124 protein-coding genes, 1 rRNA gene, 2 pseudogenes and 2 other annotated features are annotated in these 98,379 nt (G+C 41.1%); of the genes and pseudogenes, 119 read left to right on the top strand and 8 right to left on the bottom strand.

The features are described from left to right. The 69 genes from rrf to rpsI (R0K30_RS14665) all read left to right on the top strand — a co-directional run. Positions 1–75: ribosomal RNA gene (gene rrf, locus R0K30_RS24065) — 5S ribosomal RNA — on the top strand; the annotation flags it as partial. 177 nt (positions 76–252) lie between these two features. After that, positions 253–717: a CtsR family transcriptional regulator gene (locus tag R0K30_RS15000; protein WP_034323278.1), complete on the top strand. Its 465-nt coding sequence runs from the start codon at positions 253–255 to the stop codon at positions 715–717. Between the two features lie 14 nt (positions 718–731). After that, entirely contained in the window at positions 732–1,289 is a 558-nt protein-coding gene (gene mcsA, locus R0K30_RS14995; RefSeq protein WP_180275544.1) for a protein-arginine kinase activator protein McsA, read from the top strand. Between the two features lie 4 nt (positions 1,290–1,293). Then, positions 1,294–2,385, top strand: coding sequence for a protein-arginine kinase McsB (gene mcsB / locus R0K30_RS14990; protein ID WP_230031664.1), 1,092 nt, complete (start codon positions 1,294–1,296; stop codon positions 2,383–2,385). Beyond that, positions 2,382–4,817, top strand: a complete 2,436-nt coding sequence (clpC, locus tag R0K30_RS14985) for an ATP-dependent protease ATP-binding subunit ClpC (RefSeq protein WP_034323269.1) — start codon at positions 2,382–2,384, stop codon at positions 4,815–4,817. Before mcsB ends, clpC begins: the two co-directional genes overlap by 4 nt. A gap of 93 nt (positions 4,818–4,910) precedes the next feature. After that, the gene (gene radA / locus R0K30_RS14980; RefSeq protein ID WP_105928548.1) at positions 4,911–6,290 is read left to right on the top strand and encodes a DNA repair protein RadA; all 1,380 of its coding nucleotides are present in this window, start codon (positions 4,911–4,913) and stop codon (positions 6,288–6,290) included. Between the two features lie 2 nt (positions 6,291–6,292). Further along, positions 6,293–7,372: a DNA integrity scanning diadenylate cyclase DisA gene (gene disA / locus R0K30_RS14975; RefSeq protein ID WP_099728202.1), complete on the top strand. Its 1,080-nt coding sequence runs from the start codon at positions 6,293–6,295 to the stop codon at positions 7,370–7,372. A gap of 153 nt (positions 7,373–7,525) precedes the next feature. Then, on the top strand, positions 7,526–8,626 hold the full coding sequence (locus tag R0K30_RS14970; RefSeq protein ID WP_099728206.1) for a PIN/TRAM domain-containing protein: 1,101 nt from the start codon (positions 7,526–7,528) through the stop codon (positions 8,624–8,626). Between the two features lie 13 nt (positions 8,627–8,639). Next, positions 8,640–9,329 carry a 2-C-methyl-D-erythritol 4-phosphate cytidylyltransferase gene (gene ispD, locus R0K30_RS14965; RefSeq protein ID WP_099728201.1) on the top strand — a complete coding sequence of 230 codons (690 nt, stop codon included), beginning with the start codon at positions 8,640–8,642 and terminating at the stop codon, positions 9,327–9,329. Between the two features lie 3 nt (positions 9,330–9,332). After that, positions 9,333–9,809 carry a 2-C-methyl-D-erythritol 2,4-cyclodiphosphate synthase gene (ispF, locus tag R0K30_RS14960; RefSeq protein ID WP_249705075.1) on the top strand — a complete coding sequence of 159 codons (477 nt, stop codon included), beginning with the start codon at positions 9,333–9,335 and terminating at the stop codon, positions 9,807–9,809. A 94-nt stretch (positions 9,810–9,903) separates the two neighbouring features. After that, a complete protein-coding gene (gene gltX / locus R0K30_RS14955; protein ID WP_410611476.1) occupies positions 9,904–11,355 on the top strand; it encodes a glutamate--tRNA ligase in 1,452 nt (483 codons plus the stop codon). Beyond that, positions 11,356–11,587, top strand: a binding site (T-box leader). It abuts the gene before it with no gap. Between the two features lie 82 nt (positions 11,588–11,669). Next, a complete protein-coding gene (gene cysE / locus R0K30_RS14950) occupies positions 11,670–12,323 on the top strand; it encodes a serine O-acetyltransferase (RefSeq protein WP_034323283.1) in 654 nt (217 codons plus the stop codon). Continuing rightward, positions 12,320–13,720, top strand: coding sequence for a cysteine--tRNA ligase (gene cysS, locus R0K30_RS14945; protein WP_099728198.1), 1,401 nt, complete (start codon positions 12,320–12,322; stop codon positions 13,718–13,720). The genes cysE and cysS overlap by 4 nt, the downstream gene beginning before the upstream one ends. A gap of 2 nt (positions 13,721–13,722) precedes the next feature. After that, complete coding sequence (locus R0K30_RS14940) at positions 13,723–14,154, top strand: Mini-ribonuclease 3 (protein ID WP_034323254.1); 432 nt, start codon at positions 13,723–13,725, stop codon at positions 14,152–14,154. Then, entirely contained in the window at positions 14,138–14,887 is a 750-nt protein-coding gene (rlmB, locus tag R0K30_RS14935; protein WP_099728197.1) for a 23S rRNA (guanosine(2251)-2'-O)-methyltransferase RlmB, read from the top strand. Before R0K30_RS14940 ends, rlmB begins: the two co-directional genes overlap by 17 nt. Positions 14,888–14,889: 2 nt before the next feature. Further along, positions 14,890–15,402: a ribosome-dependent mRNA decay endonuclease Rae1/YacP gene (gene rae1, locus R0K30_RS14930; RefSeq protein ID WP_099728196.1), complete on the top strand. Its 513-nt coding sequence runs from the start codon at positions 14,890–14,892 to the stop codon at positions 15,400–15,402. Positions 15,403–15,465: 63 nt separating this feature from the next. Then, a complete protein-coding gene (sigH, locus tag R0K30_RS14925) occupies positions 15,466–16,122 on the top strand; it encodes an RNA polymerase sporulation sigma factor SigH (protein ID WP_008345424.1) in 657 nt (218 codons plus the stop codon). 76 nt (positions 16,123–16,198) lie between these two features. Next, positions 16,199–16,348, top strand: a complete 150-nt coding sequence (rpmG, locus tag R0K30_RS14920; RefSeq protein WP_078061730.1) for a 50S ribosomal protein L33 — start codon at positions 16,199–16,201, stop codon at positions 16,346–16,348. 34 nt (positions 16,349–16,382) lie between these two features. Next, positions 16,383–16,559: a preprotein translocase subunit SecE gene (gene secE / locus R0K30_RS14915; RefSeq protein ID WP_008345422.1), complete on the top strand. Its 177-nt coding sequence runs from the start codon at positions 16,383–16,385 to the stop codon at positions 16,557–16,559. 171 nt (positions 16,560–16,730) lie between these two features. Next, positions 16,731–17,264 (top strand): transcription termination/antitermination protein NusG, encoded by a 534-nt coding sequence (gene nusG / locus R0K30_RS14910; RefSeq protein WP_034323246.1) that lies wholly within the window; start codon positions 16,731–16,733, stop codon positions 17,262–17,264. Between the two features lie 171 nt (positions 17,265–17,435). Beyond that, positions 17,436–17,861, top strand: coding sequence for a 50S ribosomal protein L11 (gene rplK, locus R0K30_RS14905; protein ID WP_003216956.1), 426 nt, complete (start codon positions 17,436–17,438; stop codon positions 17,859–17,861). A 99-nt stretch (positions 17,862–17,960) separates the two neighbouring features. Beyond that, complete coding sequence (gene rplA, locus R0K30_RS14900; protein ID WP_003217271.1) at positions 17,961–18,659, top strand: 50S ribosomal protein L1; 699 nt, start codon at positions 17,961–17,963, stop codon at positions 18,657–18,659. A 49-nt stretch (positions 18,660–18,708) separates the two neighbouring features. Next, positions 18,709–18,849 (top strand) — a sequence feature (ribosomal protein L10 leader region). Positions 18,850–18,918: 69 nt separating this feature from the next. Continuing rightward, a complete protein-coding gene (gene rplJ / locus R0K30_RS14895; RefSeq protein WP_003217048.1) occupies positions 18,919–19,419 on the top strand; it encodes a 50S ribosomal protein L10 in 501 nt (166 codons plus the stop codon). 42 nt (positions 19,420–19,461) lie between these two features. After that, the gene (rplL, locus tag R0K30_RS14890) at positions 19,462–19,827 is read left to right on the top strand and encodes a 50S ribosomal protein L7/L12 (RefSeq protein ID WP_034323240.1); all 366 of its coding nucleotides are present in this window, start codon (positions 19,462–19,464) and stop codon (positions 19,825–19,827) included. Between the two features lie 96 nt (positions 19,828–19,923). Further along, positions 19,924–20,529, top strand: a complete 606-nt coding sequence (locus tag R0K30_RS14885) for a class I SAM-dependent methyltransferase (protein ID WP_099728194.1) — start codon at positions 19,924–19,926, stop codon at positions 20,527–20,529. Between the two features lie 255 nt (positions 20,530–20,784). Beyond that, entirely contained in the window at positions 20,785–24,366 is a 3,582-nt protein-coding gene (gene rpoB, locus R0K30_RS14880) for a DNA-directed RNA polymerase subunit beta (protein ID WP_007496297.1), read from the top strand. A gap of 61 nt (positions 24,367–24,427) precedes the next feature. Then, positions 24,428–28,027 (top strand): DNA-directed RNA polymerase subunit beta', encoded by a 3,600-nt coding sequence (gene rpoC / locus R0K30_RS14875; protein WP_099728193.1) that lies wholly within the window; start codon positions 24,428–24,430, stop codon positions 28,025–28,027. 146 nt (positions 28,028–28,173) lie between these two features. After that, positions 28,174–28,422, top strand: coding sequence for a 50S ribosomal protein L7ae-like protein (locus R0K30_RS14870; RefSeq protein ID WP_008345416.1), 249 nt, complete (start codon positions 28,174–28,176; stop codon positions 28,420–28,422). Between the two features lie 112 nt (positions 28,423–28,534). Next, positions 28,535–28,954, top strand: a complete 420-nt coding sequence (rpsL, locus tag R0K30_RS14865) for a 30S ribosomal protein S12 (RefSeq protein WP_003216962.1) — start codon at positions 28,535–28,537, stop codon at positions 28,952–28,954. A gap of 121 nt (positions 28,955–29,075) precedes the next feature. After that, entirely contained in the window at positions 29,076–29,546 is a 471-nt protein-coding gene (gene rpsG / locus R0K30_RS14860; protein WP_003216884.1) for a 30S ribosomal protein S7, read from the top strand. A 54-nt stretch (positions 29,547–29,600) separates the two neighbouring features. Then, positions 29,601–31,679, top strand: coding sequence for an elongation factor G (gene fusA / locus R0K30_RS14855; RefSeq protein WP_099728192.1), 2,079 nt, complete (start codon positions 29,601–29,603; stop codon positions 31,677–31,679). 117 nt (positions 31,680–31,796) lie between these two features. After that, entirely contained in the window at positions 31,797–32,987 is a 1,191-nt protein-coding gene (gene tuf / locus R0K30_RS14850; RefSeq protein WP_007496302.1) for an elongation factor Tu, read from the top strand. A 109-nt stretch (positions 32,988–33,096) separates the two neighbouring features. After that, on the top strand, positions 33,097–34,056 hold the full coding sequence (locus tag R0K30_RS14845; RefSeq protein WP_410611466.1) for an alpha/beta fold hydrolase: 960 nt from the start codon (positions 33,097–33,099) through the stop codon (positions 34,054–34,056). Positions 34,057–34,274: 218 nt separating this feature from the next. Continuing rightward, positions 34,275–34,583 carry a 30S ribosomal protein S10 gene (rpsJ, locus tag R0K30_RS14840; RefSeq protein ID WP_099728190.1) on the top strand — a complete coding sequence of 103 codons (309 nt, stop codon included), beginning with the start codon at positions 34,275–34,277 and terminating at the stop codon, positions 34,581–34,583. A 37-nt stretch (positions 34,584–34,620) separates the two neighbouring features. Continuing rightward, complete coding sequence (gene rplC, locus R0K30_RS14835; RefSeq protein ID WP_041084736.1) at positions 34,621–35,250, top strand: 50S ribosomal protein L3; 630 nt, start codon at positions 34,621–34,623, stop codon at positions 35,248–35,250. 27 nt (positions 35,251–35,277) lie between these two features. Continuing rightward, the gene (gene rplD / locus R0K30_RS14830; protein WP_099679362.1) at positions 35,278–35,901 is read left to right on the top strand and encodes a 50S ribosomal protein L4; all 624 of its coding nucleotides are present in this window, start codon (positions 35,278–35,280) and stop codon (positions 35,899–35,901) included. Continuing rightward, a complete protein-coding gene (gene rplW / locus R0K30_RS14825; RefSeq protein WP_003217016.1) occupies positions 35,901–36,188 on the top strand; it encodes a 50S ribosomal protein L23 in 288 nt (95 codons plus the stop codon). The genes rplD and rplW overlap by 1 nt, the downstream gene beginning before the upstream one ends. A gap of 28 nt (positions 36,189–36,216) precedes the next feature. After that, positions 36,217–37,050, top strand: a complete 834-nt coding sequence (gene rplB / locus R0K30_RS14820) for a 50S ribosomal protein L2 (RefSeq protein ID WP_024425599.1) — start codon at positions 36,217–36,219, stop codon at positions 37,048–37,050. A gap of 57 nt (positions 37,051–37,107) precedes the next feature. Next, positions 37,108–37,386 carry a 30S ribosomal protein S19 gene (gene rpsS / locus R0K30_RS14815; protein ID WP_003216920.1) on the top strand — a complete coding sequence of 93 codons (279 nt, stop codon included), beginning with the start codon at positions 37,108–37,110 and terminating at the stop codon, positions 37,384–37,386. Between the two features lie 17 nt (positions 37,387–37,403). Next, positions 37,404–37,745 (top strand): 50S ribosomal protein L22, encoded by a 342-nt coding sequence (gene rplV, locus R0K30_RS14810; protein WP_007496316.1) that lies wholly within the window; start codon positions 37,404–37,406, stop codon positions 37,743–37,745. 3 nt (positions 37,746–37,748) lie between these two features. Continuing rightward, positions 37,749–38,405 carry a 30S ribosomal protein S3 gene (gene rpsC, locus R0K30_RS14805; protein ID WP_003217241.1) on the top strand — a complete coding sequence of 219 codons (657 nt, stop codon included), beginning with the start codon at positions 37,749–37,751 and terminating at the stop codon, positions 38,403–38,405. Between the two features lies 1 nt (position 38,406). Next, positions 38,407–38,841: a 50S ribosomal protein L16 gene (gene rplP / locus R0K30_RS14800; RefSeq protein ID WP_003225801.1), complete on the top strand. Its 435-nt coding sequence runs from the start codon at positions 38,407–38,409 to the stop codon at positions 38,839–38,841. Beyond that, a complete protein-coding gene (gene rpmC / locus R0K30_RS14795; protein WP_003217155.1) occupies positions 38,831–39,031 on the top strand; it encodes a 50S ribosomal protein L29 in 201 nt (66 codons plus the stop codon). The genes rplP and rpmC overlap by 11 nt, the downstream gene beginning before the upstream one ends. A gap of 25 nt (positions 39,032–39,056) precedes the next feature. Further along, positions 39,057–39,320: a 30S ribosomal protein S17 gene (rpsQ, locus tag R0K30_RS14790; RefSeq protein WP_003216906.1), complete on the top strand. Its 264-nt coding sequence runs from the start codon at positions 39,057–39,059 to the stop codon at positions 39,318–39,320. Between the two features lie 39 nt (positions 39,321–39,359). Next, complete coding sequence (rplN, locus tag R0K30_RS14785; RefSeq protein ID WP_003216882.1) at positions 39,360–39,728, top strand: 50S ribosomal protein L14; 369 nt, start codon at positions 39,360–39,362, stop codon at positions 39,726–39,728. Positions 39,729–39,763: 35 nt separating this feature from the next. After that, the gene (gene rplX, locus R0K30_RS14780; RefSeq protein ID WP_034323211.1) at positions 39,764–40,075 is read left to right on the top strand and encodes a 50S ribosomal protein L24; all 312 of its coding nucleotides are present in this window, start codon (positions 39,764–39,766) and stop codon (positions 40,073–40,075) included. Between the two features lie 25 nt (positions 40,076–40,100). Next, a complete protein-coding gene (gene rplE, locus R0K30_RS14775) occupies positions 40,101–40,640 on the top strand; it encodes a 50S ribosomal protein L5 (RefSeq protein ID WP_099728188.1) in 540 nt (179 codons plus the stop codon). Positions 40,641–40,662: 22 nt separating this feature from the next. After that, complete coding sequence (rpsN, locus tag R0K30_RS14770; RefSeq protein WP_008356542.1) at positions 40,663–40,848, top strand: 30S ribosomal protein S14; 186 nt, start codon at positions 40,663–40,665, stop codon at positions 40,846–40,848. Positions 40,849–40,879: 31 nt separating this feature from the next. Then, positions 40,880–41,278, top strand: coding sequence for a 30S ribosomal protein S8 (gene rpsH / locus R0K30_RS14765; RefSeq protein ID WP_003217040.1), 399 nt, complete (start codon positions 40,880–40,882; stop codon positions 41,276–41,278). A gap of 31 nt (positions 41,279–41,309) precedes the next feature. After that, positions 41,310–41,846, top strand: coding sequence for a 50S ribosomal protein L6 (gene rplF / locus R0K30_RS14760; RefSeq protein WP_099728187.1), 537 nt, complete (start codon positions 41,310–41,312; stop codon positions 41,844–41,846). A 32-nt stretch (positions 41,847–41,878) separates the two neighbouring features. Then, positions 41,879–42,241, top strand: coding sequence for a 50S ribosomal protein L18 (gene rplR, locus R0K30_RS14755; RefSeq protein WP_099728186.1), 363 nt, complete (start codon positions 41,879–41,881; stop codon positions 42,239–42,241). A 24-nt stretch (positions 42,242–42,265) separates the two neighbouring features. Then, the gene (rpsE, locus tag R0K30_RS14750) at positions 42,266–42,766 is read left to right on the top strand and encodes a 30S ribosomal protein S5 (protein WP_007496332.1); all 501 of its coding nucleotides are present in this window, start codon (positions 42,266–42,268) and stop codon (positions 42,764–42,766) included. Positions 42,767–42,779: 13 nt separating this feature from the next. Further along, the gene (gene rpmD / locus R0K30_RS14745; protein ID WP_003217067.1) at positions 42,780–42,962 is read left to right on the top strand and encodes a 50S ribosomal protein L30; all 183 of its coding nucleotides are present in this window, start codon (positions 42,780–42,782) and stop codon (positions 42,960–42,962) included. 30 nt (positions 42,963–42,992) lie between these two features. Beyond that, the gene (rplO, locus tag R0K30_RS14740) at positions 42,993–43,433 is read left to right on the top strand and encodes a 50S ribosomal protein L15 (RefSeq protein WP_034323201.1); all 441 of its coding nucleotides are present in this window, start codon (positions 42,993–42,995) and stop codon (positions 43,431–43,433) included. 1 nt (position 43,434) lies between these two features. Continuing rightward, on the top strand, positions 43,435–44,727 hold the full coding sequence (gene secY / locus R0K30_RS14735) for a preprotein translocase subunit SecY (protein WP_034323198.1): 1,293 nt from the start codon (positions 43,435–43,437) through the stop codon (positions 44,725–44,727). Positions 44,728–44,782: 55 nt separating this feature from the next. After that, a complete protein-coding gene (locus R0K30_RS14730; RefSeq protein WP_099728185.1) occupies positions 44,783–45,436 on the top strand; it encodes an adenylate kinase in 654 nt (217 codons plus the stop codon). Then, a complete protein-coding gene (gene map, locus R0K30_RS14725) occupies positions 45,433–46,179 on the top strand; it encodes a type I methionyl aminopeptidase (protein WP_007496338.1) in 747 nt (248 codons plus the stop codon). The genes R0K30_RS14730 and map overlap by 4 nt, the downstream gene beginning before the upstream one ends. A 312-nt stretch (positions 46,180–46,491) precedes the next feature. Next, positions 46,492–46,710: a translation initiation factor IF-1 gene (gene infA / locus R0K30_RS14720; protein WP_003178377.1), complete on the top strand. Its 219-nt coding sequence runs from the start codon at positions 46,492–46,494 to the stop codon at positions 46,708–46,710. Positions 46,711–46,741: 31 nt separating this feature from the next. Beyond that, positions 46,742–46,855, top strand: a complete 114-nt coding sequence (gene rpmJ / locus R0K30_RS14715) for a 50S ribosomal protein L36 (protein WP_003156543.1) — start codon at positions 46,742–46,744, stop codon at positions 46,853–46,855. Between the two features lie 21 nt (positions 46,856–46,876). Further along, positions 46,877–47,242 carry a 30S ribosomal protein S13 gene (gene rpsM, locus R0K30_RS14710; protein ID WP_003217023.1) on the top strand — a complete coding sequence of 122 codons (366 nt, stop codon included), beginning with the start codon at positions 46,877–46,879 and terminating at the stop codon, positions 47,240–47,242. A gap of 20 nt (positions 47,243–47,262) precedes the next feature. Beyond that, the gene (gene rpsK, locus R0K30_RS14705) at positions 47,263–47,658 is read left to right on the top strand and encodes a 30S ribosomal protein S11 (protein WP_008356548.1); all 396 of its coding nucleotides are present in this window, start codon (positions 47,263–47,265) and stop codon (positions 47,656–47,658) included. A gap of 175 nt (positions 47,659–47,833) precedes the next feature. Next, positions 47,834–48,778 (top strand): DNA-directed RNA polymerase subunit alpha, encoded by a 945-nt coding sequence (locus R0K30_RS14700; RefSeq protein ID WP_034323191.1) that lies wholly within the window; start codon positions 47,834–47,836, stop codon positions 48,776–48,778. Positions 48,779–48,853: 75 nt separating this feature from the next. Next, a complete protein-coding gene (gene rplQ / locus R0K30_RS14695; protein WP_003216944.1) occupies positions 48,854–49,216 on the top strand; it encodes a 50S ribosomal protein L17 in 363 nt (120 codons plus the stop codon). 124 nt (positions 49,217–49,340) lie between these two features. Next, on the top strand, positions 49,341–50,183 hold the full coding sequence (locus R0K30_RS14690) for an energy-coupling factor ABC transporter ATP-binding protein (protein WP_256499217.1): 843 nt from the start codon (positions 49,341–49,343) through the stop codon (positions 50,181–50,183). Then, complete coding sequence (locus tag R0K30_RS14685; protein WP_099728184.1) at positions 50,159–51,028, top strand: energy-coupling factor ABC transporter ATP-binding protein; 870 nt, start codon at positions 50,159–50,161, stop codon at positions 51,026–51,028. The genes R0K30_RS14690 and R0K30_RS14685 overlap by 25 nt, the downstream gene beginning before the upstream one ends. Further along, positions 51,025–51,822 carry an energy-coupling factor transporter transmembrane component T family protein gene (locus R0K30_RS14680; protein ID WP_099728183.1) on the top strand — a complete coding sequence of 266 codons (798 nt, stop codon included), beginning with the start codon at positions 51,025–51,027 and terminating at the stop codon, positions 51,820–51,822. Before R0K30_RS14685 ends, R0K30_RS14680 begins: the two co-directional genes overlap by 4 nt. A gap of 11 nt (positions 51,823–51,833) precedes the next feature. Further along, positions 51,834–52,577, top strand: a complete 744-nt coding sequence (truA, locus tag R0K30_RS14675; protein ID WP_249705081.1) for a tRNA pseudouridine(38-40) synthase TruA — start codon at positions 51,834–51,836, stop codon at positions 52,575–52,577. Between the two features lie 163 nt (positions 52,578–52,740). Continuing rightward, entirely contained in the window at positions 52,741–53,178 is a 438-nt protein-coding gene (gene rplM, locus R0K30_RS14670) for a 50S ribosomal protein L13 (RefSeq protein ID WP_099728181.1), read from the top strand. A gap of 20 nt (positions 53,179–53,198) precedes the next feature. Beyond that, positions 53,199–53,591 (top strand): 30S ribosomal protein S9, encoded by a 393-nt coding sequence (gene rpsI, locus R0K30_RS14665; protein ID WP_034283876.1) that lies wholly within the window; start codon positions 53,199–53,201, stop codon positions 53,589–53,591. An 89-nt stretch (positions 53,592–53,680) separates the two neighbouring features. Here rpsI (R0K30_RS14665) and R0K30_RS14660 read toward each other — a convergent pair whose 3' ends face one another. The 3 genes from R0K30_RS14660 to R0K30_RS14650 all read right to left on the bottom strand — a co-directional run bounded on the left by R0K30_RS14660 (position 53,681) and on the right by R0K30_RS14650 (position 55,647). Then, entirely contained in the window at positions 53,681–54,805 is a 1,125-nt protein-coding gene (locus R0K30_RS14660) for a tyrosine-type recombinase/integrase (RefSeq protein WP_410611452.1), read from the bottom strand. Between the two features lie 40 nt (positions 54,806–54,845). Beyond that, positions 54,846–55,253, bottom strand: coding sequence for an ImmA/IrrE family metallo-endopeptidase (locus R0K30_RS14655; RefSeq protein ID WP_410611449.1), 408 nt, complete (start codon positions 55,251–55,253; stop codon positions 54,846–54,848). 70 nt (positions 55,254–55,323) lie between these two features. Next, positions 55,324–55,647 carry a helix-turn-helix domain-containing protein gene (locus tag R0K30_RS14650; protein ID WP_410611447.1) on the bottom strand — a complete coding sequence of 108 codons (324 nt, stop codon included), beginning with the start codon at positions 55,645–55,647 and terminating at the stop codon, positions 55,324–55,326. A gap of 266 nt (positions 55,648–55,913) precedes the next feature. Here R0K30_RS14650 and R0K30_RS14645 point away from each other — a divergent pair, with 266 nt between their 5' ends. The 3 genes from R0K30_RS14645 to R0K30_RS14635 all read left to right on the top strand — a co-directional run bounded on the left by R0K30_RS14645 (position 55,914) and on the right by R0K30_RS14635 (position 57,350). After that, a complete protein-coding gene (locus R0K30_RS14645; protein ID WP_099679376.1) occupies positions 55,914–56,102 on the top strand; it encodes a helix-turn-helix domain-containing protein in 189 nt (62 codons plus the stop codon). 3 nt (positions 56,103–56,105) lie between these two features. Next, a complete protein-coding gene (locus R0K30_RS14640; RefSeq protein ID WP_268453923.1) occupies positions 56,106–56,375 on the top strand; it encodes a group-specific protein in 270 nt (89 codons plus the stop codon). A gap of 327 nt (positions 56,376–56,702) precedes the next feature. Continuing rightward, on the top strand, positions 56,703–57,350 hold the full coding sequence (locus R0K30_RS14635; protein WP_410611444.1) for a Rha family transcriptional regulator: 648 nt from the start codon (positions 56,703–56,705) through the stop codon (positions 57,348–57,350). Between the two features lie 480 nt (positions 57,351–57,830). Here the strand turns inward: R0K30_RS14635 and R0K30_RS14630 are convergent, their stop codons facing one another. Further along, on the bottom strand, positions 57,831–58,121 hold the full coding sequence (locus R0K30_RS14630; protein ID WP_410611442.1) for a hypothetical protein: 291 nt from the start codon (positions 58,119–58,121) through the stop codon (positions 57,831–57,833). A 182-nt stretch (positions 58,122–58,303) separates the two neighbouring features. On the opposite strand from R0K30_RS14630, the gene R0K30_RS14625 reads away from it, so the two are divergent. From R0K30_RS14625 to R0K30_RS14440, 38 genes and pseudogenes are all read left to right on the top strand, one after another. Further along, entirely contained in the window at positions 58,304–58,579 is a 276-nt protein-coding gene (locus R0K30_RS14625) for a YqaH family protein (protein ID WP_410611440.1), read from the top strand. Positions 58,580–58,771: 192 nt separating this feature from the next. Next, positions 58,772–59,320 (top strand): host-nuclease inhibitor Gam family protein, encoded by a 549-nt coding sequence (locus R0K30_RS14620; protein WP_113387298.1) that lies wholly within the window; start codon positions 58,772–58,774, stop codon positions 59,318–59,320. Between the two features lie 3 nt (positions 59,321–59,323). After that, the gene (locus R0K30_RS14615; RefSeq protein ID WP_410611438.1) at positions 59,324–60,256 is read left to right on the top strand and encodes an AAA family ATPase; all 933 of its coding nucleotides are present in this window, start codon (positions 59,324–59,326) and stop codon (positions 60,254–60,256) included. Then, positions 60,256–60,693, top strand: a complete 438-nt coding sequence (locus R0K30_RS14610; protein WP_410611436.1) for a DUF669 domain-containing protein — start codon at positions 60,256–60,258, stop codon at positions 60,691–60,693. Before R0K30_RS14615 ends, R0K30_RS14610 begins: the two co-directional genes overlap by 1 nt. Positions 60,694–60,753: 60 nt before the next feature. Next, a pseudogene (locus R0K30_RS14605) lies at positions 60,754–63,179 on the top strand (phage/plasmid primase, P4 family). A 241-nt stretch (positions 63,180–63,420) separates the two neighbouring features. Next, the gene (locus R0K30_RS14600) at positions 63,421–63,858 is read left to right on the top strand and encodes a hypothetical protein (protein WP_410611434.1); all 438 of its coding nucleotides are present in this window, start codon (positions 63,421–63,423) and stop codon (positions 63,856–63,858) included. Next, positions 63,855–64,394 carry an ERCC4 domain-containing protein gene (locus tag R0K30_RS14595; RefSeq protein WP_065098269.1) on the top strand — a complete coding sequence of 180 codons (540 nt, stop codon included), beginning with the start codon at positions 63,855–63,857 and terminating at the stop codon, positions 64,392–64,394. The genes R0K30_RS14600 and R0K30_RS14595 overlap by 4 nt, the downstream gene beginning before the upstream one ends. Next, a complete protein-coding gene (fbpA, locus tag R0K30_RS14590; protein WP_410611431.1) occupies positions 64,391–64,579 on the top strand; it encodes a Fur-regulated basic protein FbpA in 189 nt (62 codons plus the stop codon). The genes R0K30_RS14595 and fbpA overlap by 4 nt, the downstream gene beginning before the upstream one ends. After that, a complete protein-coding gene (locus tag R0K30_RS14585; RefSeq protein WP_410611429.1) occupies positions 64,560–65,075 on the top strand; it encodes a putative metallopeptidase in 516 nt (171 codons plus the stop codon). The genes fbpA and R0K30_RS14585 overlap by 20 nt, the downstream gene beginning before the upstream one ends. 91 nt (positions 65,076–65,166) lie before the next feature. Further along, entirely contained in the window at positions 65,167–65,358 is a 192-nt protein-coding gene (locus tag R0K30_RS14580; RefSeq protein WP_410611427.1) for an XtrA/YqaO family protein, read from the top strand. 106 nt (positions 65,359–65,464) lie between these two features. Then, positions 65,465–65,611 carry a hypothetical protein gene (locus tag R0K30_RS14575; protein ID WP_410611425.1) on the top strand — a complete coding sequence of 49 codons (147 nt, stop codon included), beginning with the start codon at positions 65,465–65,467 and terminating at the stop codon, positions 65,609–65,611. A gap of 16 nt (positions 65,612–65,627) precedes the next feature. After that, complete coding sequence (locus R0K30_RS14570) at positions 65,628–66,062, top strand: ArpU family phage packaging/lysis transcriptional regulator (RefSeq protein ID WP_217012928.1); 435 nt, start codon at positions 65,628–65,630, stop codon at positions 66,060–66,062. A 202-nt stretch (positions 66,063–66,264) separates the two neighbouring features. Next, the gene (locus R0K30_RS14565; protein WP_410611423.1) at positions 66,265–66,465 is read left to right on the top strand and encodes a hypothetical protein; all 201 of its coding nucleotides are present in this window, start codon (positions 66,265–66,267) and stop codon (positions 66,463–66,465) included. Then, on the top strand, positions 66,452–66,730 hold the full coding sequence (locus R0K30_RS14560; protein ID WP_410611421.1) for a hypothetical protein: 279 nt from the start codon (positions 66,452–66,454) through the stop codon (positions 66,728–66,730). Before R0K30_RS14565 ends, R0K30_RS14560 begins: the two co-directional genes overlap by 14 nt. 152 nt (positions 66,731–66,882) lie before the next feature. Further along, positions 66,883–67,107: an HNH endonuclease gene (locus R0K30_RS14555; protein ID WP_345742877.1), complete on the top strand. Its 225-nt coding sequence runs from the start codon at positions 66,883–66,885 to the stop codon at positions 67,105–67,107. Between the two features lie 67 nt (positions 67,108–67,174). Then, complete coding sequence (locus R0K30_RS14550; protein WP_410611419.1) at positions 67,175–67,585, top strand: P27 family phage terminase small subunit; 411 nt, start codon at positions 67,175–67,177, stop codon at positions 67,583–67,585. Continuing rightward, complete coding sequence (locus R0K30_RS14545) at positions 67,585–69,339, top strand: terminase large subunit (RefSeq protein WP_410611417.1); 1,755 nt, start codon at positions 67,585–67,587, stop codon at positions 69,337–69,339. Before R0K30_RS14550 ends, R0K30_RS14545 begins: the two co-directional genes overlap by 1 nt. 11 nt (positions 69,340–69,350) lie before the next feature. Then, positions 69,351–70,529 carry a phage portal protein gene (locus R0K30_RS14540; protein ID WP_282066996.1) on the top strand — a complete coding sequence of 393 codons (1,179 nt, stop codon included), beginning with the start codon at positions 69,351–69,353 and terminating at the stop codon, positions 70,527–70,529. Next, positions 70,522–71,109: an HK97 family phage prohead protease gene (locus R0K30_RS14535; RefSeq protein ID WP_410611414.1), complete on the top strand. Its 588-nt coding sequence runs from the start codon at positions 70,522–70,524 to the stop codon at positions 71,107–71,109. Before R0K30_RS14540 ends, R0K30_RS14535 begins: the two co-directional genes overlap by 8 nt. After that, the gene (locus tag R0K30_RS14530; RefSeq protein ID WP_410611412.1) at positions 71,109–72,377 is read left to right on the top strand and encodes a phage major capsid protein; all 1,269 of its coding nucleotides are present in this window, start codon (positions 71,109–71,111) and stop codon (positions 72,375–72,377) included. The genes R0K30_RS14535 and R0K30_RS14530 overlap by 1 nt, the downstream gene beginning before the upstream one ends. Continuing rightward, positions 72,355–72,621, top strand: coding sequence for a head-tail connector protein (locus tag R0K30_RS14525; RefSeq protein ID WP_117731979.1), 267 nt, complete (start codon positions 72,355–72,357; stop codon positions 72,619–72,621). Before R0K30_RS14530 ends, R0K30_RS14525 begins: the two co-directional genes overlap by 23 nt. After that, positions 72,611–72,973 (top strand): phage head closure protein, encoded by a 363-nt coding sequence (locus tag R0K30_RS14520; RefSeq protein ID WP_410611409.1) that lies wholly within the window; start codon positions 72,611–72,613, stop codon positions 72,971–72,973. Before R0K30_RS14525 ends, R0K30_RS14520 begins: the two co-directional genes overlap by 11 nt. Next, a complete protein-coding gene (locus R0K30_RS14515; protein ID WP_410611407.1) occupies positions 72,942–73,352 on the top strand; it encodes an HK97-gp10 family putative phage morphogenesis protein in 411 nt (136 codons plus the stop codon). Before R0K30_RS14520 ends, R0K30_RS14515 begins: the two co-directional genes overlap by 32 nt. 2 nt (positions 73,353–73,354) lie before the next feature. Continuing rightward, a complete protein-coding gene (gene gp17 / locus R0K30_RS14510; protein ID WP_410611405.1) occupies positions 73,355–73,723 on the top strand; it encodes a tail completion protein gp17 in 369 nt (122 codons plus the stop codon). A gap of 13 nt (positions 73,724–73,736) precedes the next feature. After that, positions 73,737–74,357, top strand: coding sequence for a major tail protein (locus tag R0K30_RS14505; RefSeq protein ID WP_282066990.1), 621 nt, complete (start codon positions 73,737–73,739; stop codon positions 74,355–74,357). Continuing rightward, a complete protein-coding gene (gene gpG / locus R0K30_RS14500) occupies positions 74,357–74,728 on the top strand; it encodes a phage tail assembly chaperone G (protein WP_075621672.1) in 372 nt (123 codons plus the stop codon). Before R0K30_RS14505 ends, gpG begins: the two co-directional genes overlap by 1 nt. Positions 74,729–74,937: 209 nt before the next feature. Next, positions 74,938–79,161 (top strand): phage tail tape measure protein, encoded by a 4,224-nt coding sequence (locus tag R0K30_RS14495; RefSeq protein ID WP_410611402.1) that lies wholly within the window; start codon positions 74,938–74,940, stop codon positions 79,159–79,161. Continuing rightward, on the top strand, positions 79,161–79,985 hold the full coding sequence (locus R0K30_RS14490) for a phage tail domain-containing protein (protein ID WP_410611400.1): 825 nt from the start codon (positions 79,161–79,163) through the stop codon (positions 79,983–79,985). The genes R0K30_RS14495 and R0K30_RS14490 overlap by 1 nt, the downstream gene beginning before the upstream one ends. Before the next feature lie 2 nt (positions 79,986–79,987). After that, positions 79,988–81,868 carry a phage tail spike protein gene (locus R0K30_RS14485; protein WP_410611398.1) on the top strand — a complete coding sequence of 627 codons (1,881 nt, stop codon included), beginning with the start codon at positions 79,988–79,990 and terminating at the stop codon, positions 81,866–81,868. A 12-nt stretch (positions 81,869–81,880) separates the two neighbouring features. Next, positions 81,881–83,746 (top strand): right-handed parallel beta-helix repeat-containing protein, encoded by a 1,866-nt coding sequence (locus tag R0K30_RS14480; protein ID WP_410611397.1) that lies wholly within the window; start codon positions 81,881–81,883, stop codon positions 83,744–83,746. Between the two features lie 11 nt (positions 83,747–83,757). Then, a complete protein-coding gene (locus tag R0K30_RS14475) occupies positions 83,758–85,380 on the top strand; it encodes a BppU family phage baseplate upper protein (RefSeq protein WP_410611395.1) in 1,623 nt (540 codons plus the stop codon). Positions 85,381–85,395: 15 nt separating this feature from the next. Then, positions 85,396–85,668, top strand: coding sequence for a hypothetical protein (locus R0K30_RS14470; protein ID WP_265208112.1), 273 nt, complete (start codon positions 85,396–85,398; stop codon positions 85,666–85,668). Next, the gene (locus tag R0K30_RS14465; RefSeq protein WP_106038152.1) at positions 85,665–85,811 is read left to right on the top strand and encodes an XkdX family protein; all 147 of its coding nucleotides are present in this window, start codon (positions 85,665–85,667) and stop codon (positions 85,809–85,811) included. The genes R0K30_RS14470 and R0K30_RS14465 overlap by 4 nt, the downstream gene beginning before the upstream one ends. Before the next feature lie 39 nt (positions 85,812–85,850). Continuing rightward, entirely contained in the window at positions 85,851–86,063 is a 213-nt protein-coding gene (locus R0K30_RS14460; RefSeq protein WP_034324986.1) for a BhlA/UviB family holin-like peptide, read from the top strand. Between the two features lie 19 nt (positions 86,064–86,082). Then, positions 86,083–86,346 (top strand): phage holin, encoded by a 264-nt coding sequence (locus tag R0K30_RS14455; RefSeq protein WP_185108001.1) that lies wholly within the window; start codon positions 86,083–86,085, stop codon positions 86,344–86,346. 61 nt (positions 86,347–86,407) lie between these two features. Then, positions 86,408–87,208 carry a peptidoglycan recognition protein family protein gene (locus R0K30_RS14450; protein WP_410611391.1) on the top strand — a complete coding sequence of 267 codons (801 nt, stop codon included), beginning with the start codon at positions 86,408–86,410 and terminating at the stop codon, positions 87,206–87,208. A 343-nt stretch (positions 87,209–87,551) separates the two neighbouring features. Beyond that, the gene (locus R0K30_RS14445) at positions 87,552–88,298 is read left to right on the top strand and encodes a hypothetical protein (protein WP_410611389.1); all 747 of its coding nucleotides are present in this window, start codon (positions 87,552–87,554) and stop codon (positions 88,296–88,298) included. Between the two features lie 18 nt (positions 88,299–88,316). Then, positions 88,317–88,949 (top strand): hypothetical protein, encoded by a 633-nt coding sequence (locus tag R0K30_RS14440; protein WP_046343290.1) that lies wholly within the window; start codon positions 88,317–88,319, stop codon positions 88,947–88,949. Between the two features lie 141 nt (positions 88,950–89,090). Here R0K30_RS14440 and R0K30_RS14435 read toward each other — a convergent pair whose 3' ends face one another. Continuing rightward, positions 89,091–89,243: a hypothetical protein gene (locus tag R0K30_RS14435; protein WP_410611387.1), complete on the bottom strand. Its 153-nt coding sequence runs from the start codon at positions 89,241–89,243 to the stop codon at positions 89,091–89,093. A gap of 170 nt (positions 89,244–89,413) precedes the next feature. Between R0K30_RS14435 and rpsI (R0K30_RS14430) the strand changes: the two are divergent. The 5 genes and pseudogenes from rpsI (R0K30_RS14430) to R0K30_RS14410 all read left to right on the top strand — a co-directional run. Beyond that, positions 89,414–89,479, top strand: a pseudogene (rpsI, locus tag R0K30_RS14430) (30S ribosomal protein S9); the annotation flags it as partial. Positions 89,480–89,777: 298 nt separating this feature from the next. Then, the gene (locus R0K30_RS14425; RefSeq protein ID WP_410611385.1) at positions 89,778–90,302 is read left to right on the top strand and encodes a GNAT family N-acetyltransferase; all 525 of its coding nucleotides are present in this window, start codon (positions 89,778–89,780) and stop codon (positions 90,300–90,302) included. 97 nt (positions 90,303–90,399) lie between these two features. After that, positions 90,400–91,146, top strand: a complete 747-nt coding sequence (locus tag R0K30_RS14420) for an amidohydrolase family protein (protein WP_410611383.1) — start codon at positions 90,400–90,402, stop codon at positions 91,144–91,146. Positions 91,147–91,177: 31 nt separating this feature from the next. Next, positions 91,178–91,651, top strand: a complete 474-nt coding sequence (locus R0K30_RS14415; protein ID WP_249705083.1) for a GNAT family N-acetyltransferase — start codon at positions 91,178–91,180, stop codon at positions 91,649–91,651. Between the two features lie 109 nt (positions 91,652–91,760). After that, positions 91,761–92,840, top strand: a complete 1,080-nt coding sequence (locus R0K30_RS14410) for a serine hydrolase (protein ID WP_367308366.1) — start codon at positions 91,761–91,763, stop codon at positions 92,838–92,840. A 37-nt stretch (positions 92,841–92,877) separates the two neighbouring features. Here R0K30_RS14410 and R0K30_RS14405 read toward each other — a convergent pair whose 3' ends face one another. Further along, complete coding sequence (locus tag R0K30_RS14405) at positions 92,878–93,447, bottom strand: DUF4825 domain-containing protein (protein ID WP_410611380.1); 570 nt, start codon at positions 93,445–93,447, stop codon at positions 92,878–92,880. 148 nt (positions 93,448–93,595) lie between these two features. On the opposite strand from R0K30_RS14405, the gene R0K30_RS14400 reads away from it, so the two are divergent. The 3 genes from R0K30_RS14400 to R0K30_RS14390 all read left to right on the top strand — a co-directional run bounded on the left by R0K30_RS14400 (position 93,596) and on the right by R0K30_RS14390 (position 95,973). Next, a complete protein-coding gene (locus R0K30_RS14400) occupies positions 93,596–94,039 on the top strand; it encodes a DUF2521 family protein (protein ID WP_256499223.1) in 444 nt (147 codons plus the stop codon). Between the two features lie 58 nt (positions 94,040–94,097). Next, positions 94,098–94,811 (top strand): N-acetylmuramoyl-L-alanine amidase CwlD, encoded by a 714-nt coding sequence (cwlD, locus tag R0K30_RS14395; RefSeq protein WP_099679383.1) that lies wholly within the window; start codon positions 94,098–94,100, stop codon positions 94,809–94,811. Positions 94,812–94,914: 103 nt separating this feature from the next. Beyond that, positions 94,915–95,973: an Mrp/NBP35 family ATP-binding protein gene (locus tag R0K30_RS14390; RefSeq protein ID WP_410611377.1), complete on the top strand. Its 1,059-nt coding sequence runs from the start codon at positions 94,915–94,917 to the stop codon at positions 95,971–95,973. A gap of 41 nt (positions 95,974–96,014) precedes the next feature. Here R0K30_RS14390 and gerD read toward each other — a convergent pair whose 3' ends face one another. Continuing rightward, positions 96,015–96,599, bottom strand: a complete 585-nt coding sequence (gene gerD / locus R0K30_RS14385) for a spore germination lipoprotein GerD (RefSeq protein ID WP_099728173.1) — start codon at positions 96,597–96,599, stop codon at positions 96,015–96,017. 90 nt (positions 96,600–96,689) lie between these two features. On the opposite strand from gerD, the gene R0K30_RS14380 reads away from it, so the two are divergent. Then, positions 96,690–97,292: a KinB-signaling pathway activation protein gene (locus tag R0K30_RS14380; RefSeq protein ID WP_249705086.1), complete on the top strand. Its 603-nt coding sequence runs from the start codon at positions 96,690–96,692 to the stop codon at positions 97,290–97,292. Here the strand turns inward: R0K30_RS14380 and pdaB are convergent. Further along, the gene (gene pdaB, locus R0K30_RS14375; RefSeq protein WP_249705087.1) at positions 97,285–98,049 is read right to left on the bottom strand and encodes a polysaccharide deacetylase family sporulation protein PdaB; all 765 of its coding nucleotides are present in this window, start codon (positions 98,047–98,049) and stop codon (positions 97,285–97,287) included. The two genes, R0K30_RS14380 and pdaB, sit on opposite strands and share 8 nt — an antisense overlap. Between the last annotated feature and the right edge of the window lie 330 nt (positions 98,050–98,379).

The raw sequence follows: 98,379 nt of genomic DNA, 5'->3' as shown, positions 1-98,379 counted from the left end.
GAACACGGAAGTTAAGCTCTTCAGCGCCGATGGTAGTTGGGGGTTTCCCCCTGTGAGAGTAGGACGCCGCCAAGCTTTTCTAAGGATCAGTTCCAGACGGAACTGGTCTTTTTTGTGTTTTTGAGAGGTTTGACACCATATAAATGTGGAAATAATATTGTTAGTTGAGCGATTATCTTGAAAAATCGATCGAAAAAATTTATAGTAAGATTAAAGTCAAATATAGTCAAAGTCAATGGAGGAGGAGGCGGAGTGGCACAAAATATTTCTGATATCATCGAGCAGTATTTGAAGGAAGTCTTGGATCAGAATGGTCGAGAAATATTAGAAATTAAGCGCAATGAGATTGCAGATAAGTTTCAATGCGTACCTTCACAAATTAATTATGTTATCAATACACGCTTTACGAGCGAAAGAGGCTATATCGTTGAAAGTAAGCGTGGTGGCGGTGGCTATATCCGCATCATTAAAGTCAAAATGAATGATGAAGTCGACTTATTGAACCACATTATTTCCCAAATCTATCATCGTTTATCACAGGCTGCATCTGATCATATCATCATGCGTCTTGTAGAAAACAACATTCTATCCGAAAGAGAAGCTAAGATGATGATCAGTGTCATGGACCGTTCTGTTTTGCACATTGATTTACCTGAACGAGATGAACTGCGGGCTCGGATGATGAAAGCGATGTTAAATGCTTTGAAATTAAAGTAAAGCGGGTGAAAAGATTGATTTGTCAAGAATGCAATGAGAGACCAGCCACTTTTCACTTTACAAAAGTTATAAATGGAGAAAAACAAGAAATGCACATATGTGAACAATGTGCAAAAGAAAACAGTGATTCATATGCTATGAGTGGAAACCAAGGTTTCTCGATTCACAACTTATTATCAGGCTTACTGAATATCGATCCTAGCTTTACCACAAGTGCTAACAAAGGGTCATCTATTTTTCAAGAAGCGAGAGAAGTGGATCAATGTCCTAAATGTGGCTTAACCTTTCAGCAGTTCAGAAAAACAGGCCGTTTTGGCTGTGCAGAATGTTACCGTACATTTGATCAGTACCTGAATCCTGTTTTGCGGAAAGTCCATAGTGGAAATACAGCCCATTATGGAAAAGTTCCTAAACGGATTGCCGGCAGTCTGCATGTACGCCGGAAACTTGAGTTGATGCAGCAGGAACTGAAGCAGTTGATTGAACAGGAAGAGTTCGAAAAAGCAGCGGAAGTTCGAGATCAAATTCGTGCATTAGAGCATGAGCAATCTCAGCAGAGGGAGGGAGATTAACGACATGTCGCTCCAGCATTTTATTCAAGACGCTTTAAGTCAATGGATGAAACAAAAAGGACCAGAAAGTGACATTGTTCTAAGCAGTCGTATTCGGCTAGCACGCAATCTAGAGCATGTTCGTTTCCCAACTCAGTTTTCTGAAGAGGAGGCTGAAGCTGTTCTCCAGCAATTCGAGCAGAAGTTTGCAAGCCAGGAAGCGAAGGACGTTGGAAACTTTGTTCTGATTCGAATGAATGAAACACAGCCTTTAGCAAAGAGAGTACTTGTTGAAAAGCATTTGATTAGCCCCAACTTGGCAGAATCAAGATTTGGCGGCTGCTTGCTTTCTGAAAACGAGGAAATCAGTGTCATGCTAAATGAAGAAGACCATATTCGTATCCAATGCCTGTTCCCAGGTTTTCAGCTGGCCAATGCACTTAAAGTGGCTAATCAGGTAGACGACTGGATTGAAGAGCAAGTAGATTATGCGTTTTCTGAAAAGCGAGGATACTTAACAAGCTGTCCGACCAATGTAGGTACAGGTATAAGGGCTTCGGTCATGATGCACTTACCAGCATTAGCTCTCACAAGACAAATGAATCGGATTATTCCTGCAATTAATCAATTAGGTCTTGTCGTCAGAGGAATTTATGGTGAGGGTAGCGAAGCAATAGGAAACATCTTTCAAATCTCAAATCAAATGACACTTGGTCAATCAGAAGAAGATATTGTGGATGATTTGAATAGTGTGACCGCTCAGCTTATTGAACAAGAGCGATCTGCACGAAAAGCCTTATATCAAACATCTAAAATTGAACTTGAGGACAGAGTGTACCGTTCCTTAGGGATATTGGCCAATTGTCGTATGATTGAATCAAAAGAAACGGCAAAGTGTCTGTCTGATGTGCGGCTTGGAATTGATTTAGGTATCATTAAGGGGCTTTCAAGTAATATACTGAATGAACTCATGATTTTGACACAGCCTGGCTTCCTTCAACAATATTCAGGAGGAGCCTTGGAGCCAAATGAACGAGATATAAAACGAGCAGCGATTATTAGAGAAAGGCTGCGCTTAGAAATGCATAGGAATGGACAGGAGGATGAAACGATATGATGTTTGGAAGATTCACTGAAAGAGCTCAAAAGGTATTAGCACTTGCACAAGAAGAAGCCATTCGCCTAGGCCATAAGAACATTGGAACAGAACACATTTTACTTGGTCTTGTACGTGAAGGTGAGGGTATCGCCGCAAAAGCGTTAGAAGCACTGGGCCTTGTTTCAGATAAAATCCAAAAAGAAGTCGAAAGCTTGATTGGAAGAGGGCAAGAGGTGTCTCAAGCTATTCCTCATTATACGCCTAGAGCGAAGAAGGTCACGGAGCTTTCTATGGATGAAGCAAGAAAGCTAGGTCATTCCTATGTAGGGACAGAACATATTCTTTTAGGTCTTATTCGTGAGGGTGAGGGTGTAGCTGCCCGTGTCTTAAATAACCTCGGAGTGAGCTTAAATAAAGCACGTCAGCAAGTGTTGCAGCTGCTTGGCAGCAATGAAACTGGTGCATCAGCGGCAGGATCGAATAGCAATGCAAATACACCAACATTAGATAGCTTGGCAAGAGACTTAACGGCTATTGCGAAAGAGGACAGCTTGGACCCTGTCATTGGCCGAAGTAAAGAAATTCAGCGTGTCATTGAGGTACTAAGCAGAAGAACAAAGAATAACCCTGTTCTGATTGGTGAGCCTGGTGTTGGTAAAACCGCGATCGCAGAAGGTCTTGCACAGCAAATTATTCATAACGAAGTGCCTGAAATCCTGCGTGATAAACGAGTGATGACACTTGATATGGGAACCGTTGTAGCGGGAACGAAATATCGTGGTGAATTCGAGGATCGTTTGAAAAAAGTCATGGACGAAATTCGTCAGGCTGGAAATATCATTCTCTTCATTGATGAGCTTCATACACTGATTGGTGCAGGTGGAGCAGAGGGTGCGATTGATGCGTCTAATATTCTGAAACCATCCCTGGCACGTGGTGAGCTTCAATGTATCGGGGCTACAACGTTAGATGAGTACCGTAAATATATCGAGAAGGATGCAGCACTTGAACGTCGTTTCCAACCAATTCAAGTGGATCAGCCGTCCGTTGATGAAAGTATTCAAATCTTGAGAGGTCTTAGAGATCGTTATGAAGCACATCACCGTGTGTCCATTACAGATGAAGCGATTGAGGCGGCAGTGAAGCTGTCTGACCGTTATATCTCTGATCGTTTCCTTCCAGATAAGGCGATTGATCTAATTGATGAGGCAGGTTCGAAGGTACGCTTACGTTCATTCACGACACCGCCTAACCTAAAGGAACTAGAGCAAAAGCTGGATGAAGTACGTAAGGAAAAGGATGCGGCTGTTCAAAGTCAAGAATTTGAAAAAGCAGCTTCCCTTCGTGACACAGAGCAGCGCTTGCGTGAAAAAGTAGAAGTCACAAAGAAATCGTGGAAAGAAAAGCAGGGACAAGAGAATTCTGAGGTATCTGTAGATGATATCGCAATGGTTGTCTCTAGCTGGACGGGAGTGCCTGTTTCGAAAATTGCTCAAACCGAAACAGATAAGCTTCTGAATATGGAACAATTGCTACATTCTCGCGTGATTGGTCAGGATGAAGCGGTTGTCGCTGTAGCGAAAGCCGTGAGACGTGCGCGCGCTGGTCTAAAAGACCCGAAACGTCCAATTGGCTCCTTTATCTTCTTAGGTCCAACAGGGGTGGGTAAGACTGAGCTTGCGAGAGCACTGGCCGAGTCTATTTTCGGTGATGAAGAAGCGATGATCCGTATTGATATGTCTGAATACATGGAGAAACATTCTACATCAAGACTTGTGGGATCACCTCCAGGCTATGTTGGCTATGATGAAGGTGGCCAGCTGACGGAAAAAGTGAGAAGAAAACCTTATTCTGTTGTGCTTTTAGATGAGATTGAAAAGGCGCATCCTGATGTGTTTAATATCTTACTGCAAGTGTTAGAAGATGGCCGTCTTACTGATTCTAAAGGACGTACAGTTGACTTTAGAAATACTATTTTGATTATGACTTCAAACGTTGGAGCTAGTGAACTGAAGCGCAATAAATATGTTGGCTTTAACGTGCAGGATGAAGGTCAAAATTACAAAGATATGAAAGGCAAAGTAATGGGTGAGTTGAAACGTGCGTTTAGACCGGAATTCATCAACCGTATTGATGAAATCATTGTCTTCCACTCGCTTGAAAAGAAACATCTAAAAGAGATTGTGTCTCTCATGTCTGATCAATTAACAAAACGGTTAAAAGAGCAAGACCTGTCAATTGAACTGACAGAAGCAGCAAAAGCGAAGATTGCCGACGAAGGCGTAGACCTTGAGTATGGTGCTCGTCCGTTAAGAAGAGCGATTCAAAAGCACGTTGAGGATCGACTTTCTGAGGAATTGCTGAGAGGTAATATTGAAAAGGGTCAACATATCGTATTAGATGTGGAAGATGGAGAAATTGTCGTAAAAGCAACGGCTGCTACGAACTAATATAGTAAGAAAAAAGTGTGAGGCATACCAGTCAGATGTATGCCTCCCTTTACTTATTTTCTGATCAGTATAAGGAGTTGTATTCTTCAATCTATGGCTAAGACAAAATCAAAATTTATATGCCAATCGTGCGGTTATGAGTCAGCCAAATGGATGGGGAAATGTCCTGGCTGCGGCACGTGGAACAGTATGACAGAAGAGGTCGTTCGCAAAGAGCCGGCAAACCGTCGAAGTGCTTTTAATCATTCTGTTCAAACCATTCAAAAACCTTCACCTATTTCTGCAATTGAAACATCCGAAGAACCCCGAATTAAAACGAATTTAGAAGAATTTAACCGAGTATTAGGAAGTGGAATTGTCAAAGGCTCTCTCGTTCTCATTGGCGGAGACCCTGGGATTGGGAAGTCCACATTATTACTACAAGTATCAGCACAGCTCTCAGACCAAAATCAGAATGTGTTATACATATCTGGTGAGGAGTCCATTAAACAAACGAAGCTAAGAGCGGATCGCCTCGGCATTGATAGCACCTCTTTACATGTTTTGGCTGAAACCGATATGGAGTATATAACGTCTTCTATACAAGAGATGAAACCCGCTTTTGTTGTGGTGGATTCGATTCAAACCGTTTATCAAAGCGATATAACGTCAGCTCCTGGATCTGTTTCTCAGGTAAGAGAATGCACAGCGCAGCTGATGAAGATTGCCAAGACGAATGGTATTCCGATTTTTATCGTTGGTCACGTGACCAAAGAAGGCTCGATCGCAGGTCCACGTCTTTTAGAGCATATGGTGGACACGGTTCTTTATTTTGAAGGGGAGCGGCATCATACGTTTCGTATCTTACGAGCAGTGAAAAACCGATTTGGTTCAACGAATGAATTAGGGATTTTTGAAATGAGAGAAGAAGGACTCACGGAAGTATTAAACCCATCAGAAATTTTTTTAGAAGAGCGGTCAGCAGGTGTATCTGGTTCGTGTGTTGTTGCCTCAATGGAAGGAACAAGACCCGTTCTTGTGGAGATACAAGCATTAATTTCGCCGACAAGCTTTGGGAATCCACGTAGAATGGCTACAGGTCTTGATCATAATCGTGTGTCATTGCTAATGGCCGTTTTAGAAAAACGTGTAGGGCTGCTGCTGCAAAACCAAGATGCGTATTTAAAGGTCGCAGGCGGTGTGAAGCTTGACGAACCAGCGATTGACTTGGCCATTGCCGTCAGTATTGCATCAAGCTTTAAAGACGCAGCGCCGCAACCAGCGGATTGCTTTATAGGAGAAGTTGGTCTGACGGGAGAAGTCAGAAGAGTATCAAGAATTGAACAGCGTGTGCAGGAAGCTGCTAAACTAGGATTTAAGCGAATGTTTATTCCTCAGGCGAATATAGATGGATGGAAAAAGCCGAGAGGGATTGAGCTAGTCGGTGTAGAAAATGTAGCGGAGGCACTTCGTATTTCACTAGGGGGATCATAGAAATGGAAAAAGAGAAAAAAGGAGCGAGAGAAGTTGATCTCTTAGATATCGTACAGTTTGTGGCACCAGGGACACCTTTGCGGGTAGGGATTGAAAATGTCCTGAGAGCCAATACTGGCGGGCTCATTGTTGTTGGTTATAACGACAAAGTAAAAAGTGTGGTGGATGGAGGATTTCACATTAATTCTGCCTTCTCCCCAGCACACTTATATGAATTGGCTAAGATGGATGGGGCCATTATTTTAAGCGATTCTGGTCAAAAAATCTTGTATGCGAATACACAGCTGATGCCAGATGCAACGATTCATTCATCAGAAACAGGCATGAGACACCGAACGGCTGAACGTGTAGCCAAGCAGACAGGCTGCTTAATCATTGCTATTTCTGAACGGAGAAACGTCATTACTTTATACCAAGGAAATCGTCGTTACACGTTGAAAGATATCGGCTTTATTTTAACAAAGGCCAATCAAGCCATTCAAACACTAGAGAAATATAAAACCATTTTAGATCACGCCATTTCAGCGTTAAGCGCCCTAGAATTTGAAGAGCTTGTCACCTTTGGTGATGTACTATCCGTGCTGCATCGCTACGAAATGGTGCTTAGAATCAAAAATGAAATTAATATGTATATCAAAGAGCTCGGAACAGAAGGACACTTGATCCGTCTTCAAGTCAATGAACTGATTACAGATATGGAGCAGGAAGCGGCTTTATTTATTAAAGATTACGTGAAAGAAAAGATTAAAGATCCATATACTTTGCTTAAACAACTCCAAGATATGTCTAGCTTTGAGCTTTTAGATGATTCCATTCTGTACAAGTTACTTGGATATCCAGCTTCTACAAATGTTGACGATTATGTGTACACAAGAGGGTTCAGATTACTTCACAAAATCCCTAGACTGCCAATGCCTATTGTCGAAAATGTGGTCGAAGCGTTTGGTGTGTTAGATCGAATTATGGAAGCGGATGTACAAGAATTGGATGAAGTAGAAGGAATTGGAGAAGTAAGGGCGAAAAAGATAAAAAAAGGATTAAAAAGGTTACAAGAAAAACATTATATTGACCGTCAGCTGTAGTAGAGAAATTTTCCTCAATTACGGTTAAAAATGGATGAATATGGGTATATTAATGATGCTTTTTGTTTTCTATTGATCATGATAGAAAACTTAAACATATATCAATGTTAGATGAAGGTGGATTGACAGATGAAAAATAAAGGAGGTGAAGGTATGTTAAAAAGAATCGTTCAGGCGTTTTTTATCATTTTTGGTGCAGTTGTGGGGATTTTTATCATTCCAGAGTTATTTCTGCTGTTAAATGTAAAGGACATACCTCTCATAACAAATGCTTACTCTTCAGCACTAATAGGAGCCGCTGTGTTCTTTATCATCGGCCAATGGTGCACAGGCTATGTTGTTAATTGGGTGAAATGGATCGAGGATTCTCTATTAAAGGCGCCTCTTCCTGATCTTATATCTGGAAGTTTCGGTTTAGTATTTGGACTTATTCTAGCATATCTTATTGTAAACGTGATCCCGCTAAACAATATCCCATATCATATTTTTGGTACCATTATTCCGATTTTTCTGGCTTTCTTTTTAGGATACCTTGGATTTCAGGTAGGGTTTAAGAAGAAGGATGAAATGATGGGGCTGTTCTCTCGATCTGCAAAGGTCAGCAAGAAAAAAGGTGCAGCTGATGATGAACCTGAAATAGAAGATAAAAAGCTGAAAATTTTAGACACAAGTGTTATCATTGATGGAAGAATCGCAGATATTTGTCAAACTGGATTTTTAGAAGGAATTATGGTCATTCCTCAATTTGTTCTGGAGGAATTACAGCATATTGCAGACTCTTCTGATGTATTAAAGAGAAATAGAGGCCGAAGAGGTCTTGATATTTTAAATCGTATCCAAAGAGAATTGGACATCAAAGTTGAAATTTACGAAGGTGACTTCGAAGACATTCAAGAGGTTGATAGCAAGCTTGTGAAGCTCGCTAAATTAACTTCAGGTGTTGTTGTGACAAATGATTTTAATTTAAATAAAGTATGCGAACTTCAAAAAGTAGCAGTGTTAAACATCAATGATCTAGCCAATGCGGTCAAACCTGTTGTACTGCCTGGGGAAGAAATGAAGGTACAGGTCATTAAAGATGGGAAAGAGCATAACCAAGGTGTTGCCTACTTAGATGACGGTACGATGATAGTGGTCGAAGAAGGACGCAACTACATTGGAAAAGACATTGATGTGCTTGTCACAAGTGTGCTGCAGACTGCTGCCGGAAGAATGATTTTTGCAAAGCCAAAACTTCTGGAGAAGGCGCTCTAAAGGGAGAACGAACATGTATTATGAAGTAGTTATTCCGGCTGCGGGGCAGGGGAAACGAATGAAGGCCGGCCGCAATAAGCTTTTTATTGAATTGAAAAGAATGCCGGTTATCATTCACACACTAAAGGTGTTTGACGCCCATTCACAATGCAAACGCATGATCTTAGCGATCAATGAAGAGGAGCGTCGTGACTTTGAAAGGCTACTAAAGGTACACGCTTTTCAAACGCCTGTTTCACTTGTCACTGGCGGTGAAGAACGTCAGCAAAGTGTATATGAAGGATTGAAGGCTGTAAAAGATGCGGACATCGTGCTTGTTCATGATGGAGCAAGGCCTTTTATTAAGCATACACAGATTGACTTGCTCGTTAAAGCGGCGATTGAAAAAGGCTCCGCAGTCGTAGCGGTACCAGTGAAAGACACAATCAAACGCGTTCAAGCAGGCAAAGTGGAGCAAACCATTGAACGTCAGAGCTTGTGGGCAGTCCAGACCCCACAAGCTTTTCGTCATTCTATTTTAAAAGAGGCGCATGAATATGCGGAGCGGACAGGCTTCCTTGGAACAGACGACGCCAGCCTTGTGGAACAATTACATGGTGAGAGTGTTTATATTGTCCAGGGAGACTATACCAATATTAAACTGACAACACCAGATGATTTACTGGTTGCCAAGGCAATTATGGATGCGGAAAGAGGGTACTAGATCATGTTGAGAATAGGACAAGGCTTTGATGTACATCAATTAACAGAGGGAAGACCTCTTATTATCGGCGGGGTTACCATTCCCTATGAAAAGGGCCTGCTTGGGCATTCAGATGCTGACGTACTGCTTCACACGGTGGCAGATGCCTGTCTAGGTGCGATTGGTGAAGGAGATATCGGCAGACATTTCCCAGACACTGATCCCGAATTTAAGGATGCAGATTCTTTTCAATTACTTCAGCATGTGTGGGCACTTGTGAAAGAAAAAGGCTATACACTTGTGAATATTGACTGCACCATCATGGCGCAAAAGCCAAAAATGGCACCTTACATTCAACCGATGTGCGAGAAAATCGCAGAAGCGCTTGAGGCAGATGTCACACAGGTAAATGTCAAAGCAACAACGACAGAGAAACTCGGATTTACAGGTAGAGGCGAAGGAATTGCTTCTCAGGCGACAGTGCTTCTTCAGAAAAAGTAAAATCCATTTTGATGAGAATGGTATTTGATGATAAAATACGTTTATAAAAAAATGGTGTCAGACAACATGATGCAGATGAAAGGAAGTTAAACTCATGGGAAATGAAGTGCGTGTTCGTTATGCACCGAGTCCAACTGGTCATTTACATATTGGGAATGCTAGAACGGCTCTTTTCAACTATTTGTTCGCACGCAGCCAAGGCGGCAAATTTATTATTCGAATCGAAGATACGGATCAAAAGCGTAATGTAGAAGGCGGAGAAGAAAGCCAGCTTCGTCATTTGCAGTGGCTCGGCATTGATTGGGACGAGAGTATTGATAAAGATGGCGGCTACGGTCCTTACAGACAATCAGAGCGTAATGATATTTACAAAAAATATTATGACGAGCTGCTAGAAAAGGACTTGGCTTATAAGTGCTATTGTACGGCTGAAGAATTAGAAGAAGAACGAGAAGCACAAATCGCCCGCAGTGAAATGCCTCGATATTCTGGTAAATGCAGTAATTTATCAAAAGAAGAAGAGGACAAGCTCATTGCTGAAGGAAGAGAGCCAAGTATTCGCTTCCGTGTACCAAAGGGAGAAATCATCAAATTTGACGACATGGTCAAAGGTGATATTTCGTTTGAAACAGACGGCATCGGTGACTTTGTCATTGTGAAGAAAGATGGTACACCAACTTATAACTTCGCTGTAGCAGTGGATGATCATTTGATGAAAATGACTCACATTCTTCGCGGAGAGGACCACATTTCGAATACACCTAAACAAATCATGGTCTTCAATGCATTTGGCTGGGATGTTCCGCTGTTCGGACATATGACGTTGATTGTGAACGAGAACCGTAAGAAATTAAGTAAGCGAGATGAATCGATTATTCAATTCATTGAGCAATATAAGAACCTGGGCTATTTACCAGAAGCCCTGTTTAACTTCATTGCATTACTTGGATGGTCTCCAGTTGGCGAAGAAGAACTATTTACAAAAGAGCAATTCATCGATATTTTCGATGTAAACCGACTTTCTAAGTCACCAGCTCTATTCGATATGCATAAACTAAAATGGGTGAATAACCAATACGTGAAAGCACTTGATCTTGATCAAGTCGTTGCATTAACACTTCCACATCTTCAAAAGGCTGGCAAGGTAAGCGAACAGCTGACGGAAGAAGAAAACACGTGGGTACGCAAACTCATTTCTCTATATCACGAACAATTGAGCTACGGAGCAGAAATTGTTGAGTTAACAGAGTGGTTCTTTAAGGAGCAAATTGAGTATAATCAAGAGGCGAGAGAAGTTCTAGCAGAAGAGCAAGTACCAGAAGTCATGGACTCTTTTGCAGGTCAGCTAGAACGTCTTGAGTCTTTCACACCTGATGAAATCAAGGCTGCCATTAAAGCGGTACAAAAAGAAACAGGGCATAAAGGCAAGAAACTATTCATGCCAATTCGTGTGGCTGTCACAGGACAAACTCATGGTCCAGAACTTCCGCAAAGTATTGAGCTACTAGGTAAAGAAACGGTATTAAACCGCATTAAACAAATATAAGGAAAATCGTTGCGAGGGAGAAGTACAATGTTTTCGTCCATCACAGAAAGAGTCTTCACCGGCTGAAAGAGACTTATGGGCAGACGTTGGAAATGCACCCTCAAGACCCTTGAGGAACACGTACGTTAGTATGCAAGGGCGGTACCCTCCGTTACGGGATTAAGTTGAGAAAGCTTGCAAGATAAGGAGCTTTCTAAACAGAGTGGAACCGCGTTTTCAAAACGTCTCTGTCGTTTGGCAGAGGCGTTTTTTATTTGTCCAAAAAAAGAGAGCAAGTCCTAAGAGAGATTGATGGGGAAGAACGGGGGGAGCATGTGTTTTTCAAAATGCTGAAAGAAGATATTGATACTGTGTTTGATCAAGATCCTGCTGCTAGAAGCTATATTGAAGTAGTGCTAACCTATTCAGGGCTTCATGCGATTTGGGCTCATCGTATCGCGCACGCATTTTATAAACGTAAGCTGTATTTTCTTGCGCGGATCATTTCTCAGGTCAGCCGGTTTTTCACAGGGGTTGAAATTCACCCAGCGGCAACCATTGGCAGACGTTTCTTCATTGATCACGGCATGGGTGTCGTGATTGGGGAAACATGTGAAATTGGAGACAACGTCACTGTTTTCCAAGGCGTGACATTAGGGGGAACAGGGAAAGAAAAGGGAAAGCGGCATCCGACCATTTTAGACGATGCCCTCATTGCGACGGGTGCAAAGGTGCTCGGTTCCATTACAGTTGGAAAAGGATCCAAGATTGGTGCAGGGTCTGTTGTGTTAAAGGACGTCCCAGATCATTCCACTGTTGTAGGTATACCTGGGCGCGTGGTCGTTCAAAATGGAAAGAAAATCAATCGTGATCTCAACCATCAAGATTTGCCAGATCCAGTTTCCGATCGTTTTAAAGAATTGGAACGAGAAATGGAAAAGCTAAAACGTGAGCTGGCTTCATTGAGCAGAAAGGAAGAACAATCATGACAATCAATATTTTTAATACATTGACACGTAAGAAGGAAGAATTTGTCCCGCTTGAACCAGGAAAGGTCAAGATGTATGTGTGCGGACCAACCGTTTATAACTACATTCATATCGGGAATGCACGACCGGCGATTGTATACGACACTGTACGTAAGTATTTAGAATACAGCGGCTATGATGTGAACTTTGTCTCAAACTTTACAGATGTGGATGATAAACTCATCAAAGCAGCCAATGAGCTCGGGGAAGATGTCCCGACCATTGCTGATCGGTTTATCCAAGCCTACTTCGAAGACGTCAGTGCACTAGGCTGCAAAAAAGCAGACCTTCACCCGCGAGTAACAGAAAATATGGATGACATCATTGCGTTTATCGCCACATTGATTGAAAAAGGCTACGCCTATGAAGCGGATGGCGACGTGTATTACAGCACGCGTTCATTTGAAGGCTACGGAAAGCTTTCTCATCAATCGATTGATGAACTGAAGACAGGTGCTCGTATTCGAGTAGGTGAAAAGAAAAGAGATGCACTGGACTTTGCTTTATGGAAGGCTGCAAAGGATCAGGAAATCTCATGGGATAGCCCGTGGGGCGAAGGACGCCCAGGCTGGCACATCGAATGCTCGGCCATGGTCAAAAAATATTTAGGTGATACGATCGACATTCATGCTGGCGGACAGGATTTAACGTTCCCTCACCATGAGAATGAGATCGCCCAATCTGAGGCTTTGACGGGGAAACCTTTTGCGAAGTATTGGATGCATAACGGGTATATTAATATTGAGAATGAAAAAATGTCAAAATCACTTGGCAACTTTGTGCTGGTGCATGACATTATTAAAGAACAAGATCCAGATGTACTTCGATTCTTTATGTTATCTGTTCATTACCGTCACCCTATTAATTACTCAATTGATTTATTGGACAGTACAAAGAGTGCTTTTAACAGACTCAAAACATCGTATGCCAATTTACATCATCGCCTTGAGAGCAGCACCAATATAACAGACAACAATACCGAATGGCTGGCGAAGATTGAAGAGCAGCGTGCGACATTTATTTCTGAAATGAATGATGACTTCAATACTGCGAATGCCATCTCTGTCTTATTTGAACTAGCGAAGCAGGCGAATTACTATATGGAGAATGATCATACTTCTGAGGAAGTGATCAATGCATTTATCGGCTTGTTCCAAGAAATCACATCTGTTCTTGGCTTCTCATTAGAAGAAAAGCACACACTTGACGAAGAAGTAGAAGCGTTAATTGAGAAACGAAATGAAGCTAGAAGAAATCGTGACTTCGCCCTGTCTGATCAAATTCGTGATCAGTTAAAGAGCATGAATATTGTATTGGAGGACACTCCTCAAGGTACTCGCTGGAAAAGAGGAGAATAGGCATGTTGAATTTTGAAAAGCTGAAAGACGGTAAACAGTTGAACGGACTTGCGCTTGCTTATATGGGTGATGCCATTTTTGAAGTATATGTGAGGCATCACCTCCTCCAAACGGGGGCGACAAAACCAAATGAGCTGCATAAACGAGCAAGCAAGATTGTTTCAGCTAAATCTCAGGCCGCTATTTTATTTACGCTTCAGCAGCAAGGCTTTTTCACTGAGGCGGAAGAAGCGGTGCTGAAAAGAGGAAGAAATGCAAAATCTGGCACAGTGCCTAAAAACACAGACGTTCAAACGTATCGTTATAGTACGGCGCTTGAAGCGCTCATGGGTTATTTATTTATTGAACAGCAGGACGAACGCTTAGAAGAGCTGATTAGTCAGGCGATTGAAATCGGAACGTCAGGGAGGAAGACAAATGAGTCAGCAACATGATTATGTGATTGGGAAAAATGCAGTGATTGAGACACTGAAGTCAGATAGAGAGTTATACAAGCTCTGGATGGCAGAAAACACTGTAAAAGGACAAGCCCAGCAGGTCATTGAACTCGCTAAAAAGCAAAATATCACCATTCAGTATGTTCCGAGGAAAAAGCTTGATCAAATGGTATCAGGTCAGCACCAGGGAATCGTTGCACAAGTAGCGGCATATGAATATGCGGAATTGGACGATCTGTATCAAATCGCTGAAAAACGGAATGAACAGCCATTTTTCCTTATTTTAGATGAAATCGAAGATCCTCATAATTTAGGGTCCATTATGCGTACGGCAGATGCTGTAGGTGCACATGGAATCGTCATTCCGAAAAGGCGAGCAGTCGGCTTGACAACAACCGTTGCCAAGGCATCCACTGGGGCAATCGAGCATATTCCTGTCGCAAAGGTGACCAATCTCTCAAGAGCTCTTGATGAGATGAAAGAAAGAGGAATTTGGGTCGCAGGAACAGATGCGTCTGCTAAGCAGGATTACAGACAATTTGATGGAACAATGCCTCTAGCTCTTGTGATCGGCAGTGAAGGAAAAGGAATCGGTCGATTGATCAAGGAAAAATGTGATTTCCTGATTAAACTGCCAATGGCCGGGAAGGTCACTTCATTAAATGCATCAGTTGCCGCTAGTCTATTGATGTATGAAGTGTATCGAAAACGTTATCCGTTAGGAGAATAGAGATGGACATCCTCTTAGTCGATGGATACAACATGATAGGTGCATGGCCTCGTTTGCAGCACTTAAAGGAAAACAGCTTTGAAGAAGCCAGAGACGTACTGATTCAAAATTTAGCAGAATATCAAGCATACACAGGGTATCGAGTCATTGTTGTATTCGATGCCCATATGGTCAAAGGAATCGAGAAAAAGCGGACAAACCACCGAGTAGAGGTCATCTTTACAAGAGAGAATGAAACGGCTGATGAGCGGATTGAAAAGCTGGCGCAGGATTTGAATAATATTCGGACGCAAATACATGTGGCGACCTCTGATTTTACGGAACAGTGGGCGATCTTTGGGCAAGGTGCTCTTCGCAAGTCGGCTAGAGAGCTTTTAAGAGAGATTGAAGTGATTGAACGAAAGATTGAAACACGGGTCAAAAAGATTACTTCTAATAAACCAGCATCCAAAATTGAATTGTCAGAAGATGTATTGAAAACGTTTGAAAAATGGCGGCGTGGGAATTTGGAATAGCTTGACGATATTTCAACCATTAATGTATAATATTTCTATCTAGGTGCGGTCGGGGGGATCGAAGTGAATCTAAACAACAGCAAGGGTAAGTCCATCAGAGAGCAATTTTGCCAGTTGGAAGATGAACAAGTCATTGAAAGGGTTCATGTCGGAGATAGTGATGCGCTAGATTATTTAATTACGAAATACCGCAATTTTGTACGTGCGAAAGCAAGATCTTATTTCTTGATTGGAGCGGATCGAGAGGACATTGTCCAAGAGGGAATGATCGGACTTTATAAGTCTATCCGCGATTTCAGAGAGGACAAGCTTACTTCATTTAAGGCTTTTGCAGAATTATGTATTACCCGCCAAATTATCACCGCAATTAAAACAGCTACTCGCCAAAAACATATCCCGTTAAATTCCTATGTATCATTAGACAAGCCGATATACGATGAAGAATCGGACAGAACATTGTTGGATGTCATTTCCGGTGCTAAAGCGCTTAACCCAGAAGATCTAATCATTAGCAAAGAAGAATTTGATGATATTGAAATGAAAATGGGTGAACTATTAAGCGAGCTGGAAAGAAAGGTACTTGTGCTTTATCTTGATGGCAGATCCTATCAGGAGATTTCTGAAGATTTAAACCGTCATGTGAAATCAATTGATAACGCACTCCAAAGAGTAAAGAGAAAATTAGAGAAATATTTAGAGCTGCGCGAGATCAGTCTCTAGTCAAACCTATATTGACAGCTTTTTCGACACTGTGATAAGGTACTAAGGAAATGATGTCGAGAAAATAGGTGTAAATATGAGGAAAAAAATCACTCTAGCCTGTAAAGACTGCGGAAGCCGCAATTATACGACAATGAAAAGTGTTGCTTCAGCAGCTGAAAGATTAGAAGTTAAGAAATATTGCAAGAATTGTAATTCACATAAAACACATTTAGAAACGAAGTAAGATTTGCGTTCTTTAATCTGTGGAGGTCTTTTACATGCGTATTATCAGTTTCTTAAAAAGTGTCGGAAAAGAAATGAAAAAGGTCAGCTGGCCAAAGAAAAACGAAATGGTCCGCTACACAATCACTGTTATTTTAACAGTCGTCTTCTTTGCAATCTTTTTCTCTTTTCTTGATATAGGAATCTCACAATTAATCGAATTAATTCATTAATACTTGAATAATGGTCTGCTGAACGTGCTATAATAGATCATAATATGACTTGCCAAAAAACCCGTTTTACGGGTTTTTTCAATTGCTTGAAAATATTTACCGGTACTCGATATTCGTCAAATAGACATTATGAAATGTGGGGAGGGAAGGACTGAATAGTCCTGATCTAAAATGGAAAAGAATTGGTATGTTGTGCATACGTACTCTGGTTATGAAAACAAAGTAAAAGCGAACTTGGAAAAGCGTGTTGAATCAATGGGCATGCAGGATAAAATCTTCCGTGTAGTCGTACCAGAGGAAGAAGAAACTGATTTTAAAAACGGTAAGAAAAAAGTGGTCAAAAAGAAAGTATTCCCTGGCTATGTACTAGTGGAAATCGTCATGACTGACGATTCTTGGTATGTTGTTCGTAATACACCGGGTGTGACAGGATTCGTTGGATCAGCTGGGTCAGGCTCAAAGCCGACAGCGCTATTACCAGGCGAAGCTGAAACCATTCTGAAGAGAATGGGTCTTGAAGAGCGCAAAACAGAAATCGACTTTGAGCTGAAAGAAACAGTCAAGGTCATCGATGGACCATTTGCTAACTTCACAGGATCTATCGAAGAGATTGATTACGATAAAAGCAAAGTCAAAGTATTCGTTAATATGTTTGGTAGAGAAACACCTGTTGAACTTGAGTTCACGCAGATCGATAAATTGTAATTCAAAAGAGCTTGAAATGAGTGTATAGAAGTGGTAATATAGCAAAGGTACGTCTTGAGTTCACTCAAGATCGCTAGCTAGTTATTTCGTCATTCATATAAAGAATGAAGTTGTTGAGTGGGAGGGGGATTCCCCTATTACCACATCACGGACTTTAAGGAGGTGTGTCTCGTGGCTAAAAAAGTAGTAAAAGTTGTTAAATTGCAAATTCCTGCTGGAAAAGCTAACCCAGCTCCACCAGTTGGACCTGCACTAGGTCAAGCCGGTGTTAATATCATGGGATTCTGTAAGGAGTTTAATGCTCGTACAGCTGACCAAGCTGGTCTTATCATTCCTGTTGAAATTTCGGTTTTTGAAGACCGTTCATTTACATTTATTACTAAAACTCCACCTGCTGCAGTATTACTTAAAAAAGCAGCTGGTATTGAGTCTGGTTCTGGTGAACCTAACCGTAATAAAGTGGCAACTGTTAAGCGTGATAAAGTACGCGAAATCGCGGAAACAAAAATGCCTGACTTAAACGCTGCCAGCGTTGAATCAGCTATGCGCATGGTTGAAGGTACTGCACGCAGTATGGGTATTGTCATCGAAGATTAATTTTTTGTCTTGTTGGGTTGCGAGTTTGGTTTTGACAAGTTCGCAACCCTTATTCGTGGGAGGTTATTCCGCTAAAACCACATAAGGAGGATTTTTATAATGGCTAAAAAAGGTAAAAAGTATGTAGAAGCTGCTAAGCTAATCGAACGTACTAAAGCGTATGATGTAGCTGAAGCTGTTTCTCTTACAAAAAAAGCAAATACAGCGAAATTTGATGCGACTGTAGAAGTTGCTTTTCGTTTGGGCGTAGACCCTCGTAAAAACGATCAACAAATCCGCGGTGCAGTTGTACTTCCTAACGGAACTGGTAAAACTCAACGCGTTCTTGTGTTCGCTAAAGGCGAAAAAGCAAAAGAAGCAGAAGCTGCTGGAGCAGACTACGTTGGAGATTCTGATTACATCACAAAAATCCAACAAGGTTGGTTCGATTTCGATGTAATCGTTGCGACACCTGACATGATGGGTGAAGTTGGTAAGATCGGTCGTGTACTTGGACCAAAAGGTCTTATGCCAAACCCTAAAACAGGAACTGTTACATTCGAAGTAGAAAAAGCAATCAATGAAATCAAAGCTGGTAAAGTAGAATACCGCGTTGATAAAGCTGGTAACATCCACGCGCCAATCGGAAAGGTTTCTTTCGAGGACGAAAAGCTTGTTGAGAACTTTGCAACAATCTATGACACAATCCTTAAAGCAAAACCTGCAGCGGCTAAAGGTGTATACGTGAAAAACGTTTCTGTTACATCTACTATGGGCCCTGGCGTGAAAGTGGATCCATCTTCTTTCTCTGCAAAATAATTCTTGACTTATCACAACCGTTTTGATAATATCAAAATGTTGTAAAATAGAATAATGTCCATTTATACCGTAGACAGCAGGGGCCTTATGGCTTAATTAACCCGCCGAGGTGTATATGTCACAGTCTTACGTTAACGTATGCTTGTATATACAGCCTCCATGTCTTAATGGAGGCTTTTTATATGGAGAACCGTTCGTTAGGAACGTGATGGCCTGATCGGTATAAGTGTTACACAAAGAATGTACAGGAGGTGTAACCATGAGCAATGCAATCGATACTAAAAAAGTAGTCGTTGATGAAATTACTTCTAAATTTAAAGACAGTATGTCTACTGTAATTGTAGATTACCGTGGTCTTTCAGTTTCTGAAGTGACTGAACTTCGTAAGCAACTTCGTGATGCTGGCGTAGAATTCAAAGTTTACAAAAACACTTTGACTCGCCGTGCAGTTGAACAAGTTGAACTAACTGGTTTAAACGATTTCTTAACAGGTCCAAACGCTATCGCATTCAGTAACGAAGATGTTATCGCACCTGCGAAAATCATCAACGAATTTGCGAAAAGCCACGAAGCTTTAGAAATCAAAGCTGGTGTCATCGAAGGAAACGTAGCGACTGTAGAAGAAGTGAAGGCTCTTGCGGAACTTCCGTCTCGCGAAGGCTTACTATCTATGTTGCTTAGCGTTCTTCAAGCTCCAGTTCGTAACCTTGCTCTTGCTACTAAAGCAGTTGCAGATCAAAAAGAAGAACAAGGCGCTTAATGCGTACTTTACGTAAAATAACTTTAAATGGAGGAATTACAAATGGCTTTAAATATCGAAGAAATCATTGCTTCAGTTAAAGAAGCAACTGTACTTGAGTTAAACGACTTAGTAAAAGCAATCGAAGAAGAATTTGGCGTAACTGCTGCTGCTCCTGTAGCTGTAGCTGCTGCTGGTGGTGCTGCTGCTGAAGAGAAAACTGATTTTGATCTAGTACTTTCTGGTGCTGGAGACCAAAAAATCAAAGTGATCAAAGTGGTTCGTGAAATTACTGGTCTTGGCTTGAAAGAAGCTAAAGAACTTGTTGACAACACGCCAAAACCACTTAAAGAAGGTATTGCTAAAGAAGAAGCTGAAGAACTTAAAGCTAAGCTTGAAGAAGTTGGCGCTTCTGTAGAAGTTAAGTAATCTTCGCCTAATCTTTTGAGAAAGCTCGCTTTTACTGGCGGGCTTTTTCTTTTCTAATTTCCTGAAACGATTGAACCCAGAGGAGGTCCATTCATCGTGAGTGACCACTATTATACGGAAAAGCCATCAGTGAAAAGCAATAAACAGACATGGGACTTCACCCTGAGAAACCGTACCTTTACTTTTACAAGTGACAGTGGAGTGTTTTCTAAGAAAGAAGTCGACTATGGTTCAAGGCTATTAATTGAAGCTTTTGAAGAACCTGACTTGGATGGCGATGTCTTAGATGTCGGTTGCGGTTATGGACCGATCGGCTTATCGTTAGCAAACGAAATGACGAGACGCACCATTCATATGATTGATGTGAACGAAAGAGCAGTCGAACTTTCAAAGGAAAACGCTAAGCATAATCGCATTGATAATGTCCGCATCTATCAAAGTGATTTGTTCTCGAATGTTCATTCATCAGCTGCTTTTGCCTCTATACTGACCAATCCCCCAATACGGGCAGGGAAGAAAGTTGTACATGCGATCTTTGAAAAAAGTGCTGATCATTTATTGCCAGAAGGTGAGTTGTGGGTGGTTATTCAGAAAAAGCAGGGCGGGCCATCTGCGATTGAAAAATTAGAGCAGCTCTTTGGAGAAGTCGCGGTCGTTATGAAAAAAAAGGGCTACTATATTATCAAAGCTAAAAAAGTTTGACGCAGTTTCCTAGCTGTGTTAACATTATAAAATGCCAATGTGTATATTTTGCTTGATAGGCTTAATAAACAACTATTTTGTATAAATTATGCATACTTGGGAAAACTAATAAAATCGGTATTTGTTTTTGGATGTGGTTTTCTTATTTTAGAAACCCTTTTTTCTTTTGTCTTGTAAAAGTATTTCTTTACTGACATTTGAAAGACAGAAATACTTTTTACACATATAATACGCATGATTTGAGGGGTGAATCAGTTGACAGGTCAACTAGTTCAGTATGGACGACACCGCCAGCGCAGAAGCTACGCACGCATAAGCGAAGTGTTAGAATTACCAAATCTCATTGAAATTCAAACCTCTTCTTATCAGTGGTTTCTTGATGAGGGTCTTAGAGAGATGTTTCAAGATATATCCCCAATTGAGGATTTTACTGGTAACCTTTCTCTTGAATTCATTGATTACAGCCTAGGGGATCCTAAGTATCCTGTAGCAGAATCAAAAGAACGTGATGTAACTTACTCTGCTCCACTAAGAGTAAAAGTTCGTTTAATTAACAAAGAAACTGGAGAAGTAAAAGACCAAGATGTGTTCATGGGTGATTTCCCAATCATGACAGACACAGGTACTTTTATCATTAATGGTGCGGAACGTGTAATCGTTTCTCAATTAGTTCGTTCTCCGAGTGTATATTTCAGTGGTAAAGTAGACAAAAACGGTAAAAAAGGTTTTACTGCGACTGTCATTCCAAACCGTGGCGCATGGTTAGAATACGAAACTGATGCGAAGGATGTAGTCTATGTACGCATCGATCGCACACGTAAGTTGCCGGTTACGGTTCTTTTGCGTGCCCTCGGCTTCAGCTCTGATCAAGAGATTCTTGACCTCATTGGCGAGAATGAATACTTACGCAACACGCTGGAAAAAGACAATACAGAGAATGCGGATAAAGCACTTCTCGAAATCTACGAGCGGCTTCGTCCTGGAGAGCCGCCAACTGTTGAAAATGCGAAAAGCTTGCTAGACTCTCGCTTCTTTGATCCGAAGAGATATGACCTAGCAAATGTTGGACGCTACAAGATTAATAAGAAGCTTCATATTAAAAATAGACTGTTCAATCAAAAATTGGCTGAAACACTAGTTGATCCTGAAACAGGTGAAATTCTAGCAGAAAAAGGTCAAATTTTAGACAGAAGAGTTCTTGATAAAGTTCTTCCATACTTAGAAAACGGCATCGGATTTAGAAAACTTTATCCGAACGGTGGCGTAGTAGAAGATGAAGTAGAACTTCAATCTATTAAGATTTATGCACCAACTGATCAAGAAGGCGAGCAAGTGATCAACGTGATTGGTAATGCATACGTAGAGGAAGCTGTGAAAAATATCACTCCTTCTGACATCATTGCATCGATCAGTTATTTCTTCAACCTGCTTCATGGTGTAGGTGACACAGATGATATCGATCACCTTGGTAACCGTCGTCTTCGTTCTGTAGGTGAACTTCTGCAAAACCAATTCCGCATTGGTTTAAGCAGAATGGAGCGTGTTGTTCGTGAAAGAATGTCGATCCAAGACACAAACACGATCACACCTCAGCAGCTGATTAACATTCGTCCTGTGATCGCTTCTATCAAAGAGTTCTTTGGTAGCTCTCAGCTTTCTCAGTTCATGGATCAAACAAACCCACTTGCTGAATTGACGCACAAACGTCGTCTGTCGGCGCTTGGACCGGGTGGTTTGACACGTGAGCGTGCAGGAATGGAAGTTCGTGACGTTCACTACTCTCACTATGGCCGTATGTGTCCGATTGAAACACCAGAGGGTCCAAACATCGGTTTGATCAACTCTCTATCTTCATTTGCAAAAGTGAACCGCTTCGGATTTATCGAAACACCTTACCGCCGGGTTGACCCTGAAACAGGTAAAGTGACACCGAGAATCGATTACTTAACTGCTGATGAAGAGGATAACTACGTTGTAGCACAAGCGAACGCTATATTAGGTGAAGATGGTTCGTTTATCGATGATAATATCATTGCTCGTTTCAGAGGGGAAAACACAGTTGTTCCTCGAAACCGCGTTGACTACATGGACGTTTCGCCAAAGCAGGTTGTTTCTGCGGCGACAGCATGTATCCCATTCTTAGAAAACGATGACTCTAACCGTGCTCTAATGGGAGCGAACATGCAGCGTCAGGCTGTGCCTTTGATGCAGCCGGAATCACCGATTGTTGGTACAGGTATGGAGTATGTATCAGGGAAAGACTCTGGTGCTGCTGTCATCTGCCGCTACCCAGGTGTTGTAGAACGTGTTGAAGCGAAAAATATTTGGGTTCGTCGCTATGAAGACGTTGACGGACAACAAGTCAAAGGAAACCTAGACAAATACAGCTTGCTGAAATTTGTCCGCTCTAACCAAGGGACTTGCTACAATCAGCGTCCAATCGTAAGTGTTGGAGATGAAGTCGTTAAAGGAGAAATCCTTGCAGACGGTCCTTCTATGGAAAAAGGTGAATTGGCTCTAGGACGTAACGTGATGGTCGGCTTCATGACATGGGACGGTTACAACTACGAGGATGCGATCATTATGAGTGAGCGCCTTGTAAAAGATGACGTCTATACTTCTATCCATATTGAAGAATATGAATCAGAAGCTCGTGATACAAAGCTTGGACCAGAAGAAATCACACGTGATATTCCAAACGTTGGGGAAGATGCTTTACGCAACCTTGACGAGCGCGGTATCATCCGTATTGGTGCAGAAGTAAAAGACGGAGACCTTCTAGTAGGGAAAGTAACGCCTAAAGGTGTAACAGAACTGACAGCTGAAGAACGTCTATTACATGCAATCTTCGGTGAAAAGGCTCGTGAAGTTCGTGATACGTCGCTACGTGTTCCACACGGCGGCGGCGGAATTATCCACGATGTAAAAGTCTTCAACCGTGAAGATGGAGATGAATTACCACCAGGTGTGAACCAGTTAGTCCGCGTATACATCGTTCAGAAACGTAAAATTTCTGAGGGTGACAAAATGGCCGGACGACATGGTAACAAAGGGGTTATCTCTAAAATCCTTCCAGAAGAAGATATGCCGTATCTTCCAGATGGAACGCCGATTGATATCATGTTAAACCCTCTAGGGGTACCATCTCGTATGAACATCGGTCAGGTGCTCGAGCTTCATATGGGTATGGCCGCACGTTACCTTGGCATCCACATTGCGTCACCAGTATTTGATGGTGCTCGTGAGGAAGATGTTTGGGAAACGCTTGAAGAAGCAGGAATGTCCCGTGATGCAAAAACAGTCCTTTATGATGGTCGAACTGGTGAACCATTCGACAACCGTGTATCTGTCGGAATCATGTATATGATCAAACTGGCTCACATGGTTGACGATAAACTTCACGCTCGTTCAACTGGACCATACTCACTTGTTACGCAGCAGCCACTTGGCGGTAAAGCACAGTTTGGCGGTCAGCGTTTCGGAGAGATGGAAGTATGGGCACTGGAAGCTTACGGTGCTGCATACACACTTCAAGAAATCTTAACGGTTAAATCGGATGACGTTGTGGGTCGTGTGAAAACATACGAAGCCATCGTCAAAGGGGATAACGTACCTGAACCAGGTGTCCCTGAATCATTCAAAGTGTTAATCAAAGAACTTCAAAGTTTAGGTATGGATGTCAAAATCCTATCTGGTGATGAAGAAGAGATAGAAATGAGAGATTTAGAAGACGATGAGGAAACGAAGAAAGCAGACGGATTAGCGTTATCTAATGACGAAGATGCTGCAGACCTCGCACCTGTCGATCTTGAACGTGACGCAGTCACAAAAGAATAGCAGAAACGATTAGAGCAAGTGACTAGGGTATAACCCGAAGATTAAAAGGGAGGTAGGCCCCTTGCTAGATGTGAACAATTTTGAGTATATGAACATCGGTCTCGCATCACCTGATAAAATCCGTTCTTGGTCTTTTGGTGAAGTGAAAAAGCCTGAAACGATTAACTATCGTACACTGAAACCTGAAAAAGATGGTCTCTTTTGTGAACGTATCTTCGGACCGCAAAAAGACTGGGAATGTCATTGTGGAAAGTATAAACGTGTTCGTTATAAGGGTGTTGTATGTGACCGTTGTGGTGTAGAAGTAACACGGGCAAAAGTCCGTCGTGAGAGAATGGGGCATATCGAACTGGCTGCCCCAGTTTCCCACATTTGGTATTTCAAAGGTATCCCAAGCCGTATGGGTCTTGTTCTTGATATGTCACCACGTGCGTTAGAAGAAGTGATCTACTTCGCTTCTTACGTCGTGACAGATCCGGGCAACACACCGCTTGAGAAGAAACAACTTCTTTCTGAGAAAGAATTCCGTGCTTATTTAGATAAATACGGTAATACGTTCCAAGCAGCTATGGGTGCTGAAGCAATCAACAAACTTCTTCAAGATATCGATCTTGTAAAAGAAGTGGATACACTGAAAGAAGAGCTGAAAACAGCCCAAGGACAGCGTCGTACACGTGCGATCAAACGCCTTGAAGTGTTAGAAGCCTTCCGTAACTCAGGAAACAAACCGTCTTGGATGATCCTTGATGTACTTCCGGTTATTCCACCAGAATTACGTCCAATGGTTCAGCTTGATGGTGGACGTTTTGCTACTTCTGACTTGAACGACCTTTATCGTCGTGTCATCAACCGTAACAATCGTCTGAAACGTTTATTAGATCTTGGCGCGCCAAGCATCATCGTTCAGAACGAGAAGCGTATGCTTCAAGAAGCTGTCGATGCCTTGATTGATAATGGACGTAGAGGTCGACCAGTAACAGGACCAGGAAATAGACCATTGAAATCTCTTTCTCACATGCTGAAAGGGAAACAAGGGCGTTTCCGTCAAAACTTGCTTGGTAAACGTGTTGACTATTCTGGACGTTCCGTTATCGTCGTAGGACCACATTTGAAAATGTATCAGTGTGGACTTCCGAAAGAAATGGCTCTTGAATTATTCAAACCATTTGTGATGAAGGAGCTTGTTGAAAAAGGATTAGCCCACAACATTAAGAGCGCGAAGCGTAAAATTGAGCGCGTGCAGCCGGAAGTATGGGATGTTTTAGAATCAGTTATTCGCGAGCATCCAGTCTTACTAAACCGTGCACCAACTCTTCACAGACTTGGTATTCAAGCGTTTGAACCTACACTTGTGGAAGGACGCGCAATTCGTCTGCATCCACTTGTATGTACAGCCTACAACGCTGACTTTGACGGTGACCAAATGGCGGTTCACGTACCATTATCTGCCGAAGCTCAAGCTGAGGCTCGTATCTTAATGCTTGCTGCTCAAAACATTTTGAACCCGAAAGATGGAAAACCAGTTGTTACGCCATCTCAGGATATGGTGCTTGGTAACTACTACCTAACACTTGAGCGTAAAGGTGCTATCGGAGAAGGTATGGTCTTCAAAGATACGAATGAAGCCCTTCTAGCTTATCAAAATGGTTATGTGCATCTTCATACACGTGTAGCTGTTGCAGCTAGCTCGTTGAAGAATGTGACATTCACTGATGAACAGCGTTCTAAATTGTTGATTACAACAGTTGGAAAACTGATCTTTAACGAAATCTTACCGGAATCATTCCCATACATGAATGAGCCGACTAAGAGCAATATTGAAGAAAAAACACCTGATCGTTTCTTCCTTGAAAAAGGTGAGGATGTAAAAGCTGCGATCGAGAAACAAGAAATCAATGCGCCGTTCAAAAAAGGTATTTTAGGAAAGATCATTGCGGAAATCTTTAAGAGATTCCACATCACTGAGACTTCTAAAATGCTTGACCGCATGAAAAATCTTGGGTTCAAATATTCTACTAAAGCCGGTATTACCGTTGGTGTATCTGATATCGTCGTATTAGATGATAAGCAGAAAATCCTTGAAGAAGCACAAGCCAAAGTAGATAACGTCTTGAAGCAATTCAGACGTGGTTTGATTACAGAAGAAGAGCGTTATGAGAGAGTGATTTCAATCTGGAGTTCTTCTAAAGATGTCATCCAAGGTAAACTGATGAAGTCCCTTGATGAAGTCAACCCGATCTACATGATGAGTGACTCTGGAGCGCGTGGTAACGCATCTAACTTCACTCAGCTGGCTGGTATGCGTGGTCTGATGGCCAACCCGGCTGGACGTATCATTGAACTTCCGATTAAATCTAGTTTCCGTGAAGGTTTAACCGTATTAGAATACTTTATTTCCACTCACGGAGCGCGTAAAGGTCTTGCCGATACAGCCCTTAAAACAGCTGACTCAGGCTATCTCACGCGTCGCCTCGTTGACGTTGCACAGGATGTCATCATCCGTGAAACAGATTGCGGTACAGACCGTGGAATCTTGGCGAAGTCCATTAAAGAAGGAAATGAAATTATTGAGAAACTTGAAGAACGTCTTATCGGACGTTTTGCAAGAAAACCAATTGTTCATCCTGAAACGGGCGAAGTCATTGTGGGTGAAAACGAGCTAATTGATGAAGATAAAGCACTTGAAGTAGTTGAAGCAGGTATTGAAGAAGTATGGATCCGTTCTGCATTTACATGTAACACGCCTCATGGTGTATGTAAACGATGCTACGGCCGTAACCTTGCAACTGGTACTGACGTCGAAGTTGGTGAAGCAGTTGGAATCATCGCTGCACAATCGATCGGTGAGCCAGGAACACAGCTTACAATGCGTACGTTCCACACCGGTGGGGTAGCAGGAGACGATATCACACAAGGTTTACCTCGTATCCAAGAGCTATTTGAAGCGCGTAATCCGAAAGGGCAAGCGACCATCTCTGAAATTGATGGTGTCGTTGCTGAAATCAACGATGTTCGTGACAAGCAGCAGGAAATTGTGGTTCAAGGCGAAGTTGAAACTCGTTCTTACACAGCTCCTTACAATGCACGTCTGAAAGTTGTTGAAGGTGACAAAGTCACTCGTGGTCAAGTACTGACAGAAGGTTCTATCGATCCGAAAGAGCTTCTAAAAGTGACTGACATGACAGCTGTTCAAGAATATCTGCTTCATGAAGTACAAAAAGTATACCGTATGCAAGGGGTAGAAATCGGAGATAAACACGTAGAGGTAATGGTTCGCCAAATGCTTCGCAAAGTGCGTGTCGCTGATGCAGGGGATACAGATGTATTGCCAGGCACACTTCTTGATGTACATCAATTCACTGAAGCGAACAAAAAAGTTCTATTCGAAGGCAAGCGTCCTGCAACAGGCCGTCCAGTTCTTCTTGGTATTACAAAAGCATCACTTGAAACAGACTCATTCTTGTCTGCTGCATCCTTCCAAGAAACGACTCGTGTCCTAACTGATGCGGCGATCAAAGGAAAACGCGATGAACTGCTTGGCTTGAAAGAGAATGTTATCATTGGTAAACTTGTTCCTGCTGGAACGGGAATGCCAAACTACCGTAAAGTTAAGCCGGTTTCACAAGTGCAGCCGACTGACGACATGGTTCCTGTAGAGTAATCTTTCTCAAAAGATTTCCATAAAAATCATCAAAAAATGGTGAAGGATGTCAAGATAATCTGTCATACGATATTGACATCCTTCTGCCATGATGATAATATAACCAAGGTGCTCAAAATAAAACCTGTTACTTTGGAGGATATTCGATGTCTTATGATAAAGTATCACAGGCTCAGTCCATTATTATTGGTACGAAGCAAACAGTAAAAGCTCTAAAACGAGATTCAGTAAAGGAAATCGTCGTAGCGAAAGATGCTGATCCTGCTTTAACAGCTAGTGTAATGAAACTAGCGCAAGAGAAGGGTGTAGACATTTTAGTGGTAGATTCCATGAAAAAGCTCGGCAAGGCCTGCGGAATTGAAGTTGGGGCAGCAGCTGTTGCCATTATGTTATAACGTACTTGTTTGTTTTTGCATGCTTTAAATGCAAAAGCATTGTTTTTTGCCTTTTGATGAACCACCTGGGTATGTGGGTTATAAAAAAAGTAATGAAGGGAGGAATAACAACATGCCTACAATTAATCAGCTAATACGCAAAGGACGCGTGAGTAAAGTTGAAAACTCAAAGTCTCCTGCACTTAACAAAGGATACAACAGTTTCAAAAAAGAGCACACTAACGTAACATCTCCACAGAAACGCGGGGTTTGTACTCGTGTCGGTACAATGACACCGAAAAAACCAAACTCAGCACTACGTAAATATGCTCGTGTACGTTTGTCTAACCTGATTGAAGTAACAGCTTACATTCCTGGTATCGGTCATAACCTACAAGAGCACAGTGTAGTACTTATCCGTGGCGGACGTGTAAAAGACTTACCGGGTGTACGTTACCACATCGTTCGTGGTGCGCTTGATACTGCCGGAGTTGACGGTCGTATGCAAGGACGTTCTAAATACGGAACAAAACGCCCTAAACAAAGCAAATAATATAAACAAACATAAGGGTTTTTAGAAGTTAATATCAGATCAGTGGAGTCAGGGAACTGACAATGAAATTGAGATGAGAGACAGATAGAAATCCTTTTAAAAGAGAAGGGAGGCTATTCAGATGCCACGTAAAGGTCCTGTAGCAAAAAGAGACGTTTTGCCAGATCCAATTTACAATTCTAAACTTGTATCTCGTTTGATCAACAAAATGATGATCGACGGTAAAAGAGGAAAATCTCAAACAATACTCTACAAGTCATTTGATATCATCAAAGAACGTACTGGTAATGAAGCGATGGAGGTTTTCGAACAAGCCTTGAAAAACATCATGCCAGTTCTTGAAGTGAAAGCACGTCGTGTAGGTGGAGCTAACTACCAAGTACCTGTAGAAGTTCGCCCAGACCGTCGTACGACTTTAGGTCTTCGCTGGTTAGTTAACTACGCTCGTCTTCGTGGAGAAAAAACGATGGAAGAGCGTCTTGCTAACGAAATCCTTGACGCAGCTAACAACACTGGTGCTGCTGTGAAGAAACGTGAAGATACACACAAAATGGCAGAAGCGAACAAAGCATTCGCTCACTACCGCTGGTAGGATTTATACCAAACTAAAAAAACTATTCCCTAATAAGGAAGGAGAAATTACCCAATGGCAAGAGAGTTCTCCTTAGACAAAACTCGTAATATTGGTATCATGGCTCACATCGATGCCGGTAAAACGACAACGACTGAGCGTATCTTGTACTACACTGGTCGTATCCATAAAATTGGTGAAACTCACGAAGGAGCTTCACAAATGGACTGGATGGAGCAGGAGCAAGAACGTGGTATTACAATCACTTCTGCTGCTACTACAGCACAATGGAAAGGTTACCGTGTAAACATCATCGATACACCAGGACACGTAGACTTCACTGTTGAAGTTGAACGTTCTTTACGTGTACTTGATGGTGCGGTAGCTGTTCTTGATGCACAATCAGGTGTAGAGCCACAAACTGAAACAGTTTGGCGCCAAGCAACAACTTACGGAGTACCTCGTATCGTATTCGTTAACAAAATGGATAAAACCGGTGCGGACTTCCTTTACTCTGTAGGTACATTAAGAGATCGTCTTCAAGCAAACGCTCATGCAATTCAATTGCCGATCGGTGCTGAAGACCAATTCGAAGGAATCATCGACCTTGTAGAAAACGTAGCATACTTCTACGAAGATGACCTTGGAACTCGCTCTGATGCAAAAGAAATCCCTGCTGAGTATAAAGACAAAGCTGAAGAGCTTCGCAGCAGCTTAATTGAAGCTGTGGCTGAGCTTGATGAAGAGCTTATGGAAAAATACCTTGAGGGTGAAGAAATTACAATTCCTGAATTGAAAGCTGCAATCCGTAAAGGAACATTGAATGTTGAATTCTATCCAGTTCTTGTTGGATCTGCTTTCAAAAACAAAGGTGTTCAGCTTGTACTTGACGCTGTGCTTGATTACCTTCCTGCACCAACTGATGTTGCTGCAATCAAAGGTACCTTGCCAGATACAAATGAAGAGGTTGTACGTGAGTCTACTGATGACGCACCATTCTCAGCCCTTGCATTTAAAGTTATGACTGACCCTTATGTTGGGAAACTAACTTTCTTCCGCGTATACTCTGGAACACTTGATTCTGGTTCTTACGTGAAGAACTCTTCTAAGAACAAGCGTGAACGTGTTGGACGTATCCTTCAAATGCACGCAAACAGCCGTGAAGAAATCTCTACTGTTTACGCAGGGGATATCGCAGCAGCTGTAGGTCTTAAAGATACATCAACTGGTGACACTCTATGTGACGAGAAAAGCCTTGTTATCCTTGAGTCTATGGATTTCCCAGAGCCAGTTATCGATGTAGCAATCGAGCCTAAATCTAAGGCTGACCAAGATAAAATGGGTATCGCTTTAGCTAAACTAGCTGAAGAGGATCCAACATTCCGTACACAAACAAACACTGAAACTGGTCAAACGATCATCTCTGGTATGGGTGAGCTTCACCTTGATATCATTGTTGACCGTATGAAGCGTGAGTTCAAGGTTGAAGCTAACGTAGGAGCTCCTCAAGTTGCGTACCGTGAAACATTCCGTTCTGGTGCAAAAGTTGAAGGTAAATTCGTACGTCAGTCTGGTGGACGCGGTCAGTTCGGACACGTTTGGATCGAATTCGAACCAAACGAAGAAGGCGCAGGCTTCGAATTCCAAAATGCAATCGTTGGTGGGGTTGTTCCTCGTGAATACATCCCAGCTATTCAAGCAGGTCTTGAAGATTCACTTGAAAATGGTGTATTAGCTGGATTCCCATTAATCGACATCAAAGCTAAATTATTTGATGGATCATACCACGATGTTGACTCTAACGAAATGGCGTTTAAAATTGCTGCGTCTATGGCATTGAAAAATGCTGTCAGCAAATGTAACCCAGTTCTACTTGAGCCAATGATGAAAGTAGAAGTCGTTATCCCTGAAGAATACATGGGAGACATCATGGGTGATATCACATCTCGTCGTGGACGTGTAGAAGGTATGGAAGCACGCGGTAACGCTCAAGTTGTTCGCGCTATGGTTCCACTTTCTGAAATGTTCGGATATGCAACTGCACTCCGTTCTAACACACAAGGACGCGGTACTTTCACTATGCACATGGATCACTATGAAGAAGTGCCTAAGAGCATCAGTGAAGAAATCATCAAAAAAAATAAAGGTGAATAATTGATTTTGCCTTTAAACTAAAGTATAACTACTATTGAAGATCAGAAAGTGAGAGGTAACTCTTCACTTTCTATCACTCTATACCAAATACAATGACCTTTAAGGAGGATTTTTAGAATGGCTAAAGAAAAATTCGACCGTTCCAAATCGCATGCTAACATTGGTACAATTGGACACGTTGACCATGGTAAAACAACTCTAACTGCTGCTATCTCAACAGTTCTTCATAAGAAATCTGGTAAAGGTACAGCTATGGCTTATGATCAAATCGATGGTGCTCCTGAAGAGCGCGAGCGTGGAATCACAATCTCAACTGCACACGTTGAGTATGAAACTGAAACTCGTCACTATGCACACGTAGACTGCCCAGGACACGCTGACTACGTTAAAAACATGATCACTGGTGCTGCTCAAATGGACGGTGCGATCTTAGTAGTATCTGCTGCTGACGGTCCAATGCCACAAACACGTGAGCACATCCTGCTTTCTCGTAACGTAGGTGTACCTTACATCGTTGTATTCCTTAACAAATGTGACATGGTTGACGATGAAGAGTTACTTGAACTTGTTGAAATGGAAGTTCGTGACCTTCTTTCTGACTATGACTTCCCTGGTGACGATGTACCAGTTATCAAAGGTTCTGCTCTTAAAGCTCTTGAAGGAGATGCTGATTACGAAGCAAAAATCTTTGAACTTATGGATGCGGTTGATGAGTACATCCCAACTCCAGAACGTGACACTGAGAAGCCATTCATGATGCCAGTTGAGGACGTATTCTCAATCACTGGTCGTGGAACAGTTGCTACTGGTCGTGTTGAGCGTGGACAAGTTAAAGTCGGTGACGAAGTTGAAATCATCGGTCTTCAAGAAGAAAACGGTAAAACAACTGTTACAGGTGTTGAAATGTTCCGTAAGCTTCTTGACTATGCTGAAGCTGGTGACAACATCGGTGCACTACTTCGTGGTGTATCTCGTGAAGATATCCAACGTGGTCAAGTACTTGCTAAACCAGGTACAATCACTCCACATAGCCGTTTCAAAGCTGAAGTTTATGTACTTTCTAAAGAAGAGGGTGGACGTCATACTCCATTCTTCACTAACTACCGTCCGCAGTTCTACTTCCGTACAACTGACGTAACTGGTATCGTACATCTTCCAGAAGGTACTGAAATGGTTATGCCTGGCGATAACACTGAGATGGAAGTTGAACTTATCTCTACTATCGCTATCGAAGAAGGAACTCGTTTCTCTATCCGTGAGGGTGGACGTACTGTAGGTTCTGGTGTCGTTTCAACTATCATTAAATAATAAACATATAAAAGAGACTCCTTGCAAAAGGGTCTCTTTTTTTGCTTTTCCAGACCAGAACGGCTACTATAAGCTATAGAATCTAAATGGAACCGAGAGGATCACTGGAATGGCGAAGACATATTTGAAGAAATGGTTGATCGGCGGAGTTGACCAATGGATTATGATGAAAGAAAATCACCTGAATAAAACAAAACCCGTTTTTTTATTTTTACACGGTGGGCCCGGCTCAGCTCAAATCAGTTATATCGATTCCTTTCATGAGGAATTAGATCAAGACTTTACAGTCGTCCATTGGGATCAGCGTGGGGCAGGACTTTCCTATCAAAAGAATATTCCCGCTGCTTCGATGACTATTCAGCAATTTGTTGAAGATACGATTGAACTGACCGAAAAGCTTCTTTCGTATTTAGGTCATTCAAAACTGTACATCGCTGGGTACTCATGGGGAGCGCTGATTGCGATACAAGCAGTACATAAACGTCCGGATTTATATCATGCATATTATGGGATTAGTCAGGTCGTGGATGTATTAAAAGAAGATATTGTGTCGTACGAACTTCTTCTGAAGAAATACCATCGCAATCGACTGCTCACTAGCTGCCTGCGATTACTGACACCTCCCCCGTGGAAACGAACCTCTGCTCATGCTTTGTTCTCTCTATATAAAGAGTTCGCAAAAGTAGGGCTCACACATAAGTGGAAGCCGATTTTTCAAATGATGAACGCGTTTCTTCATAGTAAGCATTATCAGCTGAAAGATAAATGGAGATTCCTGAAAGGACAGAAGTTTAGTCAGGACAAGCTATGGAATGAACTGATGAATGAGAGTATTCAATACCGAGTTTCTACTATATTAATACCGTGCTACTTTATCATTGGTGAACATGACATGATTACGCCCGCTGCTGTAACAAAACCATATGTTGATCAATTAACAGCACCGATAAAAGAATGGTTCACCTTTAAAGAATCTGCCCATTCCCCGCATATTGAAGAGCCAGATGAATTTATTCGGATCGTAAGAAAGACTGCTGTACATCATCTTCAGGGAAAGCTTGATTTATAGGCTGAACCCCTGTATAATATGAAAAGTGTGCAAATCATAAATTTATCCGATTTATTATTGCAACACGCAGGCCAATTTGGTACAATAGTGCATGTTGGTCTTTGACTGCGATGAAGTGAGAGGTTGCTGACACACCCGGCCGCTTTGCCATGGCAAGGTGATCAGGTTTTTCTCACGGAGAACTGTCTAACGTAAGTAGGCGAAAAGGAGGGAAAATAATGGCAAAACAAAAAATTCGTATTCGTTTAAAAGCATATGATCATAGAATTCTTGATCAATCTGCTGAGAAGATTGTTGAAACGGCTAAGCGTTCTGGTGCTAGTGTATCTGGTCCGATCCCGCTTCCAACTGAAAAATCAGTTTACACAATCCTTCGTGCGGTTCATAAGTACAAAGATTCTCGTGAGCAATTCGAGATGCGTACTCACAAACGTCTAATCGACATCGTGGATCCAACTCCGCAAACAGTTGATGCACTTATGCGTTTAGATTTACCATCTGGTGTAGATATCGAAATCAAACTTTAATTCAAATAGAAAACACATATTATAGGAGGTGTGACGAATGACCAAAGGAATCTTAGGTAGAAAAATTGGTATGACGCAAGTATTCGCAGAAAACGGTGATCTTATCCCTGTAACTGTTGTTGAGGCTGCTGCTAACGTTGTTCTTCAAAAGAAGACTGCTGATACGGATGGCTATGAAGCAATCCAAATCGGTTTTGATGACAAACGTGAAAAGCTTTCTAACAAACCAGAGAAAGGCCACGTTGCTAAAGCGGAAACTGCTCCTAAGCGCTTCGTAAAAGAATTACGCGGTGTGGAGTTAGATGCGTATGAAGTTGGTCAGGAAGTCAAGGTTGATATTTTTGCAAATGGAGATATCGTAGATGTAACAGGAACATCAAAAGGTAAAGGATTCCAAGGGGCTATCAAGCGCCACGGACAATCACGCGGACCAATGACTCACGGTTCACGTTATCACCGTCGTCCTGGTTCAATGGGACCTGTTGATCCAAACCGCGTATTCAAAGGTAAACTTCTTCCAGGACGTATGGGCGGAGAGCAAATCACTGTCCAAAACCTTGAGATCGTTAAAGTTGATGCAGAACGCAATCTTCTATTGATCAAAGGGAACGTACCAGGAGCTAAAAAATCTCTAGTAACTGTAAAGAGTGCAGTTAAATCTAAATAACTCTCTTAGGAAAGGAGGAAACAAGTCATGCCAAAAGTAGCATTATTTAACCAAAACGGTTCTACTAACGGTGAAATCGAATTAAACGCTTCTGTGTTTGGAATCGAGCCAAACGAAAGCGTAGTATTCGATGCTATTCTTATGCAAAGAGCTTCCTTACGTCAAGGAACTCACAAAGTAAAAACTCGTTCTGAAGTACGTGGCGGAGGTCGTAAGCCTTGGAGACAGAAGGGTACAGGTCGTGCTCGTCAAGGTTCTATCCGTTCACCACAATGGCGCGGAGGCGGTATCGTATTCGGTCCAACACCACGCAGCTATTCTTATAAATTACCTAAAAAAGTTCGCCGCTTGGCTATCAAGTCAGTATTGTCTTCTAAAGTAATCGACAACAACATCATCGTTCTTGAAGATTTGACTCTTGATGCAGTGAAAACGAAAGAATTCGCAGGCATCCTTAAAGGGTTATCTGTTGAGAAGAAAGCGTTGATCGTCACTGCGGATGCAAACGAAACAGTAGCTTTATCTGCTCGTAACATCCCTGGAGTAACAGTTGTTGAAGCTAAAGGTATCAACGTTCTTGACGTTGTCAACCACGACAAACTTCTGATCACTAAAGCAGCGGTTGAAAAAGTAGAGGAGGGACTTGCATAATGAAAGATCCTCGTGATGTTCTAAAGCGCCCTATCATTACTGAACGTTCTGCTGATCTAATGACAGAGAAGAAGTACACGTTCGAAGTTGATGTCAGAGCTAACAAAACAGAAGTGAAAGACGCTGTTGAAGAAATCTTTGGAGTGAAAGTTGAGAAAGTCAACGTTCAAAACTACAAAGGAAAATCTAAACGCGTTGGACGCTACACTGGTATGACTAGCCGTCGCAGAAAAGCGATCGTGAAATTAACTGCTGACAGCAAAGAAATCGAAATTTTTGAAGCGTAAATCTTAAAAAGAAGGAGGGAAATTCAAAATGGCGATTAAAAAGTATAAACCAACCAGTAATGGTCGTCGTGGCATGACTACTTCAGATTTTGCTGAAATCACGACTGACAAACCAGAAAAATCGTTGCTTGCACCGCTACACAAAAAAGGCGGACGTAACAACCAAGGTAGATTGACTGTTCGTCATCAAGGTGGCGGTCATAAACGTCAATACCGTATCATCGACTTTAAGCGTGATAAAGATGGTATACCTGGACGCGTTGCTACAATCGAGTATGATCCAAACCGTTCAGCGAACATCGCTCTTGTAAACTATGCAGATGGTGAGAAACGTTACATTCTTGCTCCAAAAGGAATTCAAGTTGGTACTGAAGTTACTTCTGGACCAGAAGCTGACATCAAACCAGGTAACGCGCTTCCACTTATCAACATCCCAGTTGGTACAGTTGTGCATAACATTGAATTGAAACCAGGTAAAGGTGGACAATTAGTTCGTTCTGCTGGTACTTCTGCTCAAGTTCTTGGTAAAGAAGGTAAATACGTTCTTGTACGTTTGAACTCAGGAGAAGTTCGCATGATTCTTTCTGCTTGCCGTGCGACTATCGGTCAAGTTGGAAACGAGCAACACGAATTAATTAACATCGGTAAAGCTGGACGTTCTCGCTGGAAAGGCGTACGCCCAACAGTTCGTGGTTCTGTAATGAACCCTAACGATCACCCACACGGCGGTGGTGAAGGACGCGCTCCAATCGGACGTAAATCACCAATGTCTCCATGGGGTAAACCGACTCTTGGATTCAAGACTCGTAAGAAAACCAACAAGTCTGATAAATTCATTGTACGTCGTCGTAAAAACAAGTAACGGGGTTGTCTACGGTTCATTTAGGACCGTAGTTCAATCACGAAGGGAGGTTCCACAATGGCTCGCAGCTTAAAAAAAGGACCATTTGTTGATGATCATTTGATGGCTAAAGTCGAGAAATTGAATGAAACTGACAAAAAGCAAGTCGTAAAAACTTGGTCTCGTCGTTCTACAATTTTCCCACAATTCATCGGTCACACAATCGCTGTCTATGACGGACGCAAACATGTACCTGTTTTCATTTCTGAAGATATGGTAGGTCACAAATTGGGCGAATTCGCACCAAGCCGTACTTACAAAGGTCATGCTAGTGACGATAAAAAAACAAGACGCTAATGAGAGGAGGCTTTTAAATGCAAGCTAAAGCTGTCGCAAGAACAGTCCGTATTGCTCCTCGTAAAGCACGTCTAGTAATGGACCTGATCCGAGGTAAGCAAGTAGGAGAAGCAGTTTCTATCTTAAACCTTACACCTAAGGCTGCTTCACCAATTATTGAAAAAGTATTAAAATCTGCTATCGCAAACGCTGAGCACAACTACGAGTTGGACGCTAACAGCCTAGTGATTACTCAAGCATTCGTTGACGAAGGTCCAACACTTAAGAGATTCCGTCCACGTGCTATGGGTCGTGCGAGCGCAATTAACAAACGTACTAGCCACATTACAATCGTTGTATCAGAAAAGAAGGAGGGATAATCCGTGGGTCAAAAGGTAAATCCAGTAGGTCTTCGTATTGGCGTCATTCGTGATTGGGAATCTAAATGGTTCGCAGGTAAAGATTACGCTGACTTCTTACATGAAGACTTGAAAATCCGTGAATTCATCAGCAAGCGTTTGTCTGACGCGTCTGTTTCTAAAGTAGAAATCGAACGTGCTGCAAACCGCGTAAATATCACAATCCACACGGCTAAACCAGGTATGGTAATTGGTAAAGGCGGATCTGAAGTTGAAGCACTTCGTAAAGCTCTTAACAGCCTAACTGGCAAACGTGTACACATCAACATTCTTGAAATCAAGAGAGCAGATCTTGATGCTCAGCTAGTTGCTGAAAACATCGCTCGTCAACTTGAAAATCGTATTTCATTCCGTCGTGCACAAAAACAAACAATCCAACGCACAATGCGTGCTGGAGCACAAGGAATCAAAACAATGGTTTCTGGTCGTCTTGGCGGTGCAGATATTGCTCGTTCTGAATATTACAGTGAAGGTACTGTTCCGTTGCACACACTTCGTGCTGACATTGACTATGCTACTGCTGAAGCTGACACTACTTATGGTAAGCTTGGCGTAAAAGTATGGATCTATCGTGGAGAAGTCCTTCCAACTAAGAAGAATACTGCGGAAGGAGGAAAATAATATGTTATTGCCAAAACGCGTGAAGTATCGCAGAGAACATCGTGGGAAAATGCGTGGTCGTGCAAAAGGCGGCACTGAAGTACATTTCGGTGAGTTCGGTATCCAAGCTCTAGAAGCTTCATGGATTACTAACCGTCAAATCGAAGCTGCTCGTATTGCTATGACTCGTTACATGAAACGTGGCGGTAAAGTTTGGATTAAAATTTTCCCTTCTAAGCCATACACAGCAAAACCTCTAGAGGTCCGCATGGGTTCCGGTAAAGGTGCTCCAGAAGGATGGGTAGCTGTAGTAAAACCGGGCAAAGTTTTATTTGAAATTTCTGGTGTGTCTGAAGAAGTTGCTCGTGAAGCTCTTCGCCTTGCATCTCACAAATTGCCAATTAAAACGAAGTTCGTAAAACGTGAAGAAATTGGTGGTGAATCAAATGAAAGCTAATGAAATTCGTGACCTTACCACTGCTGAAATTGAACAAAAAGTAAAGTCTCTTAAAGAAGAACTTTTCAATCTTCGTTTCCAATTAGCGACTGGGCAGCTTGAAAACACTGCTCGCATTCGTGAAGTGCGTAAATCAATCGCACGCATGAAAACTGTGATTCGTCAAAGAGAAATCGCTGCTAATAAATAATAATTAGAGGGGAGGCCCCGCAAACATGAGCGAACGTAACCAACGTAAAGTGTATCAAGGTCGTGTTGTTTCTGACAAAATGGATAAAACCATCACTGTTGTTGTTGAAACATACAAAAAGCATTCACTTTATGGCAAACGTGTAAGATACTCTAAAAAGTTCAAAGCACATGATGAAAACAACCAAGCAAAAATCGGAGACATCGTAAAGGTCATGGAAACTCGTCCTTTATCTGCGACTAAACGCTTTCGTCTAGTTGAAGTTGTCGAAGAAGCTGTTATTATCTAATAAAGTTCGGATTTCTTTTTCCGAAGGGAGGTAACATTAATGATTCAACAGGAGACTCGTTTAAAAGTAGCTGACAACTCTGGCGCACGCGAAGTACTAACGATTAAAGTTCTTGGTGGCTCTGGACGTAAGACGGCTAACATCGGTGATGTCATTGTTTGTACGGTTAAACAAGCAACACCAGGAGGCGTTGTCAAAAAAGGTGAAGTTGTGAAAGCAGTTATCGTTCGTACAAAGAGCGGAGCTCGCAGAAACGATGGATCTTACATCAGTTTTGATGAAAATGCATGTGTCATCATCCGTGACGACAAGAGCCCGCGTGGAACTCGTATCTTCGGACCAGTAGCACGTGAACTTCGTGAAAATAACTATATGAAAATTGTTTCTCTAGCACCAGAAGTACTTTAATGAATACAATCCCCGACTCAAGGAGGTGCGATTAAATGCATGTTAAAAAGGGCGATAAAGTAGTGGTTATCTCTGGTAAAGATAAAGGTAAACAAGGAGTCATCCTTGCTGCTTTCCCTAAGAGTGACCGTGTTTTAGTAGAAGGTATTAACCTTGTGAAAAAACACTCTAAACCAACCCAAGCTAACCCTCAAGGCGGAATTTCTGAACAGGAAGCGTCGATTCACGTATCAAACGTAATGCCGCTTGATCCTAAAACGGGTGAAGTGACACGTGTTGGGTATAAAGTTGAGGACGGAAAGAAAGTCCGTGTAGCGAAAAAATCTGGGCAAGTTCTAGATAAATAGTAAATAAGGAAGGGAGGTCTTTCTCATGAACCGCCTTAAAGAAAAGTATGTAAAAGAAATTACACCTGCATTAGTTTCTAAGTTTGAATACACTTCAGTAATGCAAGTGCCAAAAATCGAAAAAATCGTGATCAACATGGGTGTTGGTGACGCAGTTCAAAACGCTAAAGCAATCGATACTGCTGTTGAAGAATTAACGTTTATCGCTGGTCAAAAACCTGTCGTTACTCGTGCGAAGAAGTCTATTGCTGGATTCCGTCTACGTGAAGGAATGCCAATCGGTGCGAAAGTAACACTTCGCGGAGAGCGCATGTATGATTTCCTTGATAAACTTATTTCTGTATCTTTACCACGTGTACGTGACTTCCGTGGGATTTCTAAGAAATCTTTCGACGGACGTGGAAACTACACGCTTGGTATTAAAGAACAGTTAATCTTCCCAGAAATTGATTACGATAAAGTATCAAAGGTCCGCGGTATGGATATCGTTATCGTTACTACTGCCAATACGGACGAAGAAGCACGTGAGTTATTAACTCAAGTAGGTATGCCGTTCCAGAAATAATCAATGAAAGGGAGGCGAAATCGTGGCTAAAAAGTCTATGATTGCGAAGCAACAACGCAAACAAAAGTTTAAAGTTCAAGAGTATACGCGCTGCGAACGTTGTGGACGTCCACATTCAGTTATTCGTAAGTTTAAACTTTGCCGTATTTGTTTCCGCGAACTTGCATATAAAGGACAAATTCCTGGCGTTAAAAAAGCCAGCTGGTAATCCCCATAAATGGGAAGGAGGTTATTAAATAATGGTTATGACAGATCCGATTGCAGATTTGCTGACTCGTATTCGCAATGCGAACATGGTACGTCATGAGAAGCTAGAAGTACCGGCTTCAAAAATCAAAAGAGAAATTGCTGAAATCTTAAAGCGTGAAGGTTTTATCCGTGACGTTGAATACGTTGAAGACAGCAAACAAGGAATTATCCGTATGTTCCTTAAATACGGTCAAAACAACGAGCGTGTTATCACTGGTCTAAAAAGAATCAGTAAACCTGGTTTACGCGTATATGCGAAATCAAATGAAGTACCACGTGTACTTAACGGACTTGGAATCGCAATTATTTCTACATCACAAGGTGTTTTATCGGACAAAGAAGCCCGTGCTAAACAAGCTGGTGGAGAAGTACTTGCTTACGTATGGTAAAAAAAGCTTAAGATGAATGGAGGTGCTTGGTATGTCTCGCATAGGTAAAAAACTACTTGAGATCCCTTCAGGAGTAACTGTGACAAACAACGATAACACAGTGACAGTAAAGGGACCAAAAGGTGAACTAACTCGTACGTTTCACCCTGATATGGAAATTAAAATTGAGGACAACGTCTTAACTGTAAGCCGTCCGTCTGAACATAAAGAACACCGTGCATTACATGGTACAACACGTAGCTTGCTTGCAAACATGGTTGAAGGTGTATCTAAAGGTTTCGAAAGAGGTTTAGAACTTATCGGTGTCGGTTACCGTGCAGCTAAATCTGGAAACAAACTTGTTCTTAACGTTGGATACTCTCATCCAGTTGAAATCGTTCCTGAGGCTGGAGTTGAAGTCGAAGTTCCATCTCAAACGAAAGTAATCGTTAAAGGTATCGATAAAGAGCGTGTAGGAGCTCTTGCTTCTAACATCCGCGCTGTCCGTTCTCCAGAGCCTTACAAAGGTAAAGGAATTCGTTACGAAGGTGAATTCGTTCGCCGTAAAGAAGGAAAAACTGGTAAGTAAGATCGCTTAAAGTGAAGAAAGGAGTGACTCGGATGATTACGAAAACTAGCAAAAACGCTACTCGTCTTAAAAGACATGCTCGTGTTCGTGCGAAACTTTCAGGTACTGCTGAAAGACCTCGCCTTAACGTTTTCCGTTCTAACAAGAATATCTACGCTCAAGTAATTGATGATGTTAACGGTGTAACACTTGTAAGTGCTTCTACTCTTGATAAAGAGTTAAAGGTCGAGAATAGTTCTGACACTGCAGCTGCTATTAAAGTTGGCGAAGTTGTTGCAAAACGTGCTGTTGAAAAAGGAATCTCTAACGTGGTATTTGACCGCGGAGGATACTTATATCATGGACGTGTAAAAGCTCTAGCTGAAGCTGCTCGTGAGGCTGGACTTAAATTTTAATAAAAGAAGGAGGGACACATCCGAATGAGTCGTATTGACCCAAGCAAATTAGAGTTAGAAGAACGCTTAGTTACGGTTAACCGCGTAGCGAAAGTTGTTAAAGGTGGACGTCGTTTCCGTTTTGCAGCTTTAGTTGTTGTCGGTGACAAAAACGGTCATGTTGGTTTCGGTACTGGTAAAGCGCAAGAAGTACCAGAAGCAATCCGCAAAGCTGTTGAAGATGCGAAAAAGAATTTAATTGAAGTACCAATGGTTGGAACTACAATTCCACATGAAATCATCGGTCGATTCGGTGCAGGAAACGTTCTATTGAAGCCTGCTTCAGAAGGTACAGGAGTTATCGCTGGAGGCCCAGTGCGTGCGGTACTTGAGCTTGCTGGTCTAGCTGATATCCTTTCTAAATCTCTAGGTTCTAATACACCGATCAACATGATCCGCGCAACACTTCAAGGTTTAAGTGAACTTAAACGTGCTGAAGATGTAGCGAAGCTTCGTGGAAAATCTGTAGAAGACCTGTTAGGATAAGGAGGGAACAATAATGGCAAATAAATTAGAAATTACCCTCAAACGCAGTGTAATCGGTCGCCCTGAAGATCAGCGTGTCACTGTTCGTACTCTTGGTCTAAAGAAAACAAACCAAACAGTCGTACATGAAGACAATGCAGCGATCCGCGGCATGATTAACAAGGTGTCTCATTTAGTTTCTGTTAAAGAACAATAAAACATTTTTAATCGATAAGGAGGTGCCCAAATGAAACTTCATGAATTGAAGCCTTCAGAAGGTTCACGTAAAGTACGCAACCGTGTTGGTCGTGGTATTGGATCAGGTAACGGTAAAACTTCTGGTAAAGGTCATAAAGGTCAAAACGCTCGTTCTGGCGGCGGTGTACGCCCTGGATTCGAAGGTGGACAAATGCCTTTATTCCAACGCCTTCCAAAACGTGGTTTTACAAACATCAACCGTAAAGATTACGCGGTAATCAACTTAGACAGATTAAACAGTTTTGACGAAGGAACGGAAGTCACTCCTGAACTTCTTCTAGAGACTGGTGCATTAAGCAAGTTAAAAGCAGGAGTAAAAATTCTTGGCAACGGTAAATTAGAAAAAAAATTAACTGTAAAAGCCAATAAATTCTCTGCTTCTGCGAAAGAAGCTATTGAAGCTGCTGGCGGTACAGCCGAGGTGATCTAACTTGTTTAAGACAATCTCCAATTTTATGCGCGTGAAAGATATACGGAATAAGATTATATTCACACTTTTAATGTTAGTCGTCTTTCGTATAGGTGCTTTCATCCCTGTGCCTAATGTGAACGCCGAAGTTCTCCAGGCACAGGATCAAATGAGTGTTTTCGGGATCCTCAATACATTTGGGGGCGGGGCACTTTTCCAATTCTCCATTCTTGCAATGGGGATTATGCCGTATATCACTGCTTCGATCATCATCCAGCTCTTGCAGATGGATGTTGTTCCGAAGTTTACTGAGTGGTCAAAGCAAGGAGAGGTTGGCCGCCGAAAATTAGCACAATTCACAAGGTATTTTACAATTGTTCTAGGATTTATCCAGGCGCTAGGAATGTCATATGGATTCAACAATATGGCAGGAGGCATGCTGATTGAAAACCCTGGTGTGTCAACGTATCTCTTAATTGCGGTCGTACTCACTGCGGGAACAGCATTTTTAATGTGGCTGGGTGAGCAGATTACTGCTCATGGTGTTGGTAACGGTATATCGATTATTATCTTTTCCGGTATCATCGCAGGTATCCCTCAAACATTAAAACAAGTGTACGCTCAGCAGTTTGTAGGTGGAGATGGACAGCTGTTCATGCAAATCCTTAAAATTGCCCTTATTGTGATTGCCATTCTTATCATTGTTATAGGTGTTATTTACATTCAAATGGCAGTGAGAAAGATTGCAATTCAATATTCAAAAGGAACTGGCCGTGCACAAATGTCTGCTAGTCAAGCAACGCATCTTCCATTGAAAGTGAATCCAGCAGGGGTGATTCCAGTCATCTTTGCCGTTTCGTTCATTATTACTCCGCAGACGGTCGCATCGTTCTTCGGAACTAATAATGTCACAACTTGGATAACCAACAACTTTGACTATACTAAGCCAATCGGTATGACGATTTATGTAGCACTGATTGTTGCTTTCACATATTTTTATGCCTTTGTCCAAGTAAATCCTGAACAAATGGCTGAAAATCTGCAAAAGCAGGGTGGCTATATCCCGGGAGTTCGTCCAGGGAAAATGACTCAAGATAGAATTACGAGTATTTTGTACCGACTCACGTTTGTGGGCGCCATTTTCTTAGCCGTGATTTCAATACTTCCTATCTTTTTCATTCAATTCGCTGGATTACCTTCCGCTGCACAAATTGGCGGCACAAGTCTTCTCATTGTTGTCGGTGTTGCACTTGAAACAATGAAACAGCTTGAAAGCCAATTAGTGAAACGAAACTACCGTGGATTTATGAAATAAAACAGAGGGCTGGGCTCCTGCCCAACCTCTCTAAGTAAGGAAGGGGAAATCCGAAATGAACTTAGTCTTAATGGGGCTTCCGGGTGCTGGTAAAGGCACTCAGGCAGAACGAATTGTTGATGATTATGGGATCCCTCATATCTCAACAGGAGATATGTTCCGCGCTGCTATGAAAGAGGAGACACAACTTGGGCTCGAAGCAAAATCCTTTATCGATAAAGGAGAGCTTGTTCCTGATGAGGTCACAATCGGTATTGTTAGAGAAAGACTTGGCAAGAATGATTGTGAGCAAGGTTTTCTTCTGGACGGATTTCCGCGAACAGTCGCTCAGGCTGAAGCTTTAGAAGAAATTCTAAAGGACCTTGGCAGAACGATTGATTATGTCATTAATATAAAAGTCGATAAAGATGCTTTGATGGAGCGTCTGACTGGCCGAAGAATTTGCAAAAATTGCGGAGCAACATATCATTTAGTATTCAATCCGCCTGCGAAAGAAAATGTTTGCGACAAGTGTGGAGGCGAGCTTTATCAACGTGCAGATGATAATGCAGAAACCGTTTCGACTAGACTTGAAGTAAACTTAAAGCAGACTGAACCTTTACTGAACTTCTATTCAGAAAAAGGATATCTTGTAAACATTGATGGAGCGAAGCACATTAACGATGTATACGCAGATATCAAGGAACTGCTTGGGGGATTAAATAAATGATTATCTGTAAAACTCCTCGCGAGCTTGAGATTATGAGAGAAGCTGGACGCATTGTCGCACTGACTCATGAAGAGCTGAAGAAACACATAAAACCAGGTATTTCGACAAAAGAATTGGATCAAATTGCCGAACGTTTTATTACAAAGCAGGGTGCAATCCCATCTTTTAAAGGGTATAATGGTTTTCGCGGGAGCATTTGCGTTTCGGTGAATGAAGAACTCGTTCACGGTATTCCTGGTAAACGGGTTTTACGTGATGGAGACATCATTAGTATCGATATCGGCGCAAAGTTAAATGGCTATCATGGTGACTCTGCTTGGACTTATCCAGTTGGGGTAATCAGTGATGAAGACCGCAAACTACTGGAAGTCACAGAGGAATCTCTATATAAAGGCTTACAGGAAGCAAAGCCAGGTGAACGTCTGTCGAACATTTCCCATGCCATACAAACGTATGTTGAAGGTGAGAATTTCTCAGTTGTTAGAGAATATGTTGGACATGGGGTCGGACAGGATCTTCATGAGGACCCTCAAATTCCTCATTATGGTCCGCCCAACAAAGGCCCACGGCTAAAACCTGGAATGGTGTTGGCCATCGAACCGATGGTGAACGCAGGCAGCCGATATGTGAAAACACTGGCTGATAACTGGACGGTTGTAACGGTTGATGGGAAAAAGTGTGCTCACTTTGAGCATACGATTGCGATTACAGATACAGGTTTTGATATACTGACTAAGATTTAGGTCTTCACTGAAGCCTTTCAGGCCCAAATCGGGCAGGTTGTCTGTATAGTCCAAGGAAAGAACAAGATCAGTATACAGTTGTCATCGACAGGTTCGATGGCTGCCATGTACTAATCGCAGACGGAGAAAAAGCGTAAATTTCATTCTCCTAAGAAAAAAATATCAATCATTTAACCTTTTATGATTGCGTATCTCCGGAAGTTCAGAACAGTATATTCAAAACAGGTCGGGTGATAGATGGACATTGAGTTGATCTCATTTGGACATTTATCAGAGAGCAAGTTACTGATTTGAAGAAGGGAGAACACTTGAATGGCGAAAGACGATGTAATTGAAGTGGAAGGTACTGTAGTTGAAACTTTGCCAAATGCAATGTTCAAAGTTGAACTAGAGAATGGTCATACAGTTTTGGCTCATGTATCAGGAAAAATCCGTATGCACTTCATTCGCATTTTACCTGGAGACAAAGTTACGGTAGAATTATCTCCATATGACTTAACTCGTGGTAGAATTACGTACCGTTACAAATAAAGCAACTCCGGAAGAAGGAGGTTGGAAACACATGAAAGTGAGACCATCTGTTAAACCTATCTGTGAAAAATGTAAAGTGATTCGCAGAAAAGGAAAAGTAATGGTGATCTGTGAAAACCCAAAACATAAACAAAAACAAGGCTAATAACAAGGAGGTGCCCAAATCATGGCTCGTATTGCTGGTGTAGATATTCCACGTGATAAGCGTGTTGTCATTTCTTTAACATATGTTTTTGGAATTGGTCGTACGACTGCTCAACAAGTCCTTAAAGAAGCAGGTGTTTCTGAAGACACTCGCGTTCGCGATCTAACTGAAGACGAACTTGGTAAAATCCGTGATATCATTGACAAACTTAAAGTAGAAGGTGACCTTCGTCGTGAAGTTTCACTTAACATTAAGCGTCTAATTGAAATCGGAAGCTACCGCGGAATCCGTCATCGCAGAGGACTTCCTGTTCGTGGACAAAACACAAAAAACAACGCGCGCACTCGTAAAGGTCCGCGTCGTACTGTAGCTAACAAGAAAAAATAAGTAAAGGAGGTAGTTAAAGAATGGCTGCTGCTCGTAAATCAAATACGCGTAAACGTCGCGTGAAAAAGAATATTGAAGCTGGAATCGCTCATATCCGTTCCACTTTCAACAACACGATTGTAACGATTACTGATGTTCATGGAAACGCAATTTCTTGGTCAAGTGCTGGTGCATTAGGATTCAGAGGTTCTCGTAAATCTACTCCTTTCGCTGCACAAATGGCTGCTGAAACTGCTGCTAAAGGTTCTATCGAACATGGTCTTAAAACACTTGAAGTAACTGTTAAAGGTCCTGGTTCTGGTCGTGAAGCTGCAATTCGTGCGCTTCAAGCTGCAGGTCTTGAAGTTACTGCAATCAGAGACGTAACTCCAGTTCCTCATAACGGATGCCGTCCACCAAAACGTCGCCGCGTGTAATTTGTTTGTATAGATTTTGTGTCCCTGTCAATAATGGGTTATGATACAGTTATTTATGAGACCAATACACGACTCGTTGCCTGAGCACATACGGGACTAAACAATGAGGAATTTCGGATGGAATCTCATATGATTCTATTCGAGGTTTCGACGTTTTGAAGGAGGGTTTTATTAGATGATCGAAATTGAAAAACCAAAAATCGAAACGGTTGAAATCAGCGACGATGCCAAGTATGGCAAGTTTGTCGTAGAGCCACTTGAGCGTGGATATGGTACCACTTTAGGGAACTCCCTTCGTCGTATCCTTTTATCCTCACTTCCTGGTGCAGCTGTAACATCGATCCAGATAGATGGTGTCTTACACGAATTCTCAACGATCGAAGGCGTGGTTGAAGATGTTACAACGATTATCTTAAACATTAAAAAGCTTGCACTCAAAATCTACTCTGAAGAAGAGAAGACGCTTGAAATTGATGTACAAGATGAAGGTACTGTAACAGCTGCTGATATTACACACGACAGCGATATTGAAATCTTAAATCCAGATCTTCACATCGCAACTCTTGGCAAGAATGCGAGCTTCCGTGTTCGCTTAACTGCACAAAGAGGTCGCGGGTATAGTCCTGCTGATACAAACAAAAGAGACGATCAGCCAATCGGTGTGATTCCGATCGACTCAATCTATACACCTGTATCTCGTGTGACTTATCAAGTGGAGAACACCCGTGTTGGGCAAATCACAAACTATGATAAACTAACACTAGATGTATGGACTGATGGAAGCACGGGACCGAAAGAAGCGATCGCTCTAGGTTCTAAGATTTTAACTGAACACCTTAATATTTTCGTTGGGTTAACTGACGAAGCTCAGCATGCAGAAATTATGGTTGAGAAAGAAGAAGACCAAAAAGAAAAAGTGCTTGAAATGACAATTGAAGAGCTTGATCTTTCTGTTCGTTCTTACAACTGTTTGAAGCGTGCGGGTATTAACACTGTTCAAGAGCTTGCTAACAAGACAGAAGAGGATATGATGAAAGTTCGTAACCTTGGACGTAAATCTCTTGAAGAAGTGAAAGCGAAACTAGAAGAACTTGGACTGGGTCTTCGTAAAGACGATTGACTAGTTTCATTGTGAACTAGGATTTTCGTGTGTTTTTTATTCATACAGCATCTCTAATTAAGGAGGGGACATCACATGGCATACAGAAAGCTAGGACGCACTAGTGCACAACGTAAAGCAATGCTTCGTGACCTAACGACTGATTTGATCATCAACGAACGCATAGAAACAACTGAAACACGTGCGAAAGAACTTCGCTCTGTAGTTGAAAAAATGATCACTCTTGGCAAACGCGGAGATCTTCATGCTCGCCGTCAAGCTGCAGCTTACATTCGTAACGAAGTAGCTAACGCTGAAACAAACCAAGATGCACTTCAAAAATTGTTCGCTGACGTTGCAACTCGCTACGAAGATCGCCAAGGTGGATACACTCGTATCATGAAGCTTGGACCTCGTCGCGGCGATGGCGCACCAATGGCTGTCATTGAATTAGTTTAATCATATAGCGTGTATCTAAGAAAGGGCGGGACAGTTCATAACTGGATCTATGCCCTTTTTTAGATACTACGGCTTTTTAGCAATAAGCAAAGAAGAGGTTGAGCTGAGAGGAGGTCCGGTAGAGATGGGGAAGACATTAATTGACGTAAAGGACATTGTATTTCGTTATCACAAAGATGCGGACAAGCCCGCTTTAGATCAAGTGTCATTGCATGTGAATCAAAATGAATGGCTCGCCATTGTTGGTCATAACGGTTCAGGTAAATCCACACTTGCCCGTGTGCTGAATGGGCTCATTTTACCGGATGCTGGAACGGTCAAAGTTGGTGAGATTGAGCTAAAAGAAGAGAGTGTTTGGGATATTCGCAAAAAGGTCGGAATGGTCTTTCAAAACCCAGATAACCAATTCGTTGGCTCGACGGTTCGTGATGATGTGGCTTTTGGTTTAGAAAATAATGGGGTTGAGCGGGAATTGATGATAGAACGTGTAGATTGGGCTGTCAAACAGGTCAATATGCTGGAGTTTCTTGATCAAGAGCCGCACCATCTATCAGGCGGGCAAAAGCAGAGAGTCGCCATTGCAGGTGTGCTTGCCGCAAGCCCTGACATCATGATCTTGGATGAAGCAACATCAATGCTTGATCCGATTGGCCGGGAAGAAGTGTTAGAGACTGTTAGACTGCTGAAGGAACAAGGAACGGTCACAGTCATTTCCATCACACATGATTTAGACGAGGCTGCGAAGGCAGATCGCGTCATTGTGCTGAATGGTGGGAAGAAATTTGCCGAGGGAACACCAGAAGAAGTATTTGAACTAGATGAACAGCTGGTTCAAATTGGACTTGATCTTCCATTTTCCTACCGGTTAAGCAAGCAATTGAAGCAGCAAGGTGTGCCGCTTGCAAATGCCCATTTGACACAAGAAGGATTGGTGAAAGAGCTATGGACATTACGATCAAAGAATTAGAGCATCGTTATCAAATGAAAACGCCGTTTGAGCGTCTCGCTTTGTATGATGTCAATGCTTCCATCAAAGAGGGCAGCTATGTCGCTGTCATTGGTCATACGGGCTCTGGCAAATCCACATTGCTGCAGCACTTAAATGGATTACTCAAACCGACAAAAGGAAGCATTGCACTTGGAGATACAGTCTTACAAGCCAACAAAAAGCAGAAGGATTTGAAATCCCTCCGGAAAAAAGTAGGCATCGTGTTCCAGTTTCCTGAGCATCAGCTCTTTGAGGAGACCATCCTTAAGGATATCTGCTTTGGTCCGATGAATTTCGGCGTTCCTCAGGAGAAGGCAGAAGCGAAGGCGAAGGAGATGCTGAAGCTTGTAGGCCTTTCTGAATCCTTATTATCTCGATCACCCTTTGAATTAAGCGGCGGTCAAATGAGACGTGTGGCGATTGCGGGTGTTCTAGCGATGGAGCCAGAAGTGCTTGTACTTGATGAGCCGACTGCAGGGTTAGATCCACGCGGACGGAAAGAAATCATGGACATGTTTTATGAGCTTCATCAGAAAGCAAATCTCACCACGATTTTGGTTACACACAGTATGGAGGATGCAGCCCATTATGCGGATCAAATGATTGTGATGCATAAAGGAACAGTGAAGGCGACAGGTACGCCGAGAGAATTGTTTGCCAATCGTACAGACATGTCTTCTTTTGGTCTCGACCTCCCAGAAACGATTAAATTCCAGCAGGCTGTAGAAGAAAAGCTGGGCATCACGTTTCCAAGGCCGCTTCTGACCATGGATGAAATGACAGAAGCCTTAACAGCTTTTTATCAGGAGGACACGACATCATGATGGATAGTATGATTATCGGCAAATATGTGCCAGGTTCATCCTTTGTCCATCGTCTTGATCCAAGGACAAAGCTGTTATCAATTTTCTTTTTCGTTTTTATTGTCTTTTTTGCTAATAACTACATCACTTACGGGCTTTTAGGTGTTTTTACGATCCTTGTGGTGATGGTTTCACAGGTGCCGCTTTACTTTATTCTCAAGGGAATGAAGCCGATCCTATGGATTGTCCTGTTTACCTTTATTCTGCATATTTTCATGACAAAGGATGGCGCCTTGCTATTTCACTTTGGTTTTCTGAATATTTATGAAGAGGGTTTAAAGCAGGGGATCTTCATTTCACTGCGTTTTGTGTATCTTATTATGATGACGACACTTCTTACGTTAACCACAACGCCAATAGAAGTGACGGACGGTATGGAGAAGCTGCTGCATCCGTTCCGTAAAATCAAACTGCCTGTTCATGAGCTTGCCCTCATGATGTCCATCTCTCTTCGATTTATTCCGACTTTACTAGAAGAGACAGACAAAATCATGAAAGCACAAATGGCAAGAGGTGTTGATTTTACAAGCGGGCCTCTAAAGGATCGTTTGAAAGCGATCGTTCCTTTGCTTGTCCCGCTTTTCGTCAGTGCGTTTAAGCGTGCGGAGGAATTGGCGACCGCTATGGAAGCGAGAGGCTACCGCGGGGGAGAAGGGCGCACGAAATACCGCCAGCTTGTCTGGGGCATGAAAGACACGTTTACGATGCTTCTATTCATCTTGTTAACGGCACTTCTTGTACTTTTGAGAAATTAGGTGATTCCTAGATGAAGGTAAAATGTACCGTATCATACGATGGAACACATTTTAAAGGCTATCAGGTGCAGCCTGGGCAGCGAACCGTTCAGACGGAGATTGAGTCAGCTCTTGCAAGAATGCATAAACAGGAGGAATTGCTTCCGATTGTGGCTTCCGGTCGTACAGACAGCGGTGTCCATGCCATGGGGCAGGTCATCCACTTCGACACCCCGCTCTCGATCCCGATGGAGAGATGGCCTTTTGCCCTCAACAGCTTGCTGCCTGATGATATCCGTGTTCTAAAGGCTGAGAAAGTGGATGAGTCGTTTCATGCACGGTTTCATGTCGTTTCGAAGGAGTACCGTTATAAGGTCTCTACTGAAACGCATCAAAATGTGTTCACGAGACAATACGCCTGCCACTATCCTTACCGGCTGGATGTCGAAAAAATGAAAGAAGCTGCTGGACACTTGATTGGCACACATGACTTCACAAGCTTTTGTGCGGCCAATACGGAGGTTCAGGACAAGGTGAGGGATATTTACACCCTCGAGTGGGAAAACGTCTCAGACGGGCTTGAAATGCGTGTGAGAGGAAATGGCTTTTTATACAACATGGTGCGGATTATCGCTGGAACGTTACTTGAAATCGGATCTGGTAAATTTCACCCTGAGGAGATCAAAGCCATGCTTGCCGCCCGAAATCGCGAAGCGGCAGGCAAGACTGCGCCTAGTCACGGACTGTATTTATGGGAAGTTTTCTATGACAACTAAACCAGGTGTAACATGTTCTTGACACAGGAAGCAGAAAGTTATAAGATATCATATGGTATGTATTTCAACCCCACAAATAAGCCCCGGAAACTTATTGTGTTTTGAAATAGAACGTAGCATTTGATTCAAGGAAAAATCATTGATTTATTTAGGAGGGAAACTCATGCGTACAACACCAATGGCGAACGCAAGCACAATTGAGCGCAAATGGCTAGTTGTTGATGCGGCAGGCAAGACTCTAGGTCGTCTTTCTACTGAAGTAGCATCACTTTTGCGCGGTAAGCACAAACCAACTTATACACCACACGTTGATACAGGTGATCACGTCATCATCATCAACGCTGAGAAAATCGAATTAACAGGTAAGAAATTGACGGACAAAATTTACTACCGTCACACGATGCACCCAGGTGGTTTGAAACAAAGAACTGCTCTTGAGATGCGTACAAACTACCCTGAAAAAATGTTGGAGCTTGCTATCAAAGGTATGCTTCCAAAGGGTCCACTAGGTCGTCAAATGTTCAAAAAATTAAATGTGTACCGTGGTGCTGAGCATCCACATCAAGCACAACAACCTGAAGTTTACGAACTTCGCGGTTAATTATAAGGGAGGTTAACAATTTGGCACAGGTTCAATATTACGGTACAGGTCGTCGTAAAAGTTCTGTAGCGCGCGTTCGCTTAGTTCCAGGTGAAGGCCGTATCGTCGTTAATAATCGTGAAATTACTGAATACATTCCATTCGCTGCTTTAATCGAAGACGTGAAACAGCCTTTGAACATCACAGAAACAGCTAACAGCTACGATGTTCTTGTAAATGTTCACGGTGGTGGATTCTCTGGTCAAGCTGGAGCAATTCGTCACGGTATCTCTCGTGCTCTTCTAGAAGTAGATCCTGAGTACCGTACACCACTTAAACGTGCTGGACTTCTTACTCGTGACCCTCGTATGAAAGAGCGTAAGAAATACGGTCTTAAAGGCGCACGTAGAGCTCCTCAGTTCTCAAAACGTTAATATATCAGCGATCCAAGGCTCTTTTCACATTTGTGGAAAGGGTCTTTTTGTTGTTTGGAATTAAAGAACACCCACAAAACACCCACTTTTTAAATGTCGATATATGATTGAAACAGCTCTGCTGTCCTTTCCTTAACCGTTTTGGTTACGTGCGTGTATATATTCATTGTTGTTTTAATATCACGATGGCCGAGACGAACTTGTACTTCTTTTACTGTTGCGCCAGCTTCAAATAATATCGAAGCGTGCGTGTGTCTAAATCCATGTACCGTGATGGGGTGTAGATTATGAGTTTTAATAAAGCTTTCCAATTTATCATTAGGGTATGCGAGACGCAAAGGACGCTTATCTTCCCTTGTAAGCACGTTTTTTATGTCTAGGGTATCATTACTATTCAGAACCTGTTTTTGTTGCTGTATACGCCATTTTTTTAATATATCAACGGTTTTCGTGTCGATATGTATTGTTCTAGTTTGATATGTCTTAGCTTTTTGAATTATTTGCTTGTCCTCTTTAAAAAACAATGTTTTAGAAATAAATATAGTACATTCGTCAAAATCTATGTCATCCCACTCTAATGATAAAAGCTCTCCTTTTCTCATCCCTGTATAGATTAACAAATGGAACATTACATAATCCTGTTCGTTTAAGGTTATTTTTGCTAAGTTAAAAAAGTTTTTGATTTCCTGCTTGGTCCAAAAATTTCTTTTGGGTTCTTCCACTAAAAAATCAGCCTCTTTTTTAGGGATGATTACATGTTCCATTGGATTTTTAGCTATGTAGTCCATACGTACGGCATATTTGAAAATTTGATTTGCTTGTATTTTTACATCATTAACTGAATCAATTTGTTCTGCAATTTCATCAATCATTTTTTGACAATATTCTTTTGTAATGTTTTGAATTTTTAAATGACCGAATCTAGGAAGTATGTGTTTGTTAAATTTTGATTTTAGAGAGTACTGGGTGCTTGGTTTTAATGTTTTGGAGTGAGAGGTCCACCAGTTATCAAACACCTGTTTGAATGTGATTGAATTATTTGTAATAAAAGTGCCGGTACCAATTTCTTGCTCTACCTTAGCCGCTGCCAGTTGAGCAGCTTTTTTTGTTGGAAAGCCCCGCTTTGATTTTTCTTTGAATTTTCTGGATATTGGGTCTTTTATTCTTATGCGATATTCCCATGATCCGTTAGAGTGTTTTCTGAAACTGGCCATCTTTTTCCTCCTTTTTAGAAACGTATGTTTGGTTTTTAGATTAAAAAGAATTGTCAAACCACTCTATTACACCAAGTGGTTCAAAACAAATGGTGTATTCACCATAGTTAACAGTAGCGCCGTATTTTTCTTTGTAGCGTTTAATAGCGTTATCTAAAAATTCTTCTGTAATCTCAAGGTACTGAGCAAGCTCATACCTATTTCTTATAGTTTCTTTGTGGGCTTGAACAATTTTGGACAAAGGTACTAGCTTTTCGTAAGCCCACGTTCTCGCGATTTTTTCTTGTCTTCGCTTTTCAATTGTATCTTGTTCTAATATATCCCCACTAGAAGTATAATAATGGCCTAGTTCTTCAGCAAGGACACATGCCTTTTCACAAGAGGTATCCATGTTTTTATTAATTAAAATAACATTTTTTGAGTATAACCCTTTAAGTCTAAGAGGCATATATTTTCATATGTGTCTATTCCAAGAAAAGAAGCCTCTGTTAGTAATGCTTCGTACATTACATCTACTCCTATTGTTTTCTTTTTAAACGAACAAATTCTTTAAAACGTTCGATTTCCCTTAGTTCTTCTTCTGCCCAATCTTCTCCATCGTGATGGGCGGCTATAGTATTAATGTCGTATTGACCTTGTATTTTTGAATCATCGGTACGGCCAAGTAGATAATCAACTGATACATCGAAGTAGTCGGCTACTTTTTTGAGTTTGTCACTAGAAGGGTTGTTCTGCTTCCATGAATAAATAGAGTTTTTTCCGAATCCTACATTTTCTTCTAGTTTAGAAAGGTTTATGCCCCGATCTTTGCAAAGTTTTTTTACTCTTTCAAACGTAATCATATCAACCATCCTTAATGGCTCATGAAAATAAATTAAAGAAATCTTTATTTTTTGTTTGACTTTTAAAGAAATCTTTAATAAGCTATGTTCATAAGCTACTTATTCAGCTTACTAGACACCACAAATAAAAGCCTAGGCTACGTCCCCCAACGTGTAAGGCTGTTTTGTAGGTTAATTTAGTTATGCCTATAATCTACAATATTCTTTAAAAGTTGTCAATGATAAGCTGAATATTTAGCTATAAATTTAAAAAAGGAGTGATTTGGATGAAATTGGATTTCGGAAAACAAGTAAAAACATGGTTAATACTGAATGATATGCAACAAAAAGACTTAGCGAAGATGTTGAATATTTCAAATGCATATCTCTCTGACATTTTACTTGGTAAGAGACAGGCCGAAAAAATCAGAGAAAAAATTGTGAAAATCCTTGACGTGATGGAGGAGGTCTCATAAAAAATGCTAACTGTCCAGGTTGATGAAAATGAAGTGAGACGAATTTGTATAGAAAAAATAGAAGAACAATTACAAACCGTTGAAAATGAGAAAGTTTTTTGGAATAGAAAAACGCTTCAAGAAAAAACAGATATGAGTTGGACTGAGATTTTAGATAAATTCTTTTATGATCCTCGTTGTCCAAAATATAAGGTTGGCTCTCGATGGAGATTTCCTGCTGAGGAAATGAAAAAATTTTTACTAACCTGGTTGGCTGAACAGCCAAGACATTAAGCCCTACTAAAAGAGAGAGGTGAGAAAAATGAAAATCAAGCCAAAAGAATGGTTGGCATTAAGTAAGGCGGAGCGTTTTATAAAAATTTATCAAGCCTTTGTGAAAACACAAATTTAGTCGGTACAAAATGGCTTTTTCCCGCTAAAGAATGCGAACAGTTTTTAATAAATTGGTTGAAAGAACAATCCAGGGGATAAACGAGAGTTTTGATTGGCTCAAATTTGAGCGCAACAAGAAAACTCAGTACACAGTGCGCTGAAATTTCAGCACACCTAATTCTAAAATCTCACTCGGAGATTTTCCTGAGTCAAAATAGGAGGAACAAAATGAATAACAATTTACAAGTAATTGAGCAGAATGGACAGCTTTTAGTAGACAGTCGAGAAGTGGCTGAAATGGTGGGGAAGAGACACACTGATTTACTTAGAAGTATTGATGGTTACGTAACAATCCTACTAAACGCAAAATTGCGTTCAGTGGAATTCTTCTTAGAAAGTACATATCAAGATTCTACTGGACGATCATTAAAGCATTTCTATCTAACACGTAAAGGCTGCGATATGGTCGCCAACAAAATGACAGGCGAGAAGGGCGTATTATTCACCGCTGCATATGTGACCCAATTCAACGAAATGGAACAGAGCCTACAAAACTTTTCTAATCTTAGCCCGCAGCTTCAACAAATGATTCGTCTTGAGCAAAAACAGAACGAAGCAGATCAGAGGATCGGCAAGCTAGAAAACAATCTAGGCATCAATGCTTTCCAACAAACGGTCATTCAAAAGCGAATCAACAAACGTGTGTATGAGCTTGTTGAGAGATATGGCGAAGATTCAGAAGGTAAACGCCGCATGTTCTCAAGCATTCACCGCAATTTTAGAGACGCTTTCGCAGTGCCGACATACAAGGATTTAAGAAAGCTAGACTTTGAGGAAGCTATTTCATGGATTGGCACGTGGAGACCGTTGATTTAATCGCATTGCTCAAAATTGCGCTATGTGAATTCTTCGCTCAGCTCAATTTTGAGCCCGGCACAAGTACCAAAATGACCGTCATAGTGTTCCGGTCTTGGAAAGAGTGAGTCATTTCAAATGACACCCTCACAGCGCAATTTTGCGCCGTCAAATGTTGATATAATCTCACAGCTCAAAAAATGAGCCGTCAAATTATGAAAAAGCTATGAGCTGATGTCATTTGAAACGATGGCAGATGACGTAACGATTTGTTACCCCATCGATAAACCGAATACTCATTCCCCAAACTTGGGGAGTGACAATAATGCGGAAAAATTGAGGTGAGAGTAATGCATGGAAAACAACAGAACAAAAAAAGCGATTGGTTATACAGACGTTTTGAAGTAACAAACCAAGAAACCTTGGCGGAAGCTGAGTCTTTGATCGAAAGAAAACAGATTGGTCACCAAGATTTAATGTTATTGTTGAAAACTTATAAAATCAGGAATACTTAACAATCATTTCATCTAAAACTGATTTTAATTCTTGTACTGACTTAATGTTTGCAACTGATTCGATAGGTTTTACAGTAGGTTTATTCATCCAAATCGAAACTGATACATTGAAAATTCGGTCTGCGTTGTCTATCTCGCCGATTTGAATTTCGTACCCATTTCCTAAGTCGCGGTAAATATTGTTCCATAGGTCAATACGTTTGATTTCATATTCTGAACCAAGGTCAGCAAGAACGGATTTGATTTTTACACCAGGCTTTTTAGTTTCAAATATCATTTGTTTCACCTCCTGTCTAATACAGGGGCGTTATACCAAAAAAGGAGAACGGAAATGTATAATCCATACGATTTTTACATTACACCGGAAGAATTTGCACAAGCCGAGGCAAACGGAATATGTAAGGATACCCTTATTGGGCGAATACCTATTTTCTTCCCGAAAAGAAAGGTGGTACAAACATGAATCTAAATAACTTTTTAAAAACTGATCGTGAAAAGGCTGAAAGACTTATTAAATCACTTCACTTTCTTGTTGATGAGTTACTAAGCGATGCTGTCACAGATCAAGATTTTGAAGGATGTATAGAAATTGCAGGGTCAATTGTTTCAAATTGCGAGGAGCTTAAACGAATGCATCATCCGGAACAAGTTGTGCAACTGCAAGAAGTCGCGACTCGATTATTGAGTAAAGGTCTTAATGTCTCAACTGCAAAGAGGCCAATATATGAATCTTGAGCATCCAGTCATTACTGAAATACTTCGCAATGGCTATCCGAAAGAGTATCAACAGTATGATCAAGATCATGGCGAGGACACCGAGGAAGAAGATGAATAAAAAAGCCCACACGGCGATGTGGACTTATAAAACAAAAAGCAACTTCATTTTAAATGGAAACATCAACAAAAGCAAATAAAGGAAGGTGCACTATGAATCCTTTACAGGACTTTGAACTTAATGAAATTAGTGAACAGCCAGGCAACCGTCCACAATTTGAGATTAATGATATGAACAGTCTAAATTGGGCTTTTCGTAAAATTGCTGCTCTCAAGGCGCAGGAAAAAGAAATCAAAGCACTGGCAGCTACAGAAAAGCAGCGTATTGAAGAATGGGAAAGCAATGAACTGAAACCGATTGAAGACAATCTAGTATTCTTTGAAAATTTGGTGGGTGTCTATCACACAAAGCAGCTGCAGGAAGACCCGAAGGCAAAAACTCTTTCAACGCCTTACGGGAAATCTAAAAGCCGAGCAATTAAAGAACAGCCTAAAGCAGTCGATGAAGCTCAACTTCTCGAGCATGTGAAAAAAGCTGGACTGAATGAACTAATCAAGGAAGACATTAAATGGGGCGACTTCAAAAAATCTTTATCTATTAAAGAAATAAACGGTAAGAAAGTGGTAATTGATGAAAACGGACAAGCCGTCCCAGGTGTAGAGGTAGAACCGGCTTCAATCAATTTTAAAGTGGAGGTATAAGCTATGTTTCAAGTAACAGACGCACAGCGACAAAAGGAAAAAGCAATTGTGGGATTTATAGGTCCGAGTGGTTCCGGTAAAACAGCCGGAGCGCTTCTTGTAGCTTACGGGATGATGCGGGAAGCATACCCAAAAGCAAGCGATAAGGAAATTTGGTCTAAGATCGGTGTCGTTGATACCGAGCACCGCCGAGCGAAATTATATTCTAATCTACAGTTTGATGAAATCCGAATCGGCAGCTTTAAGCACATTGATTTTACGCCGCCTTACACAACCGAACGTTATCAAATGGCCGTTGAAGCAATTAAGAACGCAGGGGCCGAGGTGGTTGTAATTGATTCACTTTCCCACAACTGGCAGGGGGAAGGCGGAATAGTTGAAACACATGGCAGCATGTCCGGCAACTCTTTTCAAAACTGGGGTAAACTTGCGCCGGAAACAACCAAGTTAATTAAAACATTGACACAAAATGATGTTCATATCCTGGCCACATTAAGAACAAAAACGGAATATGTAGTGGAGTCCGATAATAACGGGAAAATGGCCCCTCGTAAGGTTGGGACTAAGCCAGTTCAAAAAGATGAAATGGAATATGAATTTATGCTTAATTTCACCATTGACATTGATCATTTGGCTGAAACTTCTAAGGATAACACACGCATGTTTGAGGGTTCTTCCTTAAAGTTAAATCCCGAAGTTGGAAGTAAACTTTATCAATGGTTAGAGCTTGGCATTGATGTAAAAGCAGAGGAAGAAACTGAAAGGATCGGCTTAATTACTCATATTAAAACGTTGATCGAAGGTAACGAGCAGGCAGTTCGAATGATTGAGGAATTTCAGATCAAAGCCAATAAAAAACTTGATCAATGGAATATTAAACTGGCATCCGCCGCACTTGATAGATTACAAGTTTTAAAGACTAAGGAGGAAAAATAATGTTTACAGTAGACCACAGCAAAGGCGAATCATTTGAACCAATTAAACCAGGAGAATACGAGGTAACAGTCATCAATTTTGAAGAAAAAACAGCAGCATCGGGAAATAAGCGACTTGTGGTAGATTATGAAATTCGTTCAGATGTTGAACAGCCTTGTCAGGGACAGAAAATCTTATACGATAACTTCACGGTTACAGAGAACGCTATGTGGAGATTCCATCAAGCATCAAAAGCAGCAGGATTCCCTAACGGAATGCAATTCAAAGATCATATCGAATGGGCGAATGCATTTATTAATAAACCAGTCCGTCTAGTTGTGGGAGAAAGAGAGCACAACGGGAAAAAATATCCTGAAGTTAAAACATTTAAGCCATCCGAAGCATCAGTGCCTTCAGCTGACCCAATTAATATCAGTGACAACGATATACCTTTTTGATCATAGAAAACACAATTGAGGGAGTGGATAGCTCCCTCGTCTTTAAAGGGGAGTTATTACATGTACGAATTTAAAAACATACCGCAAGATCTCAAAAACGCCCCTCAATGGATATTATGGCGTTCCGAAGAACGTGACGGCAAGAAAACAAAAGTGCCTTATCAAATTGACGGCAGCATGGCCCAATCCAGTAATAAAAGAACGTGGTCGACTTTCCCAACAGTTTTGAAATTCTATAACGATCGTGATTATGACGGAATCGGCTTCATGTTTTCAAAAGATGATCAGTTCATCGGCATAGATATTGATCATTGTGTTGAGGATGGGGTTTTATCGCCATTTGCTCAAGAGATCGTAGAAAGCATTGGCAGCTATACCGAATTTTCACCAAGCGGTAAAGGTGTCCACATTATTACAAAAGGTAAGATTCCGTTACGGGGACAGGGCACAGGAAGAAAAAATCCTGAACTCGGATTAGAAGTATATCGCCACGGTCGTTATTTTACCTTTACCGGTAACAGTCTCGGAATAGGGGGAATTGAAGAACGATCGGACAAGCTCAAGGAGCTTTTTGATAAATATTTGAAGGACAAAAAAGAAGAAACGAAAACATCTAACCCACCTGTTGCTTCATCCCGTGATATGAACAATCTTTCTAATAAGGAAATATGGGAAAGGATGTTCAACAGCAAGAACGGGAATAGCATTCAAGATTTGTTTAATGGTCGTTTGATAAACGAGGATCATTCTGCCACAGATATGGCCCTGTGTAATCATTTGGCATTTTGGACCGATAAAGACACTTCAAAAATGGATTCAATGTTCCGTGAATCGGGCTTGTATCGCGAGAAATGGAATCGGCAACATTCATCCGATGGCGCTACATATGGAGAAATGACCATTGCCGCTGCCGTTTATTCTACTCATAAAACAATTTCTGATTTGATGGAAGAACATCAGGAGCAACCGTACGAGGTATATATTTCCCGTCCTCATAATTCTCAAGTTGAGGATACCGAAGAAATTATTGATACTCCGCCTGTGTTTCATTTAACCGAACTGGGTAATGCTGAACGTATTGCCTATTATCACGGAAAAAATATCCGGTATTGTAATGAGCTTGAATGGTTAATTTGGAACGGGAAGATGTGGGAGGAAGACAGCAAACGAAAGATTGAGGCTTTAACTGCTCAAACATTGCGTGCCATTTATGGTGAAGCGAAAGCAACGGAAGACGGGTACAAAAAAAAGCAGCTAAATGATTGGGCCAAAAAATGCGAGCGCCGTAATATTCGGATGAATACGATTTTAGATACTCGGCCGATGGTTGCTGTTAAAAAAGAAGAACTCGATTCTCATAAATATCTCTTTAATTGTGAAAATGGTGTGATTGATTTAAAGACAGGTGAAATATTGACACATGATCGGGATTTATTATTTACAAAAATTTCATCTGTAGCTTATCAAAAAGATGCTGATTGTCCAAATTGGAAAGCATTCATGGAGAGTATTTTCATAGATGAAAAAGGCCAACCCAACTATGAAATTATTAATTTTATGCAAAAGGCCATTGGCTATGCATTAACGGGTGATACGTCTGAACAAGTTATGTTCTTCCTGTTCGGAAATGGCCGTAATGGTAAATCAACTTTTATCAATACTGTTCAGCAATTACTGGGAGACTATGGACGCCAGACAAACAGTGACACTTTTATAAAAAAGAAAAATGATAACAGCATTAATAATGACATAGCCCGTCTTGATGGTGCACGCTTTGTGTCGGCTGTAGAGAGTGAAGAAGGCCAGCAACTTTCAGAATCATTAGTGAAGCAGATCACCGGTGGCGAAAAGATGTCCGCACGTTTCTTGCGCCAGGAGTATTTTGAGTTTACACCGGAATTTAAAGTGTTTTTTACGACAAACCATAAACCAATTGTAAAGGGAAGCGATGAGGGTATATGGCGACGCATTCGATTAGTTCCTTTTACGGTTACGATTCCGAAAGAAAAAGTAGATAAGAAGCTACCGCAGAAACTAGCTGCAGAAATGCCAGGTATTCTAAGATGGGCCGTTGAGGGTTGTTTGAAATGGCAGAAAGAAGGTCTCAAGGAACCGGAAGTTATTAGAAAAGCTACCGAAGGATACCGAGAGGATATGGACATTCTAGGTCCGTATATGGAAGAAAGATGCATCCAGCATCCGACCACAAAGGTAGAAGCAAAGGAGCTTTATAAGGATTACAAAGATTGGTGTTATGAAAATGACGAAATTGAGCTGAAGAACCGGGCATTTTATCGACAAATGGAAATCCGCGGCTTCAAAAAATATCGCGGAAATTATAACAAAAATTATTTTGATGGAATCGGTTTAATAAAAGAGAACCGAGATTTGCATAAACAATTAAATCTTTTTAAACAGGTCAGAGCCCATCGGATATAAAAAGTAACAAAAGTAACGTCACAAGCATCCAAAGAAAAAAGCTATAAATGTTGAAATAACAGGGATTTTAAGGGTTTTGTTAAAATATGGTGTTACTTTTGTTACTTAAATCCTCTGTTCCATGTACTGAAAATAAATAAATAAAAATAAATATATATATATTCTATATAGCTTTATATATGAAAATGAGTAACAAAAGTAACAAAAAGAGCTCGATCCCTTGGGAGAGTAAGGGAGAGACGTGTTACTTAAAAAGTAACAAAAGTAACAGCAAGGCGGGTGATTATTTTGCATCCAAAACAAATTTGTGCTGACATAGAAACGTTGGGCGCTCGTTTGGTTCTCGATGGTAACGATCTTTATATTGAGAACCCCGAAAACGTCTATCAAGAACTTGTGGAATTTGTCCAGTCTTACAAGAAACGAATTATTCGATATTTGAAAGGCGAATACTCGGATCAAGAACATAATGTGAAGCAAACAATAGATAAAATCATTAATTATTACATGGGCATTGCTCAAGACTTAAATACAAAAATAGATGACTGGTTCAATCATGATTGGGATGCGGCGTTAAAAGTCTCGAGATTGCTTGTTTTATTTTGGGAGAACGGATGGAGAGACCTTGACACTTCCGTTTCAAATTTTGAAAGTGAGGAAACGGACAAACTCTCTTTAGAAATTTATGAAAGGGCCATGTCTTATTTTAAGGGGAACAAATCATGACTATTATTCACTACAACTATTCAGACACAGAGTTAAAAGAAATTTTAGGCAGCATGATCATTATTGTGGATACGAGAGAACAGAAGAATCAACATGTTCTTGACTATCTTCGTAAAAAGAATGTATCCATCAAATTCAAAGCCATGAAGACGGGCGACTATTCCGCAATGATCCCAAAAAATGAGGCATACGGGATCAATAGAGATATGTATTTAAACGCTGCTATCGAAAGGAAAAACGGAGTTGATGAGCTTGTTCAATCTATTAAGGACCGTTCCAGGTTTGAAAATGAATTGATTCGAGCATCAAAAAACCCTTTCACACTTCTTGTGGAAGACCTGGAAGGGTATCAAAAGATCCTCAACGGAAAATATCGTTCAAAATATGAACCGAAATCGTTGCTAGGCAGCTTGAAAACATTTGAGGTTCGTTACAATTTCTCAACGGTTTTTATTAATCCAAGTGCGACCGGAAACTATATCTATCATCATTTTCATTACATGGCCCGTGAATTACTAAAGGGGGGCTTAATGTGAATGAATTAATGAAGGCCCTTTATATTGAGCGAAAAAAGGATGAAATAAAAGCGCAGCTGCTTAAAATGGGATATTTTAAAACGCCTGATGGTCGGCAGTTGTATGAGCTATCACTAGATGAATTAGACGGAATATTCAAAAAATGGTTGAAAGGGGAAAATAAAAATGGCGTTTGTAGGTTTTGAAGAATCACACGAGGTGCGGCAGCTGGCTAAAAGTTTAATTGATGAACACCACCCACATTTAAAAGATGCGATTGGGCACATTGGGTTTTATATTCGAGAAGGAAGCAGCAAATGGGCGGGGAAAGCGAAAAAATGCACGGCCTTTGAACGCCATATGACCGATTACATGCTTTTCGTATTTGTAAATAAGGAAGCCTGGAAGGCAATGAACAAGAAACAGCGTGCCGCCCTGGTCGATCATGAACTTTGTCATTTTACACGTACCAAAACGGAAGAACCTGACCCGAAAGATGTGAGGAATTGGATCACTGTGTACGGGCCCGCCGATGATCCTGACAGTTGGGGAATAAGAGAGCATGATGTTGAGGAATTTTCCGAAATCATTGAACGTCATGGTCTTTGGGATACGGGTATTGAATCATTTGCCGCAGTTGTGCGGGAGGCTGATCACCAAATGAATATTGATGATATAAACCGTATAACAAGGGTGAAGTAAATGAGGAATCGGCTACTAATCTTTTATATCGTATTCGGATCAATTTCAGTTTTAGCATTCATGAATGTAAATTAAGGAGGCAAGGAAAGACTTGAGATTACAAGACATTCCAAGTAAAATTATAGATATTGAGACTTTCACAAGAAAAGGACCTATTGTTCTCGTTATATCTGATGGTAAAGCGAGATTTTCACCGCTGCCGTCGCACGGGGAAACAAAGATCGTTACACATGACAATAAGGTAACTCGTGTTAACTTCAACGAAGGCGAGCTATTCAAATAAATCGTTCTACCGGAAAGCCGGGGGACACTGATCATGACAGCATAAGCGCTGTGTGGTTGGTGTCCCTTTTTTATATTCAGAAAAGAAGAACATGAGGTGTAAATCTATGTCTAAAAAAAGAACTGACGTACCTGAGAACAAAAGTGCTCAAAATCGTACGCAGAAGCTTTCATATGAAGAGATAAAGGAACTCATGGGTATTTACCGCCCAACATATAAAAGAAGCCGTGGCGGGGTATTAAAAAGCGAATAAAGGGGGAGGGTATTTTATGTTAGGTGAACCGCCTGTAATAGATAAAAAAGAAACGAGAAAAAGAGTTGAAAGTATACTAGACAATTATCGTTTGTATCTTCTCCAGGTCCCGGACGATATGCTGCCTAAAATAACGGCAGGATTTAGTATCGTTCCTCCAGCTGTGACAAATGCTTTTCATTCATCTACAGAGAGTACGGCCATGAAACGAATTGAGTGGGAACAGAAACGAAATGCATATCTTGAAAGAGTGCAAAAGGCTGTCAACCGTCTCCCGGCTTATGAAAGACAGATCATTATAAAACGTTACATGCAGCAAGAACCTGTTTTCGATTACCAGGTATATAATGAAATTGGCATGAGTGAAAGATCGTATACACGTTTGAAAGGAAAGACATTCCTAGACCTGGCGTATGCGCTCAATGAAGTTGTATTTAAAGCACCCGTTTAGAGGTGTTTTTTTATTTTGGCGTATTTTTGGCACAATTTTGGCGTAAAAGTGGCGTATTTTTGGCGTAAAGTTGGCGCAGCATAACTGAAAAAAGGTTGTAATATTGTATTATACGATAAATTGATAGGGCGGCTTCCATTGCGGAGGGCGCTTTTTTATATAGGTACCAAACAATTATCAGGAGGTAAAGGAGAGTGTGGCGATGTCATTTACAAAACCAACAAGTTTGAGTTTTGCAAAGTTATCTGATGATGTGAAAGATAAAAAAGAGCGAGATTTTCAAAGAAATCTACGTTTAGGAATCCTAACTCTGAATGAAGTTAGAGCGCATTATGGATTGAAATCCATTGGAGAGAAAGGAAGAAGCATTTATAAGGGAGGCAAGAACAATGAAGCCAATTAAAGAAACGTCAGAGGGTCACATCATGTGGGATGAAAAGGATCAGAAGGTTGTGTTTGTCCCGAGACATCAAATGAATGGATCAATTCAAGAAGATGAATCGCCTGTGATTGAAGAAACAGAACAGGAACATGAAGACGAAACGTCGCTTGATGATCTTACAAAAGAAGAACTCATGAATCTTGCTGCAGAACGAGGCATTGAAGTAAAGCCAGCAATGAACAAACCAACGATCATTGAATTATTAAGCGCAGCTGATGAAGAGTGAGATATTGCATTCATGATGGATGCCGAAATCTCTTAGAGCCTGGAAGATATTATTGTGACGACCACCGGAAGAAGAGGAAGCCGAAAGGAAAGAAACGTAATGCCTTTCAATCAGTCAACAAGTCTTTTTATAGATCGGATGCCTGGCAGTCTATGAGGCAGTTCATATATGAGAGAGATAAAGGCAAATGTACAAATTGTAAAAAATTTGTCTTCGGTAAGTCTGCTCACGTTCACCATATCGAACCAATTTCAAAAAGTCCTGAATTGAAACTTGAGGAAACAAACCTCACTCTTCTTTGCAACAAGTGCCACGCAGAGGAAGAGAACAAAATGAGCAAAGCCCCCCCTTCAATCTTCGAAAAATACTTTGGCTAGGGGACAGGGTAGGGGGAGGCTTGCGTGTAAAAAGACAAAATTTTCGAAGGGGGGTAAGGGCTAAAAAATGGAAATGGATGATAAAAAAGCACGGGCAGCGCAAACAAGAAAATTGAACAAAATTCGTAAAGATGAACATGAGAAAATCGTCGGTCTTTTAAAAGCGATTGGTACATATTCAACATCCCTTACGCCTCTTATCGAAACTTATTTAGATGCTTATGTTGTTTATACAGTGATGTATGAAGAATGGCGTAACGACGGGTTTCAGGCCACAATCATGTATATAAATAAAGCTGGCCACGAAAACGAAATGAAGCACCCTTTAGCTCAACAGGTTGCCGACTGGAATAGTAAGATAAGCAAGCTCTTAGAGTTGCTAGGATTGACACCGAAGTTGCAAAAAATGGTCAACGGTTCTACACCAAAAAGCAATGACAAAATACAAGCATTTGCGCAGAAATGGGCTAAAAAATAGTGATTGAACCGGGCGTAAACTACGCTGATATATATGCAAAACAGGTGTTAAGCAACAAAAAAGAACATTGTAAGGCGGTCATCAAAGCCGTTGAGCGTTATTTGAGGTGGAAAAAGCGAAAAGATATTTGGTTAGATGTGGACGCTGCTAATAGAGCAATGGATTTCATTGAAACCTTCTGTAAACATTCCAAAGGTGAACTAGCTGGGAAGCCGTTAACATTGGAATTGTGGCAAAAATTTATATATACAAACATCTATGGATTTTATACGAAAGATGAAAAAGGCCGTGAAGTCAGAGCGGTTAGAACTGCATATGTTCAAGTGCCGAGGAAAAACGGGAAAACGGTTTTAGCGAGTGGGTCAGGCACTTATGCATTATATGGTGATGGTGAACTAGGGGCGGAATGTTATACAGCTGCAACGGATTCAGACCAAGCCAATATCGCTGCGCAGCAAATAGCATCTACAATCATAAATAGCCCAGACCTAGATGCTGTCACTCAAATTTATAAAGGGCAAAAAGGAAAGATAAATGCGATTTGGTACCGTTTTTCAATTGATGGTGTGGAATATGCGAACTGCCTTGTTCCCTTATCCAAAAATACTAAAGGTCTTGATGGAAAGGGCCCTCATTTTGTTCTTTTAGACGAAGTACACGCCCAGGACAATGCGGACATGTATGACATTCTTAAATCAGGAATGGGATCACGCTTGCAACCACTTATGTTCATTATTTCTACAGCTGGAAAAGGGACAACGTCTGTAGGTTTGCAAATTTATGAGTACGCAAAAGGGTTGTTAAATTCAACAAAAGAGGATGACGAAGACACTTCTTATTTTACATTCATTACGGAGCCTGACAAGGGTGATAAATGGGATGATCGCAAGGTTTGGAAGAAAGTAAATCCGAACTGGGGAGTGAGTGTCCAGCCTTCTTTCTTGGAAAGTGAATTTAAAAACGCTCAACAAAGCGCCGAGCGGAAAGATGAATTTTTAGCTAAATACTTAAACATTTTTGTAAGAAGCACAGGCGCTTATTTTGATAAAGATATTGTCGGAAAAATGATACTTGATGATAACGGGGAAATCATACGTGACATAGGCGATTATTCCGGCTCCGAGGTTGTCTTGGGGCTGGACTTGTCAAAAACAACTGATTTGACTTGTGTGTCAATTAATATACCAACGCACGATGATTCCGGCCGTTCAAGACTTGTGGTCAAACAAATGTATTTTATTCCCGATCACAATATTGAAGGGCGTGAAAAGACTGAAAACATACCTTATCGGCAAATGGCCGAAAAAGGTTTTTTGACGTTTTGTCCAGGAAGGTCCATTGATTATGACATGGTCATTCGTTACATGATTGAATGTGCGCAAATGTACGATGTCATTCAAGTGAACTATGATCCGGCGCTATCTGAAAAAATCATTGAGTCGTTAGAGGCAGAGGGTTTTACATGTGTAGAAGTTAAACAATATGGAGCCGTTTTAAATAGCCCGTGGGATGATGCAGAAGTATTGATGTATGAAGAGAGAATTAAAACAGACAATCCACTATTTATCTATTGTATTGAGAACGTGGTGGCCGAAAAGAATTACCAGGGCTTAAAACGGCCATCGAAGAAACAGAGCAAGAATAAGATTGACGGCTTTTCGGCTTTCCTTACAGCACATAAGGAAACAATGATGATGATGGAAGATTACAACAGCGATGAATATGAATCGATGCTAGATGAATTATACCGTTAGGGGGTGAATGCGTGGGAATTGTTCAAAGAATTAAACAGCTTTTTTCATCAAAAAGGAGTGTTGATCTATTCAACAATTCTTTTTTTAATTTTGGGACATACGTGAATGATGACAACATCCTTAGTTCGAGTGATACTTATTATCTTTTGAAATTAATAAGTGATCAAGTGGCGCTTGCTAATTTCATTGTGGAAGATGAGACAGGCAAAGACATATACACGGGCCAGGCTGCAAAAGTTTTGAAACAGCTAAACAACCCGAATGACTATTTAACTTCTTATGAATTTAAAAAGCTGCTAGTCAATGTATATCTTCTTAGAGGTGAAGTGTTCCTTTTTCATGAAGGTGCGCAGCTGCACATCTTAGACAATGTTTATGCTGAAATGACGAATTACGGATATGAAAAATATTCGCTAGGCGGTCAAGGCATTCCAAGATACATGATTAGACATATAAAAAACATCGGTGTGAACCATTTGAAAGGTGTCGGCTTGCTTGATTTAGCCCGAGAAACACTAGAAGGTGTTATGAATGCTGAAAAGGCATTGACCGACAAATATAAAAAAGGTGGATTAATGGCGTTTTTGCTCAAGCTTGAGGCGCACTTATCACCTACGAATGGGAATCAAAATAAAACAGTCAAAAAGATTCTTGATCAACTTGAAGACATTAAGGATTCAGGAAAAACAAAACTCATTCCGTTAGGTAAAGGTTATGAAATAGAGGCCCTTGAGTCTCCTGTGGATGATGAAAAAATCCTGAAATATCTTAGTATCTACAAAAAAGATTTAGGGAAATACTTTGGCCTTGATAAAGAGCTGCTAGATAAATTAGAAGAGAAAGATATGGAGCAAGCTATGATGAAATTATTCACCAGCTGCTTGAAGCCAATTTTTAAAAACATTGAAGAGCATTTGACGGCGTTACTACTTGGAGAAGATAGCGGCTTGAAAATTAAATTTCGTCACGATTTACTGGATTTTGTAGGCATTAAAACAAAAACAGAGATCGCATACAACTTAGTTCGAACTATGATCGCCACGCCGGACGATGCCCGTAAAATGCTTGGGTGGGACCCTCTCAACACAGAAGAGTCCTCTAAACTTTATGTAAGTAAAGATTTGGTCGGGATTGATCGTCTTCATGAGGAAGCGGCAAACGCTTTGAAAGGTGGTGAGGATGATGGGTAAAGAAAAACGCACATTTTCAATAAAAGGGCTTGAGGTTCGAGAGTCCGGCGAAGAAGCAGCACCGTCCAAAATTGTTGGATATGGTGCTGTTTTTGATAGTCCGGCAGATATTGCAGGATGCTTCACGGAAATTATTTCACCAGGAACATTTAAAAAGGCGCTTGATTCAAATTCAGACGTACGGGCCTTATTTAATCATAATTGGGATTGTGTTCTAGGCCGAGTGAAGAGCGGCACCTTGATGCTTGAGGAAGATGAGAGGGGCCTTAGATTTGAAGTGACACCACCTGAAACAATCTGGGTGGAAGACCTTAAAAAAAGCATGAAGCGTGGCGACATTGATCAATGCAGTTTTGGTTTTATAGTCACAAAAGACGAATGGGATTACGAAGCAGAGCCAGCAGTGAGAACAATCAAAGAAGTCGAACTTTATGAGATTAGTGTCGTGTCTCTTCCTGCTTATGAAGATACAGAAGCCGCAGTAAGATCGGGCGACATTCTAAAGCGAGCAAAAGAAGAGCGTGAACAATCAAAAAAGAAACAAGCAATTGTAAATAAAATAATGGAGGTTTTACAATAATGAACATCAAAAAAATCCTTGAAAACCGCAAAAAGCAAATTGAAAAAAGAATGACGGAAATTCGTGAAACAATCGAAGGGGAAGGCGCTGCGGATACTACTCTTGAAGAATTACAAGCCGAAGTTGATGAGCTTGCTGCGGAGCTTGCTGAAATCAAAAAAGAACTTGATAAGTCAGATGACAATAAAGATGGCGGGGCAGGCGACACCACCCAAACAAATGAAGAAGGCCGCAGCGCAACATCTAACAAAGAGCAGGAAAAACGTTCTGCCCTTGCTGATTCTATTCTGTCTTCTCTTTCTTCAAGATCACGAACAGAAGCAAAAGAAGGAGAAGTAAGAAAGGGTTTTGCGCAATTTGTAGCGGGTCAAATTTCTGCTTCTGAAGCAAGAGCGATGGGTCTGAAAACAAACGGTAATGATATTTTTGTTCCTGATGTCCTGGCTTCCGAAATTCTAACGTATGCACAAGAAGAAAACCCATTAAGAAAACACGGTACAGTGTATAGAACAACAGGTACACAAGGCTTTCCAATCTTAATTAAAAAGTCGAAAGCTAATCGACACAAGGACGAACGAGGCAAGAATGAGCCTATTCCTGAAACAGATATCTCTTTCGAAGAGTATGCTCTTAATCCATCTGAAACGGATGCGCTAGTTCTTGTCACGAAAAAATTACTAGCACGCACTGATCTTCCTATTGAACAAGTTATCATTGACGATCTCAAAAAAGCCTATGTGGAAGAAGAGGCAAGTTTCTTTTTCAATGGTGCTGATAATCCAGGTTCATTGTTCAAGAAAGCGGTGAAGTTCACAACAACAGAAACTGATCCTTATAATCGTTTTGTCAGATTAAAAAATACATTGCCGACAGCTATTTTGAAGCAAGCTAGATGGATGACAAACAGAGCGGGCTTAACCCTCATCGAAACATTAAAAGACAAAGAAGGCCGCCCGTTACTGCGTGAAACAGGCATTGAAGGTAAATTTGGTGAAGCGGTTCTTAATTTCCCTGTGGAAGTTTCTGATTATGTCGATGGTGACAATCCTGAAATCCCACGTTTCTTCTTCGGTGACTTCTCAAAATTCCGTGTGCAAGATGTTATCGGATCAATGGAAGTGACAAAGTTGACTGAAAGATATTCAGATACAAACCATATCGGTCTTAAAATTTGGAATCTGAATGACGGTCAATTGGTTCAATCACCTCTTGAGCCTGCTATTTTCCACATGGAGTTGAACCCAGATGGCTCAACACCGACTGAATGATCAATTAAAAGAGCATTTACGGCTTGATGACGGGGAAGAAGATACTTCCCTGTCTTTTTATTTAACAGCTGCTACAAATTACGTCAGGAATGCTACAGGTGGCGAAGATGACTATTTGATTGTGCTTCTTGCCGGCATACTGTTTGAGTATCGTGTCGAAAAGAACATTGATCAAGCATTGAACGCATTATCACCATTTATTATCCAAGCGGATATGGCAAGGGGTGAAGAAGATGGCACATAATCCAGGAAGGCGACGCCATAAAATTCATATTCAACACAGCGTGCCTGGTCGGAATCCTGAAACAATGAAACCTGTTCAAGAATGGGTGACGCATCGGATGGCTTGGGCTGAAATTCTACAGCCAAAAGGAAATTGGGTCATCCAAGCAGCAGCACAAGGACAACAAAACACGGTCTTTTTCCGCATAAGGCACAAAGAAACAACCGATCAAACCGGGACTATGCGTGTCCTTTTTTCGGGGAAAACGTACAGAATTAAATCAATCATGCCTGATCTCCAATATAAGGAGTTAATGGTGATTGAATGTGTGGGGTGGGATCATGAGAATCACAGCACAAGCGGAGGGAATTGATGAGGCAATTCGACGGCTTCAAGAGGTTGGGGCGAATTTAAAAAAAGCACAACCGAAAGCCTTGAGAGCTGGCGCCAAGATTCTTGCAGAACAAATGAAAAAAGAAGTAAACGTTTCTGATATTGACCATGTTCATATTAAGGATGACATCAAAGTGAGACAAACACCAAAAAAAGAGCGTGTTTATGCTGATGCGGTTTCATATGATGTGGGACCTGGGAAAGAAACCGCCTGGCGTGCAAGATTCCACCATGAGGGCTATGTCGCCAAGAACGGCCGTTTTGTGAAGGGGAATCCCTTTGGAACACGGGCTTATCGGATTAAAAAAGATGCGATCAATCAAGCCGTATTAAAGGAACTGCAAAAAGGAGCAACATGATCATGATTGATTTTCAACCAATTGTGACAAAACATTTGTTAGATGATCCGGCCATTCAATCAATGACGAGTGGAAGAGTTTTCGCAGGAGACTTCCCACTTGAATTTAAAGCGGAATTCCCACATATCCTGGTTGCTGAAATGGACAATGTAGATGTCGAATACACCGACAACAAGGCAACACATTCAGAGATCGACATACAAGTAAATATTTGGATTCAAGCGAGCGAAAGCATATCGGCTATTCAACAAGCCGTAGATCAAAAAATGAAAGCCCTGGGATGCAAAAGAATCACGGTTTCTTCTTTCAACGAAATAGAAAAAAATGCTTTCAGAAGAGCTTTTTTATATAGAACAATTGTGAAACATTAAAGGAGGAAAAAGCATGTCAGTCATTGTAGGTTTAGAAAACCTTGTTTATGCCGATTTAACCGAAAACGGAAAGTCTTTTGAATATGGAGAGGTAAAACCCTTTGCGCCACTATGTGCAGCAAAAGTAGACACTAGCACAGACTCATCAACGGTTTATGCTGATAATGGCCCTATCATTGTGCTTTCATCTACAGGTGAAACAAAAGTGACAATTGAAACAACTGAAATCCCGCAGGATGTATTGGCGCACATTACCGGTCAAAAGATTGTAGATGGTGTTATTGCATGGAAACAAGACGCTATCCCGCCATATATTGCATTGGGCTTCACGGGAACGAAAGAAGACGGCAATGTTCGTCATGTGTGGTTAGTCAAAGGCCGTTTCTCGATTCCATCCACTGATTGGAAGACAAAAGAGGACAAGCCGGAAGCACAAAAAGAAAGTATTGAAGGTACTTTTGTACAACGAAGTGATAAAGTTTTCAAAATCACAGGAGACAGCAGCGTAAAAGGTTATGAAAAATATCGTGAAAAATTCTTTGATGAGGTATTTGATATTACGCAGCTGGAAGAAACAAGCGGTGGTACTACTTCTAAAGTAGATACAACTAAATCTAGTGGAGGTGCTGCTTAATGTCGAAGCCGTTAGAAATCACGCTGCGTATTGATCAAAATGATCAAACATTTTATCAAGAATTTGTGTCTTTAAAATATAAACGCAAGGCCCTTGAAATTGAACTGGATGCCAAAAAAGAAGACATTGATCCGGGAGACATTGAAGCCCGGCAACTTAATCTAATTTGGGAAGTGTTCGGAAAACAGTTCACGAAAAAGCAGCTTGATGAAGGTTTAAACGCCATTGGGTTCCGTGATGTTTTATACGATATTATCGGGGTTGGGCTTTTAGGCTATCCATCCAGGGAAGAAATTGAAGCGAGAGAGTCGGAAAACGACCTGGGAAAGCTAGTGGAAAAGCTGATGAAAGAGCAAATGGAACAAAACTGATCACGCTTGAAAAAGCGTACGAGAATATTAAAACGCAATATTTGCAGCTAATGCGTCAAGGGTGGTCCGTCCCTCAAATTGATGAGATGGATTACCCTTTTTATATTGAGCTACTTGAACACTTACCAAAAATGGAAAGTGAAATCAAGGAAGAAGAAAGCAAACCGAAAGTCGTGCCTATAGATAAAGTGTTTTAAGGAGGGGAGAGCATGGCAGCCAGTGAAGTGACAAATATGATTATGCGTTTAGGCTTTGACGATGGCGGGACATCTGCGGGCATTGAAAATATAGCAGAAAAAATGGCCCTTGTTAGAAGTAGCATGAAGGCTACTGCTTCCCAATTTGGACACTTTGGGGACGAGTCGGAAAAACTTAGACGCAAACAAGAAGACCTTTCACAGCTTTATGAATTACAAGGAAGCAAGATCGAGCAGTTAAAGAAAAAGTATGAAGTGTTAGCCAGGGAAAAAGGTGAAAATTCAAAAGAAGCCTTACAGCTTGCGACAGTAATCAATAGAGAAGTAACCAACCATAATCAGCTTGAGCGTGCTCTTCGATCAACTACCTTACAAATAAATACACAAAATTCAGCTTGGACAAGAGCCGGAAACAGCTTGCAAGAATATGGTGAACGTCTTCAATCAACTGGAAACAAGATGTCAACAATCGGAAAAGTGGGTTTTGCCGCAATTACGGCACCTGTTAGCGCACTTGGCGTGATGGCTGTTAAATCTGCGGCCGATGTTGAAAAGGCACAAGGGAAGATTGCTGCTTCCCTCAACTTAACCAAGAAAGAAGCAGCCGAGGTAAACAAGGTCACAAGAGAGATGTGGCTATCTGGCTTCGGTGAGTCGATGGAGGAAGTAAATCAAGGTGTCATTGATACACGTAAAAACCTTCAAAACCTCAAAGGGGATCAACTTGAATTAGCAACTAAAAGAGCAAACATTTTAAAAGATGTGTTTGAGTACGAGATCCCGGAAAGTACAAGAGCGGCAAAAGCACTCATGGATAATTACGGTGTGGACGTGGCGAAATCATTTGATTTTATCACAGTAGCCGCACAAAAAGGCGGGGATTATTCCAACGAGCTTCTTGATACTGTGAGTGAATATTCATCCCAGTTTAGTTCAGCTGGTATTTCCATTGAAGGCATGTTTAACATCATGTTGCAAGGTGCTAAAAATGGTGCTTGGAACATGGATAAAGTTGGTGACGCAGTAAAAGAGTTTAATATTCGTGCGCAGGACGGTTCAAAAAGTACCGTTAACGCATTTAAAGATATTGGCCTTGATGCTGAAAAGATGGGGACAGCCATTGCAGAAGGTGGAGAAAAAGGACAAAAAGCATTCATGGCAACTGTTTCAGCGATTGCGGCCGTAAAAGACCCACTCGACAGGGATGCGGCGGGTGTCGCTCTTTTCGGTACCATGTGGGAGGATTTACGGGGGAAAGTCGTGACATCCTTAGACCCGACAAAAGACATGCTCGGGCAGGTGGAAGGCGCCACAGAAAAAGCAGGAAAAGCGATAAAGGATAATTTCAATGATCGTGCTGTTATGGCCTTCCGCAAATTGATGTCAAACCTTTTGCCGATTGGTGAAATTTTGCTAGAAAAAATCGAGCCGGCACTAGATAAAGCTGGCGATGCGGTTGATCGTTTCACAAAATGGTTTCAAGGCTTAACACCTTCAATGCAAAATACCATCGTCATTGCTGGTTTATTGGCTGCTGCTTTTCCTCCTGTTATCATTGCCCTGGGTTTGGTTGTTTCCAGCATAGGGACCGTTACGGGAGCATTAGGCAGGGGGGCGGTTGCGTTTGGCCGTTATCGGGCAGAAGCAGCACTTGCAAGAACATCCACGTCACAACTTGCCGCCGCAAATACTGCCGCAGCTGCACAAATGAATATCAGTAATGCAGCAGTGACAAGGAACACAAGGGGCCTTCGTGGTTTACGTGGAGCGTCAGGCCTTGCCGGTACTGCGATGATGTCTTTTGGAGGTAAATGGGGCTCATTGTTAGGCGTTGCAACGATGTTCGCACCGGAGATCGCAAAAGGCGCACAATCTTTATTTAATTTCAGAGGAGGCGCACGAGTCGCTACGACTGCTACATCTAGTCTAGGAACCGGGACAGCTCAAACAGCCGGGAGATTTGCTGGATTTGGCGCAAAGGCGCTAGGTGTGGTTAAAAGTCTTGGGAATGTTGCCCGAGTGGCAAGCGTTGCAAGGGTGGGGATGTCTGCATTCGGCGGCCCGGTCGGTTTAGCTGTGACGGGTGTGTCTTTATTAGCAGAAGGCGGTTATAAACTATATAAGCATTTAAAAGAAGAGCAAATCCCAGCCCTTGAGGACTTCGGGGAAAAGGTTTCTGAAAGCACTACGAAATCAGTGCTCGGTTATAAAAAATTAAATGATCAAGCAACCGCACAATTAAATCAATTGAATTGGTCAGGCAAAAAGGTTTCAAAAGAAACAGCTGATAACATCGTGAAAAATTTCAATACAATGGGTGATCAGATAAAACAAAGCATTGAAACGAAAGGGAATCAAAGTTTTGAATCACTTAGAAAATTCATGGCCGGCAGCAAAAGCCTTTCTCAAAAAGAACAGGAAGCCATTTTAAACAATGTTAAAAAGAAACAGAATGAGCAAGTAAAATCCGTGAGTGATGGCGAAGCGAAAATAAAAGCGATCTTAACCCAAGCAAGTTCAGAGAAAAGAAACCTTACTCAAAAAGAAAAAACAACGATTAATAACATTCAAAAAAGCATGATGACAACAGCCGTTAAAACAATGAGTAAAAGCGAAGTCGAACAAAAGGCCATTATGAGTAAATTACAAACCGAATCTAAAAGTATCACGGCGAGACAAGCAGCGGACACCATTAAAAACAGCATCAAAGCAAAGGAAGGCGCAGTGAAAGAGGCTGATGATAAATATAATAAAACGGTTGCTGCCGTTGTCCGTGAACGTGATGAAACGGGGTCAATTAGTAAGAAACAGGCCGACAAGCTCATAAAAGAGGCGAAAAGGCAGCGTGACGATTCTGTTTCCGCAGCAAAGGACATGCATAAAAAAGTTGTCAAAGAAGCGAGAAAACAAGCAGGGGATCACGCTGATGAAATCAATACCGAAACCGGAGAAGTGAAAAACGGTTGGGAAAAAATGATGGATATTGTTAATAATGCTTGGAATTGGATTCAAGGTCTCTTCGGTGGAGGAGATAAGAAAAAGAAAAAATCTAACCCACCAAAGCTAGGCACTGACGGCAAGGGCAAGTATTTAGAAAACCGAGCTTATGAAAAAGGCACACCAGCAACAGGGCACCCGGGCGGGCTTGCTGTTACGAGTGAAAAGGGTCGAGAATTAATTCATGAGCCAGGAGTCGGAACTTATGTTTCAGGAAATTCCGGCCCAGAGCTGCGCTATTTAAGAAAAGGGTCATCCGTTCTACCAAACAGAGAAACGGAACGTGTGTTAAAGCGGCATGGGATGCCTGGATATGAAAATGGTGTAGGAGACTATTTTGATTGGATCATGAAAGGACCGAAATTCCTTTGGAATAAGGCTACTGAAAAATTCGGTTTGAATGATGGTTTACTCCCTTCGTGGTTCACGAATGTGAGCGGCAGCCCGGTAGAAGCCATTGCAAAACTTGCATTCAGTGGTGTTGATTCTCTCATAGGTTCCATTGGTTCTTTCTTTGGTGGTGGTAATGCTACTGAAAACGTGAAAAGATGGGTGGCTCAAACCATTTCAATTGCGGGTATATCTCCTTCTTTCGCAGGAGCTTTACAGACAATTGCGATGAAGGAATCAGGAGGAAACCCGACCGTCGTTAACAATTGGGATAGCAACGCAAAAGCGGGGCACCCGTCACAAGGGCTTATGCAGTTTATCCCTTCTACATTTGCAGCGCACGCAAAAAAAGGGTTCACAGATATAAGAAATCCTGTTCATCAAATACTAGCTGCGATAAATTATCTCAACAGTCGTTACGGAGGGATCAATAGACACCCTGGTCTTGTGAATATGAGTAAAGGCGGGAAATATATTGGCTACGCAGCGGGCGGCGTTTCCCCTGGCGCAGGAGGCACCAAACTAGCTGCGCTAAATGAAAGAGGATATGACGAACATATCATTACAACAGACCCGTCATATCGTGAAAGGAGCCTAGCAATTTGGGCCCGTGCTGGCGCTGAATTAGGTGTCAATCCACAGTCTGCACCAAGCGGGATGAATTTGGAGCCGATGACATCAAGACAAGATACAACAAACGCATTATTACAAGAACAAAACGAGCTTTTACGTGAAATTGTCAGCACTGGCGGTGTCATCAAGGTTGGAGAAAAAACATTTGCAAAAGTCATGAATAAAATCGGTATGAAGCAGCTTCAAGATAAAGCGGTATTGATGGGGGGATGGTGATGGAATTTGATCTTATTATTGACGGGGAGCGTTTAAATGATGTCTTCCCCAATGTCTTTCTAACATCCTTTGAACCCGAAGCGCCGTCATTCGATAGAAAAAACTTTACAAATTCGAGCCGGCACGGCATTCAGACGCAAAGAAAGAGTCGTTTTACACGTTTGAAAGAAAGAAAAATACTTGTTGATCTTACAATAGACGCAGCAAACGCAGAACATTTTTATCTAGTAAGATCGGAAGTATATGAATATCTTGGCCGGCCCGATCCATACGAAATCATATGTACGTTTCGGCCTGAAAGAAAATGGCTTGTTGTGTGTGATGACGCATATACCATTGGTCAGGAGCAGGGGAAAACGGGTGGAACTTTTACAATCACGCTTACGGCCATTGAAGGGTGTTCACAGTCGGTGCATGATAGCCGATCACCACAGGAATTGCAAAGTGAGAGATTCATGGGAAGAAATTTTGAACGTTATAGAGAGCAGCCTTTTCGATTTAAAGAAAGGGCTTTTTCTGTTTATAACTATGGTGATGTGAGATTGTCGCCTATTGATCATGAGTATACAGTCAATATGTTTTTGGCTGGTTCAGACATAAAAATTGAGAACAAAACAACAGGCGAATCTATTACATTAGTAGGCACTCAATCAAAAAACAATTTGTTGAACGTGATAAAGCAGTATGTTTTTAAAGGTTCGCAAGCTGTGGAAAGAAGAGGTCGTTTTCCTGAACTCGTGCCAGGCAAGAATGACTTTGTGATTTTGGGTGCAACTTATATCGACATTGAATTTATTACTCATTTTTACTACAAAGGAGGGTAGGCATGAATCAGCTATTTGTCCAGGATAAAGGAACAAAACAAGAATATGAAATAGTGAACAGCAGCCCCCGCCTAACGGATGGAACTGATGGCAAAAAAACAATGGAATTACAGATTGAAGCGGGTTTTACTGATCCCGTATCTTTTGAGGCATTGGTCGGCAGAAACCTTCTAATTGTGGATGAAAAGGTACACAAGCGGCAAAAATACGTTATCCGAAATTTTTCAAAAACTCAAGATGGTGATGTACTGTCTAAAAGTGTTTCAGCTACTCATATTTATGCTTTTTTGCTATCAAAAAACAGAGTAGATGAGGTTATTCAAGGCGAATTAACACTTGAACAGGCGTTTGCTCATGCCTTGAAAGGGAGTAAATTCACGTTCAAAATTATGGATGATGCGAAAGGCATCAAACCTGTCAAAAATGAAGGGTTTGGTGATGCATTTTCTATTGAACTGATAGACACGATTATTTCAAATTATAAAATTGAGCTTGATGTAAATAATTACGAGATTTATATACACAAGAAAATAGGAAAGAAAATCAATAAAACGCTTGATACTAGAGCGAATATAAACGGTCTTACTGTCACTATTTCGGAAGACAATACGGCCACACGGGGCAGAGGCTTCGGCAAGCAAAAAGAAGAAAAAGACACGATAAGTGAAAGCGCTATGGGTTATGAGAGCAAAACCGGTACGTGGTCTTATGACGATGCTTTGAAAGCTGATTTTACGAATAAGCCTGGCGCCACTTTTACTTTTTCTTTCACTGGGACCGGATTCCGATTTGTTACCTTAACTTCAAAATTAGGCGGTAAATGGGAATTTAAGATTGATGACGATAAGACGAAAACGATCAGCGTTTATAAAGATCAATCACCTAAAAAAGAAACGATAGAAGTCATTAGAGGTCTTGAACATAAAAAACATAAAGTCATTGCTACATTCAAAGGAAAAGACAGCAAAAATCCCAATACAAAAGGGAAGAAGACAGCGGCCCCAATCATGTATCTATTGAGAGACAACGTCATTGAAACATATCGGGAATATAAAAATGAAAATGAAAAATATGTATTCGAGCCGGTCCTTTTCGTTCATCCAAACGAGAAGGATTTTTTAATTGACGGACAGCCCACATGGGCCGAGCCAATTAAAGATGATGCCGTTACAAAGGCAGAAGATATGAACACTCTTTTGAAAGAAAAAGTCAATCCATTCCCGGAAGTGACCGTGGCAATTGATTTTGAGGAATTTGAAGTTGAAGAGCTAAAAGGGTTAGAGGATGAACTCAACAAGGGTGACACGCTGCATGTTATAGCCGATACAACTGAACATGGTATCACGTTTGAAGATGATGTAAGAGCCGTCAGCATGACTTATAACCCGTTAGACTTGACTGAAAAACCTGATGTGACTTTTACCAATGTACAGAAGGATATGTTTGATTTGCAGCTTGAAGACAGGCGAAGAATCAGAAACCAAGAGCGCTATATCAAGGAACAAAAAAATAGTTTATTGGCTCAAATTCAAGCAGCAAAAAACGAATTGTCCGATCTAATTGAAAAAGGAAAAACAGGTAGCCCGCAAAATGCGGGTTTTAGTTTGGTCTTTAAAGGTGGATCGTGGGGTTCTTCTGCTGGTGATGTGTATATAGACGGAAGCGATTTAATATTTGAAACACCTGAAAATTATGAAATGGTTTATGCGACTGTAGACGGCTCGTCGCTGCTTAAACAGAACGGGATCACGCCTTCAATCGACTATGAAGACAATCAAACTGATACATTCATCATTTCCTTTTTTCAGAGTGGAAAAAAAATAAAGCCGGATCAAGTGCCCGATACTTCAAAAATATCGGTTGGTATTGTCGGCTATTCATAAGAAGGTGATCACATGTTTAATTTGAAGAAACAGCACACGCCTAGCCCACATTCAAAATTAATACAAGAGCTGAATGACAATGCCCGCACCACTGAAAATGCTTTGAATGAATTGAATAGAGCAGATGAGAGGCACCAACAAAGCGAGACGGCACACAAAGCCGAGCATATTACCCATCGTGGGAAAAGCGTTGGTCACTGGCTTAATAGTTTATGGGCTAGATTGATTAACTTAATTGTAAATCACGACGGTAATGACGTGAAAGAGGTCGTGGATGGTCGGGTTGCAATAGATGCCACCATTCATCCAACCTTAAACGACCGACTTGAATATGACTTTGATAGGTTGGAGCAGAAAGTGAATGACATGCTTTCAATCGTGTCTTTGCAGCCGTTTCTGAACAAATACGGCAACTTTACGAAAGCTCTTCAAACTGCACTTGATTTGTCAAAAGATCGCCCCATTTGGCTTTATATTCCCCCAGGAGGCTATACGCTGCGTGAACGGGTGAGGATTTATAAAAATACTCATATCACTTTACAGGCAGGGGCAACAATCAAGCGTGGCTTTGTAGGCAGCATGTTTGTAAATGGTGATTCAAATGAGAGTTTCACCGGGTACAAAGGGCACGGAAACTTGATCATTGACGGACAAGGAACAATTGACAGCATGGGACACGAAATCAAGCAGCAATGCTCTATTTTTGGGTTCGCTCATGCATCCGGAATTATCATGCGAGACCTAACATTGAAAAATGTTTGCGGGGGACATGCTCTTGATTGTGCGGGCAATGAAAACGTGATGATCGACAATGTGACATTCGAAGGGTTTGCGGACTATGTAGGGGACAGATGGTTTTCCGCAGCGGTTCAAGTTGATTTGATGAGATCATCCGGCAATTTTGGCGCTTTTGGCGCTTATGATCACACACCGACAAGAAACCTTACAATGCAAAATTGTACTATCCGTAAATCAGCAGAGCTTGGGGGCTATCCTAGAGCGATAGATTCACATACAAGCACTGACGGTGTTCTCTATTCGGGCATTAGATTCCTCAATAACAAGGTTTACGATTGCACAGAATGGGCAGTGTCGGGCAACAAATGGCAAGATGTGTTTGTAGACGGCAATACCTTTGAAAACTGTTCCGGCGGCGTTAGAACGTTATTGCCTGGACCAAACAGCGTTTATACACAAGATAAAAACGGAAATCAAACTGGCCGTGTTAATAAGACAAAGCGTCACACAATTACAAACAACAAATTTAAAAACATGTCGGCTGATCATGCAATCCAGGTTTACGGTCGTAAAGGCTATCAAACCATTGATCATGTGGTCATTTCAAAAAATCAAATTGACGGCACAACAAGGCACGGTATTCATGTGTCAGATGTAAAGCATTTTGTTATTGATGATAATACCCTAGAAAATGTCGGGCATCATGGCATTTTAGTTACCCGTAGCACACGGGGAAAGGTACACCACAACACAGGACGTGACATCCAGGGTAACGGCGTGCGGATCGAGGAAGGAAGTTGCGATTTTGTTTCCGTGGATGATAACACGCTAGAAGAGATCGGATTTTCGGGTATATCTGTCTCGGGTGATTCTGAATATGTACAGATAGATGAAAACACGATTATGAATGCGGGCAAGCGTGGTGATGATTACGATTTTATTTTATTTATGGATGGCGTGAAAAATAGCGCCGTTCGTAATAATACAGCAATTGGGAAAACGGGAAGGTACGGTATGTATTTAACAAGCAAATGTTCAGCTATTCAGCATTACGGCAACCGATTAAAAGGAGCCGGAAAAGTATCTGCATTAAACGATAAAAGCGTTGATCCTATTCGTACCGTTGAAAATATCACTTGAGGGGGGATATCATGACGAATCAACTTTTTAAAAATGGTGTGCTGCCTTTTGTGGTTGATGCCTATGATCAAAGCGTGTACGATTCAAAAATTGTTTTCTCAACCCAGGACATAGGCACAGCAAAGCTAATCTTTCAATTGCGTAAAGATGGCGTGCCTTTGCCTCTTTCAGCGGTTGACGGAAAACTTGTACTAAAGTTCGCAAATGGATCGAAGAACATTCGGAATATCACGCTTGTTGATAAAGTCGAAGGGATCGCCGAATACGTCCTAGATAATGACGAGATCAAGCTATATGGCAAGGTTCAAGCCTCATTAAATTTGTATTATCGAAATAGACAAGCCTTGTCAGTACATGAATTTACATTTGAGATTGATCGAAATTTAATTGACCAGGACATTGCCACAGCAGCGGAATTTTATATCGATGATTTTCAATCATTAAAAAAGCAGATTGAGCGCATGGCAGCGGAACTTGAAGCAGATATAAATAAACGAACTGACGATATGCAAGGAAACATTGATAAGATCACCAAAGAGCTTCAAGAGCAGCTTGAACATTTGAAAGAAAAACTAGGTGATCTTGAAGCGCTTGAAACAAAAGAAGGTGCAAAAGCTAAAGTAGCCGAAGCGCTTGCAGCAGCTAAAAAATATACGGAGGATTACGCAGAGACACCCGCAAAGGCTCAAGAAAAAGCAGATTCAGCCTTGAAAAAGGCGAAAGACTTTGTCTCGGGTTTTCAACAAAAGAAAATCACGGCTGATACAGGCATGCCGTTGATCTCTCTGAAAGATACATCCAAGAGCATTCTTGATGCAATTATCAATAATGGAGTAGGGCAAGGAACTTTCTACGCAATTGCCGGTTCAAAAGATTTACCGAATCAGCGCTCTTTCCGAGGTTTCTATCATATGACTGATTCCACGAACGGCGTAGCCTCTTTCGGATGGGTATATGCAACGGATTATATCAACAATATCTATACAAATTACCTTAACAATAACGTATGGAGCGGTTGGGCGAGGTTGTCTAATCACAATTTGCTATCTGAAACAGGGCAAAGCCAATTGTTGCCGAATGGTACGGACATATTAACGCTGCCGTCCGGCTACTACTATGCAGTAGGCACAAATGTCGTCAATATGCCGAGTAAAACCGATTCATCGTGGTTCAATATTTACGTTATTGACAACAGTAACAACCGTAAGTACTTTCATATTGTTAGAAGCGGCGATAATTTACATTGGTTCGGCACAGTCCATACGGACGGATCGTTCAGAGGATGGAAACGGATGCTGACGGATGATGATTCAATCAGCACATGGAATCAGGTAACGTTAGTCGCTGGAACAGTAAAACAATTTGCGGGAAACCCCCTCCAATTTTCCATACGTCAAAATGATTTACTACTTCGGGGATCGTTTGAGGGAGTCCCGGCGAATGATGCAGTCATTGCCCGTTTTACTCAAAAACCGGCATCAAAAGCTGTGTTTGTCGGTGCAACAGTAGGTTCTTATGGGTCTGCTAGATTTACATTAGAGAAAGATGGTTCTTTACGCTTTGATGGAATGTCCGCTAACGATAATTCTTTTGTAAGTAGATTTGAAATAAATGAATCTATTCCGTTGTGGTAAAGGAGGGGAAGCATCATGCACATTTATTACTATGACGAAAATTTTAAATATCAAGGCGAAGATGTAATTGATCATGACGAGCTGCCGAAAAATGCTACGGATGTAAGACCACAAGAGGGGTTGTATCTTCCCGAGTATGACGAGAAAAAAAGAGTATGGTTTGAATCAGCATCTAAAGAGTATATAGAGAGCTTGCAACCAACGCCGCAGCCGTCAAAAATAGACCTCATGGAGAAACAAGTTGCCGAGCTTTATTACTTGTTTGCATTAGGGGGTGATCCATCGTGAGTGATTTCGATTGGTTCAGTAGAATCAAAGGTTTTTATGATAGAGAATTATGGACAAAAGAAATGGTTTATAACACAGTAGCAGCGGGGAGAATCACACCCGAACAATACGAGGAAATAACAGGTGAGCCATACGAGGTATAGGCTTATTTTTTATGCTTATGGCGGGAGAAGGTGAGAGTTATGGAAATGGATTTGGCGCAGTATTTAATGACACAAGGACCCTTTGCGGTGCTTTTTTGTTGGGTGTTGTTTTATGTATTGAACACGACAAAAGAGCGTGAGAACAAGCTAAACGAACAAATTGACGCACAAAATGACGTACTAGCAAAGTTTAGTGAGAAGTATGATGTTGTCATAGAAAAACTAGACAGAATCGAAAGAAACCAAAAATAATAAGAAAAGAGGAATTAATATGAAAAACTTTGACAAAGGCACAGTGGTCCGCACGGTGCTTCTTTTTATTGCACTAATCAACCAGGCGCTAATCATGTTTGGCAAACCTGTTTTGCCGATCAGTGAAGACCAAGTCACTTCATTGGCTGACACATTGTACCTTGCCTTCTCAATGGTCTTTACGTTAGTAACAACCCTTGTCGCATGGTTCAAAAACAACTATGTGACAAGTCGAGGGAAAGCCCAAAAAGAAGCGCTGCAACAAAAAGGATTAACAAAATAAAGGGCTGCCCCAGCCAGTTCTTTTTTAATACCTAAAATAATTTTAAGGGAGTAGATGAACAATGGTAAAAATCATTCAAGACTATATTTCAAAGAGTAACCGCAACAGACCAGGCAACTATATGAAGCCTTTATATATTACAGTTCATAACACATCTAACACGTCAAAGGGCGCAGACGCAGCAAGTCACGCAGCTTTTGTTAAACGATCTAGTACAGCCGTTAGCTGGCACTACACTGTGGATGAAAATTGTATCTATCAGCATTTACCATTAAACGAAAACGGATGGCACGCAGGAGACGGCAGAGGCACGGGCAATATGAAGTCGATCGGCATTGAAATTTGTGAAAATGCAGACGGCAATTTTGAGAAGGCAGTCGAGAACGCTCAATGGTTGATTCGCCAGTTAATGCAGGATCAAGGCATTCCATTGTCAAACGTTGTTCCTCATAAAAGATGGAGTGGAAAAGAATGTCCCCGCAGGTTGCTTGATCGTTGGGACAGCTTCAAAGCCGGGATCGCAGTTGCTCACACAAATAAAAAGCCGTCTGCTAAACCAACAAAAGCAGAACCATCCAAAACAGCGGCTTCCAAGCCTTCTAAAAAGTCATATGGCTTGCCAACAGGCATTTTAAAAGTGACAAAGCCTCTTACAAAGGGATCAGCAGTAAAAGCCGTACAGCAAGCTCTAGCGGCGGTTTACTACTACCCGGAAAAAGGAGCAAAAAACAACGGTGTTGATGGCTATTACGGACCGAAAACAGCGGATGCGGTCAAACGATTCCAATTGATGCATGGGCTTGCTGCCGATGGCATTTATGGACCGAAGACTAAAGCAGCTTTAGAAAAGCTATTAAAATAAAAATCTATAGACTTTAGTCTATAGAAATGATAACAATTAAACCCCTGTCCTTAACGGATAGGGGCTTTTTTATTTGTCTTAAATTACATACTTTTTTACTAATCCACCCTTTCGGTATCAGTACGATTATTTTCCAATGCGATATTCTTTATAAATGTTTACTTCATAATCCCTCTTCAAAAAAATGAGAATAATAATATTAAAAAGTTCAAAATCCAAATAATTCTATTGTATTACAATAAAATCTTAAATTTACATTAAATATCCTCCGAAGTCTTTATTTAAATTTGAAGTAAAACTATACTAAAGGAGCTTAAAATTACATAAATAGGAGGAATATTAGGTGAAAATAACTAACAAGGTTTTAAGTTTGCTATTAATATTTTCATTGTTTGTAGGTGTTACAGGTTTTATTCCGCAAGTAAAAGCTGTCGGTCAAGACGAGGATGAGGCTTATTTAGAAGATAGTAGCATGATTATTGAGGAAGATAATGATACTGATGCTGAGGAAGAACTTGAAGAAATTCAAGGAGTCGAAGAAAATTCAGACGAAGGTACTCTAAGCGAAGAAGAATTAAAAAAAATTAAAATAACTACTAAATCTTGGGATCCATACGGGGGAACTGGTGGAGGCCGTATTGGAGGCGGTGGTGGAGGTGGTTCCATTGTACCAAAGCCAAAACCAACACCAAAACCAACAGCAAAACCTAAGCTTCCTGCAAGAGGGTTCAAAACTGGTGCAGCAGGTGAAAAATTCTTAAATGATTATGTAGGTGGAGTTGGGCATAAGGTTTATAAAAATGTTCGAGTATATGATCATAAAAAAGGAAAATGGGTAAAAGAGAAAAGGATTGTGGACGCTTATGTTCCAAAGACAAGAGTGGCACATGAATCAAAAGTTGGTTACACAAGCCTATCGAATTTTGTTAGAAAACAGATTGATAAAGATGCAGCTTTAAGAAAGGCTGGTCAAGTGGATGGAGTCAAGTGGCACTTTTTTAAAAGTGCTAAAACTGGTAAAATAGGAGCGACTAAAAATTTAAGAGAATATTTAAAGAAAAAGAAAGTTCCTTATCAATATCATGACTAATGTTTTGGAGGCTATTAAATGGATTACCCTCTAATGGAACCACCTTTCGAAGTGGGATCACACGAATTACTTTCTAAAAAAAAGGCGCAAATTCTTTTTGATTGGTTTATTGATGAAATTCCTCAAAGGATATCTGTTTTAGAAGAATTTACGAATGGCGAAGTGGATTTTAATTATACACCGGAATCTTTAATTGAGGTGTATAGCTGGTACTTATCTCAAATTGAAATATATGAGTTATCAGAAGAAGATATTGGTAGAGAACTGGAAAGTTTAAGTCAATATCCTGACTTTATTTATCAAGATGAAAAAGAACGATTACTAGCTAATCCTGTTGAAATTGGAAAAGTTGATTATGCAATAGCAATGGATATCGGTATATATTATGGGGAAACCATTAGGAGAAACTATCCGCAAGTGAAGTGGACATACTTTACTAAGCCTAAATCACATCCCTTTTTAAATAAGCCAGTATTATATTTTAATGATGCTGATGATGACATGATATCTTATGAAAGAGAACCAATTGATATGATGTTTGTTCTTAATCAAAGAATAAAAAGAGGAGAGATTACAGATCACAGTCTGTATGAACTTTATCAATACGATGTGAATGAAATTCTCGGCATCTTTGAGGATCCTGAAGATTAAATGGAAGTTGCCTTTTTTAGTTTTGTATTCTGGCACCTGGATAAGAAAGAATGGTTGAAGTGAAATTTAAAACCGCCATTCTATTTTCTCTTTTATAGCTTCCTCTCAAGATCATTCATGAAATCACCACCGTGAACTATTTTATTTGAATATCTTTTTCATTAGCTTGCCGGATGCTTTACCAGCAGCACGTCGCATGATACGTTTTCCGATAGTACCCTTTTGAACGGCATTGGCGTCACCCAGGTATTTTGATGTTTTATAAAGGACCGATCTTATTTTATTTATATTCATGTATTCACTTCCTTTTTATATTTCATTTTAACTTATTTTTTTGAAAGTGGGTGACCCACATAAACACCCACAAAAGTAAATAAAGTAAAAAAAGATTACGGAATGTGTTTTTTTAAAACATTGATATACTAGGCTTTAAACAACAATAAACAACATTGAATAATTCATTGATAAAAGAGCGTAAGAAATACGGTCTTAAAGGCGCACGTAGAGCTCCTCAGTTCTCAAAACGTTAATCAATTTTATATTGTATGGACGTTTTACAAAGGTTTGTTACAGACAAACCATATAACAAAAGCATCAGCATCTTGCTGGTGCTTTTTGATTTGTGATTTTTTATGTGATTGATATTTATTTGTCTCATCCACTTAGATACATATACAATATTTATATTAGGTCATGGAAAGTTTTCTGTTCAAAACTTTAAATTGTAATCGCTCTCTCCTTTTGGTGATAAGCATTCTAGAAATTTTTAGCCCTATCTATTTTCTTTAATTTTCAATCACGAAAAACGATTTTTATGGAGGATGTCATATGAATCTAACAACAGAAAGGTGTCTCATTCGTAGATTTACTTATGATGATTGGCAGGATGTTTATGCATATACATCTGATGCAACTGTTATGAAGTATATTCCGGAAGGCCTATTCTCTAAGGAAGATGCAAAGAAATTTGTCAAAAATAATAGTCATGAAAATGCTAAGAATTTCGCTGTCCTATTAAAAGAAGATCATACATGCATCGGACATATGGTGTTCCATCCATACTTTGGTGATCACACATATGAAATTGGGTGGGTCTTCAATCCTAAATACCAAAACAAAGGCTATGCATCTGAAGCGGCTTATTCCGTATTAAATCATGGATTTAAAATAATGAATTTACATAGGATCATCGCCACTTGTCAGCCTGAAAATATCCCTTCGTGGAGAGTGATGGAAAAATTGGGGATGAGAAGAGAGGGTTATTTTAAAAAGTGTATACCCCAAGGAAATGAGTGGTGGGATGAGTTTTACTATGCCATCTTACAACAGGAATGGCACGCAAAGAAGGATTGATAAGTTTTCATCATATGAAGTGATTCATCACCCTAAATATTCTCTGGCTTTTTAAATTGATATAATCAGGTCAACTAAGCAGAAGAGGGGCGCGGTCATGAGGATCTTTGATGCACATTTTCATATCATTGATTTTGATTTTCCCATTCAAGAAAACCAAGGATATACACCGCCGAGTTATGTGGTGAATGATTATAGAAGAGAGACGGCTGATTTGGGGATTTTAGGTGGAGCGATTGTTTCGGGGTCATTTCAGGGCTTTGATCAAGGCTATTTGTTGAAAGCGCTAGGTGAAATGGGGCCGGCTTTTTGCGGTGTGACTCAATTGCCGTTTACGGTGACCGATGATGAAATTGTTCGATTGGATCAACATGGGGTAAAGGCGCTACGTTTTAACGTGAAGCGAGGCGGTTCGGAAGATATATCAAAGCTCGATTACTTTGCCAGAAGAGTGCATGAGCTGGTGGGGTGGCATAGTGAGCTCTATATTGATTCTAAGTATCTGCCTGACATGTCATCTACGCTCGAAAAGCTGCCGTCCATTTCAATTGATCACTTAGGCTTATCGGAAGAAGGGTTGCCGCATTTGCTGCATTTGGTGGACCAAGGGGTTCGCGTGAAAGCAACGGGCTTTGGGCGTGTCGATTTAAACGTTGAACAGGCATTGACGTCTATCTATCAAACGAACCCTGATGCACTGATGTTTGGTACAGACCTTCCATCCACAAGGGCGAAGCGTCCATTTGAATACGGTGATGTTGAGTTGATTCAACAGCTTTTTGATGAAAAAGCATCTGATCAAATCTTATATAAGAACGCACATCATTGGTATTTTGGTCAATGAGTTCCACTTCATTTCATAGGAGGTGTGTTCATTGGATTTAAGTCAACTGACTTGTAGAGAAGCCACGCGGGAAGATCTTGACAAGATCGTCTTCATGCTTTCAGATGACATGTTAGGTCAAAAAAGAGAGCGTTACACTCGCCCATTATTAGAAAGCTATATGAAAGCCTTTCATTCTATAGATGCAGATCCAAATATTGAACTCATTGTTGCGTGTGATCAGGAAGAAGCAGTCGGTGTTCTCCAGTTAACCATGACGCCATTTCTTACACATCAAGGAGGTTGGAGAGCATCAATAGAAGGAGTTCGTACGGCTTCGACCCATAGAGGGAAAGGAGTCGGCACGCTGCTCATAAAATGGGCCATTCAACGTGCAAGCGACCGCGGCTGTCATATGATTCAACTGACAACAGACAAACAGAGACCAGATGCACGCCGTTTTTACGAAAAGTTGGGGTTTGAAGCTACGCATGATGGGATGAAGCTGCATCTTCTTCGTCAATAAATACACCAAAAAAGCAAAGGGATTCACAAGCCTTTGTTTTTTTGTGCCTTCATTTCAAATATTTGTTATATTTATTGTGTAAATCCTCTGTTATTTGGAAAGGAGAAACATGTTACTCAAAATCGGTCTAGTTGTCCTAAGTGTGGTCATACTTTACGTGGTCATTCAAATCTTGCTGTATAAAAGAGATATGAAGAAAACGAAGGAAGATCTTTTGACATTTGTCACAAAAAACAAAAAGGACGTATCAGTGACAATCATTGAAAATGATGATGTGGTATTAGAGTGGAATGCTGATCAAAAAACGCCACTTGCAAGTACAATGAAATTAGTGGTTTTATTTCATTTTGTCAAAGCTGTATCCAGCGGCGACATCAAGCTAGATGAAAAAGTGGCGTTGTCTGATGTAGAGCGGTTTTATATTGATAGAACAGACGGTGGTGCACACACATACTGGCTGGAGGTCAATGATTTTTCTGAGCATGTGACTTTATTAGATGTCGCCAAAGGGATGATGCAAGTCAGTTCGAATGCTTGTACGGATTATTTGATTGACCGGCTGGGCTTAGAGAAGATCAATGATCGGATGAAACAAGCAGGTCTTACAGAACATGATGAACTCATGCCAGTTACCCCAAAGCTTTTGTGGTCATCCTATGTATCTGATCATCGGCGGGATGCATTAAAGCAAATGAGCGGTGTATCCCATGAACAATACAAATCTCTGATGATTGAGATTTTTAATATCATGAAAAATGACCCAGAGCAAAAAAAGGCGTTAGAAGAAAAAATGAAGAAAAAGAACTTATTAAGCTGGCGTATTCAATCATTACTGACGCAAAAGATGACAAAGTCTACAACTAATGAATATGCACATTTTATGAAACGTCTGCATGATGAGCTGTTAACAAAAGAAGAAAAGAGTCTTTTTAGTCAAATTGTGCTGGGAGAAACATTGAAGACGGAAAAAGATCAATATCTTTGGTATAAAGGCGGTTCAACATTGTTTGTTTTCACAGCTGCTTTATATCGAAAAACGGATACATCATCGATATCCATTTCTCTTTTTATCAATGATCCGAAAGCGAATCATTCTCACTGGATTGGGGGAGTATTCAATGAATTTATGCTTACTGCAGCAGTGGATCAAAGTTTTCGACAACGATTGATTCAAGCTTTCACTACATAATCATCAAAAAAACAGAGGGAGATTCCCCTCTGTTTTATTATTTCTGCATTGGAAACGTGTTGTATACATCTTGGCGTTTTTCTTTCGACTTCACAACTCCATTTACAAGCTCCTTCTGCCAAAGTGCTGTATCGTCTTTGTACGATTTAAAAGAGTGAGGAAGCTTTTTTTCTAGCTGCTGTCTTTTGAACGTGACGGAAGGCTCGTCACTTGAGTTCATCTTGAGGGTTACCTGCTCTACGTTATCGACAAGAATAAAAAGTGCGATTGCATTGTATAAATACGTTTTTTCAATTGTGTCCTTTTGATCAAACCAGTATGCGTCAAATTGTTTTTCGGTGTAATCGGCATTCTCTTTTACTCCATATGTCACTTTTAATGCTTTTCCATCGACGATTTCAAATTCTCGAATCACGCCTCCAGGAAGGTTTGATAAAATTTCGTGAATTGCTGAGTTGTCACCAAGATACGTGTTTTTGTGCTTGGAGAGCTGTTTTAAGGATATGTCTTCTATTCCTTCGATGTCGCTCTCTTTCTCGGCGGCTTGACTGCTGCATGCGGATAGAATGACTGTCAATAGCAGCAGGATATACATCCATTTCTTCATTTATTTTTGCCCCTTTACCATTCTTTCTATAATCAAAAGCCCATTTTATCACAATTTTCCATTCAGGTTGACCACTGATTTTCCATTTACTGAACTGCATGTTTTGTTCAAAGCAACGAACAATACAAAGAAAAAAGGAGTTCAGTCCATGGCAGAAGTGCTTTCATTTTATCAATTGAAAACAAAACGAGATGTCGCGCTTGAAAAGAAGCTGTTGCGTACATTGTCTCTTCAAAAGGTGACGGCCGCTTCGGAGAAATTCACGAAGAAGCTGTTTCCGTTTGCTGATGATCCAGCCGGTATGATGAGTGACGGCTGTATTGATTTCGCAATTGAAGCTTTTTTAGCCGGTGGAAGATACGGTGAGTTAAGTAAGTACGGAGAATCGTTCGATAATATTAAGAAGCGGTCATCCCAGGAGGATGATGAGCTGATTGAGGAGTTGACTGGTTGTTTGCAATCGTGGGGAAATATGTTCCGAATGGAGCGAAAGACGTCATGTCTGTATCCATTTGCCAAAGAGTTTTTAAACATGTGGTGGCAGGAAGGTTTTCGAGAATCAGAAAAAAGACATAAGCTTCGGCTGCACTAAGCATATTTCGAGCCCTTGTCCCATATCTATAAAATAATGGCGTATGGGAGGGACAGGGATGAAAAGAAAGCTGAAGTGGACAGGGTTTTTAATTGGGTTTATTGTCCTCTTATTCTTATTCAGATTTCAATTTCTAAATGATGATTCATGGAAATCGTGGAATTTGCCTCTAAGTGGGAAGATCATCTATTTAGATCCGGGTCACGGCGGTCCAGATGGCGGGGCTGTAGGTGGAGAGCTGCTTGAAAAAGAGATTGCACTGGATGTGTCCATGAAGATACGTGACTATTTGCAGGAGCAGGGAGCGCTTGTTCTCATGACCCGGGAGGATGATTCTGATCTATCATCAAAGAATACAAAGGGATATGCCCGTAAGAAAGCGGAGGATTTGAGAAACCGTGTGAAAGCCATCAATGAGTCTGAAGCGGATCTTTATTTAAGCATTCATTTAAATGCGATTCCATCGAACAAATGGAGCGGGGCGCAAACGTTTTTTTACGGAAAGTATGAAGAGAATGAAAAGGCAGCGAAGTTCATTCAAGATGAATTGCGCAACAACCTCGAAAACACAGATCGAAAAGCGAAGCGGATTAACGGCATTTATTTAATGCAAAATGTCACGAAGCCAGGAGCCCTTGTAGAAGTCGGTTTCCTCTCTAATCCGAAGGAGGCTAGTCAGCTGGCAACACCTAAGTATCAGGATCAAATTGCTGCCTCCATTTATAAAGGAATTCTGAGATATTTAACAGAGCAAAAAGAGCCGCCTGAATAAGGGGCTTTTTCCTTTTGATCGCAGGCAAACAGGACAGACATTGTAAGGATATGTATGATATACTTGGATTGTAAACGAATTCAATAAAGGGTGAGGTTCTGCTATGATCGGACAAGATGATGTGAGAAAACTAGTTGGGAAGATGGACGAACCTTTCCTTCATATACCGCTTGGCGAGCTGGATGCCATCAAGGAAATCAGCCTAAAGCCTGAAAAAGAGCATGTAAGCTTAAAAGTGGCCATTGCTAAAACAGGCACTGCTGAGCAGATGAAGCTGCAGCAAGAAATCGTACAAGCCTTAAAAGCGGCAGGCGCTAATACAGTAGGACTTCGTTTTGAAGAACTGCCTCAGGAAACGCTTGAAAAGTTTATGCCATCACAAGATGAGGAAGAAAACCTGCTCAACTCTAAAAATCCGCCTGTATTCTTAGCGATTGCGAGTGGAAAGGGTGGCGTTGGGAAATCAACGGTTTCCGTCAACCTTGCTGTAGCACTGGCTCGTCTAGGGAAAAAAGTCGGACTGATTGATGCTGATATTTACGGCTTTAGTGTACCGGATATGATGGGGATTACCGTCAGACCAACGGTTAAAGGGGAAAAAATTATACCTGTGGAACGCTTTGGCGTCAAAGTGATTTCAATGGGCTTTTTTGTTGAAGAAAATGCACCGGTCATTTGGAGAGGGCCGATGCTTGGTAAAATGTTAAATAACTTCTTCCACGAAGTCGAGTGGGGAGAATTAGATTACTTATTATTAGATCTTCCACCTGGAACGGGAGATGTGGCGCTGGATATTCATACAATGCTTCCAAGCTGTAAGGAGATCATTGTGACAACACCCCATCCAACGGCTGCTTTCGTTGCTGCTAGAGCAGGTGCAATGGCACTGCAAACAGATCACGAGGTGCTTGGGGTCGTTGAGAATATGAGCTATTACGAAAGCAAAAAAACTGGTGAAAAAGAATATGTCTTTGGAAAAGGCGGCGGGGACAAGCTGGCTGAAGAGCTGCGTGTGTCGGTCCTTGGCCAAATTCCTTTAAGACAGCCTGATTGGAATGAAAATGATTTTGCGCCGTCTGTCTATGAGGCGAGTCATCCGACAGGAGAAGTGTATCAACACATTGCCAATCGAGTGATTGAACAATTAGCAGTAAAAGCATAATGAAAGCCCGAGTGGATCTTATGCCACTCGGGTGATGATTTTTAACTGCCGCTTCCTTGGTCTTGTGAACCGGAATCACTGCTGCTTTCAGATGCTGCCTTTTTCAGCTCATCTTCGAATTTCTTCTTATAAAGAGGGCTGCTTAATGTTTCTGTAATGACTTTTTCTAAGTGCTTTCTGAACTCTTTGCTTTTGACCAGTTCACCGTATTTCTTTTCCATCTCAGGATCCTTGAGAATATCCATCATCAGCTGTTGATAGTCAGGGTCCTTCATTAACTGTTTTAACATCTTTTCATGCTGTTGCTGCATGGATTTTGCGAAAGTCTCGGCAAATTTAGAATCCTCAAAGACCTTCTTCCAGAACTCTTTGCCTTTATCAGAAGTCAGTGTTTTCTCTATCGTTTTTTTCACAGTTTGTTCATCCATTACCAAAGCTTCATTCATTGCCTCGTCATTTAATAACTGTTGAATGGCCTTTTTACCGTCATCTGTCTTCAAAATATCGACGACCATTTTCTTTGTTTCGTCATAGTCCATATTAGATGAGGATTGGGTTTTGGGAGCACAAGCTGTTAGAGATAAAAGAAGAAAACAGCTCATTATACGCAAGATGCCTTTTGACATACTGTGGCTCCTTTCGTTACATGTCTTACTTTTAATATGAATGTTTCACGTGAATTTATACATAACAAAAATAGGGGTTGGATCAATTCAATGAAAAGTCGGGATTTAGTTCGTTTTTTCTTCTCAGTGCTAGCTGTTGGAGCGGTCATGACAAGCGTGGTAGGCTTTGCGCTGGAGTGGGGGAAGTATCAGAAGCTGTTTGTATCGTTTGAAATTCTAGAGATCGCATCTGTGTTGTTTTGGTTCATTGGTGTGGGGATGATCTTTAGTGTGATTAGTCAGATGGGATTTGTCGTCTTCTTAACTGTGCACCGGTTTGCACTTGAGATTTTCCGGTCACATTCTTTATGGAATACCATTCAGCTGTTTCTTGTGATTTTTGTACTGTTTGATTTAGCCTATTTGCGATTTCTGTTTTTCGGGGAGAATGAATCATTTCTTCCATATTTATGGCTGCCTGTCTTTATCGGTGTGTTTGCATTGATCGTGGCTTATTATAAACAGAAGCAGTCCTCTAAGAAAACATTTATTTCCGCAATGTTTCTCATGGTCGTCATCACGTCGTTAGAGTGGTTCCCGGCGCTCAGAGTCAATGAAGAGGACTGGCTGTATTTAATGCTTTTCCCGCTATTAAGCTGTAATGCGTTTCAGCTGTTAGCTATGCCGCGGTTTTCAAAGGCAAAAGCTACTTAACTTCCGTTGACTTTGTTTTTGTATTAGAGATAAGCTCGCCAACCGTGACATTCTTTAAATTCTTTTCTTTTAAGTGTTTCAAAATAGCTGGTAAGGCTTGAGCGGTTTGGGTCGCTGAATCCGAGGCGTGAAGGAGAATGATGTCTCCGCTTTTCATTCGATCATTTACATTTTGAACAATCTGGTCGACGCCCGGGTTCAGCCAATCCTGTGAGTTGATGCTGTAATGTACAACGGAATAGCCGTACTGTGTTGCAATTTTCAATACTGTTTCATTAAATTGTCCAGTTGGCGGTCTTAATAGTTGAATATCATCTAGTCCAAGCTTTTGAAAGGTATTTTGTGCCCTGACAAGATCCTGCTTGATTTCGCTTTCTTCAAGCTGGCTATAATTTTTATAAGCATAGCCAAGGCTGCCGATTTGGTGTCCGTCCTCTCTAATACGATTCACGATATCAGGATGACGTTCAGCCCAAGAAGCAGACAGAAAGAAAGTGGCGTTCTTTATACCGTACTCTCGAAGGACATTCAAAATAGGAACGGCCTTCTCATCTCCCCAGCCAATATTAAAAGTAAGAGAGGTATGTTTTGATGAAGTCTCTCCTTTATAAATCGCTCGGGGTCCATGTTCTGTTTTAAATACCGACAGCGGCGGTGCCTTTTGTACATAAAAAAAGGTTGCAGCTGCAAGGGCTGCTACAAGAATAATGACAACTTGCTTCAGCCGTTTAATAGGCAACACATATAATCGACTCAATTCAAACACTCCTGCCTTGTCCAAGATTGTTACTTGATTGTATGCAGGACAAGGGTTTGACATGCACAATAAAACTATTTCAAAAAAAGTTTTGAAAAGGCGTTGACCAATAGAATATTTTTGTGATATATTATTAATCGTCGCTGACACACAGTGACAAACACAAAACGCTTCGGGAAATAAACTTGAAAAAAGTTATTGACATAAGATGAAGCGAAATGTTATATTATTAAAGCCGCTAAGAACGGCGAAGATGATCTTTGAAAACTAAACAAGACAAAACGTACCTGTTAATTCGAGTTTTTATAAAAAAATCCTATGATACATCAT

Source organism: Bacillus sp. SIMBA_154 (genome assembly GCF_046536015.1).
Taxonomy (GTDB): Bacteria; Bacillota; Bacilli; order Bacillales; family Bacillaceae; genus Bacillus; species Bacillus pumilus_P.
The sequence above is the reverse complement of the archived record's forward strand: the minus strand, read 5'-3'. Positions and strand labels throughout refer to the sequence as shown.

What these genes read in the sequence shown, in the direction of transcription:
- mcsB (WP_230031664.1), top strand. Translation starts at nt 1,294, where the DNA reads ATGTCGCTCCAGCATTTTATTCAAGACGCTTTAAGTCAATGGATGAAA.
- clpC (WP_034323269.1), top strand. Translation starts at nt 2,382, where the DNA reads ATGATGTTTGGAAGATTCACTGAAAGAGCTCAAAAGGTATTAGCACTT.
- radA (WP_105928548.1), top strand. Translation starts at nt 4,911, where the DNA reads ATGGCTAAGACAAAATCAAAATTTATATGCCAATCGTGCGGTTATGAG.
- disA (WP_099728202.1), top strand. Translation starts at nt 6,293, where the DNA reads ATGGAAAAAGAGAAAAAAGGAGCGAGAGAAGTTGATCTCTTAGATATC.
- R0K30_RS14970 (WP_099728206.1), top strand. Translation starts at nt 7,526, where the DNA reads ATGTTAAAAAGAATCGTTCAGGCGTTTTTTATCATTTTTGGTGCAGTT.
- ispD (WP_099728201.1), top strand. Translation starts at nt 8,640, where the DNA reads ATGTATTATGAAGTAGTTATTCCGGCTGCGGGGCAGGGGAAACGAATG.
- ispF (WP_249705075.1), top strand. Translation starts at nt 9,333, where the DNA reads ATGTTGAGAATAGGACAAGGCTTTGATGTACATCAATTAACAGAGGGA.
- gltX (WP_410611476.1), top strand. Translation starts at nt 9,904, where the DNA reads ATGGGAAATGAAGTGCGTGTTCGTTATGCACCGAGTCCAACTGGTCAT.
- cysS (WP_099728198.1), top strand. Translation starts at nt 12,320, where the DNA reads ATGACAATCAATATTTTTAATACATTGACACGTAAGAAGGAAGAATTT.
- R0K30_RS14940 (WP_034323254.1), top strand. Translation starts at nt 13,723, where the DNA reads ATGTTGAATTTTGAAAAGCTGAAAGACGGTAAACAGTTGAACGGACTT.
- rlmB (WP_099728197.1), top strand. Translation starts at nt 14,138, where the DNA reads ATGAGTCAGCAACATGATTATGTGATTGGGAAAAATGCAGTGATTGAG.
- rae1 (WP_099728196.1), top strand. Translation starts at nt 14,890, where the DNA reads ATGGACATCCTCTTAGTCGATGGATACAACATGATAGGTGCATGGCCT.
- rpmG (WP_078061730.1), top strand. Translation starts at nt 16,199, where the DNA reads ATGAGGAAAAAAATCACTCTAGCCTGTAAAGACTGCGGAAGCCGCAAT.
- secE (WP_008345422.1), top strand. Translation starts at nt 16,383, where the DNA reads ATGCGTATTATCAGTTTCTTAAAAAGTGTCGGAAAAGAAATGAAAAAG.
- nusG (WP_034323246.1), top strand. Translation starts at nt 16,731, where the DNA reads ATGGAAAAGAATTGGTATGTTGTGCATACGTACTCTGGTTATGAAAAC.
- rplA (WP_003217271.1), top strand. Translation starts at nt 17,961, where the DNA reads ATGGCTAAAAAAGGTAAAAAGTATGTAGAAGCTGCTAAGCTAATCGAA.
- rplJ (WP_003217048.1), top strand. Translation starts at nt 18,919, where the DNA reads ATGAGCAATGCAATCGATACTAAAAAAGTAGTCGTTGATGAAATTACT.
- rplL (WP_034323240.1), top strand. Translation starts at nt 19,462, where the DNA reads ATGGCTTTAAATATCGAAGAAATCATTGCTTCAGTTAAAGAAGCAACT.
- R0K30_RS14870 (WP_008345416.1), top strand. Translation starts at nt 28,174, where the DNA reads ATGTCTTATGATAAAGTATCACAGGCTCAGTCCATTATTATTGGTACG.
- rpsL (WP_003216962.1), top strand. Translation starts at nt 28,535, where the DNA reads ATGCCTACAATTAATCAGCTAATACGCAAAGGACGCGTGAGTAAAGTT.
- rpsG (WP_003216884.1), top strand. Translation starts at nt 29,076, where the DNA reads ATGCCACGTAAAGGTCCTGTAGCAAAAAGAGACGTTTTGCCAGATCCA.
- fusA (WP_099728192.1), top strand. Translation starts at nt 29,601, where the DNA reads ATGGCAAGAGAGTTCTCCTTAGACAAAACTCGTAATATTGGTATCATG.
- tuf (WP_007496302.1), top strand. Translation starts at nt 31,797, where the DNA reads ATGGCTAAAGAAAAATTCGACCGTTCCAAATCGCATGCTAACATTGGT.
- R0K30_RS14845 (WP_410611466.1), top strand. Translation starts at nt 33,097, where the DNA reads ATGGCGAAGACATATTTGAAGAAATGGTTGATCGGCGGAGTTGACCAA.
- rpsJ (WP_099728190.1), top strand. Translation starts at nt 34,275, where the DNA reads ATGGCAAAACAAAAAATTCGTATTCGTTTAAAAGCATATGATCATAGA.
- rplC (WP_041084736.1), top strand. Translation starts at nt 34,621, where the DNA reads ATGACCAAAGGAATCTTAGGTAGAAAAATTGGTATGACGCAAGTATTC.
- rplD (WP_099679362.1), top strand. Translation starts at nt 35,278, where the DNA reads ATGCCAAAAGTAGCATTATTTAACCAAAACGGTTCTACTAACGGTGAA.
- rplW (WP_003217016.1), top strand. Translation starts at nt 35,901, where the DNA reads ATGAAAGATCCTCGTGATGTTCTAAAGCGCCCTATCATTACTGAACGT.
- rplB (WP_024425599.1), top strand. Translation starts at nt 36,217, where the DNA reads ATGGCGATTAAAAAGTATAAACCAACCAGTAATGGTCGTCGTGGCATG.
- rpsS (WP_003216920.1), top strand. Translation starts at nt 37,108, where the DNA reads ATGGCTCGCAGCTTAAAAAAAGGACCATTTGTTGATGATCATTTGATG.
- rplV (WP_007496316.1), top strand. Translation starts at nt 37,404, where the DNA reads ATGCAAGCTAAAGCTGTCGCAAGAACAGTCCGTATTGCTCCTCGTAAA.
- rplP (WP_003225801.1), top strand. Translation starts at nt 38,407, where the DNA reads ATGTTATTGCCAAAACGCGTGAAGTATCGCAGAGAACATCGTGGGAAA.
- rpmC (WP_003217155.1), top strand. Translation starts at nt 38,831, where the DNA reads ATGAAAGCTAATGAAATTCGTGACCTTACCACTGCTGAAATTGAACAA.
- rpsQ (WP_003216906.1), top strand. Translation starts at nt 39,057, where the DNA reads ATGAGCGAACGTAACCAACGTAAAGTGTATCAAGGTCGTGTTGTTTCT.
- rplN (WP_003216882.1), top strand. Translation starts at nt 39,360, where the DNA reads ATGATTCAACAGGAGACTCGTTTAAAAGTAGCTGACAACTCTGGCGCA.
- rplX (WP_034323211.1), top strand. Translation starts at nt 39,764, where the DNA reads ATGCATGTTAAAAAGGGCGATAAAGTAGTGGTTATCTCTGGTAAAGAT.
- rplE (WP_099728188.1), top strand. Translation starts at nt 40,101, where the DNA reads ATGAACCGCCTTAAAGAAAAGTATGTAAAAGAAATTACACCTGCATTA.
- rpsH (WP_003217040.1), top strand. Translation starts at nt 40,880, where the DNA reads ATGGTTATGACAGATCCGATTGCAGATTTGCTGACTCGTATTCGCAAT.
- rplF (WP_099728187.1), top strand. Translation starts at nt 41,310, where the DNA reads ATGTCTCGCATAGGTAAAAAACTACTTGAGATCCCTTCAGGAGTAACT.
- rplR (WP_099728186.1), top strand. Translation starts at nt 41,879, where the DNA reads ATGATTACGAAAACTAGCAAAAACGCTACTCGTCTTAAAAGACATGCT.
- rpsE (WP_007496332.1), top strand. Translation starts at nt 42,266, where the DNA reads ATGAGTCGTATTGACCCAAGCAAATTAGAGTTAGAAGAACGCTTAGTT.
- rpmD (WP_003217067.1), top strand. Translation starts at nt 42,780, where the DNA reads ATGGCAAATAAATTAGAAATTACCCTCAAACGCAGTGTAATCGGTCGC.
- rplO (WP_034323201.1), top strand. Translation starts at nt 42,993, where the DNA reads ATGAAACTTCATGAATTGAAGCCTTCAGAAGGTTCACGTAAAGTACGC.
- R0K30_RS14730 (WP_099728185.1), top strand. Translation starts at nt 44,783, where the DNA reads ATGAACTTAGTCTTAATGGGGCTTCCGGGTGCTGGTAAAGGCACTCAG.
- map (WP_007496338.1), top strand. Translation starts at nt 45,433, where the DNA reads ATGATTATCTGTAAAACTCCTCGCGAGCTTGAGATTATGAGAGAAGCT.
- infA (WP_003178377.1), top strand. Translation starts at nt 46,492, where the DNA reads ATGGCGAAAGACGATGTAATTGAAGTGGAAGGTACTGTAGTTGAAACT.
- rpmJ (WP_003156543.1), top strand. Translation starts at nt 46,742, where the DNA reads ATGAAAGTGAGACCATCTGTTAAACCTATCTGTGAAAAATGTAAAGTG.
- rpsM (WP_003217023.1), top strand. Translation starts at nt 46,877, where the DNA reads ATGGCTCGTATTGCTGGTGTAGATATTCCACGTGATAAGCGTGTTGTC.
- rpsK (WP_008356548.1), top strand. Translation starts at nt 47,263, where the DNA reads ATGGCTGCTGCTCGTAAATCAAATACGCGTAAACGTCGCGTGAAAAAG.
- R0K30_RS14700 (WP_034323191.1), top strand. Translation starts at nt 47,834, where the DNA reads ATGATCGAAATTGAAAAACCAAAAATCGAAACGGTTGAAATCAGCGAC.
- rplQ (WP_003216944.1), top strand. Translation starts at nt 48,854, where the DNA reads ATGGCATACAGAAAGCTAGGACGCACTAGTGCACAACGTAAAGCAATG.
- R0K30_RS14690 (WP_256499217.1), top strand. Translation starts at nt 49,341, where the DNA reads ATGGGGAAGACATTAATTGACGTAAAGGACATTGTATTTCGTTATCAC.
- R0K30_RS14685 (WP_099728184.1), top strand. Translation starts at nt 50,159, where the DNA reads ATGGACATTACGATCAAAGAATTAGAGCATCGTTATCAAATGAAAACG.
- R0K30_RS14680 (WP_099728183.1), top strand. Translation starts at nt 51,025, where the DNA reads ATGATGGATAGTATGATTATCGGCAAATATGTGCCAGGTTCATCCTTT.
- truA (WP_249705081.1), top strand. Translation starts at nt 51,834, where the DNA reads ATGAAGGTAAAATGTACCGTATCATACGATGGAACACATTTTAAAGGC.
- rplM (WP_099728181.1), top strand. Translation starts at nt 52,741, where the DNA reads ATGCGTACAACACCAATGGCGAACGCAAGCACAATTGAGCGCAAATGG.
- R0K30_RS14660 (WP_410611452.1), bottom strand. Translation starts at nt 54,805, where the DNA reads ATGGCCAGTTTCAGAAAACACTCTAACGGATCATGGGAATATCGCATA.
- R0K30_RS14655 (WP_410611449.1), bottom strand. Translation starts at nt 55,253, where the DNA reads ATGCCTCTTAGACTTAAAGGGTTATACTCAAAAAATGTTATTTTAATT.
- R0K30_RS14650 (WP_410611447.1), bottom strand. Translation starts at nt 55,647, where the DNA reads ATGATTACGTTTGAAAGAGTAAAAAAACTTTGCAAAGATCGGGGCATA.
- R0K30_RS14645 (WP_099679376.1), top strand. Translation starts at nt 55,914, where the DNA reads ATGAAATTGGATTTCGGAAAACAAGTAAAAACATGGTTAATACTGAAT.
- R0K30_RS14640 (WP_268453923.1), top strand. Translation starts at nt 56,106, where the DNA reads ATGCTAACTGTCCAGGTTGATGAAAATGAAGTGAGACGAATTTGTATA.
- R0K30_RS14635 (WP_410611444.1), top strand. Translation starts at nt 56,703, where the DNA reads ATGAATAACAATTTACAAGTAATTGAGCAGAATGGACAGCTTTTAGTA.
- R0K30_RS14630 (WP_410611442.1), bottom strand. Translation starts at nt 58,121, where the DNA reads ATGATATTTGAAACTAAAAAGCCTGGTGTAAAAATCAAATCCGTTCTT.
- R0K30_RS14625 (WP_410611440.1), top strand. Translation starts at nt 58,304, where the DNA reads ATGAATCTAAATAACTTTTTAAAAACTGATCGTGAAAAGGCTGAAAGA.
- R0K30_RS14620 (WP_113387298.1), top strand. Translation starts at nt 58,772, where the DNA reads ATGAATCCTTTACAGGACTTTGAACTTAATGAAATTAGTGAACAGCCA.
- R0K30_RS14615 (WP_410611438.1), top strand. Translation starts at nt 59,324, where the DNA reads ATGTTTCAAGTAACAGACGCACAGCGACAAAAGGAAAAAGCAATTGTG.
- R0K30_RS14610 (WP_410611436.1), top strand. Translation starts at nt 60,256, where the DNA reads ATGTTTACAGTAGACCACAGCAAAGGCGAATCATTTGAACCAATTAAA.
- R0K30_RS14595 (WP_065098269.1), top strand. Translation starts at nt 63,855, where the DNA reads ATGACTATTATTCACTACAACTATTCAGACACAGAGTTAAAAGAAATT.
- R0K30_RS14585 (WP_410611429.1), top strand. Translation starts at nt 64,560, where the DNA reads ATGGCGTTTGTAGGTTTTGAAGAATCACACGAGGTGCGGCAGCTGGCT.
- R0K30_RS14575 (WP_410611425.1), top strand. Translation starts at nt 65,465, where the DNA reads ATGTCTAAAAAAAGAACTGACGTACCTGAGAACAAAAGTGCTCAAAAT.
- R0K30_RS14570 (WP_217012928.1), top strand. Translation starts at nt 65,628, where the DNA reads ATGTTAGGTGAACCGCCTGTAATAGATAAAAAAGAAACGAGAAAAAGA.
- R0K30_RS14565 (WP_410611423.1), top strand. Translation starts at nt 66,265, where the DNA reads ATGTCATTTACAAAACCAACAAGTTTGAGTTTTGCAAAGTTATCTGAT.
- R0K30_RS14560 (WP_410611421.1), top strand. Translation starts at nt 66,452, where the DNA reads ATGAAGCCAATTAAAGAAACGTCAGAGGGTCACATCATGTGGGATGAA.
- R0K30_RS14555 (WP_345742877.1), top strand. Translation starts at nt 66,883, where the DNA reads ATGAGGCAGTTCATATATGAGAGAGATAAAGGCAAATGTACAAATTGT.
- R0K30_RS14550 (WP_410611419.1), top strand. Translation starts at nt 67,175, where the DNA reads ATGGAAATGGATGATAAAAAAGCACGGGCAGCGCAAACAAGAAAATTG.
- R0K30_RS14535 (WP_410611414.1), top strand. Translation starts at nt 70,522, where the DNA reads ATGGGTAAAGAAAAACGCACATTTTCAATAAAAGGGCTTGAGGTTCGA.
- R0K30_RS14530 (WP_410611412.1), top strand. Translation starts at nt 71,109, where the DNA reads ATGAACATCAAAAAAATCCTTGAAAACCGCAAAAAGCAAATTGAAAAA.
- R0K30_RS14525 (WP_117731979.1), top strand. Translation starts at nt 72,355, where the DNA reads ATGGCTCAACACCGACTGAATGATCAATTAAAAGAGCATTTACGGCTT.
- R0K30_RS14520 (WP_410611409.1), top strand. Translation starts at nt 72,611, where the DNA reads ATGGCACATAATCCAGGAAGGCGACGCCATAAAATTCATATTCAACAC.
- R0K30_RS14515 (WP_410611407.1), top strand. Translation starts at nt 72,942, where the DNA reads ATGAGAATCACAGCACAAGCGGAGGGAATTGATGAGGCAATTCGACGG.
- gp17 (WP_410611405.1), top strand. Translation starts at nt 73,355, where the DNA reads ATGATTGATTTTCAACCAATTGTGACAAAACATTTGTTAGATGATCCG.
- R0K30_RS14505 (WP_282066990.1), top strand. Translation starts at nt 73,737, where the DNA reads ATGTCAGTCATTGTAGGTTTAGAAAACCTTGTTTATGCCGATTTAACC.
- gpG (WP_075621672.1), top strand. Translation starts at nt 74,357, where the DNA reads ATGTCGAAGCCGTTAGAAATCACGCTGCGTATTGATCAAAATGATCAA.
- R0K30_RS14495 (WP_410611402.1), top strand. Translation starts at nt 74,938, where the DNA reads ATGGCAGCCAGTGAAGTGACAAATATGATTATGCGTTTAGGCTTTGAC.
- R0K30_RS14490 (WP_410611400.1), top strand. Translation starts at nt 79,161, where the DNA reads ATGGAATTTGATCTTATTATTGACGGGGAGCGTTTAAATGATGTCTTC.
- R0K30_RS14485 (WP_410611398.1), top strand. Translation starts at nt 79,988, where the DNA reads ATGAATCAGCTATTTGTCCAGGATAAAGGAACAAAACAAGAATATGAA.
- R0K30_RS14480 (WP_410611397.1), top strand. Translation starts at nt 81,881, where the DNA reads ATGTTTAATTTGAAGAAACAGCACACGCCTAGCCCACATTCAAAATTA.
- R0K30_RS14475 (WP_410611395.1), top strand. Translation starts at nt 83,758, where the DNA reads ATGACGAATCAACTTTTTAAAAATGGTGTGCTGCCTTTTGTGGTTGAT.
- R0K30_RS14470 (WP_265208112.1), top strand. Translation starts at nt 85,396, where the DNA reads ATGCACATTTATTACTATGACGAAAATTTTAAATATCAAGGCGAAGAT.
- R0K30_RS14460 (WP_034324986.1), top strand. Translation starts at nt 85,851, where the DNA reads ATGGAAATGGATTTGGCGCAGTATTTAATGACACAAGGACCCTTTGCG.
- R0K30_RS14455 (WP_185108001.1), top strand. Translation starts at nt 86,083, where the DNA reads ATGAAAAACTTTGACAAAGGCACAGTGGTCCGCACGGTGCTTCTTTTT.
- R0K30_RS14450 (WP_410611391.1), top strand. Translation starts at nt 86,408, where the DNA reads ATGGTAAAAATCATTCAAGACTATATTTCAAAGAGTAACCGCAACAGA.
- R0K30_RS14440 (WP_046343290.1), top strand. Translation starts at nt 88,317, where the DNA reads ATGGATTACCCTCTAATGGAACCACCTTTCGAAGTGGGATCACACGAA.
- R0K30_RS14435 (WP_410611387.1), bottom strand. Translation starts at nt 89,243, where the DNA reads ATGAATATAAATAAAATAAGATCGGTCCTTTATAAAACATCAAAATAC.
- R0K30_RS14425 (WP_410611385.1), top strand. Translation starts at nt 89,778, where the DNA reads ATGAATCTAACAACAGAAAGGTGTCTCATTCGTAGATTTACTTATGAT.
- R0K30_RS14420 (WP_410611383.1), top strand. Translation starts at nt 90,400, where the DNA reads ATGAGGATCTTTGATGCACATTTTCATATCATTGATTTTGATTTTCCC.
- R0K30_RS14410 (WP_367308366.1), top strand. Translation starts at nt 91,761, where the DNA reads ATGTTACTCAAAATCGGTCTAGTTGTCCTAAGTGTGGTCATACTTTAC.
- R0K30_RS14405 (WP_410611380.1), bottom strand. Translation starts at nt 93,447, where the DNA reads ATGAAGAAATGGATGTATATCCTGCTGCTATTGACAGTCATTCTATCC.
- R0K30_RS14400 (WP_256499223.1), top strand. Translation starts at nt 93,596, where the DNA reads ATGGCAGAAGTGCTTTCATTTTATCAATTGAAAACAAAACGAGATGTC.
- cwlD (WP_099679383.1), top strand. Translation starts at nt 94,098, where the DNA reads ATGAAAAGAAAGCTGAAGTGGACAGGGTTTTTAATTGGGTTTATTGTC.
- R0K30_RS14390 (WP_410611377.1), top strand. Translation starts at nt 94,915, where the DNA reads ATGATCGGACAAGATGATGTGAGAAAACTAGTTGGGAAGATGGACGAA.
- gerD (WP_099728173.1), bottom strand. Translation starts at nt 96,599, where the DNA reads ATGTCAAAAGGCATCTTGCGTATAATGAGCTGTTTTCTTCTTTTATCT.
- R0K30_RS14380 (WP_249705086.1), top strand. Translation starts at nt 96,690, where the DNA reads ATGAAAAGTCGGGATTTAGTTCGTTTTTTCTTCTCAGTGCTAGCTGTT.